The following is a 115,343-nucleotide window of genomic DNA, read 5'->3' on the forward strand; positions in this document are numbered from 1 at the left end:
GGCCAGCGAACCGGTCTCCACCAGGGCGGTGGCGATAATGGTGAGCGAGCCGCCGTTCTCGAAATTGCGTGCGGCGCCGAGGAATTTCTTCGGCGGCGCGAGCGCGGCGGCATCGACGCCACCGGAAAGTACCCGCCCGGAGGACGGTGCGGCGTTGTTGTACGCGCGGGCGAGGCGGGTCAGCGAGTCGAGCAGTACAACGACATCCCTGCCCATTTCGGCTAGGCGCTTGGCATGTTCGATGGCGAGTTCAGCCAATGCGATCTGCTCGCGCGGGGTTTGGTCGAAGGTGGCGGCGGCGACGTCGGCGGGTACCGACCTGGCCAGATCGGTGACCTCCTCGGGACGCTCGCCGACCAGCACGAGCATCAGTTCGCACTCCGGGTGGTTCTTCGCGATACCGTGCGCGATCGCTTGCAGCACAGAGGTTTTACCCGCTTTGGGCGGCGCGACGATGAGTGCACGCTGACCCTTGCCGATGGGCATGACCAGATCGGTGACCCGCGTCGTCATGGCATGCGGTTCGGTTTCCAGGCGCAACCGCTGGTTGGGGTAGATGGGGACGAGGTCCTCGAAGCGGGGCCGGGCGCGCTCGGGACCCTGACCGTTGACCGATTCGATGCGGACCAGCGGATCGAGCTTGTCGCTGCGTGCGGGTTCGGCCGTGCCGGTAATGAAATCGCCACGGCGCAAACCGAATTCACGGATGAACCGGGGCGGTACGTGCACATCACGCGGGCCGGGGAGGTAGCCGTCGACCCGGAGGGCGGCGGCGCGGTTGTCGGCGATATCGAGGATGCCGCTGACGGATCGTACGGGATGCGGAGCGGTCTCGGCCGCCGCGTCCCCGTCTTGTGATACGGGAAATGTGTTGTCTTTCATGGGTTTTCCTTTGTATGGGTACGGCGAACGGCCGTGTGAGGCAGCGGCGAGTGGGCTAGCTGCGGTGAATGTCCCTGTGGGCTCCGGGAACGAGGTGGACCACCATCGTGGTCGGGAAGTCGAGAAATCTTGCGGGAGTTCGGCTCTGATCGGCCGGGATACCAACATCCACAAGGACAGGGCCGAGGATACATCGTGTAACGGCTGCCGCGCAATGGTCACAGCTCGGTCACGGCGAACGGAGCAGGCCACGGTTTCGTATCGGTAGCCGCTCATGCGAACGACTCGTCGGTGTGTCTCGTATCAGTCCATATCTGGCCAGGACCGATCGAAGGCAGGAGCTGCAATGGCCGAACTCGAACCGTTCTACCAGCAAGTCCAATCGCACTACGACGTCTCCGACGACTTCTACCGGCTATTCCTCGACCCCTCGATGACCTACAGTTGCGCCTACTTCGAGCGCGACGATATGACCCTCGAACAAGCCCAACTCGCCAAGATCGATCTCGCACTCGGCAAACTGGATCTGCGGCCCGGGATGACCCTGCTCGATATCGGATGCGGTTGGGGCGCAACGATGTTCCGTGCGGTCGAGCGTTATGGCGTGAAGGTCGTCGGTCTCACCTTGAGCCGCAATCAGTACGAGCACGTCCGCTCGGAGATCGGCCGGCGCGGTATGGCGGGCGTCGAGATTCGGCTGCAGGGCTGGGAGGAGTTCGACGGGGGTGTGGACCGGATCGTCAGCATCGGTGCGTTCGAACATTTCCGCCGCGAGCGGTACCCGGCATTTTTCGAGCGCTGCTACCGCATGCTCCCACCCGATGGCCGGATGCTGCTGCATACGATCATCGGTCATAGCCTCAACGACCTACGTCGCATGAATATTCCGGTGACCAGGGAGGCCGCGCTTTTCCACATCTTCATCAGGCGCGAGATCTTCCCCGGCGGGCAGCTGCCCCAGCCCGCCGAGGTCACCCGCCTGGCCGGGCAGGCCGGATTCGGCACCGAGTGGATCCAGTCGCTACGCCTGCATTACGCGCGCACGCTGGATCAATGGGCGCACGCGCTGGCGGACCAGCACGACGAGGCGGTGCGGATCGCCTCGGAGGAGGTCTACGCCAGATATTTGAAATACCTCACCGGATGTGCCCGGTACTTCCGCAGCGGGCACATCGATGTCATGCAGTTCACATTGGTGAAGTGAGGGATCAGAGGACGGCTTGGGTCTGGGTCACCTTGGCGACGAGTTTGTCCGCGTCGTCACGGATTTCGGTCTCCACCACGATGAACGACCGGCCCGCGTGCAGCGGCCGCGCCGTCGCGGTCGCATAGCCGGAACGCACGGCCCGCAGGAAATTCGTCTTGGATTCGACCGTCGTCGTGCCCTGCTTGCCCTCTGGCAGATTCAGGAACGCGCACACCGCGGCGGTCCCATCGGCGAGCGACATCAGCACCCCGCCGTGCAGCACTCCGCCCAGCGTGCACAGCGATTCGTCCCAGGCGATCCGACTGCGCACCATTTCGGTGCCGTGTTCGAGCACCTCGACTCCGAGACGCTCGGTGAACGGCATGGACTGGTGAAAGAGCTTGGTGCCCACTTCATCGATCATGAAGTCAGCCTGCCCGATGCACCCGGCGCGCGTCGATTACTCCGGAGGTAATGAGCAGTACGAGCAGCACGGTCGCACCGCCGCAGAGCAGCACCGTTCCGGGCGAGGTCCGATCCACGATCATCCCGCCGACCAGCGCACCGACACAGAAGGTCGCCTGGAATGACGCGGTGAACAGGACCGACGCCACCTCCGGCGCATCGGGCAGCGCATCGGCGAACCAGGTCTGCAGCACCACCGGCACGCCGCCGTATCCGGTACCCCACACGATGAGCAGCGCGATCGCACCGAACTCCCAGCGCCCCAGCAACGGCAGTAACAGCATCGCGGCCGCCATCGCGCTCGCCGCGAAGCCGAGCGCGAGACGGGGACGGCCGAGCAGGGTGCCGCCGAGGAAATTCCCGGCAATGCCCGCCACACCGTAGATCAGCAGCAGCACCGTGATCGTGCCCGCACTCACCTCGGTGACCTGCTCCAGGAACGGCGTGATGTAGGTGTAGGTGCCGAACTGCGCGATAACCACGAAAAATGTTGCCAGCAAAGCGATTCGGACGTCCGCACCGCGCAGGCCGATGCGCAGCGCGGTCAGGCGAAGGGCCTGCTCGGCGGGCAGCGCGGGCAGTGCGACCGCGAGCAGCGCCAGCACCACCGCGGACAGCAGGCCCAAGATCACGAACGCGGCCCGCCAGCCCGCGACATTGCCGACGAACGTGCCCGCGGGTACACCGAGCACCGAGCCGAGTGGAACAGAGGAGAAGATCACCGCGGTCGCCCGGTGCACCGACTCCGGCGGCACCAATCGGCCGGCCAGTCCGGCCGCGATCGACCAGTAGCCGCCGATGGTGAACCCGATCAGCACGCGGGAGGCCAGCACGACCCAGAACTCCGGTGCGAGCGCGGCCACCGCATTGGCGATCACCAGCAATAACGTGCAGCCGCACAGCAACAGTCGGCGGTCGATCCGCGCGGCAGCGAGGGTCACCAGGGGCGCGGCGATCGCGGCCAGCAGACCTGGCAGTGTCATCATCAGCCCCGCCATGCCGTCGGAGATCGTGAAATCGGCTCCGATCGAGGTCAGCAGGCCGATCGGCAGAATCTCGGTGGTGACGATCGAGAAGATGCCGAGCATCACCGCGACGACGGCGAGCCACCGGATCAGCGGCGGCCGGGCGACGGTGCTGGGGGAGGGCGCAAGAGCTGTGGACATGCGCTCCAGTCCAGCAATCCCGCCCGTCGACTTCTGGCGGGTTCAGGCCCTCATAATGCGTTCAGCTCATCCGGGTCACGACCGCGCCGGGCAGATGCGGCAGCACCACATCGATGAGCCGCCACGGCCACCCCGGAACGCAGGCGCGAATCTTCTCGCGCTCGATCGCCCGCACCATCGCCGCGACGCCCTTCGTCAATGGCGTGACCATGCGTGCGTCACCGGCCTTCGCCGCCATATCGGTGGCGATGAATCCGGGAAGCAGTGTGGTAACCGCGATCGGTGAGTTGGCGAATTCGACCGTGAGCGCCTCACCGAGCGCGGCCAGTCCGGCCTTGCTCGCGGAATATGCGGCCTTCTTGCCCGGCAGGCCGCGCACCGCGCTCATCGACGACACCAGCACCAGATGCCCCGACTCCTGGGCACGAAAGATCTCCAGTGCCGCCTCGGTCTGGGCGAGAGCGCTGACGAAATTGGTGGTGGCCGTGGCGATATTGGCATCCGCACGGCCGGTGCCGATCCGCGCGCCCTTGCCGATACCGGCATTGACGATCACCCGATCCACTCCGCCGAGTTCATCGCGCAATTCCGCGAAAACCCGTGGGACGGCCGCATGGTCATCGACGTCGAGCGCGCGGACCGCGACGGTAATGGCCGGGTGCGCGGCCGTGAGTTCGTCGCGCAGGGCCTCGAGCGCGTCCAGGCGTCGGGCGCATAGAGCGAGGTCACGGCCCTTGGCGGCGAAATCTTGCGCCATGGCCGCACCGAGTCCGGCGCTCGCGCCGGTGATGAGGATTTTGCTCCGCGTCATGGTTGCGAACCATAGCGGCTACTGAACGCGAGTCAATATCCCGTGGGGTTCGACTCAGCCGCCGAATGAGCCCGTGCTCGGTGGCACCATGTGCCAGGCGCCGCAGTTCACCGTCTTGAAGGCGACATCGGTCGGCGCGATCTCGGCGCGGACCGGACGGTTCCTGGTGAAGTCGTTATTGATGATGTAGTGCTGATCGGTGTTATCGCCTTCGACCTTGCGTAGCCGCCGCCAGTCGCAGCCGACCGCCGGGTCGGGGGTGCCTTGGCCCTCCCAGGTACCGGGGAAGATATCGACGCCGACCAGGTAGACACCGTCCTCGGTGATGGTGTTGCTGGGCTGGGCGGCCGCGGTCCCGGTGCCCAGCAGTGTCACGGTGGACGCCATTGCCCCCGCGATCACGAGCGTGCTTGCACGCATACTGCTGTCTCCTCGAATTGTGCTCTGGCCGCCACTGGCGGCTGACCTGCGGAGATCCCCGTATCTCCGGGGCCAAGGTCTACCAGACTCAGTGGTCGATTTCGCTGGAATCGCCAGATTCCGCCCGTGGCGTGATTCCACTCGACCGGATTCCCGCGATATCTCTTATATGAGTGGTATTTGTCGGGTGGTCGATGTCGCGGGCAGGCGGTCGACTTGCGGGGTGGCATGTGCTGGGCTCTGTACCGATGACGGGCTCGCCTCCGTGCTAGCCGCGGACCGGGCGCTACTGCATTGGCGCGCCATGCGCGGACTCGGCGATTCGGGCCTCGCCGAGCACGCGGTGCAGGAGACGCTGCTGCGAGCCTGGCGCTCGTGCTCAGGGTTCGATGAACGCAAGGGCACGGTGCGCACCTGGCTGCTCGCCATCGAACGCAACGTCATGATCGATATCGCCCGCGCCCGCGCCGCCCGGCCCGCCGATACCGGCTGGGATGAGATCACCGAGCTCAGCGATGTCCGCTTCGCGAATCCGGACTTCGCCGAACGTCTCGTCGACGGTCTGCTCGTCGCCGATCTACTGGCCCGGCTGCCCGAATCGCAGCGCGCCGCGGTGGTAGAGGTGATTCTGCGAGACAGGGCCTATCAAGAGGTGGCCGATGACTTCGGCGTCCCGGTCGGCACGGTCAAGACTCGGGTGCACTATGCGCTGCGGTCGTTGCGTCGCTTGCCGATCGGGGCCTGAGCCCGCATCCGGTTGGCAATCCCCGTTTCACGGCGGTGTGAGCCGTGTTTTGGTCGTCTGATCAGCGGGAATGCGCTCATGTGCATCGATAACATTTTGATAACGTAGCTTGCTTTGCTGATGCTGACGTTGCCAGAGTGAACCACTGGGTTTGGTGTTACTAGTGGGAAGGGAGGGGTGCCCCGTCCCGGGGCACCGACACCGCACATGAAGCCAAGCATCATCAGCACCGGTATCTGCGGCGCCGTCACGGCCGCCGTGGTGGTGACGCTGTCGGGGCTGACCCCGGCCGCGATCGCAGATCCGGCAGCGCCGGATATGTCCACGAAACTCGCAGGCAAGACGATATTCCTTGACCCCGGTCATCAGGGGCCCAACCACGCCGAGAATTTGGCGACGCAAGTCAGCGACGGTCGCGGCGGCACCAAGGACTGCCAGACCACCGGCATGACCACGGTCAACGGCGTGCCGGAGCACACCATCAACTGGAAGGTGGCCGACCTGGTCCGGGCCGCCCTGCAGGATCTGGGTGCCAAGGTGGTGCTCAGTCGTCAGGACGACTCCGGGTGGGGCGGCTGCGTCGATGAACGCGCGCAGGCCGCCAATGCCTCCGGCGCCGATGTCGCGGTGAGCATCCACGCCGATGGCGCACCGGCGCAGGACCGCGGCTTTCACCTGATCGTGCCGCAGCTGCCGATCCCGGATCCGAAGGCCGATCAGGTCCAGTCCGGACCCGGTCTCGCGGCGACGAGGGCGGTGCGCGACGCGTATCTAGAGGCCGGATTCCCGGCTGCGAACTATGCGGGCGCACAAGACGGTCTGCAGACCCGCGCGGATGTGGCCGGTCCGGCAATGACCACCGTGCCCGATGTTTTCATCGAGATGGGCAATGGCGCCAATGCCGAGGACGCCGCGCTGCTGGAAAGTCCGGAGGGACAGGTCAAACACGCCCTGGCCATAACGACCGGCCTGGTGGGCTTCCTGCTCGGCGCACCGCAGCAGGCGACGGCGGCACAGGGGACGGTTCCGGCGCAGACCGGGTCGACCGATCGGCCTGCCTCGGCTCCGCAGGATCCCGCGGCCCAGCAGGTTCCTGGTGGAGCGCAGGCTTCGGCTATTCCGCAGCCGCAGGCCGTTCCCGAACCCGCGGTGGCCCCGAATTCCGCGGGGACGGTGCCGACCGCACCCGCATCATCGAATCCGCCGCAGGGGTACACCCAGGCACCGGGCTACGCACAGGTGCCGAGCTCGCCCGATCCGCAGACACCGGGATCGGCGCAGTCGCCGAGTACTCCGCAAGCGGGTTCACCACAGAGCTATGGGCTCTCGCCCAACACGCCGCAGTCGCAGGGTTTCGGACTCTTGCCGAATACCCCGCAGTCGCCCGGTTCTCAGTTGTCGCCGGGCCAGACCGTGCCGAGCACGACCGGTACCTTGCCGGCCCTGGTCGGCACGATCATGCAACTGATGCTCCCGCTGGCGAAATCCCTCGGTATGGACAACACCGTGCTCACCTCGGAGCTGATCAACTTCGCCTACACCTTGGCCAGCACCCTGCTCGGCCCGACCAAGTAACACCGTCACCTGACTGTGGGCATAGTCGCGAGTGGCCCGCGTTCGTGACTACCACGGAGCGAGTCTTACGAGCGACGTTCGCGGCCCGTCTTGCGTCCGCGCGCAGGCGCGGCTGATGAACGCAGCCGAGTCGTCGAAGCGCATACGACGTAGTCGTATGTCTCGACGGCTCGGACGCAAGACAGTAGGGGGCCGCGAACACGCAGCGCCGCAGGCGCTGCCAATAGACTCAGCCGGGTGGCTGAACGGATTCCTGTTCTGATCGTCGCCGGGTTCCTCGGATCCGGGAAGACGACGCTGCTCAACCATCTGCTGCGCAATAACCGTGGCACGCGGATCGGGGTGGTGGTCAACGACTTCGGGGCCATCAATATCGATTCCATGCTGGTGGCCGGGCAGGTCGACGCGATGGTGTCGCTCGGCAACGGGTGCGTCTGCTGTGCGGTGGACGTCGGCGAACTCGACGACTTGTTCACCAAGCTCGCGCAGCCGCGGGCCAAGATCGACGTGATCGTGGTCGAGGCCAGTGGATTGGCCGAACCGCGCAATCTGATTCGGATGGTGGTGGGCAGCGAGAACCCGCGCATACGCTACGGGGGTTTGGTCGAGGTGGTCGATGCCGAGCAGTTTCCGGACAGTCGCGAGCGTCATCCCGAACTGGGCATCCATCTGCGCTTGGCGGATCTGGTGGTGCTCAACAAGGCCGATCGGGTGTCGCAGGATCGGCTGGACGGGTTGCGGCAGGAGATCACCGAGCTGATCGGGCAGGTGCCGGTGTACGCGACCACCCGTGGCCGCATCGACTCCGGCCTGCTCTTCGACGAGCCGCTGCGGGAAATCCCGCGGGTCGCCGAACAATTGAGCTTCGACGAACTGCTCCACGACCACGACCACCAAGACCATGCCGATCTTTTCGAGCGACCTGCAAGCAGTCGCTACGGGCCGCACCGGCATCTGCACGACGACTACACCAGCGTGTCCTTCACCAGCGACCGGGAATTGGATCCGCGCCGCCTGGTCGAATTCCTCGAGGATCCACCGCCCGGCCTGTTCCGCGCCAAGGGTTTCGCTGCCTTCGGTGTCGCCGCCGAACGCCGCAAGTTCGTGCTGCACATGGTCGGCCGCCACATCGTCTTCGAACCGGACTCCTGGTCGCGCGGTGAATCGCGCACGACCCGATTGGTGCTGATCGGTGCGGGTCTGCCCGCCGACGCGGCACTGGCGCGGCTGCACGATACCGTGCACACCGCCGCCGAACCGCTGGACGAACAAGCCATGCTCGGCGTCTGGCGCTACACCCCGCACTGACGCCGGGAAAGGTTGGCGCGTTCTGCTCGAAGCTGGCGCGTTCGGTACTTGGCGCGGCGATCGCGCGGACATAGAACTGAGACATTGCCCCGCCGCGCGCGGCATGTGCGCAACGGAGCGAACGTGGCGCGCGCGGTGTCGGTTCGGCCCAAGAACCTGATCGACCGTATTTGTCTCTACGACCGATTGGAGAGTTCCGTGTCAGAGACCTGGGAGAGTGCCACCGCGTACGTGGTCGCCGCGTTGGAGGCCAAGGGCACCGCGACGCGTGACGATTTCGACGTGCCCGCCATCGTCGCCGCATCCCGAGATATTGCCGACAGCTGGGATTTTCGCGATATCGAGGATGCGACCTTCTGGCGCATCGCGGCGGCCTTCCTGAAGGTCTGACCGGCCCGGCGTGACGGCAGGGGATGCGGCGCGTGGGGATGCGGCGGATCAGGCCGGTAGTTCCGATCGGTACATGAGCTGGGTCATGGATCGACGGCGGGCCGCCCGCCGCATCGAACCCACATCCGAATATCCGAGCAGTTCGGCTTGGCGTGTTCGGTTCAGTACAGCGCCTTCGGCGCTCGCCTGCGCGAGCCGGGCATTGCGCGCCCGCTCCAATTCCATCCGCCAGGTGGTGCCCGCCTCCATCAGCCGCCGCTGTAGCGTCCGCGGGCTGGTGGCGAGTCGGCGGGCCACCCGATCCAGAGATACCGCACCGTCCGCAAATGCCTCGGCCAGCGCGGTCGCTACTCGATCCGGCCATGCGGTCGCCATCGGCGGCGGTGGCGGCAGGGCGTCGGCGAGCGGCTGCAGCACGGCAGCCAAGACAGGATCGCTGGTTGTCAGCGGCAGATTCATATCGCCGGCGCGGAAGGTCATCGCATCGACCGGCGCGCCGAACTCGATAGCGGCGGTGCCGAATACCTCGACAAAGGTGTCGATTTTGGCAGGTGCCTGCTGCCGCAATGCCACCCGCAACGGGACGAGCGGGATCCGGACCACACGCCGTGCCCTGCTGAGCACCGCCGCCAGGCCCCACACCTGGGTGAGATCCCGGCCGCGGCCTTCGCCATTGATCATGTCGAGGTAGAGCGTGACCTCGTGCTCGTTCTCGGCGATCAGTTCGAACCGATGATTGGTGGTCACCGCGGAGACGTAGGGACCGCAGGTCGCCAGGCCCGCGCCGAGTGTCGGCGCGGTGGCGAACAGGTAGTCGTAGAGGCCGAAACTGTTGAGTTTGTAGCGGCTGGCCACGTGCAATGCGACATTCGGATCGCCGAGCCCGTGTTCGCCCAGTTCCCAGAGTCGCGAGAAGGTGTGACTCGGCAGGTGTACGTCCTCGCCGACCATGGTCCATTCGGGTAGGCCGGTCTCGCGGATCAGCCGATCCCGATCCAGCCCGGCATCCGTGAGCTGCGAGATGACGAATCTGTGCAGCAGTACCTGATCGGTTCCCAATGCGCCCCTCCTACCGCGGATCGACGTCCTCGTGCGGGAGACGCTATCCCGCGCCTATTGAATCGTCACTGAATTCGCGTCACAGTGTTGTTTCGGGTAACAACAGTTACGCGCTCACGTCGCCGTTATGCACAGGCAATGGGCCTTTACCCGCAGGCGTTCACCCATTCCGAGAGTCCGTCGGCGAAGAGCTGGCGCTTCCAGATCGGCACCTCGTGTTTGATCCGATCCACCAATTCCGCACAGGTGGCGAACGCTTCGGCGCGGTGCGGGGCGGCGACCGCGACGACGATCGCGAGATCGCCGACGGTCAACTGACCGATTCGGTGGACGGCCGCGACCGGGAGTCCGGAGCGCTCGGCGAGTTCCGCACAGCAATTTCGCAGGAACCGTTCAGCTTCCGGATGCGCCGAATATTCCAGAGCGGAAACCGCTTGTCCGCCATCGTGATTGCGCACCTTGCCGGTGAAAACCACTACGGCGCCGTGCTCCGGTCCGGTTACCGCCGCCTCGACCGCCGCCGGATCCAGTGGCTGATCGCTGATGCCGGTTAGGCGTACGGCCGCGAATTCACTTGTTGTCATGGTTGCCGCCTCCGGCTACTTGCGCGAGCAGATGATCCAGCAGCGGCTCGAGCACCGCCATACCGTCTTTGACACCACCGGGGGAGCCGGGCAGATTCACCACCACCGATCGGCCCGCCAGTCCGGCCACGCCGCGACTGAGCGCGGCCAGTGGGAATTTCGCGGTGCCACGTTGCCGAATCGCCTCTGCGACACCGGGTAATTCGCGATCCAGGACGGCCAGCGTCGCCTCGGGTGTCGCATCGGTGGGGGAGGCGCCGGTGCCGCCGGTGCTGATCACCAGCGACGGCTCGAACCGCAGGGCGTCGGCCAAGCCGATGTCGATTTCGGCGTCGGCGTAGATCAGCGGGCCGCGCACCGAGAAGCCGAGTCCGCCAAGCCATTCCGCGAGCACCGGACCGGTGGTGTCCGCTCTGGTGCCGATCGCGGCTCTGGTGGAGGCGACCAGGACGACGGCGGTGCGCTGGTCGGAATCCGAGAGCTCTTCCGGCGAGATGTCTTCCGTGGGCTCTGGTTCGTCGGCGAGTGTGGGGATGTCCACGGGAGCCTGCTCTGCGGGCCGCTCCCAATGCCCGTGTTTGCCACCCTCTTTGGTGAGCAGCCGGACGCCGTTGAGCGTCGCCGCGGGGTCGACCGCCTTGACCATGTCGTGCAGGGTGAGTCCGGCCACCGCCACCGCCGTCAGCGCTTCCATCTCGACGCCGGTGGGGCCCTTGGTTTTCGCGCTCGCCTCGATCGTGATGGTGTCCTGGGTGAAGCCGAATTCGACCTTCACCGAGGACAACGCCAGCTGATGGCACAGCGGAATGAGTTCGGAGGTTTTCTTCGCACCCGCGATACCGGCGATTCGCGCGGTCGAGAGCACATCGGCCTTCGGCATATCGTCGGCCCGCACCAGCGCGACCACCTCGGCGGTGGTGCGCAGCTCACCGGCCGCGACCGCGATCCGAGTGGTGTCGGACTTCGCGCTCACATCGACCATGCGGGCGCGACCTTCCCGGTCGACATGGGACAACTCACTCATAACGACCACACTCGCACAGGTGCGCCGACCGGCAGCGAGGTGACCTCGGCGGGCACATCGATCAAGACATCCGCCCAGGCCATGCCCGCGATGAGATGCGAACCGGGTCCGGAGGCGACCTCGACGGCCGTCGGCCCGCGATGCAATCCGGGCGCCGCGGCGTCGTCGCGCACCAGTTGACCGCGCAGGAATTGGCGTCGTCCCTCGGGGGAGCGCACCGCATTGCGCAGCGGCACTTCGTGGATCTCCACCTCGGGCAGGCCCGCGATATGGCGCAGTATCGGCCGCGCGAAGACCTCGAAGGACACCATGGTGCTCACCGGATTCCCGGGAAAACTCAACACCGGCACGCCGTTGACAACGGTAAGCCCTTGCGGCCCACCGGGTTGCACCGCGACCGAGCCGAATTCACCGCCCAGCGGTTGCAATACGTCCTTGACCACCTCGAAGTCGCCCTTGGACACCCCGCCGGAGGTGAAGACGATATCGGCGGATTTCGTTGCGGCGGAAAGCAATGCGCGGAATTTCGCCGGATCGTCGGTGCTGTGCTCCACCGATACGACGCTGACGCCGTTGGCGCTGAGCGCGGCCGCGAGCGCGATACCGTTGGAGTTGTAGATCTGGCCGGGACGCAATGGTGTTCCGGCGGCGACCAATTCGTCACCGGTGGTGATGACGGCCGCCCGAATCGGTTGGAATACCGGCACATTCGGCAATCCGACCGCCGCCAGTGCCGCGATATGACGCGGGGCCAGCAGGGTGCCCGCGCGAGCCAGCAGCTCACCGGTGCGCACATCGGTGCCCGGTTCGCGCACGAACTCACCCGCTGTGCGCCCCCGCTCGACGGTCACCGTCGCGTCATCGCTGTGCACATCCTCCACCGGCACGACACAATCGGCGCCGGGCGGAATCGGCGCACCGGTCATCACCTTTATCGCGGCGCCCTGTGGCAACGGCGTCTGTCCGGCCGCACCCGCCGCGACCACACCGACCAGCGGCAGCGTCACCGGAGTGACCACTACCGATTCGGCGCGCACCGCATAGCCGTCCATCGCCGAGTTGCGGAAGACCGGCAGGTCGACCGGCGCGTGGATATCGTCGGCCAGCTGTCGGCCCAGCGCCGCGGGCACCGCGACGGATTCGACCGCGCGGGCGGCCAGCGGGCGCAGCAGCGCCTCGATGGTGTCCCGGTAGGCGTCGACGGACCGGACGGTGGCGGGCAGGCTGGGCCGGTGGCCACCGGAGGTGTCGGCACGCGAGGTCATACGGCCAGCCTAATCGCCCAGCGGTAGCGAGTTCTCTTGTCGTATCGCACGAACGCTCACCCAGTGAACTCGGAGTTTGTGAGCTCGAGATGGTGCGGTCCGCCCATGGGCACAGCCTGCGGACCGGTCATAATGGACGTGTGACGCTGGTCGAGATGGGGATTCCCGCCGTGCGGTCCAGGCTGCCCTCACTCGATGGCCGGCCGGACACGCCGTACCTGGTTGATCGATTCGGGCGCACCGCACGCGATCTGCGCGTATCGATCACCGAGAAGTGTTCGCTGCGATGTACCTACTGCATGCCCGAGGAGGGCCTGCCCGCGATTCCGCAGGACGAACTGCTGACGGTCGAGGAGATCGTGCGACTCGTCACGCTCGCGGTGCGGGAGTTGGGGGTGCGTGAGGTCAGGTTTACCGGCGGTGAGCCGCTGCTGCGGCGCGATCTCGAGCGGATCATCACGGGTTGTCATGAGCGGGTGCCCGGGGTACCGCTGTCCATGACGACCAATGGTGTCGGACTCGCCCACCGGGCCCGTGGTCTCGTGGCCGCCGGGCTGAGCCGGGTGAATGTCTCGCTGGATACCGTGGATCGGCTCGGCTTCGCCCGCCTGACCCGCCGCGATCGACTCGAATCGGTCTTCGCGGGCATCCGCGCGGCCAGGGATGCCGGACTGGCGCCGATGAAGATCAATGCCGTACTGATGCGCGACACCCTCGCCGGTGCGCCGGATCTGCTGCGCTGGTGTCTGGACGAGGCCTGTGAACTGCGGTTCATCGAGGAGATGCCGCTGGACGCCGATCACGAATGGGCCCGCGCCAATATGGTGACCGCGGCCGAATTGCTCGACGTGCTCGGTACCCGGTTCACGCTGACCGAGATCGGCCGGGCGGATCCCGCCGCCCCGGCGGAGAAATGGCTCGTCGACGGCGGTCCGGCGGCGGTCGGCATCATCGCGACGGTGACCCGCAAATTCTGCGACACCTGCGATCGGACCCGGCTCACTGCCGACGGAATGCTGCGGTCGTGCCTGTTCAGCGATCAGGAATTCGATGTGCGCCAAGCACTGCGGTCGGGCGCGGACGACGAGGAGATCGCGACCATCTGGCGCGGCGCCATGTGGAACAAATGGGCGGGACACGGGATCGATGCGGAGGATTTCGTCCCGCCGGAACGCACGATGGGAGCCATCGGTGGTTGAGATCCGCTACTTCGCCGCGATTGCCGACGTCGTCGGCAAGGACCGGGAAACCCTGGACTTTCCGGTCGGCGCCACCATCGCCGACCTGCGCACCACTCTCGCCGAGTGCTACGGTCCCGACCTCGACAAGATGCTCGCCGTCTGTGCCTACCTGGTCGGCGACGAACTCACCCGTGACCCGTCGGTCGCGCTGACTCCGCGCGTCGATGTCCTCCCACCCTTCGCGGGCGGCTGACGGTGTGTGTGGGCACGTAGGCGCTCCTCGACCGGGTTAGCATCTGCGCCAATGCGTTCGCCGGACCGGATCAGGAGTCGATATGTCCCAGCCGTCGAATCAGGTACCTGCGCGGCACCCGGTGGTGGTGCGGTTTCACGAGGTGCGGGGCGAGAGCCTGCAACTGCGGGTGGCGGACTGGATCACCAAGTTCGCCGGCTCGATGCGGTTCGTCTACATCCACGCCATCGGTTTCGCGATCTGGATGATCTGGGCCGAGCAGAGTCCATGGCCGACGCTGACCCTGGTCGTCTCCCTGGAGGCGATATTCCTGTCCACCTTCGTGATGATCGGCCAGAATCGGCAGGCCGAGTTCCAGCAGATGAAGGCCGATCACGACTTCAACGAGCAGGAGTTGGAGCTCAAGACCAATACCGAACTGACCAGGGCCATCCACGAGATGACCAAGGAACTGCACCGCAGGCTGCTGGAGACCCCGGATCCGCAGTAGTCAGCGCCACCAGGTGTCGAGCGGCGTGACCGGGACGGTGCGCTTGTGGCGGGTGTTCAGGAAGATCGTCTCCAGCTTCTGGGCGACCTCCGGCGTGACGTCCTTGCCCTCCAGATAGTCATCGATCTCGCTGTAGCGAAGTCCGAGCGCCTCCTCGTCGGGCAGGGCCGGGCGGTCGTCCTCGAGGTCGGCGGTCGGCACCTTGGACCAGATGCTCGACGGCGCACCGAGTTCCTGCAGCAGGGCCGCGCCCTGGCGCTTGGTGAGCCCGGTCAGCGGGGTGATGTCGACGCCGCCGTCACCGAATTTGGTGAAGAAGCCGGTGACCGCCTCGGCCGCGTGATCGGTGCCGACGACGAGCATATTTTCCTGACCGGCGATGGCGTACTGGGTCACCATGCGTTCGCGGGCCTTGATATTGCCGCGCACGAAATCGCGCAGCTTGTCCACCTGCAATGCCGAGGCGACTTCGGCGGCAACGGCATTGGCGCCGGGGCGGATATTGACCACCACCGAGCGGTCGGGCTGGATGAACCGCAGCGCGATCCGAGCATCGGCCTCATCGGCCTGCACACCGTAGGGCAGTCGCACCGCGATGAAGGCGGCATCCGCGCCGTCGGCACGCAGCTCCTCGACGGCGAGCTGGCACAGTCGTCCGGTCAGCGCGCTGTCCTGACCACCGCTGATGCCGAGTACGAAACCTCGTGCGGGACTTGCGCTCAGATAGTCCTTGAGAAAATCGACCCGATGCCGGACCTCGAGCTTCGGTTCGATATTCGATTGGACGCCCAACTCGGCGATGATCTGTTCACGCAGGTTCCCCATGACGCATCACTCTACTGGCCGCGCCGCGATGACCACCCGCCGAACGAACGCCTCCCAGTTGTCGCCGATCTGACATCGGTCGTAACCGAGGACATGCATCTGATGCATCACCAATGCGGCGCCGAGCAGGCCGAGCAGACCATCGGCGACCAGTACGACGTCGCCGTCGACCCGCGCCTGCCGCAGCAGCATCGTCACGTGCGCACGCAGCAGTCCGTAGGGCGGGCCGGTGAAGCGGTCGCCCGCCTCGCCGATTTCCGCGGCGCGATGCAGTTCGCCCGCGACCTCGATATCGAGTAGCCGGGCCCGGCCGAAGGCGACCAGTCGCTCCACCGCCGGTGCGCCGGGCCCCATCGGCGGCGGTCCGAACATGAACTCTTCCTGGAACTTTCGCTCGGCGTGGTCCAAGAGTGCGCGCAGCAGCCCCGACCTGCTGCCGAACCGTCGGAAGACGGTGCCCTTGCCGACACCGGCCCGCTTGGCGAGTGCGTCCATCGTCAGGCTGTCCACGCCTTGTTCGCGCACGATCTCCTGCGCCGCGTCCAGGAGTAACTGGCGGTTGCGCGCGGCATCGGCGCGTTCGTGATTTCCGGGCAGGGGCGCACCGATGCCGAGCAGCGGTCGCTCGGGCATCATTCCGTCCGGCATGGATGTGCTGTAGCTCACAGGCCTCTCGCGGTTCTCCCGGGAATGGAATCGGACCATGGTCCGGTTAGTGTAGGCAAAAGAACGGACACCACATTCAGTACACCAGGAGAAATCATGAGCGCGACCCGGATTCTTACTCTTGTCGGCAGCCTTCGTGCCGCCTCGATCAACCGCAGGCTCGCCGAGGCCGCGGCGCAGACCGCGCCGGAGGGTGTCGAGTTCACCATTTACGAGGGCCTCGCCGATATCCCCTTCTACAACGAGGATCTCGACGTGCCCGGCTCCGTACCCGCTGCGGCGCAGGCGCTGCGTGACGCGGTCGCCGCATCCGACGGTCTGCTCCTGGTGACGCCCGAATACAACGGCAGCATTCCCGCCGTATTGAAGAACGCCATCGACTGGGCCTCGCGTCCGTATGGCGCAGGCGCCCTCAAGGATCGGCCGGTCGCGGTGGTCAGTGGTTCGATCAGTCCGAATGCGGCCAAGTGGGCGCACGGCGATGTGGTCAAGGCGCTCGGCGTCGCGGGCGCCCGGGTTGTCGAGACCGCCCACCTGCACTTCGCCGGATTCGGCGAGCGGTTCGCCGCGTCGCATCCGCGCGAGGATGCCGAGGCGCTGACGCAGCTCGGCGCGACCGTGCACGAACTGGTTCAGGCGACCGGCGAACTGGTGTCCGCCTAAGCGTCGAGTCTTGCTGTCAGGGTCGCCCCCGGCTCCATCTGTGGAGTACGGGGGCGGCCCTTTTTCGTTCGCCGAAAGAAGTTTGCTGGAAGAGCGCTACGGTACGAAATTGTGATCTGCGCCACTGTTGTGTCGGGTTGCGAATCGAGCGTCCAGGTACTTACCGCTTGGGAATTTCATCTTTGTGACTCGCAACATGTCGTGTTTTATGACTCTGTCGGCCACTAGGTGTAGTGTCTTCGGTACTGGAAGACGGGATGAGATCAGCTTCGGCCGCGAGCGGCTGAACAGGGGTTTCAGCTACTGATCCAGGAGTTTGCGCAGCGTAGTCAGATCAAAGCGCCGCCAGCGACTCTTGTGGGTCGCTCGCAACGGTCAGCATACGGATCACAGGCTGTGGATCAGGCATAGGAGAGAGGGACATCAATGACCATCACCGTGTACACCAAGCCCGCTTGCGTCCAGTGCAATGCCACCTACAAGGCGCTCGACAAGGCCGGGGTGGACTACGAAGTCATCGACATCTCCGAGAACGACGAGGCGCGTGACTACGTCATGGCGCTGGGTTACCTGCAGGCTCCGGTCGTCGTCGCCGGTGAGGACCACTGGTCCGGCTTCCGGCCCGACCGCATCAAGTCGCTCGCGGCCGTGGCGGCCTGATCGCATCCTGCTTTCCGGTGTATCCGATGGAAGGGGGAGGAGGTAGCCATGTCCACAGCGACAGCGCTGGTCTACTTCTCCAGCGCCTCGGAGAATACGCACCGCTTCGTCGAGAAGCTGGGACTCCCGGCGACTCGCATACCACTGCACACCGCTGACTCGCTGCGCGTAGACGAACCATACGTGCTGATCGTCCCCACCTACGGGGGCGGTCGGCACGTACTGGGGGGAAATAGATCCGATAAGGATTTCGTGCCGCGGCAGGTCGCCAAGTTCCTCAACGATCCGCACAACCGTGCGCTGCTGCGCGGCGTCGTCGCGGCCGGCAACACGAACTTCGGCGATACCTATTGCTATGCGGGCGAGGTGATCTCGCGTAAGTGCGGGGTGCCCTACCTGTATCGCTTCGAACTCATGGGAACCGCTGAGGACGTCGAGCGCGTCCGAGAGGGATTGGGATTGTTTTGGCAACAGCAACGACAGCACCGACCGGCAAAACGGCTCGCTTAGAGCAGCCACCGGTCCGTACCGCCGAGGCGGGCGAGGTCATGGACTACCACGCCCTCAACGCGATGCTGAACCTGTACGGCGCCGACGGCAAGATCCAGTTCGACAAGGACCGTGAGGCCGCGCACCAGTACTTCCTGCAGCACGTCAACCAGAACACCGTCTTCTTCCACAATCTGGACGAGAAGCTGGACTACCTGGTCGACGAGAACTATTACGAGGCAGAGGTTCTCGAGCAGTACAGCCGCGCGTTCATCAAGACGCTGTTCAAGCAGGCCTACGCCAAGAAGTTCCGGTTCCCGACCTTCCTCGGCGCGTTCAAGTACTACACCTCCTACACGCTCAAGACCTTCGACGGTAAGCGCTACCTGGAGCGGTTCGAGGACCGGGTTTGCATGGTGGCGCTGACGCTGGCGGCCGGTGACGAGGTGCTCGCGAGCAAGCTGGTCGACGAGATCATCGACGGGCGCTTTCAGCCCGCCACCCCGACCTTCCTCAACTCGGGTAAGAAGCAGCGCGGCGAACCGGTGTCCTGCTTCCTGCTGCGCATCGAGGACAACATGGAGTCGATCGGGCGCTCCATCAACTCCGCACTGCAGCTGTCCAAGCGCGGTGGCGGAGTTGCCCTGCTGCTCACCAATATTCGTGAGCACGGTGCGCCGATCAAGAAGATCGAGAACCAGAGCTCGGGTGTCATCCCGATCATGAAGCTGCTCGAGGATTCGTTCTCCTACGCCAACCAGCTCGGTGCGCGGCAGGGTGCGGGCGCGGTGTATCTGCACGCGCACCACCCGGACATCTACCGATTCCTGGACACCAAGCGGGAGAACGCGGACGAGAAGATCCGCATCAAGACACTGTCCCTGGGTGTGGTGATCCCGGACATCACCTTCGAACTGGCGAAGAAGAACGAAGATATGTACCTCTTCTCGCCGTACGACGTGGAGCGCATCTACGGGGTGCCGTTCGCCGATATCAATGTCACCGAGAAGTACTACGAGATGGTCGACGACAAGCGCATCCGCAAGTCGAAGATCAAGGCGCGCGAGTTCTTCCAGACCATTGCCGAGCTGCAGTTCGAATCCGGTTACCCGTACATCATGTTCGAGGACACGGTGAACCGGGCCAATCCGATCGCGGGCAAGATCACGCACTCGAATCTGTGCTCGGAGATCCTGCAGGTGTCGACGCCGTCGCTGTTCAACGACGATCTTTCCTATGCCGAGGTGGGCAAGGACATTTCGTGCAACCTCGGCTCGTTGAACATCGCCAAGACGATGGATTCACCCGACTTCGCGCGGACCATCGAGGTGGCGATCCGGGCGCTGACCGCGGTATCGGATCAGACGCATATCTACTCGGTGCCCTCGATCGAGCAGGGCAACAACGAATCCCACGCGATCGGCCTCGGTCAGATGAACCTGCACGGGTATCTGGCCCGTGAGCGGGTGCACTACGGGTCCGAAGAGGGCATCGACTTCACCAATATCTACTTCTATACCGTGGTGTACCACGCGATTCGGGCCTCGAACCTGATCGCGAAGGAGCGCGGCGCCTACTTCGGCGGCTTCCCCGAATCCAAGTACGCCTCCGGTGAGTACTTCGACAAGTACACCGATCAGGTGTGGGAGCCGAAGACCGAACGGGTCGGGCAGCTGTTCGCCGATGCGGGCGTGCACATTCCGACCCAGGATGATTGGCGTGAGCTGAAGGCCTCGGTCATGGAGCACGGCATCTACAACCAGAACCTGCAGGCTGTCCCGCCGACCGGCTCGATCTCCTACATCAACCACTCCACCAGCTCGATCCACCCGGTGGCGTCGAAGATCGAGATCCGCAAGGAAGGCAAGATCGGCCGCGTCTACTACCCGGCGCCCTACCTCGACAACGACAACCTCGAGTACTACGACGACGCCTACGAAATCGGCTACGAGAAGATCATCGACACCTACGCCGCCGCCACCCAGCACGTGGACCAGGGCCTGTCGCTGACCCTCTTCTTCAAGGACACCGCCACCACCCGCGACCTCAACCGCGCCCAGATCTACGCCTGGCGCAAGGGCATCAAAACCCTCTACTACATCCGCCTGCGCCAAATGGCTTTGGAGGGAACCGAAGTCGAGGGCTGCGTCTCCTGCATGCTGTGATTTGTGGCTCTGCGGCAACGGATTCCGTTGCCGCAGAGCTGTTGCGCCGGGTCATCGTAAGGCTCAGCCGAAGAGTTGGAGGGGAGTTACTACGACGGTGAAGGTGCCTACACACCAGAGTTTGATCAATTGCCAGAGGGTGGGGAAGGTGCCATCGGGGTAGCGCAGGCGTAGGCCGAAGAAGGCTTTGCCGAGGGTTGTGCCGGTTATCCGCTGGATGAATGTGCGATGCACGAAAGATGTTGCGACGGCGGCGGTTACGGCCAGGGGAATGGCCTGCTCGGGGTCTGGGGCGTATCCGGTGATCGTGAGCCAGACGGCGCCGCCGATGGCTGCGTGCACCAGCAGATCGATGGCGAAGGCGACGAGCATCGGCCATCTCGGCTCGTCGATGGTGCCGTCGGGGCGCGGCCGACCGGCGTTCAGCGACATCGAATCGTACTTTGTCGCTTCAGGTTTGCGTACCGGCTCGACGTAGTGCAGTGACCCGTTCGGGTCGTGTTCGAACCGCGACTGCACAGCCGGAGGCGGCGTCGGCGCGTCCGCGTAGCGTCCGCGATTGCCATGCACCACAGATATCTCCCGAGTCATCGTGTCGTGAGCTGATCGCCGACCATTGTGTCAGCGGTCCCAGTGGTGGGAGGTCCGCAGGCGCCGCGGCCTGCGGACCTCGAGCGGTTACCGCAGGGCCGAGGCTATTTCGCGTTCGAAGAGGTCGATGCCGCTGGTGTCGTAGGCGGCTTCGGGGAAGTTGAAGATGGCGTAGCCGAGGCCGAGTTCGCGGACGGCGGACAGGCGCTCGGTGATCTGTTCCGGGGTGCCGACGGCGGGGGAGGTGCGGAGCATGCCGTCGACGAAGGATTTGGCCTGGTCGTCACTGATCACCGTGGCCAAGCGGGCCTGCAGGGCCGAAAGGCGTTGCTCTACTTCGGCTTCGGTGGATCCGATGACGGCGTTGAAGTTCGAGGAGCGCACGATGGCGTCGAAATCGGTGCCCACCTCGGCGCAGTGCGCGCGCAGGATCTCGGACTTGTGGGTGAATTCCTCCGGTGCGCCACTGAAGTTGGTGTACTGGGCGTACTTCGCCGCGATTCGTAGCGTCTTCTTCTCACCACCGCCCGCGACCCAAATCGGAATACCGCCCTCCTGCAATGGAAGTGGCCGCACGATCGCACCGTCGACCTGGTAGTACTTACCGTCCAGCGTGGCCTTGCCCTCGGTCCAGGCCTGGCGGAAGATCTGGACGCCCTCGTCGAGCCGCCCGAGCCGCTCACCCGCCGACGGAAACCCGTAACCGTAAGCGCGCCACTCGTGTTCGTACCAGCCGCCGCCGATACCCATCTCGACCCGGCCGCCGGAGATCAGATCCGTGGTCGCGGCGACCTTGGCCAGATATGCCGGATTGCGGTAGCTGATCGCGGTACACATCTGCCCCAGCCGAATGCGCGATGTGGTGGCCGCGAACGCCGCCATCAGCGTCCACGCCTCATGTGTAGCCTCTTCGGTCGGCACCGGCACCGTGTGGAAGTGGTCGTACACCCAGAGCGATTCCCAGGTATCTCCGGCATCCGCCCGCTGGGCGAGATCGCGCATCACCCCCCACTGCGCCGCCGGGTCGATATCGACCAAATCCAGCCGCCACCCCTGTGGAATGAAGATGCCGAAGCGCACAGATCTCTCCTTCGTATGTTTTCACCGAACCTAGCCGCAACGATCCTCGCGGGCCTCCCATGATTGGTGCAGAGTTCGGCTCGGCGTGCGTCGAATCTCCTGCCGACCGGAAAATTCGCTGGCGGCGTGGGTACGGTCCGGGTCATGCTGAAGGTCGATGAACAAAGAAAGACAACAGCGACTCGGCATCGACTTCGGCCGGGTCATCCAGGGGGCGGCGGGTGCTGCGGACACCGTATTTCTGTCCGGGGGAATCGAGCAGGCGCTGGCATCTCCGCCGAGTGCCGACGCGTTCGAGGTATTGGCGCGGTTGGTGCGTCGGTTCGACGGCCACGCATGGGTCATCTCGAAATGCGGGCCCCGTGTTCAGGAGCGCACCCTGCGGTGGCTCGACCACCACGCGTTCTACGACCGGACGGGCGTGCCGAAGGACAACGTGCGGTTCTGCCGGGCAAGGGCGGATAAGGCGAAGCACTGCGCGGAATTGGGGATCACGCACATGATCGACGACCGCCTGGAGGTGCATCAGGCCCTGCGCGAGCTGGTACCGAATCTGTATCTGTTCGGTGTACAGGAAGGGCCGGTACTGGACTGGGTGGAGCACACGCCGACCTGGCCCGATGTCGAGATCGCCGTCGGCGCCACCTTGCCATCCTGACACCGGATGTGGGTCCGGTCATATTCGAGCGAGATAACGTCGATCTTTACGCGATTCGAGTGTGAACACCGGCGTCACCGCATGTATCCTTCAACCGGAAGCAGTGCGGTCGGCCCGATCCGGGCGGCGCATTCGAGAAATCCGCAGTGGTGACGGCCCTGTGGCGGCGTTGAGGAGGTGGGGTTGCATGCGCAGCGAACCTCCCAGTCGAAGGCCGCGCGGCGCCGCCCCTTCGTAAAACCGTCCTGTAGTCGGTCCCGGGGTTGGTGCCCGCGGTGTGACTTCGTTCTTTCGATTCACTCGCTTATCTCGCCGTGTGCTGAGGACCTCCCATGTCGCAGACCGATCTCATCGAAGCACGTCCGACGCTGTCCGCATCCCTGCAGGACATCGTGGACACCCATCGTGTCGACGCCGCACTCGACTGGCTCGACAACCAGCAGCCGCATGTCATAGCGGACGAACTCGCACGCATGGACGCCGTCCAGGCGGGCGTCGCCTTCCGTCTCCTCGACAAGGATCTGGCGCTGGCCGTCTTCGAGGAGCTCGAACCCGTTGACCAGCAACAGATTCTGGAGGGTCTGCGCGATCAGAGCTTCCGCGATCTGGTCGAGGCCATGGATCCCGACGACCGCGCCAGGATGCTGCGCGAGGCGCCGGCCAAGGTCGCCAAGAAGGTGCTGGCCGGACTGAGCGCGCGCGAACGCCGGATGACCGCTTCGCTGCTCGGCTATCCGGAGGGTTCGGTCGGGCTGTACATGACGCCGGAAGTCGTTGCGCTGCCGCGCAATCTGAGCGTGCCCGATGCTCTGCAGACAGTACGGATCAAGGGCATCAATGCCGAAACGGTGTACACGCTGCCCGTCGTCGACGCCGGTCGCCGGCTCACCGGAATTGTCGAATTGCGTGAGCTGGTGCTGAGCCGTCCCGAGACCATGGTGTCGGATCTGGTCGTCACCGAGCCGACATTCGTGCGCGCGACCGACTCCGCCGAGAAGGCGGCGCGGCTGATGCGCGAAACCAATGTCATGAACCTGCCGGTCGTCGACAGCGAGGACCGGCTGGTCGGACTGCTCACTATCGATGACGCCGTGGAGGTCATCGAGGCCGCCGACAGTGAGGACGTCGCCAAGCAGGCGGGTTCGGCACCGTGGGAGGGCCACTACATGGCGGCCAAGGTGTTCCAGCTGGCCCGCTACCGCGCACTGTGGTTGCTGCTGTTGCTGTTCGCGGCCACCCTGACGGTCAGCGTCACCGACTTCTTCGAGGGCACCCTGCAGCAGGCGGCGCACCTGGCGCTGTTCATCCCGCTACTCATCGGCGCGGGCGGGAATGCGGGTGCCCAGGCGGCGACCGCATGTGTGCGTGCAGTCGCCGTCGGCGAGGTGCGCGGCTCCGACCTGTTCAAGGTGATCTGGCGCGAATGCCGCGTCGGTCTGGTGCTCGGCACCATGCTGGCCACCGCGGGCATCGCCATCGGCGCGCTGTTCGTCGATCCGGGCACCGCACTGGTCGTCGGCATCACCCTGGTCATCATCTGCGGCTGGGCCGCGACCATCGGTGGCACCATGCCGTTGCTCGCCAAGCGATTCCACATCGATCCGGCGGTCGTCTCGGCCCCGATGGTCACCACCCTGGTCGACGCCACCGGCCTCATCATCTACTTCACCACCGCCAAACTGGTCCTCGGCATCTGAGGCGAAGACCAGAAATCCGGCTCGGTCACTGCGGACCGAGCCGGATTTCATTGTGGGCGTGAGGGTTTCAGAACTCCCAGTCTTCGTCTTCGGTATTGACGGCCTTGCCGATGACGTAGCTGGAGCCGGAGCCGGAGAAGAAGTCGTGGTTCTCGTCGGCGTTGGGGGACAGGGCCGAGAGGATGGCCGGGTTGACTTCGGTTTCGTCCTTGGGGAACAGGCCTTCGTAGCCGAGGTTCATCAGTGCCTTGTTGGCGTTGTAGCGCAGGAACTTCTTGACGTCCTCGGTGAGGCCGACCTCGTCGTAGAGATCCTGGGTGTATTCGACCTCGTTGTCGTAGAGCTCGAAGAGCAGCTCGAACGTGTAGTTCTTGAGGTCGTCGCGTTCGGCCTGGCCGAGCAGTTCCAGACCCTTCTGGTACTTGTAACCGATGTAGTAGCCGTGCACCGCCTCGTCGCGGATGATCAGGCGGATCAGGTCGGCGGTGTTGGTGAGCTTGGCCCGCGAGGACCAGTACATCGGCAGGTAGAAGCCGGAGTAGAACAGGAAGCTCTCCAGCAGGGTGGAGGCCACCTTGCGCTTGAGCGGATCGTCGCCGCGGTAGTACTCCAGCACGATCTCGGCCTTGCGCTGAAGGTTTCGGTTCTCCTCCGACCAGCGGAACGCGTCATCGATCTCGCGGGTGGAGCACAGCGTGGAGAAGATCGAGCTGTAGCTCTTGGCGTGCACCGACTCCATGAACGCGATATTGGTGAGCACCGCCTCCTCGTGCGGCGTCACGGCGTCCGGGATCAGGCTCACCGCGCCGACCGTGCCCTGGATCGTGTCCAGCAGCGTCAGGCCGGTGAAGACCCGCATGGTCAGTTGCTTCTCGTCGGCGGTGAGGGTGTTCCACGACGGGATGTCGTTGGACACCGGCACCTTCTCGGGCAGCCAGAAGTTGCCGGTCAGGCGATCCCAGACCTCGGCATCCTTCTCGTCGGGCACCCGATTCCAGTTGATGGCCGACACCCGATCGATCAGTTTCATCCTGCCTCCACACCCTTCCCGAGCACGCTGCCGTCACGGAATTGCTACGCCCTGGACACTACTCCTTGGGGGTGACAAGTCCGTGCAGCACAACACCTTGTGTCGCAGCGGCGTCTTTCGCGATGGCGCAGATGCGCCGGTGACCACCGCCTGCGGCACCCATTGTGCGGCACGCGGTGCGAAATCCGTGCATCGCGCCGGGTGGGCGCAGAGTCACGTTTTCACTCGCGGATGTCGGAGCCCGGCAGTAGCATGGTCCGACCGTGTGGCGGCAACCGAGGGGGTTCGATGTCCGCACCGACTGATCCGGATATGTCCGATCTGCTCGGCCGACTAGCGCGTGTGCCGAGTGGCCGCCGGAGCAAATGGGTGATGCTCGGCGTCTGGATCATTGCCCTGCTGGCACTGGGCACCTTCGCCGGAAAGCTCACCGGCGCACAGAAGAACGACAATGTCACCTGGCTGCCGGACAGCGCCGAATCCACCCAGGCATTCAAACTGGCCGAGAAATTCGGCAATAGCGACGATGTTCCGGTGGTGCTGGTGTATGAGCGCCGGGACGGGATCACCGAGGCCGATCGGCTGGCGGTCGGCGCCGATGCCAAACGGTTCCGGCAGGTCGAGCATGTCGTGCCCGATAAGGTGCTCGGCCCGATCCAGTCCGGAGATGGTCAGGGCCTGGAAATCCTGGTGCCGATCTCGATGGGATCCGAGGGCTGGAACCGCCTGACGAATGTGGTCGGTGCGATCAATGACGCGGCGGGGGAGCGCCCCGACGGATTGTCCTTCTATGCCACCGGACCGGCGGGGTACGCGGCCGAATTCGGTGAGGTGTTCAAGGGGATCGACGGTCTGCTGCTGTACTCGGCCGCCGCGGTCGTCATCGTCATTCTGCTGCTCACCTACGGTCCGATGCTGTGGGCGTTTCCGCTGATCACCGTCGCCTTCGCGCTGGTGATATCGCAGGCCGCGGTATTCGGCGCGACCAAGCTGGGGCTGACCGTCAACGCGCAGAGCCAGGCCATCCTCACCGTGCTGGTCTTCGGCGCGGGCACCGACTATGCGCTGCTGCTGGTTGCCCGCTATCGCGAGGAACTGCGCCGCCATCCCGATAAACACGAGGCGATGGCGGTCGCACTGCATCGCGCCGGGCCCGCGGTGCTGGCCAGTGGTTGCACCGTGATCGTCTCGATGTTGGCGCTGCTGGTGGCGGAGATGAATTCCACCAAGGGCATCGGGCCGGTCTGCGCCATCGGCATCACGGTGGCGCTGCTGGCGATGTTGACGCTGCTGCCCGCGTTGCTGGTGATCGTCGGCCGGTGGATCTTCTGGCCGCGACATCCGAATTTCGGCACCGTCAACGAGACCGAATCCGGCATCTGGGCGCGTATCGGATTCGCGATTGCCCGGCGGCCGCGAACCGTCTGGATCGGCACCGCACTGGCACTCGGCGCACTCGCACTCGGTGCCGGCGGGCTGGAGGCCGAGGGCATCGCGAACAAGGACGCCTTCGTCGGCTCATCCGCCGCGGTCACCGGAACCGCGGTGCTGGAACGGCATTTCGAGGCGGGCACCGGTCAGCCTGTGATGGTCGTCGCCTCGTCTGCGCGCGTCGATGCGGTCGCCACCGCCTTGGGCTCGACACCTGGAATTACCGCACCGTCGCGACCGATCGTCAAGGATGATCTGGCCTATCTCGAGGGCACGCTCACGGAGCCGCCGGACAGCCGGGCCGCCGAGGCCACCATCGATCGGGTGCGTGCGGCCGTGCACGCGGTGGATCCGAAGGCCAGGGTCGGCGGGCAGACCGCCGTCGTGCTGGACATCAAACGCGCTGTGGCACATGACAATCGGGTCATCGTGCCGGTGGTGCTCGCCATTGTGATGGCGATCCTGATGGTGCTGCTGCGCGCGGTAGCCGCGCCGATTCTGCTCACGGCGACCGTGGTGCTGTCCTATTTCGCCGCACTCGGGCTGAGCCGCTGGATCTTCGATCTGGCCGGTTTCAAGGGCGCCGACGCCGGACTGCCGCTGCTGACCTTCGTCTTCCTGGTTGCTCTCGGCATCGACTACAACATCTTCCTGATGTCGCGGGTGCACGAGGAGGTGATCAAGCATCGCACCAAGGCGGGCGCGCTCATCGGCTTGGCCGCAACGGGCGGCGTGATCACTTCGGCCGGACTGGTCCTGGCAGGCACATTCGCGGTATTCGCGACCATGCCGGTGGTGACGTTCGCCGAAATGGGCATTGTCATCGCCGTCGGCGTGCTGCTCGATACCTTGATCGTGCGTTCGATCCTGGTCACCGCCCTGACGCTGGATATCGGCGACCGGATCTGGTGGCCGAGCGCATTGGCCCGGCCCAGGGTGGCCGCGGAACGCGAACCGGAGACCAGTCTCAGCAAGTGACCCGCCGCCGCGCTGCCGCATTTCGGCTGCGGCGAGGGTTACGTTGTGGCCGTCGGTTACCACGCGTTTCGCCAAGGAGGGTGTGCTATGACCAGTCCCGGCCCGACCAAAACCGGACCCGCGCTCAATGACATGACGATCTTCGCGGGCGTATTGATTCTGATTACCGGCGTACTGCATCTGCTCGCCGCCATTGCGGCCATTGCCAAGCGTGACTTATTCGTCTTGACCGAGGATCAGGTCTTCCAGGTGAACGTCTCGGCCTGGGGCTGGGTTCATCTGGTGATCGCGGTGCTGATCATCATCGCTGGCGTCGGCATTATCACCGGACAGAACTGGGGTTATCTGGCGGGTATCGTGATGGCGTCGATCAGCCTGCTGGACAACTTCCTGTTCGCGCCGATGTACCCGTTCTGGTCGTTGGTGATGATCGCGCTCGACGTGCTCATCATCTGGGCGCTGGCGCGGCAGATCGGCGCCGAAAGCGGAGTGGCGCGATAGGTTTCGCGTTATCGGCCCCCGGCCCGTCGCGTACGGGCCGGGGGCCGACTTGTCTGCCTACCTGGTGCGCGGCGGCGGTCCGCCCTGTCCGCCGGGACCGCCTTGTCCGCCGGGACCGCCCTGTCCCGGCGGCGTACCGCCATTGCCGGACTGGGTGTTCTGTGATTTCTCGGCGACGCCGACGGTGATCGACACGGTCATACCCGAACTCGGAGTGCCGGTGACCGTGGCCATTTCGGCATCCCAGCCGTCGCCGAAGACATTGTCCGAGGCGAGTGAGATCTGGGAAAGGTTGCTGATGCTCTGTGAGTATCCGGAGTCGGCGGCGAAGACGGTGCCGCAGACGTCCTGCGGCAGTGCGATCTGTGAGGTGAGGCGGGCGTTCTCGCCCGCCACGGCGGTGCTGAGCGAGTCGTAGACCTCGAAATGGATATGCGGCCAGCGACCGGAATAGCAGGCGGGGAAGATCGAGGTGAACCTCACCTCGCCATCGGCATCCGCGACTTGGACGCCGCGGAGATAGTTCTGGTCGGTAATGCTCTTACCGTAGAGCGAGTATTCGCCGGAGCGGTCGCAATGCCAGACGTAGACGGCCATGCCCGCGCCCGCGGTGCCGCTCTTGGCCAAGTCCTGCAGCTTCAATCGCAGTGACATCGGAACACCCTGTGCAACACCGGAATACGCACCGAAGCTGGTCGTGATGTCGGAGCGGACCACGCCGGATTCGATCAGCACATTGGGGCCGTTCGAGCCGTCGCCCGGGTACGGGCCCGCGGTCTCCTGCGGTGCGGCGGCGACCGTGCCGGTGCTGGTGGTCGTGGTGCTGGTGGTGGCGGCGGAGGTGGTGCTGGTGGTCGTCGTCGCCGATGCGCAGCCCGCCGCCACCGTCGCCGCCCCGGCTGCGCCGAAGAAAGCCAGGGCGCGGCGGCGTGACATCACCTTCATATCGTGGGCGAGTCCGAGATCGTGCTCGTGTACGTCACCATCGCGGCGGTGCGCGGGCTGTGCGCTCACTGCGTTGTCCTTCCGTCGTCGCGGTCAGCTGTCGACCGTGACGCTATGGACGCAGGCTAGGCGGTATGTGGGCCCAGGCTGGGAGCAAGCTGTGAGTGGTGGTCATGTGCCGAGTTCCGGCGTCGGCGCTGCCGCGAGGTGCTCATCGAGTACCGGCGCGATGATCGAGAGTGCGTGCGGCGAGGTCAGATCGTTGTGGGCGAGGTCGATATCGTGGTTGACGACCCGGCCGGAGGCGTAGGGCCGCCAGCCGTCCGGCCCGACCATATCGGAGGTGTCCACGGTGGCGCTGAAATACAGCAGGTCGCCTCGATAGACCGGGCGATGGTAGCCGGTGCGGGTGCGCGCGGCCGCGTTGTAGGAAGCCGCCATTCGCTCGATGATCTCGGCGTCGATGAGTTCCATACCGAGCCGGGCCTCGATGAGTTCGGCGGCCTCCTGGGCGCTCGCATCGGCGGGGACGTCTTCGATGCCGAAGATCGCGCCGAAGGTATTGACGAATGCGCCGGCGGAAAGCTGTTCGATGGAGTCGCTGTCGATATCGGCATGGTCGCTGTCCAGAAGTGCCACGACACCGACGGATTCGCCCGCCGCCTGCAGTTTCGCCGCCATGGCGTGTGCGATGAGGCCACCGAAGGACCAGCCGAGCAGGTGGTACGGCCCGTTCGGCTGGACGGCCCGGATTTCGCGGATGTACCGGTCGGCGGACTCCTCGATGGAGCGCGCCGCCGGTTCGCGACCACTGAGCTCCGGGGCCTGTAGACCGTAGATCGGTCGGCCGGGTCGCAGCCGTTCCGCGAATCCCAGGTAGCTCCAGGACATTCCGGACGACGAGTGAATGCAGAACAGCGCGGGCTCGGTGCCGCCGAGCCGGATCGGCAGCAGCACATCGAGACCGAGTCCGCCTGGTGCGGCGGCGGTTTCGCGTGCCGCGACCTGTGCGGCGATCGTCGCGGCTTCATCGTCGGCAGCGCGTTGCGCGGCCGGGGTATGCACGAAATCGGCTGCCGCACTGAGAATCTCGCACCACCGGCGGGACAACTCGGCGATCTCGGAACGATCCGCGAGTGTTTCCGGGAAGCGGAGATCCGCGTGCAACCGATCGTCGATGACGACCGCGCTGATTTCGATCGCGGACGCGACCGGCAGTTCGGGATGCTCATCGGCGTGCAGGTCGCCGAATTCATCGGTGGCGGACCAGCCGAGCCCTTCGAGTCCGGCGGGAATATCGACATCCGGGTGCCGACCGAGGTATTCGAAGCTGATCCGGCCTGGCATTCGAGCTGGAAGTTGTTCTGCTGCAGTAGGATTGAGGTAGCGCAGCATCCCGTATCCGATGCCCTTGTCCGGCACCGCGAGCAGCTGGTGTTTGATCGTGCGGATCGCCGTGCCCATCGCCGCACCGCCCGCGCAGGCGTCATCGATATCGATCGCGGACAGATCCAGCCGCGCCGGGTAGATACTCGTGAACCAGCCGAGTGTCCGATTCAGATTCGCACCCGGGATCACATCCCGCCTGCCATCGCCCGCCAACCGCAGCAGGGCCGTCGAATCGTCCACATTCCGCCACCGCACCAGCGCCAATGTCAGCGTGGCGAGCAGAGCATCGGTGACCGCGCCCTGGAACAGTTCCGGCAGGGTGGTGAGCAGTGCGGTGGTGACCTCCTCGGAGACCTCGAATCCGACCGTGCGCAGAGTGTGCGCCTGATCGATTGCCGGATCGAGCTCGCGGGAGCCGATCAGCGGATCAGGACCGGCGATCATGTCCTGCCAGTACTCGAGTTCGGCACTGCGCCGTTCGGTCCGCGCCTCCTCGACGAGGGCATGCGACCACCGACGCATCGACGTACCGACGTCGGCGAGAACAGGTGTGTTCCCGACCGAAACCTGCGCCCACGCGGCGATCAAGTCCGCCACCAGAATTCGCCACGACGCACTGTCGACGGCGAGTCGGTGCGCCACCACGATCAGGCGGCCCGATCGCGTCCTGGCACCGGCATCGCCGATCGGATCCAGCCAGACAGCTTGCAGCACAATGCCATTCGCTGGGGAGAGCCGATCTGCCGCGGAGTCCAGCTCGGTGGCGGCATATTCGCGTAGGTCGAGCGCGTCGGCTCCGGCATCGAATTCGATGCGGTGCACCAGCGCGTCGACATCGACCGAGCCAGGGTCGTCGACTCGCCACTGCCAGCCGTCCTCGGCTCGCCAGAGCCGCGAGCGCAGTATGTCGTGCCGATCGACCACCGCGGCGAGTGTCGCGACGAGTTGCGCACGCTCGACGCCGACCGGAAGTGCCAACACCACGGACTGCGCACAGCGGTCGATCTCGCCGCCACGCTCGACCAGCGCGTGCACGCTCGGGGTGAGCGGCAACTCGCCGATCCCGCCACCGGGCAGTTCGTCGAGCGACACGACCGGCCCGGCCACCACAGCGGCCAATGCGGCAACCGTGCGATGTTCGAAGACCTGCAGCGGCGTGCACTGGATGCCGTGCATTTTCGCGCGGGAGACCAGTTTGATCGCCATGATGCTGTCGCCGCCGAGCGCGAAGAACGAATCGTCGACGCCGACCTTGTTGCGGTCGAGCAGCTCAGCGTAGATCTGCGCCAGGATTTCCTCCGTGGGAGTCGTCGGAGCGCGGTACTCGGTCTCCTCGACGACGAATTCCGGTTCCGGCAATGCTTTTCGATCGAGCTTGCCCACGGCATTGAGCGGGATGGCATCCATGACCACGAATGCGGCGGGCACCATATACGCGGGCAAGGTATCGGCGGCGAACGCGCGCACGCGGGCGATATCGAGTTCGATACCGGGCTTGCGCACGAGATATGCCGCGAGCGCCGTGGATCCGGTCGGGCCGGGAACGCCGAGGGTGACCGCGAAGTCGACCCCATCCGCGCGCCCGAGAACCGCATCGATCTCACCCAGCTCGATGCGCTGACCGCGCACCTTGACCTGGAAGTCGGTGCGGCCGATGTATTCCAGCTCCAACCCGGCCGCTCGAGTCCAGCGCACCAGGTCACCGGTGCGGTACATGAGTTCGCCGGGACCGCCGAAGGGGTTCGCGATGAAACGCGCGGCGGTCAGGCTCGGCCGGGCGTGATAGCAGCGGGCCAGTGCGGAGCCCGCGAGGTATAGCTCGCCCGCGACACCGACAGGCACCGGACGCAGCCGATCATCCAGGACCAATACGGACGCACCGCGAATCGGCGCACCGATGGTGACCGGGGTGCCCGCAGCGAGCGCCGCGGAACCCGTTGCCCAGATGGTGAATTCGGTCGGACCGTACAGATTCACCATGCTCCGGCCGTCGCACCAGCGTTCGACCAGTTCGGCGCCGACCGCCTCGCCCGCCACCGCGAGCACCCGCACACTCGACACCTCGGCTGGATCGATGGTGGCCAGTGCCGACGGCGTGATCACCATATGCGTGACCTGTTCGGCGGCAATCAATTCGGCGAGTGCGCTGCCGCCGAAGATCTCCGGTGGTGCGACCACCGACGCGCCGCCGGAGCCGAATGCCATCAGCGCCTCGAAGACCGATGCGTCGAAACTCGGCGAGGCGACCTGCAATACCCGCGAGTGCTCGTCGACGCCGAGCGATTCCCGTTGTGCCGCAATGAGGTCGGCGATACCGCGATGGGAGACGGTGACGCCCTTGGGTGTTCCGGTCGAACCGGAGGTGTAGATCATCCAGGCGGGGTTGTCCGGACGGATCGACTCCGACGACAACGCTGCGTCACTTGCCGCCCGTTGGCGACCGCTGAACTCGGCATCGTCGAGCACCAGCCATTCGGTGCTGTCGGGCAGCAGTGGCCGGTAGGCGGCGAGGGTGAGGCCGACCCGCGAACCGGAATCGGTGAGCATGTGATCGATCCGGTCCACCGGATGTTTCGGATCGACCGGCAGGAAGGCGGCACCGGCCTTCGCGGTCGCCCACATGCCGATCAGCAGTTCGGCGGAGCGGGGGAGACCCAGCGCCACAACGGTTTCCGTGCCGACGCCCGCTTCGATCAGGAGCCGGGCCAACTGGTTCGACGTGGCGTCGAGTTCACGGTAGGTCGTCGTGCGTCCGTCGGCGACCAAAGCCGGGCGGTCCGGGTAGGAGGCGGCCGATGCGGCGAGCGCATAGGTGAGCGTCGTGGTCCCCGTGGTCTCGGTGCCGCGAACCGGGACCAGTTCGGTGCGTTCGGATTCGGCGAGGATGTCGATATCGGCCAAGCGGATATCGATATCCGAGACGATCGCGGCGAGCACGCGACGCCACCGATCGACGAAGGTCGCCATTGTGGTTTCGTCGAAAAGGTCCATCGCGTAGGTCAATACACCCTCGACGCCGTCCGGGCCGTCGGTGGTGAAACGTTCACGCAGGTCGAGCGTCAGGTCGAATTGCGAGGCGCCGCGATCGAAATCCTCTACCTCGAACCGCAATCCGGGCAGTTCCAGGACCGGTTCGACGAAGTTCTGCAGTGACAGCGACACCTGGAATATCGGATGGTGTGCGGTCGATCTGGTCGGGTTGAGCACCTGGACGAGCCGTTCGAACGGCACATCGGTATTGCCGAAGGCATCCAGATCCGCGGCCCGCACGGTCGCGAGGAACTGCCGGAATCCGGTTCCTGGATCGACCGGCGTGCGCAGGGCCAGCGTATTGACGAACATGCCGACGAGTTCGTCGAGCGCCTCCTCACCACGGCCCGCGACGGGCGTGCCGATCACGACATCGTCGGTACCGCCGAGCCGGGCCAGCAGCACCGCGAGCGCGGCGTGCACGACCATGAATACGCTGACATTGTTCGCGGTCGCGAATTCGATGATGGCGCTGTGCAATTGCGCGTCCAGCGTGAAATCGACGTCGGCGCTGCGCATCGACTGCACTGCCGGGCGCGGGCGATCGGCGGGCAGCTCCAACACATCCGGTGCACCGCCGAGGATATCGGACCAGTATCGGATCTGCCGTGCCGCAAGCGATTCCGGATCCGACTCGTTGCCGAGCAACTCCCGATGCCACAGCGCGAAATCGGCGTACTGCACGCCGAGCGGCACGCGGGTCGTGTCGGCACCGCTGGTCCGCTCCGAGTATGCGGCGACCAGATCGGCCGCCAATGGTGCCATCGAGGCGCCGTCGGCGCTGATGTGATGGACCACGAGCACGACGACATGCACCGAGGGCGGTTCGACCATCACAGGCGCCTCGGCCACGAGGGGACTCGACGACACCGGCGGAATGCCCGCGCCGGCGCCGGAGGACACCGGCACCGATCCCTTGCCGTTCGCGCCGGTGCCGTCGCCGATCCGGAAGATGCCGACCCGCAACGGCGGCTCCGTGGTGATATCGAATCCGGTGCCCGCCAGGGCATTGATCCGATGACGCAGGGCCGCAGTGTCTCCGGTGTCGATCACGGCCAACTCCGGCGCGGCGGCCGCCGTACCGATCACCACCTGACGGGGTCCCTCCGCATCGGCGGGGTAGATGGTGCGCAGACTCTCGTGCCGCTCGACCACATCGGCGAGCGCATGTTGCATCGCCGCCACATCGAGGTTTCCGGTGAGCCGCAAGGCGACCGCGATGTTGTACGCGGGCGAGGCCGGATCCATCCGATTGAGGACCCACATGCGCTGCTGAGCCGGGGACAACGGAATTCGGTCCGGACGAATGCGTGGAGCGAGCGAGAACCGGCCCGGCTTGCCGTCGGTGGCCGGGATGACCCGCGCGGACAGTTGGGCCACCGTCGGCGCGTCGAACAGATCGCGCAGTGCGATGGTGGAGCCGAGGGACGAATTGATCCGGGCGACAACCTTGGTCGCGCTGAGCGAATTGCCGCCGAGTTCGAAGAACGACTCGTCGGCGCTTACCTGCTCGCTGCCGAGCACCTCGCCGAATACCCCGGCGACCGCCAGTTCGACCGGTGTCCGCGGCGCGAGATACGGCCGCTTTTCCGCCGAGAAGTCCGGCACCGGAAGGGCTTTGCGATCCAGCTTGCCGACCGGGGTCAGCGGAATGTCGTCGAGCACGACCAGGTATCCGGGCACCATATAGCTGGGCAGTTCGGCCGCCACCTGCTCCCGCAGGCGCTCGGGATCGAGTTCGGTGCCCGTGGTCGGCAGGACATACGAGACCAGCACGGTCGCGCCCGCCGGTCCGGTGAGGCCGATGGTCACCGCGTATTCGACCTGTTCGTCGCGTGCGAGCACGGCATCGATTTCGCCGAGTTCGATCCGCAGACCACGGATCTTGACCTGGAAGTCGCTGCGGCCCAGATACTCGAGCTCGAGTGCGTCATCGGCACCGGTGACCCATCGGACCATATCGCCGGTTCGATACATCCTTTCCCCGGCCGCGCCATACGGATTCGCGATGAAACGCGCCGCGGTCATCTCGAACCGATTGAAGTAACCACGTGCCAGCGCCGGACCGGCCAGGTACAGCTCACCCGCGATGCCCACAGGAACCGGTCGCAGCCAGGTATCGAGCACCAGATTCGACGCGCCGCGGATCGGCCCGCCGATGGTGATCGGTTGCCCCGGCAGCAGTTCGACGGGGCTTGTCGCGCAGACGCTGAATTCGGTGGGGCCGTAAAGATTCACCATCCGCCGCCCGACCGCCCACCGGTCGATCAGTTCGGATGAGGTGGCCTCGCCCCCGACCCCGAGCACCCGCAGGTCGGCCAGATCGGTCGGTTCCATGGTGGCCAGCGCCGACGGCGTGATCGCGGCGTGGGTGATCCGTTCGGTGCGCAGCAGATGTTCCAGATCGCTGCCGCCGTAGACATCCGGTGGCGCTACCACCAGGCGGCCACCCGTCGAATGCGCGATCAGCAGCTCCATGACCGATGCGTCGAAACTCGGCGAAGCGACCTGTAGCGAACTGATAGAGGGATCGAGTTCGAGGCCCTCTTGTTGTGCGGTGGCCATATTCACGAGGCCGCGATGGCTGACCAGGACAGCCTTGGGCTTACCGGTGGAGCCCGAGGTGTAGATCAGGTAGGCGGTCTGGTCGATATTGATAGGGCCGCCGCGCTCTTCGTCTGTGATGGGCGCGTCGGAGACGAGCATGACTCGTCGAATCGTGTTCAGGTCGTCGAGCAGCAGCCAGTCGATGGTGCCGGGTAGTGTCTCACCGGTCGCCGTAACCGTCACCCCGATCGGGGCCTTCGAATCGGTGAGCATGTGCTCGATCCGCTCCACCGGATAGCTCGGATCCAGCGGTAGGAACGCCGCGCCGGACTTGGCTAGCGCCCAGACGGCCACCACCGATTCCAGTGATCGGGTGAGTGCGAGTATGACGAAGACCTCCCGACCGACACCGCGACCGAGCAGTACCCGGGCGAAACGGTTGGACCAGGCGTCGAGTTCGCCATAGCTCATGCTGAGATCACCCGCGGTGATCGCGATGGCATCTGGATCGATGCGCGCGCCTGCCGACAGGATGTCCGGAAGTGTCTGCGGCGGAACCGATTCCGCACCGCGCACGGGTGCCAGGGTCGCCAGTTCGGCGTCGTCGCAGTATTGCAGTTGGGAGACGAGGGCATTCGGATTGTCGGCGAGTTGGGTCAGTAGCCGGACGAAGCGCTCCAGCAGTGGTTGTGCCGCCGTGCGATCGAGCTGGTCGGCCATGAATTTCAGGTTGATGCGCAGTGTGTCGTGCCCGTCTTCGCCGTGCACCGGAATGACCATGAGGCCCAACGGGTAGGGCGTGGCGTCGGTGCCCGCGATATCGAGCACCCGCATACCCGCGATATCGAGCGCCTGCGACAGCGCCTCCCGGTCGATCGGATACGACTCGAATACGGTGAGCGTGTCGAAGAGTTCGGCGAGGCCGACGGCCCGGTGGATGGCGGCCAGCCCCACATGCTGGTGGTCCAGCAGGCGCGCTTGCTCGGCCTGGATGCGGGTGAGCAGGTCGGCGACCTTCTCCGCGGGATCGAGCTGGACCCGTACCGGAAGCGTATTGATGAACAGTCCGACCATCTCTTCGACGCCGGGCAGCTCCGGTGGCCTACCGGATACGGTGCCGCCGAACACCACATCCGTGCGCCCGGTCGACATGGCGAGCAGCATCGCCCATGCGGCCTGCACCACCGTGTTCACCGTCGCACCGGATTCGCGTGCGGTGGTCTCCAGCCGCTCGACCGTGGCCCGGGTCAGGTCGTGCGTAATCATTCCGGCCTCGGTCGATTCGATCCCGGCCAGCGACGGGACCGCGCGCGTCGGCGTATCCACGCCGGCCAGCGATTGCGTCCAGGCCGCGAGCGAGGCCTCGTTGTCCTGCTCGTCGAGCCACGCCAGGAACTCCCGGTACGAGTGCGCGGGTGGCAGTGCGGAGGTGTCGCCCCTGGTGACGTAGAGCGTCAGCAGCTCGCGCACCAGCAGTGGTGTCGACCAGCCGTCCAGCACCAGATGGTGATTGGTCATGACCAGCCGATAGATATCTGCCCCGATGCGGATGAGGGTGAAGCGGATCAGCGGTGGGCGGTCGAGTTCGAATCGGGTGCGGGCGTCGAGGGCGATGAGGCGGTCGAGTTCGCGGTCGCGTTCGTCGGTATCGGCGATATCGGTGAGATCGATATCGTGCCAGCGGATTTCGCCGCCGGCGAGAACGAGCTGGCGCGGACCGTCATCGGTTTCGGCGAAGGCGACGCGCAGGTTCTCGTGGCGCTCCAGCAAGGCCTGTGCCGCACTGCGCAAGCGGGCGGCGTCGACGGTGCCCGCCAGGGTGAGCAGTGATTGGACGGTGTAGTCGTCGGCGGTATCGGTGTCGTAGAGCGCATGGAAGAGCAGACCGTACTGCAACGGCGAAAGCGGCCAGACGTCGACGAGATTCGGGTAGGTGCGTTCCCAGCTGTCGATCTGCTGTTGCCGCACCGGGACCAGTTCGAAGTCCGACGGGGTGCGTCCGCCCGCGCCCGGCGAGCCTGCGTGCGCCGCGAGCGCGCCCAGCGCCTGCGACCACAGCTCGGCGAGCTGACCGACATCCGCCTCGTCGAGCAACCGCGAGGCGAAGGCCCAGGTGACCTCCAAGCCGACATCGGTGAGCACGGCATTGATATCGACGACCGCGGCCAGCGGCGCCGACTCGTTGTGCGTCGCCGCGAAACGCTGTGGCAGCCACGCTCCCGCGTGCCCGCCGGTGAGCGCACGGCCGAGATAGTTGAAGCTGAGCTGCGGGATCGGCGCGTCCGCGAGTGCGGCGGCGGACTCCGGATGCTGATAGCGCAGCATGCCGTAGCCGATGCCCTTATCCGGCACCGCGCGCAGCTGTTCCTTGACCTTCTTGATCGCGGTGCCCGCCGCGCCGCCACCGGCGAACGCGTCGTCGAGATCGATGCCGGTCACATCGATGGCTACCGGGTAGATGCTGGTGAACCAGCCGACCGTACGGGCGACATCGGCGCCTGGCAGCAGTGTCTCGGAGCGGCCGTGGCCTTCCAGGGTGAGCAGCGCGGTATTGCGATCGCGCCAGCGGCTCACCGCGAGTGCGAGTCCGGTGAGCAGCACATCGTCTGCGCCGCAATGGAATTGGTCGGGCAGCGTGGCCAGTACGGTGTTGGCGATATCCGGGTCGACGGTGGTCCGGCACTGGCCCATGGTGGCGACGACGTCGACCGCGGGATCCAGTGCCGCCGAGCCGACAATCGGATCCGGGGTGGCCAGCATCTGTTGCCACAGCGGCAGTTCGGCCACCCGCTCGGGCGCCTGTTCGGCTTGACCGTATGCCCACCGCCGGAAGGAGGTGCCGACGGGCACGAGGGTGCCGCCCGACGCCGCGATCGCCAGGTCCGGCAACATGATTCGCCAGGAGACGCCGTCGGTCACCAGATGGTGCAGCACCAGCCAGCACAGTGGATCGGCCCCCGCCCGCTCGATCAGGACGAATCGCGCGACGACACCAGCCTCGGGATCGAGCAGATCCGCTGCCTGTTGCAATTCGCGCTCGTAGCTGTCGTCGGAGTCCGCGTCGGCCGCGACTACCTCGATCAAATCATCGGCAGTTATCGAATCACGCTCGGCGACAACCCATTCCCAGCCTTGCTCGGTGTGCCGCAGAGTGGAGCGGAGCACATCGTGATGGTCGAGGAGCGCTTGGACCGCGGCGCTGAGCTGGTCGCGGCCGAAAGCCTCCGGGAGACCGATCAAGACGGCCTGACCGAAGCGGTTCCAGGTCGGTCCCTGCTCCACCATGGCGTGCACGATCGGCGTGAGCTCTACAGTGCCGACCCCGCCGCCGGGCAGTTCGGTGACCGTCTGTGCGCGCACGTCGGTCGCGATCGCGGCCAGCGCGGCAACGGTCTTGCGCTCGAACACATCTCGTGCACTGAAGCCGATCCCGGCGGCCTTCGCGCGCGATACCAGCTGGATGGAGACGATACTGTCACCGCCGAGTGCGAAGAAGCTGTCGTCGACACCGACCGTTTCGAGTCCGAGGACATCGGCGAACAAGCCGGCCAGTGCCGCTTCGCGCGGCGTCGACGGCGCCCGGCCCACAACGGCTCGGACACTGAAATCCGGTGCGGGCAGGGCCCTGCGGTCCACCTTTCCCAGCGGTGTCAACGGAATGCTGTCGAGCACCATGACGACCGAGGGGACCATATAGGCCGGAAGCGTCTCACCGGCAGCGGCTTTCAGCGCCTCCGGGTGAATCTCGGCGCCGGGCTTGCCGAGCACGTAGGACACCAGTGCGGTCACTCCGGTGGGAGTCTTCGCGCCGATGGTGAGTGCGAAATCGACGTCGGGCTGCCGTTGCAGCGCGGCATCGATCTCACCGAGTTCGATGCGGAACCCGCGCACCTTGACCTGGAAGTCGCTGCGGCCCTGGTACTCCAGTTCGTCGTCTGCGGTCCACCGCACGAGATCGCCGGTGCGGTACATCCGCTCACCCGGCGCGTTCGGATTGGCGACGAAACGGCTGGCGGTCAGTCCGTTGCGCTGGTGATAGCCGCGCGCGACGCCCGCGCCGGCCAGATACAGCTCACCGACCGCGCCGCGGGCCACCGGCCGCAACCACGGGTCGAGCACGACAGCGGTGACACCGAGCACGATGCTGCCGATGGTTACCGGCCCGCCGGGGCGCAATGGCCCGCTCAAGGTCACGGTAACGGTGGTTTCGGTGGGCCCGTAGCCGTTCAACAGCGTCCGCCCGGACCAGGTGCTCACCAACTCCGGCGGACACGCGTCACCACCGACGACGATCGTCCGCAGATCCGGCAGCGTCGCCGGGTCCAGCGACCCCACCACCGCCGGGGTGACATTGAGATGGGTGACCCGGTGCGCGCGCAGAACTTCGGCCATCTCCTCGCCCGCATACGCCGACGGCGGCACGACAGCGAGCGTCGCACCCGCCGCGAGGGTGACCAGGATCTCCTCGACGGAAATATCGAAACTCGGCGAAACCGCGTGTGCCACTACCGAATCGGCGTCGACACCGAATCCGGCGCCGGAACCGGTGACCAAATTCGCCAGGCCACGATGCGACACCAGCACACCCTTGGGCAGTCCCGTCGATCCGGAGGTGTAGATGATGTAGGCGATCTGATCCAGGTGTACCGGCCCGCGGCGGTCGGCATCGGTAATCGCCGCCGAATCCTGCGCGTCCACCGTTTCGGCCGTCGCGTCGTCGTCGAGCAGCAGCCAATTCACGCGGTCCGGCAAGGACTTTCGCGCCGGGTGCACGGTCAAGCCCGCGACGACCCCGCTGTCGCCGACCATATGCTCGATCCGGTCGGCGGGATAGGTCGGGTCGATGGGGACGAATGCCGCACCGGATTTCGCCACCGCGAGCGTGGCGAGTACGGATTCGGCCGAACGCGGAATCGAAATCGCGACGGTGCGTTCGGGTCCGGCGCCCGCCGCGATCAGCACGCGGGCCAGACGGTTGGTGTACTCGTCGACCTGACGGTAGGTCATGCTGGTGTCGCCGCAGCGCAGCGCCATCGCCTCCGGGTCGAGTGCGGCACCGGCCGCGATGATTTCGGGGAGGGTGCGCGGTGCGACCGCTTCGGGTCCGCGCGCGGGCACCAGCCGATCCTGCTCCTGCGGGGAGACGACCTGGACGGTACTCAGCGGCGCATCCGGTCCGGCGGCCAGGAACCCGTGCAGGAACATCAAGAAGCGGGCATGGTGTGCCGCCAATTCATCGGTGCTGTACAGGTTTCCGTTGCCCTGCAGATCGATGTGGGTGCTCTCGCCGCCGACGCCCGGATACAGGTTGAAGAACACGTCATCGATCAACCCGGATGTCAGCACGTGCAGTCGTCCGGTGACCGAGCCGAGCTGAATCCTGGTGTCCACCATCATCAAATTGACGGCCGGACCGAACGACGACGCCTCGTCCATCGACCAGCCGAGATCACGGACGATGTCCTCCTGCCGGTAACGCTGTCTGCGCAGTGCCCCGGTCAGCTCACTCTGCGCTGCCCGGATCACGTCACCGACCGTGGTGGTCGGTGACAACAACAGGCGCATCGGAACGACATTGGCGACCATGCCGCCGGAGCGGCGCAGTGCCGCCGTGGTGCGTCCCGAAACCGGCAGGCTCAGCACCACTTCGGGCGCACCGGTCATCGCGGCGAGATAGGCGCCGAAGGCGGCGACGATGGTCGGCGCGGCGTTCGAGCCGGCCGCCTTCGCCACGGTATCGAGCAATTCGGCCGTCGCGGCGGGCAGTGCGCCCGAGACCCGGCTCGGCGGCGCGTCGACATCGGCCTCGCGACCCGCGAGATTGACCGGGTCGGCCATCCCGGCCAGATGCTCGCGCCAGTACTCGCGATCGGCGTCGAATCGGTCCGAGCCACGGTAGGCCAGATCGGCGTCGGCGATCTTCTGCAGTGGTTCGGCCTTGGCGGGCGGCGCCTCGCTGCCCTCGATGGCGGCGTTGTAGATCTCGCCGGTGCGCTGTACCAGTGCGAGCGCACCCATACCGTCCAGCACGATGTGGTGCATGCGCGAGTACCAGAACCAGTGGTCATCGGCCAGCCGCAGCATAGCCACCGCGACCAATCGGTCGTGCATCAGATCCAGCGGCGCGGAGTACTCCGCGCGCATCCAGGCATGTGCCGCTGCCTCGGGATCGGGCTTATCGCGCAGGTCGATGACGGTGAGTTCGTCGACAATGGTGGTGTCGACGAGCTGGTACGGCTGACCCTCGACATCGAGCAGCCGGACATAGCCGGTCCCGAATTCGCGCCCGGTCTGCTTGGCGGCCGCGGCGAGCGCGTCGAGATCGAGTTCGCCGATCAGTTCGACGTACTGGGCGATCGAGATAGGCGTATCGCCCGCGATGTGCTGGGCGAACCAGATACCGCGCTGGGCTGCCGACAGCGGGAACGCGCTGTCGGGCGGTGCGGTGCCTATCTTTCCGTTCGAGGACGATGGCTGTTGCATAAGCACACCTGCGTTCTGACGTCTGGAGCGGTGGTGCACCGCTGGTCCCGACCGTCGCGTAGTAGCAAGTTCATTTTGGACCGGCGCCGAGCCGACCGAAGGCGTATTGACAACACTGTGTTCGATCGGCGGCGTCCCGGAGGCTTTAAGTGGTCGCGCGGCGCTGCCGCCTCCGGGCCCGGCATACGCGCCGCAGCGCGCCCGAACTCCGTGAGTTCGGGCGCGCAGGCTGAATAGCAGGTCAGGCGGACTTCCGCTCGGTCAGCCGATCGGCATCGGTGATCGGGGCGTCGGAGCTGACCAGGTAGCGCTGCAGCGTCGAGCGGTCGTCCAGGAGCAGCCAGTCGATGGCATCGCTGAGCTCAGGGCGGCGGGCCTTGGTGGTGATGCCGATGTAAGCACCGGGGACGGCGGTCGCGTCGTCGGCCACCGATGCCGGAGTCGCGCCGAGCTTGACGACGGCGGATGCGGCAACTGTGGCTTCGATCTGCGGGTCGATCGCCAGCGCGATTCGCGTGTTCACGGCGGCGCCACGGTTGATCAGCACTCGGGCCAGCCGGTTCGCCCAACGATCCAGCTCGACGTTGGCGAGCGTCCCGGAGTTGCTCGGGACCGCACACAGCTCGAACTCGGCCGCTTTCCGCAGGCGCGGCTGCAGCTGGATGACGTTGGTGGCGGGCGCTTCGACCAGAGTGCTCATTGTGATCCCTTCACAGGTTCCGTCTTTGTTCTCGGTGCCCTTCTAATCTCGCTGCCGGGAGGGGTTGGCGACAGCTACCCAAGCGCTGGTGGGAGCACTCCGAGGGTGAGCGAATCCATACCCAAGGTGTGCGGGCTTGATCGGGGAATCGACCAAGCCGCTCGCAAACGACCACGGAGCGAGTCTTACGAGCGAGGAGTTCGCGGCCTGTCTTGCGTCCGAGTCGTCGAAGCGATGCGCGGGTCTCACCTATCCGGCGCGTGTATGTCAGGTGCCGGACGTCCCGCCATCGGCGACGACCACGGAGCGAGTCTTACGAGCGACCGTTCGCGGCCCGTCTTGCGTCCGAGTCGTCGAAGCGCATGCGCCGCAGGCGCGAGTCTCGACGGCTCGGACGCAAGACACCAGGGGGCCGCGAACACGCAGCGCCGAAGGCGCTGCCAAAAACTCAGTCGGTGACGAAACCGTTCAAGCTGCTGCGCAGGTCGGCGAGCAGGGCGCGGGCCGCGGTGAGCCCGTCACCGTGCCACACGGTGTCTTCGACCGCGAAGACGCGCTTATCGGCGGAGGCGCCGAGATCCTTCCAGGCATCGCTGCGCAGCACCGTCTTACCGTGCTCTTCACCTGCCTCGCCCGCGAAGACGACGTAGATAATGTCGCCCTCGACCTTGGGCAGGTCCTGCTCGGTCACGTCGAAGGAGGTGCCGCGCTGCGCGGTCGGCCGTTGTACGCCGACATCGGCGAGGATCTGTCCGGCGAAGCTATTGCTGCCCTGGACCTGGTCGTGATCGGCGGTGAAGCGGACCACCGAGGCCTGGGACTGGCTGGCGGCCAGGGCATTACCGGTCTCGCGCGCCTCGGCGCGGTAGTTCTCCAATGCCGTTGCCGCGGCCGTGCGGCGGCCGAGACCCGCTGCGAGCGTGGCGAATTCGGTCTGCCAGCCGCTTCCGGAATCGGCGAGTACGGTCGGCGCGATCGCCTGCAATGCGGCGAAACCGCCTGGGCCGCTCGACATATCGCCGATGATCAGATCGGGATGCAGGGCGGCGATCTGCCCGAGATCGGGCTGCGCCGCCGAACCGACGGTAGGAATCTTCAGCACGCCGTAACCGAGATACATGGGCTGCGAGCGGGGTCCGTCGATCGGGACCGCGCCGACGACCCGCTCCCACAGGCCGACCGCGCAGGTGGCGTCCAACGCTGAGGTGGACAGGACCACGACGCGCTGCGGATCGGCGGGCACCTCCGAGGTGCCCGCGGCGTGGGTGACGGTGCGAGTCTTGCCGTTCGACGGATCCGGTGCGCTCGGCAGCGGGCAGGCCTTCGAGGTGTCGCGTTCCAGGCCGACCACACCCGCGCCCGCGATATTCGTCGTGGTGCGAATGATCGAGCTGGCGTCGTCCTTCTGACTGCAGCCCGCGACGAGCAATGCGGCGCAGAGCAGGGCGACCGCCGTGCCCCCGTGCCGGACCGCGCGATTCCTGGCGGTGCCGTATCGGGGGGAGTCCGTGCGGTTTCGGGTGCGAACAGGGGCGCTCACCGGCATGCGGGTGAGGGTACCGCGTGGCGTGGGTGCCGGGACGCGAAGGCCACCGCCGCGTGCACGTCGCGTCCGGACCCTGTTCGCGACCGCGCGGAATCCCGCTGTCGTACAGCGGATTCCGCGCGGTCGCCGGATCGGCTACTTGGCATTGCCGCCGATGCTGAACCGCGCGCCGGTCGGATCGGTGACCTGTGCGATCCGGCCGTAGGGGGTGTTCTCGGGCTGGGCCAGCACGGTGCCGCCCAGTTCGACGACCTTCGCGACGGCCGCGTCGACGTCATCGGCGCCGAAGTAGACGGTCCAGCCCGCCGGTACGCCCTCGGGCAGGAAGGCCGAGGCATCCATGACACCGCCGAGCATCGGGGTGGTGGCGTGGATGGTGGTGTAGCGGAACTCCGGGGAGTCGGAGATGGCGAAGGTATCGCTCCAGCCGAAGACGTCGCGGTAGAAGTCGAGCGAGCGGGCGTAGTCGCGGGTGTGCAGTTCGAACCAGGACGGGATGCCGACGTGGTCACTCCAGGTGCCGCCCGAGGCGATGCCGATGGTCTCGAAACCGCCGAAGGTGCCGGTCTGCCAGATGCCGACGCCCGCGCCGCCGACATCGCCGAGCACGGCCATCGCGCCGAGATCGCCCACATCCATGGGCGCCACGACGACCGCACCGCCGTGCTCGGCGGCCGCGTCGGCGGTGGCCTTGGCATCGGGCGAAGCGAGGTAGACCGTCCATTGATCGGGTCCCTCGGCCCCGTCCGCGGTCTTGCCCATGCCGCCCGCGACGGCCTTACCTTCCTTGCGGAAGGTGATGTAGCCGCCGAACTCCTCGTCCGCGCGGTCTGCGGTCCAGCCGAAGAGCTGGCCGTAGAAGGCGATGGCCCGGTCTGGATCAGAGGTGTAAACGTCGACCCAGCAGGGATCGCCGGTCTTGGGTGCGGGCCCGCCCGTCACCCGACCGCCGCCCCTCATCGAATCGCTACGCGATGCTGTGCTCATCAAAGGTCTCCTTGGCCGAGAGTGGATCACTGTCACAGATAGAGACGTCGGCTGCCCGGGAAAGTCATCGCTGGCGACTGCTTGCAGATCGCTCGAAATGGTCGGCACGCACGGGGCCGGATTTGATGATCGCCGGATCAGTGGGTTGGAGTCGCCCATACCGCGAAATACGACACAGAGTAGGACCCGTGCGGATGGCTGTCGCAGCACGGTTTACGATCTCAGGAGCGCAAGCGAACTCCTCGTCTGTCCCCGGTAGTGGGGCGGATGCGAGCAGCGGAGCCTGCGGAGCGACCTAAAGGCACCTTTCAGGAGGATCAGTGACTGCCGTAGAGCCAAAGCCAGTCCCTCAGTTGGAAGCGACTCGGCCGTATCCGGCTCGGACCGGGCCGAAGGGCTCGTTCATCGTCAAGATGGTCACCACCACCGACCCCAAGGTCCTCGGTGTCATGTACCTGACCACCTCGATGGCGTTCTTCCTCATCGGTGGTCTGATGGCCCTGCTGATGCGTGGTGAGCTGGCCCGGCCGGGTCTGCAGTTCCTGTCCCCCGAGCAGTTCAACCAGCTGTTCACCATGCACGGCACGATCATGCTGCTGTTCTACGCGACCGCGATCGTGTTCGGCTTCGCCAATATCGTCCTGCCGCTGCAGATCGGCGCACCTGACGTCGCCTTCCCGCGCCTGAACGCCTTCAGCTACTGGTTGTACGCCTTCGGCGCGACCATGGCGACCGCGGGCTTCATCACCCCCGGTGGCGCCGCGGACTTCGGTTGGACGGCGTACGTGCCGCTGACCGACATCCTGCACTCGCCCGGCGTCGGCACCGACCTGTGGATCCTGGGCCTCGCGGTCTCCGGTCTCGGCACCATCCTCGGTGGCGTCAACATGCTGACCACCGTGGTCTGCCTGCGTGCCCCCGGCATGACCATGTTCCGTATGCCGATCTTCACCTGGAACATCGCCGTCACCAGCGTCCTCGTGCTGCTCGCCTTCCCGCTGCTGACCGCCGCGCTGTTCGGCCTGGCCTACGACCGCCACCTCGGTGGCCACATCTACGATCCGGCCACCGGCGGCATCCTGCTCTACCAGCACCTGTTCTGGTTCTTCGGCCATCCCGAGGTGTACATCATCGCGCTGCCGTTCTTCGGCATCGTCTCGGAGATCTTCCCGGTCTTCTCGCGTAAGCCGATCTTCGGTTACACCACGCTGGTCTACGCGACCCTTGGCATCGCGGCGCTGTCGATCGCGGTGTGGGCGCACCACATGTACGCCACCGGCGCCGTGCTGCTGCCGTACTTCTCGTTCATGACCTTCCTGATCGCGGTCCCGACCGGTGTGAAGTTCTTCAACTGGATCGGCACCATGTGGCGCGGCCAGCTGACCTTCGAATCGCCGATGCTGTTCTCCCTCGGCTTCCTGGTCACCTTCCTCTTCGGTGGTCTGTCCGGCGTCATCCTGGCCTCGCCGCCGCTGGACTTCCACGTGACCGACTCGTACTTCGTCGTCGCGCACTTCCACTACGTGCTCTTCGGCACCATCGTGTTCGCCACCTACGCCGGTATCTACTTCTGGTTCCCGAAGATCACCGGCCGCATGCTGGACGAGCGCCTGGGCAAGTGGCACTTCTGGACCACCTTCATCGGCTTCCACACCACCTTCCTGGTGCAGCACTGGCTGGGCGCCGAAGGCATGCCGCGCCGCTACGCCGACTACCTGCCCAGCGACGGATTCACCACGCTGAACACCATTTCCACCATCGGCGCCTTCATCCTGGGCGCGTCGATGCTGCCGTTCATCTGGAACGTGTTCAAGAGCTACCGCTACGGCGAGGTCGTCACCGTGGACGATCCGTGGGGCTACGGCAACTCGCTGGAGTGGGCCACCACCTGCCCGCCGCCGCGGCACAACTTCTACGAACTGCCGCGCATCCGTTCCGAGCGCCCCGCCTTCGAGTTGCATTACCCGCACATGGTCGAGCGGATGCGGGCCGAGGCCCATGTGGGCTGGGGTTCGGGCAAACATGCCACCGAGGTGCACGAAGGCGCCTTGGCAAAGCACTAGTATTCCGGTCGATGAGTGTGCACCTGCTGATCCTCAGTGGGTGCACACTCATTTGTGGGAGAAGCACCGACCGCAGCGTTGCGACATCGGGGTCCAGCACAGCTACGGCAAACAACTAACTTGGAGCACCTCAGTTGGCCGACACCACCGTCCTCGTCACCGTCACCGGACCCGACCGGCCCGGTGTGACCTCCGTGCTGCTCGCGGCGATGTCGCGGCACCACGTGAGCCTGCTGGATGTGGAGCAGGTCGTCATCCGCGGCCGACTGACCCTCGGCGTGCTGGTCACCTGCCCGAGCGATCCCGAGGCGCTGCAGGACGAACTCGAAGAGGCGATGAATACCGTCGGCATGCATGTCGACGTCGAGGTCGACGCGCAGATCGGCAGGCAGCCGATGTCCACCCATGCGGTGGTCATCCTCGGCGCGCCGGTGACCGCGCGCGCATTCAGTTCGGTCTCCCGTCAGCTCGCGGCGCTCGGCGCCAATATCGACACCATCCGCGGCATTGCCGACTACCCGGTGACCGGTATGGAACTCCTGGTCACCGCGACCGATACCGGCCCCGATTCCGATGCCCGGCTGCGCACCGCGCTGGCCGAGGTCGCGGTCGCCGAACAGGTCGACGTGGCGGTGGAGCGCGCCGGACTGGCCCGCCGGGCCAAGCGGCTCATCGTCTTCGACGTCGATTCGACCCTGATCCAGGGCGAGGTCATCGAGATGCTCGCCGCGCATGCCGGGGTGGAGGATCAGGTCCGCGAGGTCACCGAGGCGGCCATGCGCGGTGAAATCGACTTCGCCGAATCGCTGCGTCAGCGGGTGGCGACCCTCGAGGGGCTGGACGAATCGGTGATCGAGGAGGTCGCCGACCGGATCGAGCTGACCCCTGGCGCGCGCACCACCATCCGAACCCTGCGCCGCATCGGATTCCGCTGCGGTGTGGTGTCCGGCGGCTTCCGTCAGGTGATCGAACCGCTCGCGCACGAACTGGAATTGGACTTCGTGCAGGCGAATACGCTCGAGGTGGTGGACGGCAAGCTGACCGGCCGGGTGGTCGGCGAGATCGTCGACCGTGCCTTCAAGGCCACCGCGCTGCGTAAATTCGCGGCGGAGGCGGGCGTGCCGATGGAGCAGACCGTGGCCGTCGGCGACGGCGCCAACGACATCGACATGCTCAATGCGGCCGGACTCGGTGTCGCCTTCAATGCCAAGCCCGCATTGCGTGAGGTCGCCGACGCGGCCCTGTCGCATCCTTACCTGGACGCGGTCCTGTTCATCCTCGGCGTGACCCGCGACGAGGTGGAGGCCGCCGACGCCCGCGACGGCGGAATCCGTCGCGTCCCGCTCGTCGGCAGCTGAGTCGCGAGGATCGGTAGGCTCGCTGGGGGTGTCGCGCCTGCGCGGCGGTTTTCGTTGACGATCGAGGTGGCGTGATGTCGAGTATCCCGGAGGCCGAATTGTCAACGGGTGTCGAGGGATTCCGCATTCGGCATGCGGAGCTGGCGCGCGGCTACGGTGGTCTCGGCGATCCGGAGGATCCCGCTCTCGTGCAGGCCATGCAGATGGTGCTGCACATTCCGAAGATCGATCCGCCGCGGCGCAGTGCGCTGCTGGAGGCCGCGGCAGAGGCCACGGTGGCACTGTGCCTGGATGAGCGGGTCGGACCCGTCGGGGTGTGGGAGCAGCGGTTCCTGGCCTGGAAGCGGTCGCGGATCCGCAAGGTGGCGCGGCGGGCGCGCGGTGCGCAGTGGCTGGCGGCCGACGAAGTGGACGGGGTGACCGTCGAGGTGGACGGTGCGCAGGCGCGGGCATTCGTGCCGGGGCCGGTCGGCGAGGTCGATCCGCGGATCAGGCGGCTGCAGATCAACGGCACCGATCTCGAACACGACGATCCCGGACCCGCCGATCCCGATCTGCCGGTGCTGTGGGTGAATGCGAAGCTCGGCATGACGCTCGGCAAGGCCGCCGCTCAGGTCGGTCACGCCAGCATGTTGCTCGCCGGTGCGCTTACCGCGGACGAGGCGCTGCGGTGGTCGCAGCGTGAGTTCCGATGCGCGGTGCGCGAATCCGGACCGGAGCAGTGGGCGTCGCTGTGCGAGCAGGTGTCTCGTGGGCAGGCCGTCGCGGTGCGCGACGCCGGTTTCACCGAGGTCGCTCCGGGGTCGATAACTGTGATCGCGGTGCCTGCACAATACTGATTGCCTGGGGGGTGAATTGCCTCGCAACCGTTTTACACCGCAGGTCCCGCAAGCGATTACGTGATGTAGATGTTTCGCTGTTCGGCGCTAAGGGGATTCACCCGGGCCCGATCTGGGTACGTTCGACGCAATAGGACCGCCGCATACCACTCGCCGGAGGCCATCATGATGACGACGCTGTTGGTGATACTCGCCGTTTGGGTAGGTTGTTCGATTCCGCTGGCGCTGATCGTCGCGCGGATGTTCCGTGCCACCGATGAGCCGCCGAAAAATCCGCCGCGAGCGGTGCGCGCACCGTCCGCGAAGACACGTCGTGGCGGACGAATGGCCACGTCGTGGCTACCGGCATGGGGCGGTCGTACGAACACAGCGCATTTGAGCCAAGATGGAGCCCGTGCCGCAACCGGATCCCGATCTGCTCATTGATTTCACCGACGTGACCATCCGACGCTCGGGTCACACCCTCGTCGGCCCGGTCACCTGGCAGGTCGAGCTCGACGAACGCTGGGTGGTCCTCGGACCCAACGGCGCGGGCAAGACCTCGCTGCTCCGCATGGCCGCCGCCGAAGTACATCCGACCTCGGGCATCGCCCATCTGCTCGGTGAAGTCATCGGCAAAACCGATGTCAGCGAGCTACGACCGCGCATCGGCTGGTCCTCGGCCGCGGTGGCCAGCCGGATTCCGCGCGACGAGAAGGTCAGCGATCTGGTGGTCTCCGCCGGTTACGCGGTCCTCGGTCGCTGGCGCGAGCGTTACGACGATGTCGATACCGACCGCGCCATCGATATGCTCGAAAGCCTCGGCGCCGAACATCTTTCCGATCGCACCTACGGAACGTTGTCCGAGGGGGAGCGCAAGCGGGTGCTGATCGCCCGCGCGATGATGACCGATCCGGAGCTGCTGCTGCTCGACGAGCCCGCCGCCGGTCTGGATCTGGGCGGCCGTGAGGAATTGGTGGAACGCCTCGGCGATCTGGCCTCGGATCCCGATTCCCCGGCCATGGTCCTGGTGACCCACCATGTCGAGGAAATTCCACCGGGGTTCACCCATGGCCTGCTGCTGAACGAGGGCGCGGTCATCGCGCAGGGTCTGCTGCCGGATGTGCTCACCGCCGAGAACCTGAGTGAGGCCTTCCGTCAGTCGATCGCGCTGGATCGCGTCGATGGCCGGTACTTCGCGCGGCGCGCGCGGCGCTTGGGGCGGCACCGTTCGCGCTGAGCCCGTGATGGGGATTACGGCGTAAAACAAGCACGCGTTAGGGTGCAGGAGTGAGTGAGACGAACGCGCAGGAGCCCATCCCGCCGCTCAAGGACGCGTCGACGGTGATGTTGGTGCGTGACGGTGCCACCGGGCCCGAGGTGTTCCTGCAGCGCCGGGTCGGGGCGATGGCCTTCGCCGCCGGTATGACCGTTTTCCCTGGCGGCGGTGTCGATCCGTCGGACGGAACCGCCGATATCGAATGGGCCGGGCCCGAACCCGCTTGGTGGGCGGCGAAATTCGGCACCACCGAGCCGAGGGCCAAGGCGCTCGTTGCCGCCGCAGTGCGCGAAACCTTCGAGGAGTGCGGGGTACTGCTGGCCGGGCCGACGGCCGACACCGTCGTCTCCGATACCACCGGCTACCACGATGCCCGGGCTCGACTGGAGCGGCGCGAAGTGTCGCTGGCGGACTTCCTCGCCGACGAGAAACTGGTGCTGCGCGCGGATCTGCTGCGGCCGTGGGCGAATTGGATCACCCCGGTGATCGAGCCGCGGCGCTATGACACCCGGTTCTTCGTCGCGGTGCTGCCGCAGGGGCAGTTGGCCGACGGCGCCACCACCGAGGCGGCCGAGGTGCAATGGCGCACCGCGGCGGACGAGCTCGACCGCTGGCGGGCGGGCACCGATGTGCTGTTGCCGCCGACCTGGTCGCAGCTCGATGCCATTGCCGAATTCGCCTCCACGGCGGAGATTCTGGCCATCGACCGGGTGATCGAACCGATCATGCCGGTGCTCACCGGTGACAGCGGGCGGCAGGTGCTCGAGTTCCCGGACAACCAGCGCTATTTCGCCGCACTGCCGGATACCAGCAGGCTCAGAGGATCCGCGCGTCCGTGAGGCAGTAGGTTTCCTGCCATGGCCGAATTCGTGACCCTGGAGTTGCCGGAGGATCCCGCCGTCCGTGGCGTTGCCGTCCTCCGGATCGACCGCCCGCCACTGAACCTGCTGAATGCGCAGCTGGTCCGGGAGGTGGCCGAGGCGGCGGCGGTTGTCGCCGCACACCCCGGGGTCGCGGCATTGGTCGTCTACGGCGACGAGCGGGTCTTCTGCGCGGGCGACGACCTCGCCGAACTCTCCGGACTCGACCCGGATCAGGCCGAAGCCATGGCCGCCGATCTGCAGGCGGCACTCGGCTGCCTGGCCAAGGTGCCCCAGCCCACCGTCGCCGCGATCAGCGGCTACTGCCTCGGCGGCGGCCTGGAACTGGCCATCGCCGCCGACCGCCGCATCATCGGCGACAACGTCAAACTCGGCCTGCCCCAAATCAAAGCGGGCCTCATCCCCCTCGCAGGCATCCGCCGCCTATCGCTGCTGATCGGCCCCGGACCCGCCAAAGACATCGTCTATACCGGCCGCTTCGTCGAGGCCGACGAAGCGCGCACCCTCGGCCTGGTGGACGAGGTCGTCGCCCCCGACGACGTCTTCACCGCCGCCATCGGCTGGGCGCAACAATTCACCGACGGCCCCACCCGGGCCCTCGCCGCCGCGAAAGCCGTCTTCGAAGCAGGCCCCCACGGCCTGGACCGCGCCCGCACCGAATGGACCACCCTCTTCACCACCGAAGACCGCCGCATCGGCACCGAGTCCTACCTGGCCGACGGCCCAGGCTCGGCGACTTTCGTCGGGCGCTGACGGGGCACACGGCTCGGCCGAGTCGGTGGTCTTCGTCAGGCTCTCGGTCGATCTGCCCGGACAGGTCTGACGGGCTCGATCGTGCTCGCACGGAATGGACCCCGCTCTTCGCCACCGGGCCCCGCATTGGCACGAGTCGAACCTGGCCGACGGTCCAGGTTCGGCAACCACCGTCGGACGCTGACGGGCACCGACGCAACCGGCTGACGGTTCGGTTTGCCTCTTTGTCGTTACTGGTCGGTAGTCGCGATCTGCGGTGCCGCGGTCGTTCGGGGCGGGGTTGGGCGATCCGAGTGCCGATGCGAACCATAAACAGGAACACGTTCCTGGTCGGTGGGTGGTGTGACTTTCGCAGCACTCGATGATCGTGAGTTCCACTCGAGCCCCAGGTTGCTAACCGCATCTGGGACGCGTAGCGGTGCGGGGGTAGATCGTCGAGCAGGTTCAGAACCAGAACGAGTCTCGGGGGGCGGTGCGGTGGGGCGAAATCACGTCCTACTCACTGGTCCGCTGCAGACGTGCGGCGGAGGGTTGGCTAGGCTAGCCCACCATGACGGTCCACCCCGATGACCCGGCGCCGAACCCGCATGCCACCGAGGCCGAGGTCGAAGCAGCGCTGAAGGATACGAAGCTCGCCCAGGTGCTCTATCACGACTGGGAAGCCGAGACCTATGACGACAAGTGGTCGATTTCCTATGACGAGCGCTGTATCGACTATGCCCGCGGCCGGTTCGATGCCGCGGTCGGCCCCGCGCCGCTGCCGTACGAGCGCGCGCTGGAATTGGGCTGTGGCACCGGCTTCTTCCTGCTGAACCTCATGCAGGGCGGCGTCGCGAAGTCCGGCTCGGTCACCGACCTGTCGCCGGGCATGGTGAAGGTCGCGCTGCGCAATGCCGAGAACCTCGGGCTCGATGTCGACGGCCGGGTCGCCGACGCCGAGACCATCCCGTACGAGGACGACACCTTCGACCTCGTCGTCGGCCACGCCGTGCTGCACCACATCCCGGATGTGGAACTGGCGCTCAAGGAGTGCCTGCGCGTGCTGAAGCCGGGCGGGCGTTTCGTCTTCGCCGGTGAACCGACCACCGCGGGCAACTTCTACGCTCGCTGGCTCGGCCGCATCACCTGGAAGGCAACCACCACCGTGACCAAGCTGCCCGCGCTGTCGGGTTGGCGGCGTCCGCAGGCCGAACTGGACGAGTCCTCGCGCGCCGCGGCGCTGGAGGCGGTCGTCGACCTGCACACCTTCGATCCGAGCGACCTCGAGGCCAAGGCCCGGCGCGCCGGCGCCACCGAGGTCAAGGCGAGCACCGAGGAATTCGCGGCGGCGCTGTGGGGCTGGCCGGTGCGCACCTTCGAGGCGGCCGTCCCGGACGAGAAGCTCACCATGGGCTACCGGATGGCCATGTACCGTGCGTGGCTGCGGCTGAGCTGGTTGGACGAGAACGTCATGCGCCGCGTGGTGCCGCGCCAGTTCTTCTACAACGCCATGATCACCGGCGTGAAGCCGGGCGCTGCCGCCAAGTAGTGGGTTACCGCTTCGGCCGCGAGGATGTCGTCTTCCTCGGCAGCGCGGCGGGTTGCGCCGCGCTGGCCGAGGTGGATCGGCTGGAGCTGACTCCCGCGACGCACCTGCGCGATTTGGAGCGGGTGCGTCGCGAATTCGGCGAGCGGTCGGCCGCACTGGTGGAAACGGTGCGTCTGCGCCGTCGTGCCGCGGCCAAACTCGTGGATACCGGACAGTGGCTGTTCACCGATGACGCACTGCAACAGGCGACGCCGACGCTGGTCGCCCGACACCGCGCCACCCGCCTGTCCGAACGTGCCGTACACGATGTGACCTGCTCGATCGGCGCGGAACTCGCCGAACTGGCTCGCACCTGCCCTGCCGTACTCGGCAGCGACCTCGACGACGTGCGCCTGTCCATGGCCGCACACAATCTCACCGGCTCCCGAAATGTCCTGCTGGCCAAGGCCGATGCCCTCGTCCCGACCAGCACCGGGACCGTCGTCATCGCCGATCCGGCCCGCCGCGCGGACGGTCGCCGCACCCACGATCCGGCCAAACTGCAACCCCCGCTCCCGGATCTGCTTGCCGCCTATCCCGGCCGCGACCTGGCCGTAAAGTGTGCTCCCGGACTGGATTTCGACCGCCTGAACTGGCCGGGCGAGACCGAGGTCGTCTCCCTCGACGGCGCGGTCCGTGAGGCCTGCCTGTGGTCGCCGGGCCTTTCCGACAGCGACGTCACCCGCCGCGCGACAGTCCTCACCTCCCGCGGCGAATCCGTCACCTACACCGACGCCGCCCCCGACGAGATTCCGGAACAGCCCCCCGGCGAGTGGATCATCGACCCCGACGGCGCCATCGTCCGCGCAGGCCTGGTACGCCACTACGCCGCCGAACACGGCCTCTGGCAACTGGACCCGCAGATCGCCTACCTGACCGGCAACACCGTCCCCCACGGCATCCGCGGCTTCCGCATCGTCGACCGCCTGGAATTCCGCGAAAAAACCCTCCGCCAAGAACTGTCCCGCCGCAACTGCGGCCCCCTCGAAATCCGCATCCGCGGCCTCGACATAGACCCCGACACCCTCCGCAAACGCCTGAAACTCCGCGGCACCCACCCCTACACCCTCATCCTCACCCGCCTCTCCCGCACCGCCGCCGCCTTCCTCTGCACCACCCCACCCACCCCCTGAACCCGAGAATGCAATGGTGGCGACCCCTCCCGACATCCCCGCCACAGACGCATGCGGACCACGCCTCGTGCCCCATCCCACCCACCCGCCTCCATCGACTCGCGCTCCCGCCGAAGTCGAGAATGCAATGCTGGTGGACTGCTCTCGGCGTTTGCCGCCACAGATGCATGGTGATCATGGATTGCGCTGCGAACCAGCCGCTCACGGCTTCATGGACTCGCCGCCTCCGCAGCCCGCCTCTGACCTGCGCTGGTCTCGATGTCTGCCGCCGACGCGGCCAACTGCCTACTGCTCGGGTTTGAAGGCGAAGACTTCGCCGATGCGGGTGGCGAGGACTACCTCGCCCTTGGGGCCGACGGAGGTGCCGGTGGTGGTGCCCCTGGCATCCGGCAGGACGTCCGAGTCGACGGTTGTGCCGGTCTTGGTGTCGAAGGTGATCAGGTTGATGCCGTCGCCGATGGCGGCGGCGGTGTAGCCGGTGTCGCCCGCGGTCTGGACGGGGGTGCCGCGCAGGGTGAGATCCTTACGCTCCCAGGCGATTTCGGCGGCGTCGCCCTTGTCGCGCAGGGCGAGCAGGTGGCCGTCGTCGCCGGCCGGGATGATCAGGCCGTCGCTGGAGACCGAAATGCCGCCGCGCGGCGCCCAATCCAGCGGCTGCACCCATTTGGTCCGGCCGTCGGCGGCGTCGATCGCGATGAGGCGTTTGGAGTTGTCGCCGACGTAGACGGTCCGGCCGTCGGCGGACAGCGCCGGACTGGTCGCGCTGCCGTCGGTGAGCAGGTCCGCGCTCCATTCCTGCTGAATCTTATTGTCGGCGTAGCGCAATGCGACCAGTGCGGCGATCGGCTTGCCCGGCTTCCACAGCGTGACGAAGAAGCGGCCGCTGGACACCTCGATCGGCGAGATATTGGCGACCGGGCACTGTGGCCCGCCGATCGCGCAGTCGCCGAGACCCTGTCCGGACGCGGGTCGGGTGAGATCGGGGTACTCCAGGAAATCGGGATCGCCCAGCAGTTGGGCGGTGCTGACGACGCGCTCCCCGGTCTGGCGGCTCAGTACATCCACCTGACCGGACTGGGTGACTGTCAGGATGTTCCCGTCGCCGGTGAACTGCGCCGAAACCGGTACGCCCGCAACGGGAGTCCGCCAGCGCGGCTGCCCGATGGAGTTGAACGCACTGACCCCGCTGTCGTCGCCGACGTAGACATTGGTGCCGCTGTCGACCACCGAGGGCGCCGAGATCGCATTCGGTCCCAGCGCGTTGCAGAAGCGCTTGCGGCCGGTCGGCATCTGCAGCGAGAGAATGGCGCAGTTGCTCGGGGTCAGGGTGGTGACGAACATTTGCCCGTCCGGGCCGAGCGTCACGGGTTCCTCGATCGGCCCACCGACCGGCCGTGACCAGCTCAACGACAGTTTGCGCGAGCCGGTGACCGGGCTGACGCCACTGTTGCGGCCGTCGTGGTGCGCGGTGGTCCAGCCCTTGCCTGATCCGACGGTGATGTCGTCGACGTCGGTACCGCAGCCCGTCAATACCAGTGCGCCGATGGCCGCCGCCGCGCCCAGCCGGGACAGAGTGAGCCCGCGCGCCGGGTTGCCCAGTACGCCGCCGCTTCGCACCTGCTGCACTCCTGTCGTCGTTGCCCGCTGGGGACGTGACCGAAAGCGTGTCGACCCCCGGGTACGCGCACCACCGCCCGCGTGGAGGTTCGCCGCCGCCGTCGGCGGCGCAGCGATCACTGTACGGGAGGGTCCGCCGACGTTGTACGGGTCCCGGCGGTGTTTTCCGACGGGATAAGCTCTAGCCGTCGCGACCGGGACGGTCGCCATGTCAAGGACCACGACAGGAGATGACTTCGTGACGAGCATGTGGGGCGCACCGTTGCGCTCGCGGTGGCGCGGTTCGCGCCGCCGGGATCCGCAGCAAGCGCGATTTCTGACGCTGGCGTCGCTGCGCTGGGTGCTCGCGAACAAGGCGTACACGCCTTGGTATCTGGTGCGGTACTACCGGCTGTTCAAATTCAAGGCGGCCAATCCGCATATCGTGCTGCGCGGCATGGTCTTCCTCGGCAAGCGCGTCGAAATCCACGCGACCCCCGAATTGGGCCGGATGGAGATCGGCCGCTGGGTGCATATCGGCGACGGCAATGCCATTCGCTGCCACGAGGGTTCGCTGCGCATCGGCGACAAGGTCGTCTTCGGCAAGGACAATGTCGTCAACACCTACCTCGATATCGAGATCGGTGAATCCACGCTGGTCGCGGACTGGTGCTACATCTGCGACTTCGACCACCGCATGGACGACATCAATATGCCGATCAAGGATCAGGGCATCGTCAAAAGCCCGGTCCGAATCGGTCCGGATACCTGGATCGCCGCCAAGGTGACGGTGCTGCGCGAAACCCGCGTCGGCCGTGGCTGTGTGCTCGGTGCGCATGCGGTGGTCAAGGGCGAGATTCCGGACTACAGCATCGCCGTCGGCGCGCCCGCCAAGGTCGTCAAGAACCGCAAGGCGACCTGGGAGGCCGGTGCCGAGGAGCGCGCCAAATATGTTGCCGCGCTGGAAGATATCGAGCGCAAGAAGAACGGCGCCACCCAGTCGGCCTGAGTGCCACCGAGCCCCGGGATCCGGAACGGACCCGGGGCTCGTGCTATCTCGGCCGAGTATCCCGGTATGCGTCGGTGGTAGTCGGTACGGTCACGGCATGAACAGGTACGCGGCGCTGTTGCGCGGGATCATGCCGACGAACCCCAATATGAAGGGGGAAAAGCTGCGCGGGGTGTTCGAGGGGCTCGGATTCGAGAAGGTCGCCACGGTATTGGCCAGTGGCAATGTGGTCTTCCGTACCGCGGACACCGATATCGCGAAGTTGGAAGCCCGCATCCAGGACGCGCTGAACAGCGAACTCGGAATTCCGGGCGGCACCATCGTGCGCACCTATGACGAATTGTGCGACCTGCTCGACACCGATCCGTTTCCGGGCCTGACCCACGGCCGCGGCACCTACCTCACCGCGACCTTCCTCAAACAGGCACCGCCGAACGTCGCGAAAGAGCTGCGCAAGCACACCGAACCCGGCGTCCGGATCGTCGGCTACGACACGGCCGCCCGCGTCGTCCTGTCGGTCATCGACAACACCGAACCCCGCACCCCGAACTTCATGGCCTGGATGGAGAAGACCTACAGCAAGGAGATCACCACCCGCACCTGGCTCACCATCCAGAAGATCGTCAAGAAGATGGAGAGCTAGGCGCTACTTCGGATCACGCTCGGGGAGGGGACGTTCGATGATGGTGGGGCGGCCGAGGGGGTTGCGGACGCGGCGTTTGGCCGAGGAGTAGACCAGGGCGGTTTCGGCGGCCACGACATCCCAGGCGAAATCGGCGGTGAGGCGTTCGCGCGCGGCGTAGGCGCGGTCCTGGGTGGCGGCCGGATCGTCGAGGGTGGCGCGCACGGCTTCGACGATGCCGTCCACATCCGCCGGTTCGAAGGATGCGCCGGTGACGCCGTCGATGACGGCCTCGCCGAGACCACCCGCGGTGGAGGTGATCAGCGGGGTACCGGCGGCGGCCGCCTCGAGTGCGACGATGCCGAAGGGTTCGTAGCGGCTCGGCAGCACGATGGCATCGGCGCCGTGCAACCAGCCGAGCAGTTCCTCGTGATCGAGCTGACCGGCGAAGGTCACCGCCCGCGCGACCCGATGCACCCGGGCGCGTTCGCGCAGCCATTCGAACTGGGTGCCGATACCGGCAACGGTCAGCGTGGTGCCGGGGTGGGCGCGGCGGATGCGCGGCAGCGCGGCGATCGCATCCTGCACACCCTTCTCGTACTCGAGCCGACCCACATAGAGCAGACGCGGCGGACCGGTGCGCGGCGCGCGCGGCCGAAAGGTCCACGCGCCCACATCGATTCCGTTGCGGATCACCGTCATCGGCACCCGCTCGGGCCCGTAGAGCCGCTCCACCTCGTCCTGCATGGAGGTCGAGCAGGTGATCAGCGCATCCGATTCATTGGCCAGCCACCACTCGACCGAATGCACCTGCTTGTTGACCCGGCCCGAGACCCAACCGCTGTGCCGCCCGGCCTCGGTGGCATGGATGGTGGACACCAGCGGCACGTCGTAGTACTCGGCCAGCGCGATCGCCGGATGCGCGACCAGCCAATCGTGCGCGTGCACGACATCCGGGACCCAGCCGTCGCCGATGCCGGGCTTGCCGAGCGCGACTCCCGCGCGCACCATCGCGTGGCCCATGGCCAGCGTCCAGGCGAGCATGTCCTCGCCGAAGTCGAAGCACGGCGGATCCTCCGCGACCGCGACCACCAGCACGCCCTCGGCGATGAAGGAGTGGGTGGGGTGGGTCACGGAGTCGGTGCCGGAGGGGCGGCGGGCGAGCACGACCACTTCGTGACCGGCCACGGCCAGTTCGACCGCCAGGTGATGCACATGGCGGCCCAGCCCACCGACCACAACCGGTGGGTACTCCCACGACACCATCAAGATCTTCATGAATGTCCTTATCAGGCGGAGTCTCGGTCCGCGATCGCCAGCCGCCGTGCGTCCAAACTCGGGAAGAAGCCGTCGGCCGCCCCCCATCCTGCCGCCAACTGGTGTGCTTTGGCGACTTGGCCCGCCCCGACGGCGGCCGCGATTTCCCGCACGGCGTGGGCGTGCCGGTGCGCGCGGTCGCGTGCGTAGCCGGCCGCGGAGTCCTTGCTGACCATGAATGCCCAGTCACTGGAGACGGTGAGGATGGCTTCGCGCAGCAGTTGATCGGCAACCGGGTCGCGCAGTGCGGCGCCACCGTCCGCGGCCCGCATCTTGTCGACCGTATCGAGGGTGAGCCGGACAATATCGTCGTTCAGATCCACCAGGTCTTTCACCTGGTCACCGGCCCATACTCGCCAATCCTTACCCGAACCCCAGGACGAATCGGCCAGCGGCACCGGCTCGCCGACGTACCCGCGCGCCCTGGCATCGGCCAGCGTGCCGACGGTGACGCCCGCCTCGGGCAGTGCCCGTAGTACCTGGGCCAGCCACTGCGGACCCTCGTGCCACCAGTGTCCGAACAATTCGGTATCGAATGCGGCGACGACCAGGGCCGGACGTCCGATACGCGCCGATTCCTCGATCAGCCGTTCGCGCACGGTCCGCACGAAATCGTCGACATCGCGGACTACCGCCCCGGCCGCCAGTTCGGGGTCGTACGGGGCCTTGTCCGGACCGGCGACCGTCTTGCCGGTGACGCGGGCGGGCTTGAGACCCGTCGCATGGTCATAGTGATGAAAGTCACGGTAGGCGCTCTGCCCCGGATAGCCGGACTTGGGCGACCAAACCCGGTAGCTCACTTGCAGATCCCGCCCGAAGGCCACCACATCCGATTCCCGGACCGGTCGGCCGAGGGTGGTATCGCCGCGCAGTGCGGGTCCATCGACCATGAAATGCGTCACACCCGCGGCCGCGTATCCGGTCTCCATGCCGGGGGTGTAGCCGCATTCGGGCGCCCAGATCCCGGTCGGGGTGTGACCCCAGCGCTGCCGGGCATCGGCCAGGCCCTCGTCGAGCTGGAAGGCGCGCAGTCGCGGGTGCAGCAGCGGCTGGAACGGGTGCGCGAGCGGGCCGCCGAGCAGTTCGATGGCCTCGGCGTCGATGAGCTGCCGCCACACCGGCGCCGCGCCGTGGCGCCAGTGCTGTTCGAATTCCGCGAGTGCCGCCGCGGCCAGCCGGTGTTCATGCCTGCCGAGTGCGATATTGCCCGCCATCGCGGCCTCGTCGGCGCGCAGTTGCCAATTGCCGAGCCAATGATGCATGCCCGCAAGGCAATGCGGATCGTCCAGCTGGGCGGCGAGCACCGGTGTGATGCCGAGGCTGAGCAGGTGTGAACGACCTTCCGCGGCAAGGGTTCTCAGCACATCGACGACCGGAAGGTAAGAGGCGGCCCAGGATTGGTAGAGCCATTCCTCGCCGACCGGCCAGCGGCCGTGGTGGGCCAGCCAGGGCAGATGGGAATGCAGGACCAGAGTGAACTGGCCGGGAACTTCTTGTCTACTCAAGGCTTCACCGCGATGGCGACCAGATCGAGGCTCGCATCGATGTCCTCGGTGATCAGTGCGAAATCGTCGATGACGACCGCGGCGACATCTGCGGTCAGCTCGGCGGGCCACGGCTCCCCGGCCAGCGCGCGCTCGATCTGCGCATCGATGAACGAGCCACCGTGCTTGGCGTCCAGCGCCTTCAGCGTCGGGCCGTGGTGTACCCCGGTCACGAGCGTGACCCGGAAACCCGCGTCGACGAGCAGTTCGGTGAGTTCGTCGGCATTGAGTTCGCGGGTGTGGAACGGGTTGAGCGGGGTATCGCGGCCGGGGGAGAAGGTGATCCGATTGGGCGTGCTGATCAGCAGTTCACCGCCGGGCCGCAGCACCCGCAGGCATTCCCGGATGAACTGGCCCTGGTCCCAGAGGTGTTCGATCACTTGGAAATTCACCACGACATCGACCGACTCGTCCTCCAGTGGCAGCGCGGCGAGGTTGCCCTGGATCATCTCCACGCGCGGGTAGCGGGCGCGCACGTGCTCGACCGCGCTGGTGTCGTAGTCCAGACCGATCACCTTGGCGGCCACCTCGGCGATCATGTTCGCGCCGTAACCCTCACCGGATCCGGCCTCCAGCACCGTCTTTGCGGCACAACGCTCGAGCAGGCGTGCGTAGACGATCTCGTGCCGACGGAACCAGTAGTTCTCCTCGGCGATGCCGGGTACGGTCCGCTCGCCGGTCAGCGGCAACGGCTCCACGGCCGACTCGGGAGTAATGCCCGGGGTGGTGCCCACTGCGGCAGGGATCACAGCCTCGCTCATCGCTCCGACGTTACTGGTTGGACGGCCGCAAGATATCGCCAGTACCACCGTTGTGAGAGAGAAGCGACTAAGTTACCCGCGAGTAACTTAACGTAGGGTAGTGTCACGCCCTGAGCTACAAACAAGGACGTACGGCGCCGCTCGTGCGACCACCACACACGTGTAACCAGAACAGGAGGTCGACGAAGACCGATGCCGAACATCGTCGTACTCATCAAGCAGGTTCCCGACACCTGGTCCGAGCGCAAGCTGACCGACGGTGACTTCACCCTCGATCGCGAAGCCGCCGACGCCGTCCTCGACGAGATCAACGAGCGCGCCGTCGAAGAAGCGCTGCTGATCAAGGAGGCCCAGGGCGGCGAGGTCACTGTGCTGGCCGCCGGTCCGGACCGTGCCACCGAGGCCATCCGCAAGGCGCTGTCCATGGGCGCCGACAAGGCCATCCACATCAACGATCCGGCGATCCACGGCTCCGACGCCGTGCAGACCGCTTGGGTGCTGGCCAGCGCGCTGGGCCAGGTCGAGGGTGTCGAGCTGGTCATCGCGGGCAACGAGGCCACCGACGGTCGCGCCGGCGCCGTGCCCGCGATCATCGCCGAGTACCTGGGCCTGCCGCAGCTGACGCACCTGCGCAAGCTGAGCGTCGACGGCGACAAGATCACCGGTGAGCGGGAGACCGACGAGGGCGTGTTCAAGCTGGAGGCCACCCTCCCGGCCATCGTCAGCGTCACCGAGAAGATCAACGAGCCGCGCTTCCCCTCCTTCAAGGGCATCATGGCCGCGAAGAAGAAGGAAGTGCAGACCTTCACGCTGGCCGACCTGGGCGTCGACCCGTCGACCGTCGGTGTCGCCAACTCGGGCACCGCCGTCACCGCGGCCACCCCGAAGCCCCCGCGCACCGCGGGCGAGAAGATCGCGGACGAGGGCGACGGCGGCACCAAGATCGCCTCGTACCTGGTCGGTCAGAAGATCATCTGATCCCGCCCGAGACTGCTTAGGAGAGAACACAAATGGCAGAAGTACTTGTGCTCGTCGAGCACGCCGACGGTGCGATCAAGAAGGTCAGCACCGAACTGCTCACCGCCGCGAGCGCGCTGGGTGAGCCCGCCGCCGTCGTGACCGGCCCGGCCGGTACCGGCGAGAAGCTGGCCGACGCGCTGGCCGCCGCGGGCGCCGCGAAGATCTACATCGCCGAATCCGACGATGTCGAGAACTTCCTGGTCACCCCGAAGGTCGACGTGCTCGCCGGTCTGGTCGAGTCGATTTCCCCGGCCGCTGTGATCGTCGCCGCCACCGCCGAGGGCAAGGAGGTGTCGGGCCGCCTCGCCGCGCGCATCGGCTCCGGTCTGCTCGTCGATGTCATCGACGTCAAGGCTGACGGTTCGGTCGTGCACTCCATCTTCGGTGGCGCGTTCACCGTCGACGCCAAGGCCACCGGCGACGTGCCGGTGATCTCGGTGCGTCCGGGCGCCGTCGAGGCCACCGCCTCGGCCGGTGCGGGCGAGAAAGTGACCGTCGAGGTGCCCGCGCAGGAAGAGGGCGTCGTGAAGGTGACCTCGCGCGAGCCGGTCGTCGGTGGCGACCGTCCGGAGCTCACCGAGGCGAGCATCGTCGTCTCCGGTGGTCGCGGTGTCGGTTCCGCCGACAACTTCGCGGTCGTCGAGGCGCTGGCCGATTCGCTCGGCGCCGCCGTCGGCGCTTCGCGTGCCGCGGTCGACTCGGGCTACTACCCGGGCCAGTTCCAGGTCGGTCAGACCGGTAAGACGGTCTCCCCGCAGCTGTACATCGCCCTCGGCATCTCCGGCGCCATCCAGCACCGCGCCGGCATGCAGACCTCGAAGACCATCGTCGCGGTCAACAAGGACGAAGAGGCCCCGATCTTCGAGATCGCGGACTACGGCATCGTCGGCGACCTGTTCAATGTCGCCCCGCAGCTGACCGAAGCTGTGAAGGCCCACAAGGGCTGATAGCGCACCGCTGCTCGAGTGGCCCCGGCTGGAAACAGCCGGGGCCACTTGCGTTTTCATGCTGCCCCTAGCGGGTGCGATAACCTGCGGATATGGCTGTTCCTACGACTCGGATGCTGGTGCTCGCGGTGGTGCGGCTGCTGGCCCCGGTGCACGGTTACGACGTTCGGCGCGAGCTGTTGTCCTGGCATGCCGACGATTGGGCGAATGTGAAGCCCGGATCGGTGTACGGGGCGCTGAACACGCTGCAGCGCGAGAAGCTCATCGAGGTGGAGGGCGTCGGTCAGGCGGGGGCGCGTCCGGAGCGGACCACTTATCGGCTGACGACGGAGGGGGAGAAGGTCTTCGGCGAGATGGTGCGCGAGGCGGTGTGGTCCGCGGAGCAGCCGAAGAACCCGTATTTCGCGGCGGTGGCCCTGCTGCCGCACCTGCCACGCGAGGAGGTCGTCGCGGCGATGCGCGGGCGCATTCTGAAGTTCGAATCGGATCTGGTCTTCCTGGAGCGCGAGGAGCAGCGGATTCTCGCGGGCAGCGGCAATCCGGCGGAGACCGAACCGCATCATGTCGCCGATGCCATGCGGCTGGCCGCCGACCACGTCCGGGCGGATCTGACCTGGACGCGCAAGACTTTGGAGCGCATCGAGAGCGGTGAGCTGGATGTGTGGACGAACTGGTCGCGGGTGGACGGCGGCCCGATGACGGTCAAATGAGGCGCTTTTCAAATGATCAAGACTGAATAGTAAAGCTTGACTATTTAGTCGGTCGTTCCTACCGTTGTTCGGGTGGAAACGATCGACTCCGTTCGCGATCGCACCCGCACCTCGGTGATCCGGGTGCGCGGGCTGGCGCGGACGTTTGAAACCAGAAGCGGCCCCGTCCAAGCGGTTACGGGCGTCGACTTCGATGTCTACGAGGGTGAGATCCTCGGTCTGCTCGGCCCCAACGGCGCGGGTAAGACCACGACACTGCGGATGCTCAGCACCCTCATCGCCCCGACCGCCGGCGAGGCGGTCATCTCCGACGTTGATCTACGGGCCGAGCAGCGGACCGTGCGTTCGCGCATCGGCTACGTCGCCCAGGGCGGAATGACCAATGACGATGCCCTGGTCATCGACGAATTGGTGTTGCAGGCAAGGCTTTTCGGGCTGAGCAAGGCGCAGGCCACGCACAATGCCGAAGAACTACTCGTCGCACTCGACCTGGACAACCTCGGTCGGCGCAAATGCAACCAGCTCTCCGGCGGTCAGCGCCGCCGCGTCGATATCGCGCTCGGCCTGGTGCACGGCCCGGCGCTGATCTACCTCGACGAGCCGACCAGCGGCCTGGATCCGCAGAGCCGCGCGAATCTGTGGGAGCACATCCGGCGCCTGCGCGAGCGGGGCACCACGGTCGTGCTCACCACCCACTATCTGGACGAGGCCGACGCACTGTGTGATCGCCTGCTGATCATGGACCACGGCGGCATCGTCGCCGAGGGCTCGCCCGACGAACTCAAGCGCCGTATCTCCGGTGACGTGGTGAGCTTCGAAATCGATGACGGCCATGCGGATCTCGCACTCCAGGTCGCCCAGTCGGTGCTCGAGGTGCGCTCGCTGGTGCGCTCGGAGGATGCGGGTGCCGACCGGATCGGATCGACGCTGGTGCATCTCACCGTGGATCGCGGCGATGCCGCGGTCGTACCCCTATTGCGTGCCATGGACGAGCGCGGTCTCGTACCGGGTGCGCTCACTGTCAAACGTCCCAGCCTCGACGATGTCTTTCTCACCATTACGGGGCGTTCGCTGCGGGAGGCGAGTCACTCATGAGGTTCATGCGCGAGACCGGACTGATCTTCTGGTCCCAACTGCGGGCGAGTCTGCGAAATCCGGTGTGGGTCTTGATCGGTCTGTCCCAGCCGGTGTTATATCTGGTGCTGTTCGGGCCGCTCGTCAAGGGCATCGCGCCGTCGCTCGGCGCGGATTCCGATCCGTGGAAGCTGCTCACGCCCGCATTGGTCATCCAGACCGGGCTGTTCGGCGCGATCTATGTCGGATTCGGCATTGTGGCGGAATTGCGGGCGGGGGTCGTCGAACGGCAGCGGGTGACGCCGGCGAGCCGGGGCGCACTGCTGACCGGGCGCGTGCTCAAAGACATGGTGGTGCTCGTGGTCCAGGCGCTGGTGCTCGTCGGAGTTGCCATGGCGGCCTTCGGGGTTCGGCCGGATCCGCTCGGGGTGGTGCTGTCGGTGTTGTTGATCGCGGTCATGGCAGCAGGTTTGGCTGCCGCGTCCTATGCGCTGGGTCTGTGGGCCAAATCCGAGGATGTGCTCGCCTCGGTGCTCAACAGTCTCGCGGTGCCGCTGATGCTGCTGTCCGGCATTCTGCTGCCGTTGAGCGTCGGGCCTGGCTGGTTGCGCACGATCGGCAAGGTGAATCCGTTCTCGCACACCGTCGATGCGGCCAGGGCCCTGTTCCGCGGTGACTTCGGTGCGTCCGAGGTGTACCTCGGGACCGGGCTCACGCTGGCGGTCGCCGCGGTGGCGATGGTGATCGGCGCACGTAGCTTCACCCGCGAGAACGCCTGACATCGATGCCGCTGAGATCTGCTCGGTGACAGCAGATCTCAGCGGCGGTGCAATCCGGACAGCAGCGTGGTGAGGATCGGCGAGCGGCGCGCATCGCTGCGCAAGACCGCGGAGACCGGAATACGTAGTCGGTGTTCGGCGAGGTGCAGGACGACCAGGCCCTCGGTCGGGCTGTCGGCGTAGAGCACCGTCCAGGCGTCCGGGCGATTGATCAGCTCCATGGTCGCGGTGTGATCAGGTGGAATCGGCGGACCGAAGGTGGGGCCGGCCGACAGCTCGGCGAAGGCGGCCCGAATCACATTGTGCAGCAGGACCTGTTCCTGCTCGGGCGGGAGCAGCAGCGGATACGGGCTCAGATCCGCCAGCGTCACCTGGTCGTGCGGGGCCAGCGGATGGGCGGCGGAAGTGGCGATGACGAGGTCCTCGATCCACAGCTTCTCCACCGCGAGACCGGGCTCGTCGACACTGCCGCGGATGAGCGCGAGATCGCAGTCGCCGTCGGCCACCGCGGTGATCCGCTGCCGGAACGGTTTTATGACGAATTCGATCTCGGCATCCGGATGCGCGGCGCGCGCCCCGGCGATCGCGGACAGGGATCGGGTCGCGAAGGACATATTGGCGGCCAGCCGGATGCGGTGACCGGAGGTGCGCACGGTGGCGCGGATGGCCGACTCCAGACTGAGCATCTGTTTAGCCAGGGGAAGTAGCCGCATGGTCGCGTCGGTCGGCACAACGGCCCTGGTCGAACGCTCGAACAAGGCCACGCCGAGGTCACGCTCCAACCGGGCGATCTGATGGCTGATCGCCGATTGGGAGATGTAGCAGCGGGCCGCGGCCCTGCTGAAACTCAGCTCCTCGCACACCGCGACGAAGTAGGTGAGCTGGCGAAGCTCCACTTGATCTCCAATTCATGAGCAATCCAGATAAGAGTCATATCTATTATGCGCCTGAACACCTGAAATATCTGCGGATCGAATGACGGTTGGTAATGAGAGAAGGAGGCTGTCATGGAACACGCAGATGTTGTCATCGTTGGATCGGGATTCGGGGGGCTTGCCGCCGCTAAGCAGTTGGCCAAATCGGGCATCAATTACGTTCTTATCTCGAGCACTCCGGAGCATCTCTTCCAGCCGTTGCTCTACCAGGTCGCGACAGGTGTGCTGGCATCGCACGAGATCGCGCCGCCGATCGCCTCGGTACTGCGCAGGCACAGGGAGGCCGACGTCCGGCTCGGCAAGGTCGTCGCCATCGACGCCGATAACGCGGTGCTCACCTACGAGCACGACGGCGAGCGCACACAGATCCGCTATGGCTCGCTGATCGCCGCCACCGGCGCCTCGCAGTCGTACTTCGGCCGCGACGATTTCGCCGATAAGACGTTCTCGCTCAAGACCATCGACGATGCGAAGCTGCTGCGCGCACAGATCGAACGGGTCTTCACCGAGGCCAAGGGCGCGGATGCGGAGACCCGCAAGCGACTGCTGAGCTTCGTGGTGGTCGGCGCGGGCGCGACCGGTGTCGAGGTCGCCGGTCAGCTGAAGGAACTCGCGAAACGGTATTACCACCAAGAGGTTTCGGTGACCCTGGTCGAGGGTGCGGGCGAGGTGCTGCCGCCCTTCGGTGGCGGACTGTCGGAATACGCGAAGGCATCGCTGACCAAGAGCGGTGTCGAGGTGCTGCTCGGCACCTTCGTGACCGATATCGAATACGGCAAGGTGACCGTCAAGGACAAGCAGGGCATCGAGCGCCGGATCGCGGCCGAGACGGTGGTCTGGTCGGCCGGTGTGCAGGCGGGCGGGTTCGCGCAGATCCTGGCCGAGGCCACCCGCTGCGAAACCGACCGCGCCGGAAGGCTTTTGATCAACCCGGACCTGACCGTCGGCGGACATGCCGATATCTACGCCATCGGCGATATGACCTCGCTCAACGGCTATCCGGGCCAGTCGCCGGTCGCCATGCAGGAGGGCAGGCACGCCGCCGACATCATTCGCCGCAAGCAGCTCCCCGGCACCCCGTTCAAGTACTGGGACAAGGGCAGCATGGCGGTGATCAGCCGGTTCAGCGCGGTGGTGAAACTCAATGAGCACATCACCTTCCGCGGCGTCATCGCGTGGACCATGTGGCTCGCGGTGCACCTGCTGTACCTGGTCGGGTTCCGCAACCGTTTCGCCGCCGTGGCCTCGTGGCTCGTCGCCTTCATCGGCACGGGTCGCCCCGGTTTCGACGAGGTGGATACGGCGCAGGATCCGGTGCGGATATCGGAGCGCGACGCCGCCTGATCTGCCGGCGAAAAGGTCACGGATCAGGCAAAAGGCGGCGGTAGCGATGCGGGAGACGGAACGCGACGCGACAGTTCGGTGAACGCTCGGTGTGATCATCATCTCGTTCACCGAACCGGCATCGAGGCGACACTTCGAGGTTGCTCCGGCGCAGTTTCGGACTGGCTTCATCACGGATATGACTATTTCGTCCGTGTTGACAGCCCCGGCTCGACCGACGGACTCCGGGGCGGAACGGTCTCGGTATTCGCTGGTCGTCTCCTCCGATTCGGCGCACCGACTGGCCGCGCAGCGCCTGCGCTACGGCGTCTTCGCCAGTGAGCCCGGCTTCCAGATTCCCGACAACGGAACGGGTCTCGACGCGGACCATTTCGATGAGTACTGCGACCACCTGCTGGTCCGCGACGACCGGACCGAGGAATTCGTCGGCTGCTACCGAATGCTGCCGCCGGACAAGGTGACTGCCGCGGGCGGTTACTACACGGCCACCGAATTCGATCTGGCCCAACTGGATCCGGAGGGCAACCGGATCGTGGAAATGGGCCGTGCGTGTGTGGTGCCCGACCACCGCAACGGCTCGGTGCTGACCCTCATGTGGGCGGGCATCCTGCACTACATCCAGCTCACCGGATACGAATGGGTGATGGGTTGCGTCTCGGTGCCCATGCAGGACACCCCCGCCGATCCGGCCGGTGTGAATGTGCGCGGCGTGCGGGATATGTTGCTCGGCCGCCACGGATCCGATCCCGAGCGGCGGGTGCACCCCTACCGCCCGGTTGTCGTCGACGGGCTGACGCTGGACGAGATGACACCGCCCGCGCGCCCGAAGCTGCCCCCGCTACTGCGCGGATACCTGCGCCTGGGCGCGGAGATCTGCGGTGAACCTGCACACGATCCGGATTTCGCGGTCGCCGATTTCGTCGCGCTGCTCGGCCTGGACACGATCAACACCCGCTACCTCAACCGATTACAAGACGCGGCCAATGCACTCGACGGGGGACGGTGAGTCAGATGGTGTTCGACGCGCCGCCCGCAGAGCGCACCGCGCATTCCTGGATGCCGTCGAGCCCATGTGGGCCCGGCTGTATCGATCCGGTCGATGAGATCGGCACCGCACGGGTGATCGGCCGACTATTCGGCGTGGCCGGATTGTTGCTCAGCTTTCCCGTTGTCAATGTCGTGACGCCGCGCGGACGGCGCGAACAGTTGCAGCGGCGGTATGCGCGAAGTGTTTTGAGCTGTCTGGGGATTCGGTTGCGCGTTGTCGACAACCGAGCCGATGCGGGGGAGTCGGCCGGTGCGCGCTTCGGTGATTCGGGTGACGGGCTGCTGATCGTCGCCGGGCATATCGGCTGGACGGATGTGGTCGTCATGGCCGCGGTGCAGCCACTGGGCTTCGTGGCCCGCGCCGATATGGTCGATTGGCCGCTGCTCGGTGGGCTGGCCAAACTGATGCGGGTCATTCCGATCGAGCGCGAACGGCTGCGCGAATTGCCCGGTGTAGTGGCGCGTCTCGGTGAGCGGCTGGCGGCGGGAGATCGGGTCGCGGTCTTTCCCGAGGGGACTACCTGGTGTGGCCGCGCCTACGGCAGGATGCGGCCCGCGCTCTTCCAGGCGGCGGTGGACACCGGAACCGCGGTGCAGCCGGTGCGCGTGCGGTATCTGGACGCGCACGGCACCCAGTCGACCATTCCCGGATTCGTCGGTGACGACGGCTTCGGCACTTCGGCGAAGCGGGTTCTGCGCTCGCGCGGCATGGTGGCCGAGGTGGTGCTCGAGCCGGTCGAGAATCCCGGACTCGATCGCCGTGATCTGGCTCGCCGCTGCGAACAGGCGGTGCGCGGCACCGATCTGTCGCGCCATGGGGCCATCGAGGCATCGGATTGGATCGAGGCGACGGCAACTCGTGTACAGGATCCGGAGTCGGCCGAGGCGCGGCCGCAACGGCCGCCGCGGCGGTTGCGGCCGTTCCGGCGCAGGGGCTCGGGCCATCAGGTTGCCGAGTCCGCGGTGTCCACAGACTGATCGAAGGGCACGGTCACGAGGCCGACTGGGCGATTGCCCGGTCGGCCTCCGCCGTTTCGGCCGCGAAATAGCTCCACCGCAACAGAGCACAGCTCGCGAACGAGTTGATCCCGCAGCGCAGCGTGGTGGCTGCGGGATTGCTGGCCCGGTCGCGCCCGGGTCGGGTAGGTTGACCCAAGTCGAGTACGTGATCGGCGATGCCTCCAAAAAGGGCGATTCGCGTCACCGAACTCGGCGGGCGATCGACGGCACCTTCCCAGAGGGAGCGGCGCTATGGATCTCGATACGATCACCGATATCGTTCGGCGACCTTCCGACCGACCGGGCGCGGCCTGGTGCGACGGCGACGCGTGGCTGGCCGGGGGAACGTGGTTGTTCTCGACCGAGCAGCCGGCGTTGCGCCGTCTCATCGATCTCACCGCACTCGGTTGGGACAGCCTGGTACCGAGCGCCGCGGGCCTGGAGATCGGCGCCACGTGCACCATCCGCGAGCTGAATTCCTTTGCGCCGCAGAGTGACTGGCCCGCCGGGACGCTGTTCACCACGTGCTGCGAGGCGTTCCTGTCTTCGTTCAAGGTCTGGAACGCGGCGACGGTGGGCGGCAATATCTGCATGTCGCTGCCCGCGGGCCCGATGATCACGTTGACGGTCGCGCTCGAAGCCACATACACGGTGTGGGCCGCCGACGGATCCGAACGCACCCTCGATGCCGCCGACTTCGTCCTCGGCGACCACCGGAACGTCCTCGGCCCCGGCGAGATCCTGCGCCGGATCGATATTCCGGTCGCCGCACTTCGCAAGCGGTGTACGTACCGGCGCTTCTCCCTGACGCGCCTGGGCCGCTCCACGCTGTTTCTGATTGCCACCCAGTCGCCGGGGACCGCCGACCTGCTGCTCACCATAACTGCGGGCACCACCCGCCCGGTGCGCTTGGCGTTCGACACCATGCCCGACGCCGACGCACTGCGCGAACGCATCGACGCCATCCCCGAAGACCTGTGGTTCAGCGACCCGAACGGCACGCCCGACCATCGGCACCACCTGGCCGGGTACTTCGCCGAGGAGATCCGCGTCGAGCTCACCGAAGGCGGTCCGGCGTGACATACACCGTGAACGGAAACACCTTCGACGCCGAGCCGAATCCGGGTCAGTGCCTGCGCACATTCCTACGCTCGCTCGGCTGCCACGGCGTCAAGAAGGGGTGCGACGCGGGCGATTGCGGCGCCTGCACAGTATGGCTGGACGGCGATCCCGTACACAGCTGCATCACCCCGGCATTCCGTGCCGAGGGACGTGTGGTCACCACTATCGAGGGCCTCGGTTCGCCCGAGGACATGCACCCGATGCAGCGGCAGTTCCGCGACGGTCCCGGCTTCCAATGCGGCTTCTGCACCGCGGGCATGATCATGACCACGGTGGCGCTCACCGACGCCCAGCGGCAAGACCTTTCGCGCGCGCTCAAGGGCAACCTCTGCCGCTGCACCGGCTACCGGGCGATCGAAGACGCGGTGCACGGTATCGCCGAGATCGAGGTCGCCCGGCCGGGCCGAGTAATCGGGACCAGCGTCGGTACTCCGGCGGGCGCCGAGGTGGTGACCGGTCGCGCCGAATTCACCATGGACACCGCGATCGACGGCATGTTGCACCTGAAGATGCTGCGCTCTCCGCACGCCCATGCCCGCATCGTGTCGATCGACAAGGCCGCGGCGCTCGCGGTTCCCGGTGTGCATCGCGTTTATACCTGGGAAGACGTGCCGCGCAAGCGCTTCACGACCGCGATCCACACCGATCACCTCGTCGATCCCAGCGACACCTACATCCTCGACGACGTGGTGCGCTTCGTCGGTCAACGCGTGGTCGCGGTGCTGGCCGATACCGTCGGGGCCGCCGAGGAGGGCTGTCGCAAGGTGGTCGTCGAGTACGAGGTGCTGCCCGCGGTTTTCGATCCGGAAGCGGCGATGGCCGACGGCGCACCCCAACTGCACGGCTCGCACGACCCGTTCATGCACGATCCCGAGCACAACATCCTGCTCGAGATCCACGGACATGTGGGTGATGTCGAGGCGGGCTTCGCCGAGGCCGATGTGATCCACGAGGGCACGTATTTCTCGCCGCGCGTTCAGCATGCGCATCTCGAGACACATGGATCGATCGCGTGGATCGAGGACGGTCGCCTGCACGTTCGCACCAGCTCCCAATCGCCCTCCATCGCCAAGAACAAGCTCGCCTATCTCTTCGACCTGCGTCCCGATCAGGTGCGCGTGTTCTGCAAGCGGGTCGGCGGTGCTTTCGGCGGTAAGCAGGAAGTCATCACCGAGGATTTGGCCGCCCTTGCCGCATTGGATACCGGGCGGCCGGTCTGTTTCGAGTTCACGCGCGAAGAGGAGTTCACGACGGCCTCACCGCGGCATCCGATGTCGCTGACGGTGAAGCTCGGCGCACGGGCCGACGGCACGCTCACTGCGATCCAGGTCCGCAATGTGTCGAACACCGGCGCCTACGGCAACCACGGCGGCGAGACGCTGTTCGCCGGTGGGGCGGCCGTCGCGACCTACCGTTGCCCGAACAAGAAGTTCGATGCGTATTCGGTCTATACGAACAGCGTGCCCGGCGGCGCGCTGCGCGGCTACGGCATGACCCAGCCCGCATTCGCGATGGAGTCGGCCATGCACGAGCTGGCGGTCGCGCTCGATATGGACCCGCTCGAGCTGCGGCGGCGCAATATCGTGCATCCCGGCGATGGTCTCGTCGCATTCGACGACGGCCCGGACGATGTCATGTTCCGCGAGGACGGCCTCAGCCGATGCATCGATCTCGTCGATGACGCGTTGCGGCGCAACGCCGTCGAGCCGTCACCCGGAGCCGAGTGGCTCATCGGCACCGGCACCGCCAGCACGCTGCACGAGGCCGCGCCCCCGACCGACCATCTCTCCGAGGCCTGGCTGACCCTCGGTGACGACGGCAGCTACGAACTCGCCGTCGGCACCGTCGAATTCGGCGAGGGCACCCCGACCGCCCACGTGCAGATCGCGGCCGACCGGCTCGGCACCACACCGGCGCGGGTGCGCCTGGTGCAATCCGATACCGACCGAACGGGTTTCGATACCGGAGCATTCGCCAGCGCGGGGCTTTTCGTCGCCGGGAACGCGGTACTGCGGGCGGCCGAGGCGCTGCGCGATCGCATTCTGTTCTTGGCGGCCGAACATGCGGGTGTGGATATCGCTTCGTGCGCGATGGACGATGCCGGGATCGTCTGCGGTGACAGCCGCATATCGCTGTCGGAGCTGATCGAGGTGGCGCGCGGTCGCGGCATCCGATTGACCGAGGCGCGCAAGGCCTTCGGCTCACCGCGCAGCGTCGTCTTCAACACCCACGGCTTCCGGATCGCCGTGCATCGGATGACGGGTGAGATCCGCATCCTCTACAGCGTGCATGCCACCGACGCCGGCGTCCTCATCAACCCGGCGCAGGTGCGCGGCCAGATCGAGGGCGGTGTCGCGCAGGGCATCGGTTTCGCGCTGACCGAGAACTTCCACGTCGACGCGAACGGCGTGATGGTCAACCCGAATCTGCGCAACTACCGCATCCCGGCATACGCCGACATTCCCCGCACCGAAGTACTGACGGTCGATTCCGCCGATTCCGTCGGGGCGATGCACTCGAAAGGCATTGCGGAGTGCTGCGTCAACCCGGTCGCGCCCGCGCTGGCCAATGCGGTGCAGGACGCGACGGGCGTCCGATTCCGCGCGTTGCCGCTCACGCCCGAGCGCATCTATCGGCGACTCATACCGGTTCCGGTCCGACCCGAGCCGTGAGGAGACTGCGATGGGAGCCGGGAAGCTCACCGACAGCGCGGCGACGGTCATCATCGGCCAGAAGGTGCGCCCGGGTTTCGAGGAGGCGTTCAGGTCCTGGCAGGAGGATCTGAACGCCGCGGCATCGGATTATCCGGGATTCTTCGGAGCCGAGATCGCCGCTCCCACCGAGGTGCAGCCCGAATGGGTCGTGGTCTACCGTTTCGACTCCGTCGGTCGTCTACAGGATTGGATAAACAGCGCCACCCGGCAGGAATTCCTGGACAGCGGGCAGCAATACTTCGACGGCCCCGCCACCCAGCAGGTCATCAGCGGCGGCACGCGACCGGTGAATCCCCTCGTGACAGTCGTGGTCACCCATCGTGTGACGCCCGACAGCGTCGCGGATTTCCTTGCGTGGCAAGCAGATCTGAGCCGGGAGGAAGCGAAATTCGAAGGCTTCCGCGGCACCGAGCTGTTCCGTCCGATCGAGGGTGTGCAGGACGAGTGGACGGCGCTCTACCGCTTCGATACCGCGGCGAACCTGGCCACCTGGCTCACCTCGAAGCGGCGGCAAGAGCTCCTCGCCGAGGGCGAGAAGTTCAGCGACTTCGAGCTGCGCACCATCGATAACTCGTTCGGCAGCTGGTTCGCCTTCGACGAGAACGGCAACGAGACCTCGGCTCCATCGGATACCAAGACCGCCATCGCGGTATGGGTGGGTCTCTACCCGACCGTCGTGCTGCTCACCCTCGCACTGTCACCCCTGAAGATGCCGCTGTGGCTGGGGTTGCTCATCGGCAACTTGTTGTCCAGTTTCGTCATGAGTTTCTTCACGATGCCGTACTACGTGAACCGGTTGCTGCGACGGTGGCTGCGCCCGCCCCCGGATACACCGGCGGCCGAGACGAACCGCCATGGCATCGCCATAGTCGTTGCCGTCATGCTGGCGTGGGTCGTCATCTTCTATCTGGTGACGACCAAGCTGTGGTCGTTGCCCTAACGGCCACCCAGCGGTGAAGGCCCAGTCGGTGCGGGAAGCGTGCGCGACAGCGTCGGTGTCAGGGGCGTGGCATGCGGGCCGGCTCGGTTCAGTCCGAACTTTCGGATCTCGGCCGGTCCGCTGACAGCTAGCTGGGGAGTGGCGCGGGTTTGAGCGGTGAACGTTCGGGCGAGGTGTGGGGCAACCGGCGGACGGCGGTGGAGGCAAGTGGAGCCAGGGCTGCCAGCGCGGCGAGGATGCCGGCGACGAGGGCCACGTGGAATTCTCCCAGCGCGCCGGAGAGTGGGCCGATACACAATTGACCGATCGGGATCGCTGCATAGGACAGCAGGTTGTCGTAGGACGACACCCGGGAGATGGTGTGCTTGGGCACGTGTTCCTGCAGCGAGGTATCCCAGCTGATCGCCAACGCCGACATGCCTGCCCGCCGACGAAGGCAGCGATGATCAGCCATAGAGGCGCCGGGTGTGTACCGAGCACGATCATCGGTAGGGCGGATAGCACGCCCATGAGCAGACCGAACCGTAAAAGGTGTCCCACGATCAGTCGGGACATCAGCGCAGGCGGTTGAGGAACGCTGGCCGCGCGTAGGCTCATTTGGTGAAGCAACTGACTATCGGTGTAGTAGCGACCTCCCGCAAGAAGGACGAGCACCGATTGGCGATCCACCCGGCGCACCTCGACCGGATCGATCCAGGGCTTCGCGACCGCGTGTTCCTCGAGCGTGGTTACGGTGACCGTTTCGGCTATTCCGATGAGCGTTTGGCGCCGTTGGTAGGCGGTCATCGCACCCGCGCGGAATTGTTCGCCGAATGCGACATATTGCTGTTACCGAAGCCATTGGCCGAGGACCTGGAGAACTTGCGTGCCGGACAGGTCGTCTGGGGATGGCCGCACTGCGTACAAGACGAGCGGATGACTCAGTTGGCCATCGACCGTGGCCTGACCCTGATCGCCTGGGAGGCCATGAACCACTGGACGAAAGAGGGCAATTTCAGCGTCCATGTTTTCCACAAGAACAACGAAATGGCCGGCTACTGCTCGGTTCTGCACGCGCTGCAGCTGCGCGGATCGTGCGGGGATTACGGGCGGCGGTTGCGGGCGGCGGTGATCAGCTTCGGTGCCACCGCCCGCGGTGCCGTGCGCGCCCTCTCGGCGCTCGGGATCAGCGACGTGACGGTGCTGACGCAACGGAGTGTCTCGGCTGTCGCCGCACCATTCGCCTCGGTGCGGATGCAGCATTTCGAGCGTGATCCCGGGAACCCCGGCCGGACCCTCGCCCTGAAGGCGCCGGAACCGGGACCGCTGGCGGAGATGCTGGCGCAGTACGACGTGATCGTGAACTGCATCTTGCAGGACACCGAGGAACCATTGATGTTCGTAATGAACGAGGATCTGGAGTGGTTCGCCCCCGGCACCCTGTTCGTCGACGTCTCCTGCGACGAGGGCATGGGCTTCGAATGGGGTCGCCCCACATCGTTTGCCGACCCGATGTTCATGATCGGCGATGACCTGCACTACTACGGCGTCGACCACAGCCCCTCATACCTGTGGAATTCGGCGACCTGGGAGAACTCTGAGGCGCTGCTAGAGTATCTGCCGATCGTGCTGGCCGGTCCTGATGCGTGGGATGGCAGCGAAACCATCCGCCGCGCAATAGAAATCCGGGAGGGGCGAGTTCAGAACTCGCGGATCCTTTCGTTCCAGGGGCGTGCCGCCGCGTATCCGCACGCGGTCGTCTGACCCGCAATACCGGTCGGCGTGAACCTCATCAGCTCGAGCCGGCCGTGGCCGTCCGGAGTGCGCGTCATTGCGACGTCGACTTGGACGTCGTCGAGCTCGACGACACAATCCGCCCAATGTCCCTCGACGGGGGCTTCGCCCCTGCAGCTTCATGCCGATTTCGACAAAGAACGCAGTAGCAGCCTCGAGGTCATCGACCACGATGTCGACGTTCTCCATGCGTTGGAACGTCATTGGTGCTCTGTTGGTGTCGTGGGCTGCGCCTGTCGTAGTCGTCATCTGGTGGGCGGAGCCGGTGCGGGCTTCTCGACATGGAATCACTAATCGATCTGCTGCCCATGCGCACTCGCGAGGGCTCGCGACAAGAGCAAGCTGCGCGGCAAGCCGGATCTTCAGCCGAGGGCCAGATGTCTTGTTGGCACGGGTCATTCGGGATTTGACGAATCCGGTCTCAGTGGGTCCGCTTTCCGACCGGTTGCGGCCGATCGGCCGCAGTGGTGTCGGGCTGTCGTAGCTGTTGTCGACGCAGCCGGACCGAGGCGATCAGCACTCGCAGCGCCAGCCCGACCAGAATCAGATTGCCGACCATTTGGGTGAGCACTATCGCGCGGCTGGCCTGTGTGGTGGCCACGATGTCGCCGAATCCGACGGTGGTGAAGGTGGTTACGGTGAAGTACAGCGCGTCGAGGCGGGTCAGTGGCTGGCTGAAATTGTGGGGTGCGGCCGTGGACAGGACGAAATACAGTGTCGCGTAGCAGATCAAGTAGAACCCGAGCGTGGCGGTCAACGCTTGCGCTGCCTGAGCGAGTGGATCGTCGCCTCGCAGTACTCGACGGATCTGCCAAATACAGATAACGCAGACCGCTGTTAGGCCCAGCGCGAGCAGCAGCTCGGTGCGTAGGGTACCGATCCTGGTGAACGGCAGCAGAAAGTACGCCAGTACGAGTACCGACACCGTGATTAGTGGCGGCACCAGAATGCGTCTGAGCATGGCCAGCCGATTCGGTTGCCATCCGTTCCCGGAAACATCTCCGCTGGACATCGACTCGTCCCCTTCGATCGCCATCCGGCCGCTGGGGTCGGGCATAGATGAACTGCCGATTCGACGCTACCCCTTATCACAGGCGTGGTCTCCGGGTTGTGCGCAGCGGGCGGCTGGTACACCGACAGTGATCGCGCCCTGCCCGGGACCGTCGATATGTGCGCTCGCACCAACAGCGTGGCCGCCTCCGCCTGTTCAACTCGAATCAGCGCCGAGCTGTTCACCTCCTCGATCTCGAGGGCAACCGCGGTGGGATCGGGTAGGCGGGTGTGCCTGGCGTCTGCAGACCGAGCGATGACTACAACCGGAGCGCCGACAGCTCCTCGAGACGGCCGTCGACCAGCGGTAGAATGATCACCGTCGGCATTGCACCATCGGGACGCCGAACATCATCTAGTGCGAGCAGTACGTGACAGTCGCAGCGAAGGTTGCTTGATCCCCGTCCATCATTGGGAGCGTTTCCGGGATCAACGGCGGGCTGAATCCCGTCGTGCAGCGATCGCGGCACCCTTGAAAACGGACCCGTCGAATATGGATCGGGGTCGATATGCGGATTGTCGTGGATTTGAATCGCTGCCTGGGGTATGCGCAGTGTGTGCCGTTGGCGCCGCAGGTGCTGAAGCTCAGTGGTGAAGAAGCTCTGACCTATGATCCCGAGCCCGATGACGCGCAGCGTCAGCGGGTGTGGCGGGCCGCGGCATCGTGTCCGGTGCAGGCGATCGTCGTGGACCAGCTGGACGACGAGTAGCGGGCCGGCCGTGCGTACGTCGACCAACGGCTTGAAAGACAAGGGGCGCTTCGTCATTGTCGGTGCCTCGCTCGCGGGGTTGCGTGCCGCGGAGGCGCTGCGTCAGGAGGGCTTCCGTGGCCATTTGACGATCGTTGGCGATGAACCGGGCGAGCCATATGACCGGCCGCCGTTGTCCAAGCAGGTGCTCACCGGATGGGTGCCGGCAGCACATACCAAGCTGCCGCGGATGTGCGAGGTCGATGCCGAGTGGCGGCTGGGTGTGGCCGCTACGGGTCTGGACCGGGCGAACCGGTTCATAACCCTGGCGGATGGCAGTCGGGTGGAGGGCGATCGTTTGCTGATCGCCACGGGTGTGCGGTCGCGGCAGTGGCCCAATCCGCAGGAAGCTGGCCTGGAGGGCATCTACACGTTGCGCACCAGCGGCGATGCGGCGCGGTTGCAGGCCGCATTGGCCGCCCGGCCGCGCCGCGTGCTGGTCATCGGGTCGGGGTTCATCGGTTCGGAGGTGGCTTCGGTGTGCCGGGGGCTTGGTCTCGAGGTCACCGTCGCCGAGCGTGGCCCGGCTCCGCTGGCCGGGGCACTGGGTGGGGTGATCGGCGAGATCGCCGCCGAGATGCAGCGTGACGCCGGGGTGGATCTGCGCACCGGTGTGTCGGTCCTCGGGATCGACGGCGACGCCGGCGGGCATGTGCGGCGCGCGCGCCTGTCCGATGGCAGCGTGCTCGACGTCGATGTGGTCGTGCCCTCGCTGGGCTCCATCCGCAACGTCGAGTGGCTCGACGGGGCGGGGCTGGCCGCCGGATTCTGGGGTGTGGGCTGCGACGCCGGGTGTCGCGCGTTCGATATCAACGGCTTGGTCACCGAGCACATCTTTGTGGCTGGAGACATCGCGCGCGCCCCCCACGTGCTCTACGACTATCAGTTCATGGCCATGGAGCACTGGGACAACGCCGTGCTGGGTGCCCAGGTCGTGGCCCACAACATGGTGTGCGACGTGGTCGATCGCCGCGCGCATCTGCTGATACCGCAGTTCTGGTCGGCCCAGTTCGGCGTCAATATCAAGTCGGTCGGGGTGCCCTCCTTCGGCGAGGAAATCGTCTTCACCCAGGGTTCGGTCGAGCAGCGACGATTCACCGCGGCCTACGGCAGGCGGGGACGCGTCGTCGGCGCGGTCACCTTCGACCACGGCAAGTGGATCGACTACTACCGGGCCCAGATCGCGCGATCGGCCCCGTTTCCGCCACATCCGGCAGGGTCTGATCTGCCTGCGGATATGCGCGTGGTTCCGGCCCGGTTCCCGGCCCGTGGCGTGCCGACCGAGGCCCCCGATGTCGTGCTGACCGGTCATGATCCCATCGAACGGCGAGCCGAGTTCCGGCCCCGCCAGCGTTGAAGCCCTCGCAGCCGAACCTTCAATGGACACACAGTGATTCAGTGAGGAAAGCGGTATGACCCCCGAAGAAGCCTTTGACGCGGCGATGAGGATCGAAAACCGCGCGAACCCGTATCCGTTCTTCGACGAACTGCGCAAGACACCGGTTGTGCGGGTGACCAACGGTATCTACGCGGTCACCGGATACGACGAGATCATCGCCCTGGCACACGACCCCCGGGTCAGCTCCGATCTTCGCAACCGCCCGATCCGTGCCGCCGCCCCGCAAATAGCCGACGAGTCGATTGCTGAGCTGGTGCAGACCTACGGCAAGGATCCGAGCATGATCGTCAGTGATCCGCCCGACCACGATCGGATGCGCCGCCAGTGCATGCGCTTTTTCGGGCCGCCGCATTCACCCGAGCTGATCCCGAGCATGGAGGCGTCGTGTCAGCAGATCGTCAACGACCTGCTGGACAAGGCCAAGAGCGAAACCCGCATCGACGTCGTCGATGACTATGCCTATCCGCTGCCGGTCGATGTGATCTGCCGCATCATGGGGGTGCCACTGGCAGACGAGCCCCTGTTCCACGCGTGGATCTTCGACCTGATGGCCGGCGCTTTCGACGTGGGACCAGACATCGCTACCGAGGAGGGGCAGGTCCGCAAGGAGAAGGGCGAGGCAGCCCGGGTAGCGCTGGGGAAATACATCATCGGGCTGGTCGAGAATGCCCAGAAATCGCCGGGCCCCGGGATGATTTCGCAGATGGTGCACGACGATGGGCCGGACGGACCGATGTCTCCGGGTGAGATCGTGAGCAACACGATCCTGCTGTTCATCGCCGGGCACGATTCCACGGTCAACCTGATCTCGCACACCGTGCTGACCCTGCTGCGCAACCCTTCGTCGATCGAGTTATTGCGCGCGCGCCCAGAGTTGGTTCCCGGCGCCATCGAGGAGGCGCTGCGCCTGCAGTCGTCGGTGCAGTTCTTCCCCAGCCGCACCGCCCTCGCCGACATCGACATCGCCGGAACAACCATTCCCAAGGGCTCGCCCATCTTTCTGCTGTACGGCGCGGGCAACCGCGACCCGAGCCGATTCGCCGACCCCAACACATTCGATCCCGAACGCAAAGACAACGAGCACATCGGCTGGGGCCGCGGCATCCACGTCTGCTTCGGCGGCCCACTGGCACGCTTGGAAGTCAACACCGCCATAGAAACATTCCTGCGCCGAGTGAAAAACCCCCGGCTGATCGAGGACCCACCGCCCTACCGCATCAGCCAGATCTTCCGCGGCCCACGCCACCTATACATCGATATCGACGCGATTCGCGACTGAAGAACGAACCCTGAAAGCATCTCAGTTTGTCGCCAGGCAGAAGCCCGCTGAACTTCGAGAGGTGCCGGTCCCTGAACGCGATTCCGGATTCGCTCGACACACTCGGCCCGCGCAATGTCGCCCGCTCAGTAATGCCAGGTCCGAGCGGCCCGGTTGGCTGATCGGATCTCGGTCGACCGGGCCACCGGGTGATTCGCCGCCCAGGTCGACCACCGCGCGATACCCGTCGGCGAGTTCGGCCCACCAGTGCGCGACAGGGCCGCCCACCTGAGTGGTGTCGAGCAGTTCCGCGGCCCGCCCCATACTGTGGGCGAGGTAGTCCTCATCGTTCTCGTTCGCGGTTATGGGTTCAGAAATCGTGGTGCCTCCAGACGACGAGTGCCCCGGTGCCTGATGGCACCGGGGCACTGAAAAAAGGGGGAATTACTTTTCGTCTTCCGACATGTAAACCGAGCTTCGGTTGCCGCCCGAACTGTGCTTAATGGGGGCGACGTGACGGTAGCAACTCCTCCCTTCTGTTCACGGACCACTTCTTCTTTTCATGTACTTCACCTGCATGCTCGGCGGGCGGCGGGACCGTCGTTGTTGCTGGTCCCGCAGCCGTCCCGCCGTCCTCAACTTCACGGGCAGTTCGTCATCTCCCGTGCCACTCGAGACTTCATTCATCGTTCGCCTCACGAAAGCTACATGCCCCTGCCATGAATGTCTACAGTCACGACAATAGTTTTTCTGACTGCGTCGTTCCCAGTTGTCGGAGTGGCGCGCTGGAGGCCGCCCGTGAACAACATCATTTCCAGCGCAACAGCTTTCGTCCTCACGCGGATGCGGTGAGAGGGGTGGATCAGGCGTCTTCGGTCGGCGTCGGGCACGTACGTGTAGATCCTGCCGCGCGAGACCCCGAGCATCCTCGCGCGCGAGGAAACGGTCTCCTCCGAGCGGTTGGGTAGGGGCGGGCTTGGCGGATCTCTTCCTCGGTTTTGGTCGGCGACCGCCCAATCGTTGCCGCGAGCGCGCGCGGCGGCCAGGCACGTTAGCTATGCCCCGCTCCGCAGCATGGTTGCCGCGCGCGGCGATCCGCCATCGGTGCCTGGATATGCGACCGATCGCACATCGTCCCTGGCTGAAGGTGCGGTTGGTTGCTTCGCCGAAGAGGTAAGCCCGCGTGATGGGCGGAAAAAATCTGCCATGGCGGGTGTAGACATTCTCCCCGACGTGTTATACGGTCACTGTCGTTCGAATTGAGAAGTCCAGTGGCCGGGCAGGTGAGCTGCCCGGAACATGAGGTTCCACCGTCTCCTCCGGCGGAGACGAGAATCCGGTGCAATCGGCCGGACCGCCGGAGGGACGAAGAAGCAATTGAAGAAACAAGATCGACGAACACGGCGGGTTGGACCGGCAATCCAGGAGGTGGTGGTCACTGAGTAGTCACCTATCAGATCCGCGTCCCGGAAAGAGTCGGGCGCGGTGTAGGACATCGGCTGCCTCGGCCGGTGGACAAAGTTGAAATCAATTTTCCCCCTCGTAGATTCCAGGCCCCGGCGCCCAGTGCGCCGGGGCCCGTCGGCGTTGACCCCGAGAGGTGCTGTGCAGCAACCGAATACAAACCCCGCCGACGGCGCCAGCGCCGCCGACAAATTAGATGACGACGACTACCCCGCCTACAGCATGGGCCGTGCCGCGGAAATACTCGGCGTCACCCAATCGTTTCTGCGTGGCCTCGACGCCGCGGAACTACTGACCCCACAACGCTCCGAGGGTGGGCATCGCCGCTACTCGCGCTACCAACTGCGTATTGCCGCGCGGGTGCGCCACCTGGTCGACGACGGCAACTCACTCGAAGCCGCGTGCCGCATCGTTATCCTCGAAGACCAACTCGCCGAGGCCCAACGCATCAACAAAGAACTACAACGCACCATCCGAGACGGCAACGACGACGCCACCTAGCAGCATGCATCGCGCCGCACGGCCCACCATCGCGCTTCGAAACAGCTCGGGCAGCGTTATCCGGGGGGCTTGCTGATGCGAGCCGACTGCTGTCGCCGCATCAGCGGCATGAACGCGAAAGGCTCCGCACCTCAACGGTGCGGAGCCTCTACAAAGTCACGCTGATCAGATAGCGCGGACGTCCTGAGCCTGCGGACCCTTCTGGCCCTGGCCTACCTCGAACTCCACGCGCTGGCCCTCTTCGAGGGACTTGAAACCCGCCCCGCCGATAGCCGAGTAATGCACGAAGACGTCAGGGCCGCCTCCGTCTTGAGCGATAAAGCCGAAGCCTTTTTCACCGTTGAACCACTTCACACTGCCTTGAGCCATGTTATTTATTACTTCTTTTCCTGTAGGTGAGCCGTGTAGATCACTTCGATCCACTCAGTCTCAACGCACGATTATGCCACAAGCCGCAGGAGCGTGCGCCGGGCGTACAGGCAAGAGGCCAGCGCCGCGACCGTCCGATGCGGTTCCGAACGTTGCGGTTCCGAACGTTCCGGCCGGGCCTCTGCAAATGCGGCAGCATGTTCAGCGCGGATGATGAATGCGTGGGCCAGGTCCCTGCCACCGACTTTCGTGGGCCCATCGATCCACTACTGCAATGGCGTCTGCCATTGGCGTTCGCGGTGATTCCGGTTGGTTCCCGGTCGGATTGCTGCTGATGACGGGCGCGTTCGACCGATCGACCACTTTCGTGCACGCCCGCGTAACACCCGACATGCGGCAGGTGGTTGGAGCACGCACCCGATATTCGCGGCAGCGGTCGAGGTGGTCGGGCCCGTTCAGCAGGCTCTCGAGTTCGGGGATGGCTAGATCGGCGCTTCGGTGCTGATCCTGATAGCGCGAGGCGGCGGCCAGCGGGTTGCCGTCGGCGATGGGAAGGCGTGGCCCGTGGCGGCTGGCGACGACGACGCGGAGGTTGTCGCCGAGCCGGGCGGGCGTATGTCGCAGAAAGCGTTGCGTGGTCGGGTCTATGACGCGGTGGCGGTGGTCGGGGGACCGGCGGCGGAGTTGGTGCCGTGGGGGCCGGACGGGAAGATGCGCCAGCGGACAGCAGGCGGAGGCGTTGATGCTGGAAGAGGCGTTGGTGCGGGGGTTGAGGGAATACCGTCGCGCCCGGCTCGGCTTGCATGTGGTGGGTGAATCGTAGACAAATCGTGGACAGCGGCGGGATACCCCGAAGATATGCAGGTCAACGGTGGGATAGGGTTTGTAGGTCATGAAGTCGGCTTTTGCGGGTCCGGTCCATGGGGCGCCCCAGACGGTCTACCTCGATCATGCGGCGACCACTCCGATGGTGCCTGCCGCGATCGAGGCGATGACGGCTGCCCTCGGGATGCCGGGCAATGCCTCGTCACTGCACGGTTCGGGACGTGCGGCCCGGCGGATGCTGGAGGAGGCACGCGAGTCGATCGCCGCCGATCTGGGCGCCCGGCCATCGGAGGTGATTTTCACCTCCGGCGGGACCGAGAGCGACAATCTGGCGATCAAGGGCATCTACTGGGCCCGCCATGATGCCGAACCGCGCCGGACCAGGATTATCGCGGGTTCGACCGAACATCACGCCGTCATCGATGCCGTCGAGTGGCTGGAGCAGCACGAGGGCGCGCAGGTGACCTGGCTGCCGGTCGACTCCGACGGTGTGGTGTCGCCGCGGGTGCTGCGCGCGGCGCTGGCCGAACATGTCGACGAGGTCGCACTGGTGTCCATCATGTGGGCCAATAACGAGGTCGGCACCATTGCGCCGATCGTCGAATTGGCCGCGGTGGCACAGGAATTCGGTGTGCCCATGCACAGTGACGCGATCCAGGCAGCCGCGCAGCTGCCGATCGATTTCGCGGCGAGTGGGCTTTCGGCGGCGAGTTTCGCCGGGCACAAGGTCGGTGGACCGCATGGTGTCGGCGTGCTGCTGCTCGGCAGGCAGGTGCCATGTGTGCCGCTCCTGCACGGCGGCGGGCACGAGCGCGATCTGCGCTCCGGGACTTCCGATACCGCCGCGGCCGTCGGACTCGCCACCGCACTGAACTACACGGTGACCGAGTTACCCACGCGCACAAAGGAATTGACCGCGCTGCGGGACGAGTTGATCAAGGGCATCCGCGACGCCGTTCCGGATGCGGTGCTGAGCGGTCCGGACGATGCGCGACGGTTGCCGGGCAATGTGCACTTCACTTTCCCCGGCTGCGAAGGTGATTCGCTGCTGATGTTGCTGGACGCGGCCGGGATCGAATGCTCTACCGGGTCGGCCTGCAATGCGGGTGTGGCCACTCCGAGTCACGTGTTGATCGCCATGGGCGTGCAGCCGTGGCAGGCCCGCGGTTCACTGCGCTTTTCGTTGGGGCACACCTCGACGCGCGCCGATGTGGACGCGGTGCTGAATGTCTTGCCCCAGATTGTGGAAAGGGCCATGGCCGCGGGTCTGGCCGGTGCGAAGGGAGGTGTCTGATGCGGGTACTCGCCGCGATGAGTGGTGGTGTGGATTCGGCCGTGGCGGCGGCACGTGCCGTCGACGCTGGTCACGAGGTGGTCGGCGTACATCTGGCGCTGTCCGCGACACCGGGCACCCTGCGCACCGGTTCGCGCGGTTGCTGCTCGAAGGAGGACGCGGGCGACGCCAGGCGGGCCGCCGACGTGCTCGGAATCCCCTTCTATGTCTGGGATTTCGCGGACCGCTTCAAGGAAGACGTGATCGATGATTTCGTCGCCGCCTACGCCGCGGGTGAGACGCCCAACCCCTGTCTGCGCTGCAACGAGAAGATCAAGTTCTCCGCCCTCGCCGACCGTGCGGTGGCCCTCGGCTTCGACGCCGTGGTCACCGGGCATTACGCCCGGCTCGAGGACGGTGTGCTGCGCCGTGCCGTCGATGCCGACAAGGACCAGTCCTATGTGCTCGCGGTGCTGACCGCGCAGCAGCTGTCGCGGGCCATGTTCCCGGTGGGCGACACCCCTAAGCCGCAGATCCGCGCCGAGGCCGCCGAGCGCGGGCTCGCGGTGGCGAATAAGCCCGACAGCCATGACATCTGCTTCATCCCGTCCGGTGACACCCGCGCCTTCCTCGGCGCGAAGATCGGCATCCGGCCGGGTGCGGTCGTCGATTCCGACGGGCAGGTGCTCGCGAATCACGAAGGCGTGCACGGGTTCACGATCGGCCAGCGCAAGGGGCTCGGACTGCCGGGTCCGGCCGCCGATGGCAAGCCGCGCTATGTCACCGAGATCGATCCCGACTCCGGCACCGTCCGCGTCGGCTCAGCCGAGGATCTGCAGGTGTGGACCGTGGCGGCCGAGCGCGCCATCTGGACCTCCGGCGCTGCACCCGAGAGGCCGATCGAGTGCGTGGCGCAGGTGCGCGCGCACGGCGGTACCGCACCGTCCGTGGCCGAGGCGGTCGGCGACGGGCTGATCGTGCGACTGCGCGAGCCGCTGACCGGTGTGGCCCGCGGCCAAGCCGTCGTGCTGTATCGCCAGGATGCGTCGGGAGACCAGGTGATCGGCAGTGGCACCATCACCGGCACCGCGCGCGATGCGTCGGATTCTGTGAGTAGCGCGGGCGCGAGCACAGGGCAGTGAGTGACGCCGACATCGGGCGGCGCGGCAAGCGAGATCGGTTCGTCCCGGCGCGGGCCGGGATCCACCACACAATGGGGTGCATACCCCGCGTAGGGGCAACGCAGTGAGCGAGCGGCAGCAAGTGAACCATCGACACAGCGAGCGTCAGCGACTGAGCTATCAGCACAGCGTGCAATCGCGCACCACGGAGCCGAGCGTCAGCGAGGCGCTGTCGTGAGTGAAATCGCCAAGGAGTCAGGCCAAATCCCGGCGCAGGAACCCGTGCGTATTCCGGGCGGGATCGCGACCGCCGTCGGTTCCTGGCCGGGTACGGATCCGCGGGAGGCCGCGGCGACCATCATCGGTGAGTTGCCGGATCTGCCGCATCTGGTCGAATTGCCCGGACGCGGTGTGGGTTCGGACATGATCGGCCGCGTCTCGGCACTCCTGGTTGACATGCGATTCGACACCACCACGCGGGGGTATCGGCTGGCTGCCAGGCCAGGTGCGGTCTCGCGGCGTGCGCGCGATCTGCTCAGGTCGGATCTGGACGCACTCGAAGAGGCCTGGGCGACAACGGGTTCGGTAGGTACGGTCAAGCTGCAGGCCACCGGACCGCTGAGCCTCGCGGCCCAGCTCGAACTCCCCATCGGACACCGGGTCCTCACCGATTCCGGTGCGGTGCGCGATATTTCGGAATCACTGGCCGAAGGTCTCGCCCAGCACGTGGACGAGGTGCGCAAACGCCTCGGCGCGGAAGTCGTTCTGCAACTGGATGAACCATTACTGACCGATGTGCTCAACGGCTCCCTGCGCGGCGTCAGCGTGCTCAACACGGTGCGCGCGGTCCCCGAACCGGAGGCACTCGCGGTGCTGGACGCGGTCATCACCGCCCAAGCCGCTCCGGTCCTGGTCCACACCTGCGCCGACGCGCCCGCCCTAGCCTGCCTCCGTAGCAGCGCGGCCACCGCCATCGGCTTCGATATGGCCACCATCACCACCAGCGCACTCGACGATATCGGCGAAACACTCGACGCGGGAAAGCAATTGGCGCTGGGCCTCGTTCCCACAACACAACCCGGCAAACCCCCGACCTGGCGAGATATCGCAGAACCCGGCGTCCGACTCATCGACCGCCTCGGCCTGCGTCGCACCGTCCTGGCCTCCCAGATCCTGGTCGCCCCCGCCTGTGGCCTGGGCGGTGCCCCACTCGAATGGGCCCGCCGAGCCTTGCGCCTCTCCACCGAAGTGGCACGCGCCTTCGCCGAAGAGCCGGAGTCCCTGGACTTCTCCTGACGCCCGGTGCCGCCATATCGACAGCCACGGCAGATGCCCTGGCTCGGTTGCTGCCGCCGCATCTGCTGCGGGTGTTCCACGCCACCGCCGGACTGCCGAACCCCCGGTTCACCGCGCTGAATCATCGACTCGAGCGGGTATTCACCCAGGTGGATGATGGTCCGGCGGCGGTTTCCCTGGCGGTCGACCGGCTGGTGCTGCGTCAACTGCTGCTCGCGGGTATCGAGGACGCTGTCGAATTCGGAAAAGAGTTGCGGAGCCATGAGATTCAGCGATATGGCCGAGTCGTCGCTCATTTCACCGACGGTGGCCGCGCGGACGGTGATGTCCTGATTGCCGCAGACGGCGTGAACTCCGCTGTGCGACAGCAGTACCTGTCGCATGCGCGGATCGCCGACACCGGGGTCCGCCAGCTCTACGGCGCGGTGCCGCTCACCGACCGCACACGGGATCTGTTCGACGACAATATGTTCGGCGTCTTCACCGCGATCACCGGTCCGGAGCGCACCTACCTCGGCGTCGCGCCGGTCGAATTTCCCGTGCCGCCGCAGCAGGCCGGTGCGGACGCAGGTCTTTCGCTGCTGCCGGTATCGGACTACATGACATGCTCTTTCGGTGCGCGGCGGGAATGGTTCGCGGATTCCGCGGAAGCGCTGCGTGCGATGAACGGCGCACAATTGCACGCCGTCATGACCGCCGCGACCCGGGACTGGCATCCGCGGGTTCGCGAGATCGTCGCGAACTGCCAGCCCGATTCACTGTTCGCGCTGCCATTGCGCACCAGCGTGCCGATCGATCCGTGGCCGACCACCCCCGTCACCCTGCTCGGCGATGCGATCCATGCGATGAGTCCGGCGGCGGGTTCCGGTGCGTGTACGGCACTGCGCGATGCGGCTCGGTTGACCGTCGCCCTGATCGAGGCGCGCGCGGGCGGCGATCTGATCGCCGCATTGCGCGCGTATGAGATGGAGATGATCGACTACGGATTCGCGGCCGTGCGGGCGGGCGCTATCGATGGGCAACGTCATCTCGGACAGGATCCGCTGCCCGGATAGTCCGCCGCGACGTGCGGGAATGTGGCGGTAACTTGTCGGTGGGCTCGACTAGTGTGCGTTGGGTGAGTGACAGCGACATTGCGGCGGAGCCGGCTACGGCGGAGCAGCGGGTGGAGTGGCAGCGGCTTGCGGACGAGGTTCGGGAGCACCAGTTCCGGTATTACGTGCGGGACGCGCCCATCATCTCCGACGGTGAGTTCGACAAACTGCTGCGGCAACTGGAGGCGCTCGAGGACGCGCATCCGGATCTGCGCACGCCCGATTCGCCGACCCAGCTGGTCGGCGGCGGATTCGCGACGGATTTCACCGCGGTGGACCACCTCGAGCGAATGTTGTCGCTGGACAATGTCTTCGACTTCGACGAGCTGCGCGCCTGGGCCGGCCGGGTCGAAGCCGAGACCGGGTCGAATCTGCACTATCTGTGTGAGGTGAAGATCGACGGTGTCGCGCTGAACCTGGTGTACGAGAAGGGGCGACTGGTGCGTGGCGCGACCCGCGGCGACGGGCGCACCGGCGAGGACGTCACGCTCAACGCGCGCACTATCGAGGACATTCCGGGCGAACTGACCGCGACCGCGGAGTTCCCGATCCCGGAACTGCTCGAGGTGCGCGGCGAGGTCTACTTCCGGCTGGAGGATTTCGAGACCCTCAACGCGGCGATCGTGGCCGAGGGCAAACCGCCGTATGCGAATCCGCGCAATACCGCGGCGGGTTCGCTGCGCCAGAAGGATCCGGCGGTCACCGCGCGGCGGCGGCTGCGGATGATCTGCCACGGCTTCGGACGCATCGAGGGCTACACCCCGACCTCACAGCACGAGGCCTACCGCGCGCTCGCCGCATGGGGTCTGCCGGTCTCGGAGCACACCAAACTGGTGCAGGGCATCGATGCGGTAATCGAGCGCGTCAACTATTGGGGCGAGCACCGTCACGATATCGAGCACGAAATCGACGGCCAGGTGATCAAGGTCGACGAGATGGCGCTGCAACGCAGGCTCGGCTCGACCTCGCGCGCCCCGCGTTGGGCGATCGCCTACAAGTACCCGCCCGAAGAGGCCACCACCAAGCTGCTGAATATCGAGGTGAACGTCGGGCGCACCGGCCGCGTCACCCCGTTCGCGGTGATGGAACCGGTCTCCATCGCGGGCTCCACGGTCGCCATGGCCACCCTGCACAATGCCTCCGAGGTCAAGCGCAAGGGCGTGCTCATCGGCGACACCGTCACCATCCGTAAGGCCGGTGACGTGATTCCGGAGGTGCTCGGCCCGGTGGTCGACGCACGCACCGGCGACGAGCGCGAATTCGTCATGCCGACGCACTGTCCGGAATGCGGCACCGAGCTGGCGCCGCAGAAGGAGGGCGACGCCGATATCCGCTGTCCCAACCAGCAGTTCTGTCCGGCGCAGCTGCGCGAGCGCGTGTTCCACGTGGCCGGTCGCGGTGCGTTCGATATCGAATCGCTGGGCTACGAGGCCGCCAATGACCTGCTGAAGTCGAGCGCGATCACCGACGAGGGCGATCTGTTCGACCTCGACGAGGCGCGATTGCTGACCACCACGCTGTTCGCCAACAAGGACGGTGGCCTGTCCGCGAACGGCAAGCGACTGCTGGAGAACCTGCAGACCGCCAAGAATCGGCCGCTGTGGCGGGTGCTGGTCGGGTTGTCCATCCGGCACGTCGGGCCCACCGCGGCACGGGTGCTGGCCAGGGAATTCGGCAGTCTCGATCGGATCCAGGATGCCGCGGTCGAGGAACTTGCCGCCGCCGACGGTGTCGGCCCGACCATTGCCGCCGCGGTCGCCGAATGGTTCACCGTCGATTGGCATCGCGCGATCGTCGACAAGTGGCGCGCCGCAGGTGTGCGGATGGCCGATGAACGCGACGAGTCCATCGAGCGCACCCTCGAGGGACTATCGATCGTGGTAACCGGGTCGCTGGAAGGGTTTTCCCGCGACGGCGCCAAGGAGGCGATCCTGGTGCGCGGCGGAAAGGCCGCGGGTTCGGTCTCGAAGAAGACGGCATTCGTGGTGATCGGTGATTCGCCGGGCTCCAAGGCCGACAAAGCGGAGGAACTCGGTGTGCCGATCCTCGACGAGGACGGATTCCGCAAGCTGCTCGAGCAGGGGCCCGCGGCGGTGACGCCGGAGACGGCGGCGGAGGATGCCGAAGCCGAGGAGTAGATATGCCTTCGGCGAATACTCCTTGACCTGAACCTGGCTTCAGGTATGACGATCGACTGGTAGGTAACTATCAGGAGATTCGATATGACTCACCGCTCTACCGCTCTGATCACCGGTGCTTCGGCGGGATTCGGTCTGGCTCTTGCGCGCTCGCTCATCGGGCGCGGCTGGCGGGTGATCGGCACCGCCCGCCGCGCCGACCGGCTCGCCCGGGCGGGGGCCGAACTCGGCGAAGCCTTTTTCGCGGTGCCGGGCGATATCACCGATCCGGCGCACCGCACCGAGCTGGCCGAGGTCGCGGGCGAATTCGGACATCTCGACCTGCTCGTGAACAACGCGAGCAGGCTCGGGCCCAGTCCGATGCCGCGACTGGCGAACTATCCGCTCGATCAGCTCGAGCTGGTGTATCGGACCAATGTCATTGCCCCGCTCGCGGTTCTGCAGTTCGCGCTGCCACTGCTCGATCCGGATGGCGTCGTGGTGAATATCAGCTCCGATGCGGGCGTCGAGCCGTATCCGGACTGGGGCGGCTACGGCTCGTCGAAGGCCGCCCTGGATCAACTCACCGCCATCCTGGCCGCCGAACACCCGGAGCTGTCGATCTACGCCTTCGATCCCGGCGATATGCGCACCGAAATGCATCAGGCGGCATTTCCCGGCGACGATATCTCCGATCGTCCCGAGCCCGAGACCGTTGTGCCCGCGCTGCTGCGCTTGATCGAGCAGCGACCCAAGAACGACCGTTATACGGCCGCCGATTTCGCCGCGGGGGTCGGTAGATGACAACCGCGTTGAACGAATGGCCCGACGTTCTGCCACCCGAGCGCAATGCCGCCGCTCCGCCGGAGGCGCGCGGACTGGCCCGCGACGAGGTTCGGATGCTGGTGGCGGCGGATCGTCTCTCCCACAACACCTTCCGTGAACTGCCACAGCATTTGCACGCGGGTGACCTTGTGGTGGTTAACAATTCGGCGACACTCGCCGCAGCGGTCGATGGCGCACTCGACGGCATGCCGGTCACGCTGCATCTGTCCACCTGGCTCAACGCGCCCGTCGACGGGGCGAGCGGGCCTCCGGACACCTTCGGCGGTTGCGACGGACTGTGGGTGGTGGAGGTGCGCACCCGCGAGCGCACGCCCTATCCGCGTGACCTCCACCCGGGCAGCGAGATTCAGCTGCCGGAAGGTGCCACCGCCACCCTGCGTGAACCCTGGCTACCGGGTGCGCGCCGACTCTGGATCGCCGAACTCAGCGTCGATCCCACCTGGCTGCTGGCGACCCACGGTTATCCGATCACCTATTCGTATGTGCCACAACGTTGGTCGCCTTCGTACTACACGACCGTCTTCGGCCGGATCTCGGGCAGCGCCGAAATGCCGAGTGCGGCACGGCCGTTCACGCAAAGGCTGGTGCTCGATCTGGTGACCTCAGGCGTCGCGATCGCGCCGATCACCCTGCACACCGGGGTCTCCTCACCCGAGGCGGGCGAACCTCCGAGCCCGGAGCGGTTCGCGGTACCGGCTGCGACCGCCCGTTTGGTGAACGACACCAAGGCGGCGGGTGGGCGCGTCATCGCGGTCGGCACCACGGTGACGCGGGCGTTGGAGACCACCGCCGATCACAACGGAATCGTGCATCCGGCCCGGGGGTGGACCGAACTGGTCCTCGGTCCGCGACATCCCGCCCGGGTGGTCGACGGCATCATTACCGGCTGGCACGCACCCGGCGCATCGCATCTGGAGCTACTCGTTGCGGTCGCGGGCGAGGCCACCGTCCATCAGGCATATGCCACCGCCCTCGACACCGAATATCTCTGGCACGAATTCGGCGACAGCGCCCTACTCTTCAACACCCCCCGCAGCTGAATCCACCCGATGCCGACCGCCGAGGGTAGTCGAATGGCGGCGGGTCAGCCCGCAGGGAACCACCATTCGACTACCCTCGGCGGTCGTTGGTGCTAGGAGGGGGTGATGCTGATGGTGGAGTCGAGCTGGCCACCGACTTCGATGCGGCCGCACTTACCGTTGCTGAGATCGAGGTGGGCGGTTCTGGTCTTGGTCCGGGTCTTCTGGATGGTGGTGTCGACGATGACCTGGACCTTGCCCACCGAGCACACCTTCACGAGCGCGGGCGAGCCGTCGAAGCTGTAGGTGCCGCCACTCTGGCAGGTGTTGGTCTCGTCGTGGAAGAAGATCCGGGCGGTACCGTCCGGACAGGGCGCCTCGGCGGCAGCTTGCGGCGGTCCGAGCACGACCAGCGGGCCGAGTGCGAGCGCGGCCGCGACGGAGCTGCGGGCCACTAGACGACTAATCGTCAGGTCCATCGTTGAATCCCTCATCAGTACATTTCCGGCAGATGCCAGCGGGTAGCCGCGGCGCCTGCATGATAACGCGGGACGTGCGCATTTGTCCGGCGGAAGCCTCCTGAGCGACGTCTGTCCAGGCCGGTGAAGCGGGTGCGGTGTCGCGGTGCGCCAGGCGAACCGACAGGATGGCGGGATGCTGCGCAGTTTTCAGGTGACGAATCACAGATCGCTGGCCGAACGGCAGGACTTGCGTTTGAGCCGGGGGAGCGGACCGGTCGCGGTGCCGGTGACGGCGGTGCACGGTGCGAGTGCCGCGGGCAAGACGAGCTTGATCGACGCGCTGGGGCAGATGCGCGATGCGGTGCTGCATTCGGTGACCGGCTGGGATCCCTACGCGGGACCGGTACGCGCACCGCACCGCGGATTCCCGGATCGCCCTTCGGAATTCGTGGCGAGCTTCGTCGCGGAGGGCGTGCCGTACACCTACGGGTTCCGGCTGGACAGCGCGGATGTGACGGCCGAGTGGCTCTACACGCATCCGCGCTCGCGCAAGCGGATCGTGTTCGAGCGCAACGGCGAACAGATCAAGATCGGTCCGATGTTCGAGGCCGCGCGCTACGGTATCGCCGCATTGTTGCCGCTGGTGCGGCCGAATGCGTTGCTGCTCAGTCTGGCCGGGCAGATGTATGCCGAGGCGCTGGTGCCCGCGTATCGGTGGTTCTCCGCGATGCTCGAGGTGCAGCACGGCGCGACGGATGCCACGACGGTCGCACATCGCCTCGGCAGTCATCTGTCCGCGGCACCGGACCACGCGGTGCGGCTGCTCATGCTGCTGCGCACTGCCGAACTGGGCATTACCGATCTGCTGATCGCCGAGCCGGACCCGATGTACGCGGACTATCTGCGCGAACTCGATGGCGATATCGCGGGGACCGCCAAACAGGTGGAGTTGTGTGCGACCTCGCCGGCGCATGCTGACCAGTTGCTGCGGGAGAACGGCATCACCGAGGTCATGCTCGAACGCGAGCTGAGCAATCTGAAGGCCGCGCGCGATGCCCTCTACACCCGGATGGTCGAGCGACGCGGCGTCGGCCTAGGACTGGTGCACGCAGGCATCGACTCCGCCTTCGACATCACCGACGAGTCCGCGGCCACCCTCTCGATGCTGCGCTTGCTCCCGACCATGCTCGACGCACTGGACTCCGGCCGGGTGCTCGCGATCGACGATATCGGCGCGCAGCTGCCGGTCGAGGAGACCGATCGGCTGATTCAGCTCTTCCAGAATCCGGAGACCAATTCCCGTGGCGCGCAATTGATCTTCACCACGAACAATCGGTCGCTGATCGATCGCGCGAACGGTCGCTCCCAGCGCACCCGCACCGCGGTCTGGCAGATCCGCCGCACCGATCACGGCACCAGCGAACTCGCCTCGCTGTAGTCCGTGTCCTCAGGCCGCGTGGCCGTCGATCGCTGCCAGTTGGCGTGTCGCGCTGCCAGTGCTGCGGTTTGTGTGTCCGGATAAGCGCGGGTGGCGTGGTGCAACTCCGGGCTGTGAGCGTGTTTGCGCTGGACTCGGTTGCTGACGTGCCAAGCGGCGCCGCGTTATGCGTGCCTGGACCAATAGCATGGGTGCCATGGTGCAGTTCGCGATGCTGGTGATCATGGTCGGCGCGCTGGTGGCGATGGTCATGCTCTACCTGCGTGGCCGCAACGGTGTCCGGCTGTCGAATCCGGAAACGGGGACGCTGTATGTCACCGGGGTGAGTCCGCGGCCCGACGCGACCGGTGAGCAGTACGTGACCATCACCGGCAATCTGACCGGCCCGTCGGTGCCCGGCACCGTGGTGTATGGCCGCCTGGTGTGGGATGTGAACAACTGGCCTGCCATCGGGGATTTCATCCCGGTCGTCTACCCGTCGGGGAAGCCGGAACGCTGGCAGATCTCGAATCCCGGCGCGCGTCCGGGGCTCGGTTCCTGACCGCACGCCGTCGCCCGGCGGGCGGGGCAGTGACACGTTCATCCCGCGTTGCATGCCGTGCGTTGGAGCATGGACCGAGTGGCCGGAGTCTGTGCCTTCGGCCTACGACATCCCACCGCGCGACTGCCACGACGGACCGTGTCTCGGCGGCGGCCCTGCATAGAGTAGGCGGTTTTGCGCGGCGAGTCTTGTCGATCGACCCTCTCTCGGTGGCGGTCCTGCATCGTGTCGGCGGACGTGCGCGGCGAGTCCGGGTCGACCGACCGGGTTGTTTGGGAGTGGCTGCCTGGGCGGTGGGAGGATGCCGGTATGGATGTGCAGGACTCCCAGGTCGTTGTTCGCGACGCTCGCCCGGACGAATACGACGCCGTCGGTGACCTGACGGTCGAGGTCTATGTCGGGGAGGGCTATGTGCGTCCCGGCAGCCCGTATGTCACCGAACTCGCCGATATCACCCATCGCGCGGGTTCGGCGCAGGTGCTGGTCGCGGTGCACGACGATCGGGTGGTCGGTTCGCTGGCGGTGGCTCGGCCGGGAACGCCGTACGCCGAGATCGCCCGTCCGGGGGAGTTGGAGTTCCGGATGCTCGCCGTGTCGAAGTCGGCGCGCGGACTCGGTGCGGGAACGGCGTTGGTGCGCACCGTCATCGAGACCGCACAGGCCGAATCCTTTGCCGCAGTGGTGCTTACTACGATGCCCGCCATGGCGGACGCGCGACGGATCTATGACCGATTCGGTTTCGTCCCTGCGCCGGAACGGGATTGGAAGACCGATGCGGGCGAGTGGCTGTCGGTGCTACGGCTGGATCTCCCAGCCTGAATATCCGACAGTATCGGCCGGCGCGGCGGTCGGAATTCGGGCGTCCTCAGCCCAATACGGTCGCGACGATCCCCGCGAGATAACCGAGTCGCGCCACCTCGGACGGGCGGAAGTCGGGCCCACCGGGGCGTCCGAGCAGCAGCACCTTGCCGGTATTTCCGAGCGGCGCGGCGGCCAGCTTCGTGTCCATATCGCGCCAGATCTGCGGCACCCAGTCGGCCTCGGGATCCAGGACGGCGGGCTTCTCCAACGGCATCCACGGCGCCGAACCCGCCTGCGTCTGCGGCGCACTCTGGCTGCCGACGACGCGGTAGGCCCCCTGCGGACCCATATCGATGATCGTGCTCCAGCCGACGCGCAGCACTCGCGGCACTCCGTCGACGAGCACCTGTAGCCGATCGTCGCGCGCACTGGCGACCTGATCGATCAGCTCGAGTTCACGATGGGTGTCCAGCACACCGGAATACGGGCGGATGGAGTCCACGCGCACGTCGCCGATCGATTCGGCGGCGGTGATCAATGTGTCGGGTAGTGCACCCTGCGGCACCTCGACCACGAGATCGTCGACCGCGAATCCCGCACCCCGCTCGACCACGTCGAGGGAGAGGATGTCGGCGCCGACGGAGCCCAGTGCGAGCGCGAGCGCACCGAGGCTTCCCGGTCGATCCGGAAGTTGCACGCGGAGCAGGTAAGACACGCGCGTTCCTTTCCTTGGCGGCCGAGGCTCTGAAACGAATACCCGGGTCACGCAATACTTACACCCACAAGTCCGAGTTATCGACTCGAAGTACGGCCGGTGACGGATGCCACAGCGCGAATTCGCGCGGAAGCGGCGTGTCACGCTAGCCGGTGGGGTGTGTCGTTGCATGCGCGGCTCCTGTGAAAGTTGTGCAGTGGGGAGTCGCTAGGCTGTTCGGTGGCCGTTCACCAAGCTCAATCATGCCGAAAGGGGTCCGCGGTGCCCGCCATTTCCCGCGACGAGGTCGCACACCTCGCCCGGCTGTCCAGGCTCGCCCTGTCCGAAGCCGAACTGGATCAGTTCGCCGGTCAGTTGGATTCGATCCTGAGTCACGTGCGGACCATCTCCGAGGTCGCCGCCGCCGATGTGCCGGCGACCGCGTCGCCGAATCCGGCGACGAATGTGACGCGTCCGGATCAGGTCATCCCGTGCCTCACTCCAGACGAGGCGCTCTCGGGCGCCCCCGCGGTCGAGGACCAGCGGTTCCTGGTTCCGCAGATCCTGGGAGAGGGCGAATGAGTTCAGCATCGCGTAGCGATTCCGTGGGGGGTGGCGGTCGGGCGACGGGTGGGCGTGACCTGACCGCGCTGCCTGCCGCCGAGCTGGCGGCGAAGATCCACGGCCGTGAGGTGACCTCGGTGGAGGTCACCCAGGCGCATCTGGATCGGATCGCCGCCGTCGACGGCGAGTACCACGCATTCCTGCACGTGGCCGGGAACGAGGCGCTGAGCGCGGCCGCCGCGGTGGACGCCGCGCTCGCCGCGGGCGATGCGCCCGCCTCGCCGCTGGCCGGAGTTCCGTTGGCGCTCAAAGATGTTTTCACGACCACGGATATGCCGACCACCTGTGCCTCGAAGATTCTCGAGGGCTGGGTCGCACCGTACGACGCGACGCTGACCAGCCGGTTGCGCGCCGCAGGCATCCCGATCCTCGGCAAGACCAACATGGACGAGTTCGCGATGGGCTCCTCCACCGAGAACTCGGCCTTCGGTCCGACCCGGAATCCGTGGGATACCACCAGGATTCCAGGTGGTTCGGGCGGTGGCTCGGCGGCCGCACTGGCTTCGCATCAGGCGCCGCTGGCGATCGGCACCGATACCGGTGGGTCGATTCGGCAGCCCGCCGCGGTGACCGCGACCGTCGGCACCAAACCGACCTACGGCACGGTCTCCCGGTTCGGTCTGGTCGCGTGTGCGTCCTCGCTGGATCAGGGTGGTCCGTGTGGTCGCACCGTGCTCGATACCGCGCTGCTGCACGAGGTGGTCGCCGGATACGACCCGCGCGACTCCACCTCCCGCGATGTGCCGGTGCCACCGGTGGTCGCCGCGGCACGTCAGGGCGCCACGGGCGATCTGCGCGGCGTGAAAGTCGGTGTGGTGAAGGAACTGCACTCCGACAGCTACCAGCCGGGCGTCATCGCATCCTTCGATGCGGCGGTCGGCGTACTGAAGGATTTGGGCGCCGAGGTCGTCGAAGTGTCTTGTCCGCACTTCGAATACGCGCTCGCTTCCTACTATCTGATCCTGCCGAGCGAAGTGTCCTCGAACCTGGCGCGCTTCGACGCCATGCGCTATGGACTGCGTGTCGACGACGACGGCAACCACAGCGCCGAGCAGGTCATGGCCGCGACCCGCGCGGCCGGATTCGGCCCGGAAGTCAAGCGCCGCATCATGATCGGCACCTACGCGCTGTCGGCCGGATACTACGACGCCTACTACGGTCAGGCGCTCAAGGTGCGCACGCTGATCGCCCGCGACTTCGACAAGGCCTATGAGCAGGTCGACGTCCTGGTCTCCCCGACCAGCCCGTTCACCCCGTGGAAGCTGGGTGAGAAGGTCGACGATCCGCTGGCGATGTACCTCTCCGACCTGTGCACCCTGCCCACGAACCTGGCGGGGCATCCGGCGATGTCGGTGCCGTCCGGGTTGAGCAAGGACGACGGGATGCCGGTGGGTCTGCAGATCATGGCTCCCGCGCTTGCCGATGATCGGCTGTACCGCGTCGGTGCGGCGTATGAGGCCGCGCGGGGTCCGGTCGCCTGAGAAGTATCGACCTGAGCGCCCATTCCTGTCTCGATCATGCGGAATTCCGCGTGAACTCGACGGGAATGGGCGCTCAGGACATCCCTATGCGGGCCAGACGAACTCGGGGTCGGTGAGGTAGTCCTGGCGGCGCTGATCCAGTGCCAGCGCGACCATTTGGTGCGCCCCGGGGCCGATTACCTTGCGCACCGGTGGGTTCGGCGTATTCACGAGCGCGATCAGTTCCGCCGCAGCGACTTCCGGGGCCGCTTCCACCCACTCGGACTCGGCATCTGTCTCCGGCGGTGGGGCGGTCGGGTTCGGGTAGTCCGGCATGCCCAGGATTCCGGTGCGCAGTTCTTTGTACACCGGGAGCGCCGTCGCGAACTTCATGCTCGACTTCGCCCAATCGGTATCGAAACCGCCGAGCTGTGCCAGCGTGACGTGAATTCCGAAGGGCCGCAACTCATCCGCGAGTGACGCGCTGAAACCCTCGAGTGCCCATTTGCTCGCGTTGTACATGCTGAACAGCGGCAGGCTGCCCACCGCGCCGACGGTCGAGATCTGCACGATATGCCCCGAGCCCTGTTTGCGTAGATGCGGCACTGCGGCCTGCGAAACCCACAGTGCGCCATAGAAATTGGTATCCATCTGGGCGCGGATCTCGGCTTCGGTCAGTTCCTCGACCGCACCGACCAAACCGTATCCGGCGTTGTTCACGATCACCTCGATACTGCCCGCGATGGCGAAAGCCTTGTCCACCGTGGCGATCGCGCGGTCGCGGTCGCGAACATCCAAGGGCAGCACCGTCAATCGGCGGTCGTCGATATCGGCCATCGATCGTGGATCCCGAGCGGTCGCGACAACGCGGTCGCCACCGGCGAGTGCGGCGAGCGTGAACGCCCGCCCCAGCCCGCGGTTCGCGCCGGTGATGAACCAGGTTCTGGTCATTGTCGATCCTTTCGTCGCGAGACGCTCCGTCTCGTTTGACGACCATGCCAATCTGGCCTCGTCTTGTCAAGACGAGACGTCTCGTCTCGTGACTTGGTACAGTCTCGTCATGGCCGAAACACCCAGCGCAGCCAGGCGCAGCGAGCGTGCCCGCGCTGCGATTCTCGGCGCCGCCACCGAACTGATCCGCGAGCTGCCCTACGGCAAGTTGAGTGTCGAGGCCATCGCATCCCGCGCCGGGGTCGGCAAGCAGACGATCTACCGTTGGTGGCCATCGAAGGGGGCCGTCGTCTTCGATGCGATGCTCGAACTCTATTCGGGCCCGGATGGTCTGGTACTTCCCGATACCGGCGATATCCGCGCGGACCTGCGCGAACTGCTCCGCGGCGCGATCGCCGAGCTAACCGATCCGAGTTTCGAGGCCTTCCTGCGGGCGATGTACATCGAGATCCAACAGGATCAGGAACTCGCCGACGCCTACCGCGAGCGACTCCTGCGCCCACAGCGTGCCGCCATCGCCGAACGCTTGGCCGCTGCCGTCCGAGCCGGGCAACTGCGCCCCGACCTCGATCCGGACTTCGCCATCGATCTGCTCCTCGGCCCCATCCAATCCCGTTGGTCCCTGGGCCTTCCCGGTCTTACCGACTCCTATGCCGATACCACCCTCGAAGCAGCGCTGGCCCACCTAGCGCCCTGAACTGGTGATCGCAAGCACGAAGAAGATCGCCCGAAGGTGATCCGCCCGCGGGTCATGGTGATTCGGCTCGGGTATCCGAGACTGCCCTCCGCCGGGTTAGCGGATGTCGTCGGGGCTGATAGTTGCGGCCATGGTGCGGTACCCGGCGTCATTGGGGTGCAGGTGGTCGCCGCTGTCGTAGGCGGGGGCCAGGCGGTGCGGATTGGCCGGGTCGGCGAGGGCGGCGTCGAGATCGACGATGGCGTCGTATTCGCCTCCGGTGCGGATCCATTCGTTGACGGCGAGGCGCTTGTTTTCGGCCGCATCGTTGAAGTAGGGCGAATCGCCGAAGGGGGGCAGGGTCGCACCGAGGACGCGGAGTCCGGCGGCGCGGGCCTGGCCGATCAGGTCGCGGTAGGTGGTGATGAGCTGTTCCGGGGAGACGTCGACGACGGTGTCCACTGCGGTCATGCCGGAGCTGAGGCCGATGTCGTTGGTGCCCTCCAGGATGATCACGGTGCCGACGCCGGGCTGGTCGAGCACGTCGTGCCGGAACCGGGTCCGGGCGCTGTCACCCAGCCAGCTGGAATCCACGGTGACGCGATTGCCGCCGATGCCCTCGTTGAGTACGGCACGCGGTATGCCTGCCGCGGCCAGGCGTTCGGCGAGTTCGTCCGGGTAGCGATTGTCGGAATTACCGGTGGAGCCGACGCCTTCGGTGATCGAATCGCCGAAGGCCACCAATGCGGAGCGCGGCGGCGCGACATTCGCGACCTCGACGCCGGTCAGGTAGTACCAGGATTGGCTGGTCTCGGTGAAGGCCGCGGCGGTCGCGTCGGCGCGGTGGTCGCCGCTTGCCCGGTAAGTGGTGGCGAAGGACTGGGCGTGCTGGGTCGCCGGGCCGGTCGGTTCGGCCAGGTACAGGGTGATGGTCACCGACTCCAGCGGCGCCAGCGACAGCACGGCCGGATCGGTCACGAGATCGGCTCCCGGTGCGATGCGGAACGACGGTGCGAGGCCGACAGTCAGATTCTGCACGCTGTCCGGATCGATCGCGCCATCGGCGGCGCTGCGGGCAATCGTCGCGCCCGCGACCGCGAGCGGTGTCGTCCCGTAGCGGTTGGTCAGCCGCACCCGAGTGGTCAGACCGCCGTCACTGACCCGAACCACCTGGCGCACCGTTTGATTCGTGAATCCGCTCTCCGCCCAATTGGCCACGAATGCCTTGCTCGGCTGATGCGCCGAGGTCGCCCAGACCGTCGTCCACACGAATGGTTTCGGTGGATTCGCGCCCGCGGTGCCGACTGTGGCGGGCAAGAGCACCAGTAGCAGCGCTACCAGGGCACGAACTGTACGCACGACGAAAACCCCTTCTGTGGCAGTGGATCCGATCCGCTCATCGGACGGTCCACACAACCACCCGACCCGAACCCGCATTCCCCCACCCCGCCTTTACCCCGAAGAGACCCCGACCCCACCCGCTCTCACGGATGTTCGTTCGAGTGCGTTGTCGTGCGATCAGCTGGCGCGGAGGGATTCGGCTTGCTTTTGGATGCCTTCGGTCATGCCCGCGAAGCCGCGTTGGAGGTTTTTGCCGAGGGCGGCTACTACCAGTCCGTGCAGCCAGCCGCCGAGTTCGAAGTGGGATTCGTAGCGGGTGCGGTCCGGGCCGAGTGCGGTGACGCGGTGTGCGCGCAGGCTGTGCAGGGCGCCGAGGGGGACCGGCTTCATCGAGTAGCTGAGTTCGGTGCCCGGGGTGTGCGAGACCATCCATTCGCGCTGGCGGCGCGGGCTGGAGCCGGAGAGCGCGACCAGCATATCGATCGGTTCGCCGGGGACGAGGGTGCTGCGGCATTCGATGCAGAAGGGGTTCCACTCGCCGTAGCGGGGCAGGTCGGTGATCACCTGCCACACCAGTTCGGCGGGGGCGTCGATTTCGACGGTGGCATCGATGACAAAGGACATGGTTAGCAAATTAGAACATGTTCTATAGCTGATCAAGCCTGTCAGCAGGAAAGTCGCGGGTCAGCAGGCGCCCATGGCGGTGCCCTGATCGGTGCCGTAGCGGTGGCCGTGGCCCGGCGGCGCGTTCAGTGCGGCGAGCAGATCCGCGCTGGTCTGCAGGAAGCTGATCACCGGAAGCCATTGTGGCACCGGGGCATCCACCCGAACGTCGCGGAGCTCGGGTGCGCGCCACAGCAGCGACGGCGACCAATGCACCACCGGATCCGAGCTGTTGGCCAATATCGTCGCGCCCGCCCGATGCACCTGACCGGCGGGTGGGCCCGCCCAGAGCGCCGCGCAGGTCCGGCGGTCCTGGTCGGCGTCGTCGGCGAATATCGAGCTCCCGCCGAGCGCGCCGAGACTCTGCCCGTAGACGTAGAGCTCGGGCTTGTGGTCGAGGGTGTCGATGCGGCGCTGCACGGCATCGAACAGCGCTCGCGCATACGCGACCGCATCGGCGCGCCCGAAGACGAAGGTCACCCAGCTGGGGGCGTAGGAGTACTGCATCCCGACGAGTGCGACATCACCGCCGAAGCGTTCGTAGAACCCGCGAACCGCATTCGCGTCGATCCATCCGGACCCGGTCGGCACCGCGAGCACGATATTCGACCGCTCGAATCCGCCGGATCGTTCCAGCTCTCGAATGGCCAGGGCCACACGGGAATCGAGATCGGGTGCGGAGTCGAGTCCGACGTACACCCGGATCGGTCCCACGGGCGATCCGGTGACGAACTTGCGTCCCTCCGCGCCTAATGAAGACCAGCTGACCGCGGATTCGGCGCTCCCGGACCGAACATACGAAACCGGTTGCACCAGTACGGGATCGATCGTCGCATTGGCGGCGACGTAGGTACTGCGGCGCCAATCGACAACCGCGGGCACCCCGACGAGGTAGAGCACCGACACCGTCACCACCCCCACGGCGACACTGCGCGCCGAACCCAGCTTCCGCGCGAACCATCCAGTTGCGCGGACGATTCCGGCGACAACCCCCACGATCGCTACGGATGCGAGCGCCCAGCGCAGCCAATAGTCCGGACCGATCAGCGCGGTATCCATCGCCGCACGCAACCGGTTCTGCCAATGAGTTGCCTGCACGACCATGCCGGCGACCGCGAGCACGGCCACACCGAGCAACGGTGTGCGGAATCGATCCATCCGACGGTTGATATCGAAATCCCAGCGCCGCAACGCAAACCGAAGAACCCCCGCGACGGCCAGCGCAACTGCCGCGAGCAGCCCGGTCAACATCGCCTGGGCACTCGGTGTGCGCGGAAGCAGACTGGGGGCCAGGGATATCGAGGTACCGAGACCGATTCCGAGCGTCGTGCCGATTCGCGGCCGCACACCACAGTGAAATCCCTTGGTGACGAGCCTCTTCCAGCGATTCCCCGATCCAGGTGAAATGCTCGTACTGGGCGACGAGCCCGAATCGTTCCGGGGAGAAACCGGTCTGGTCGCGGTCAACGTGCTCATGCCTGAACTCCCAGAGCGCCGCTACGGTTCGAAGCTCGTACCGAAGAACGACGTCGATCCCGTGAATCGGTAAGCCGCCGCCGGACGGACGGCAGGAACCCGGCCGCCCCGAGCCCGACCAGACCGCCACCGACGATCCACCCGCTGTTCCCGGAATCTTCTGCCCCGAAACCAGATTCGACAACCGGCACGCCATAGTCCTGCCGCCGCGAATTCAGATCGACGAATGTATCCGCAATGCTCGCCATCGCATTGCACCGTGCCCGCGAGAACTCGTCGTCCCGAGCCGCGCACGCCTCGTGCATATGCACGGCCAGCGTCGCATCCAGTGCCTGCCTGGCCCACCCGCCCAGCGGCTGACCCTGCGCGTCCGCATAGCGCAGCAGGTCATACCCCAAATCGTGTGCCTTACAAGCGGTCTCGAACTCGCCGGGCAATGTCACCGGCGATGAGCAATCCCCACCCGGATTCGCCAGCAGCCCATCGACAACAGCTGGTCGATACCCGAACCGCTCCGCGAAATCAGCGGGAATCACCTCGACCGACCCCGGCCCGCCCGAGGTCAGGTCGATCACCGCGGCACCGGCCGACGCATTCTCCACCAGCCGCTCGACGGTGGCGGCATGCGCCGCGGGCGCAAGCATGATGGTGGCCGCCATGGTGGTCAGTGCGGCCGCTGTGAGTGCGGCACAGCGTCGTGCGATGGATCGGGTGCGGGCGCCGGCATCGATGGTCGGTGTGCTCATGGTGCTCGACGGTAGGAATCAATCCCGCTACGCCACCTCACGCCGCGGAGCGGTTTCCCGGCCCGTGCCGCCGGGGGAGCGCACGCGAGTCCTCCTACTCCGGTATCGGACCGGAATTCACCCGTGGGTATGAGGACCCCGACCACTCGGGCTTCCTACAGTCGTAGCCATGAGGGAAAAACGTCGCAGCGGGATCAAGGGAATGAACGCGCGGATGTGGTTCGACGCGTTCACCGTGCTGCTCGCGGTGATCTTCTACGCCGTTGCCTGGCCGACACTGCACCTCACTCATGACGTACCGGTCGCGGTGCAGCCGTTCATCGCCGCACTCGCCGCGTTCCCCATCCTGCTGATCCGGCTCAACCCGGCACTGGGCTGGGCGATATCCGCGGGTTCGGCCCTGCTCATCGCCCTGGCCATCCCGAATCAGCCGGACAATGAGATCCCGATCCAGGTCGTGCACATCCTGTGCCTGTTCGCGCTGCTGTTCGCGGTGGCCCTGCGCGCGGCGGTCCCGATCGTCGCGGTCGCCTGGGGTGCCACCTCGTTGCTGCTGGCCACCACGATGACGAGCGACGGTGACATCTCCGGCGGTGCGTGGGCCTGGCCGATCGCCTTCGCCGCCGTCGTGCTGTTCGCGATGCTGGTGCGCTGGCTGGTGCAGTCGCGCAAACAGTTGCTGGCCCAGGAGGAGGAGAACGAACTGGAGCGGGCCCGGCGCGCCATCCTGGAGGAGAAGGCCCGCATCGCCCGCGACCTGCACGATGTCGTCGCCCACCACATGTCCCTCGTCGTGGTGCAGGCCCAGACCGCGCCCTATCGGGTCGAGGGCGTGACTCCCGCCGCTCGCGCGGAATTCGAATCCATCGGCGCGACCGCCCGCGAGGCATTGAACGAGATCCGCGGCATGCTCGGTGTGCTGCGCAGCGACGGCCAACTGCCCGAACACGCACCGCAACCGAAGGCCGCCGATGTGCTCGGCCTGTTCGAGGGCGCCCGCCGCGCCGGTGTGCGCATCGACTGGACCGTCGACGGACTGCTGGATCCGGTCCCGGATTCGGTCGGCCTCGCGCTGTACCGGATCGTCCAGGAGTCGCTGTCCAACGCCTCTCGGCACGCCCCAGGTGCACCGGTGCAGGTAGCGATCGTGATCGGCGCCGACGCACTGCAGCTGAGCGTCGGCAACGCGCTGAGCGCTACCGTCGCACGACCGGTCGGCAACGGCGGCCACGGCATCGCGGGCATGCGGGCGCGGGCGCTCGCGGTCGGCGGCGAGGTATCGGCGGGTCCGCGTGCGGACGGCGGTTTCGAGGTCCGGGCTCGGCTGCCGATCGTTCCGGCGTCCGGGTCGGCTCTCGACCCGGTGATGATCGCCACGGTGACTGCCGCCGAAGACGTTTGAGCATCCCTGAAAATTCGTACAGGGCAATTGATTTCGAATGGACATGGCCAACTCGTCGGGTACGCCCGAACTCGCCGTGCACCTGAATGGGACGCATGTGGCACCCAACTTGTCCGGCCAGAGTAGGCGGATAGGCTCTGTTGGTGGCAATTACCGTTCTGATCGCCGACGACCAGGCCATGGTGCGTCAGGGTTTCGGCGCCCTACTCGCCGCCCAATCCGATATCAGCGTGGTCGGTGACGCGCCGGACGGAAAGGTCGCCGTCGCCGAGGCCAAGCGGCTGCGCCCGGATGTGGTGCTGATGGATGTGCGCATGCCGGAGATGAACGGACTCGACGCCGCGCGCGCCATCCTCGACGCCGGCTTCGACCCGCCGGTGCGGGTCCTCATGCTGACCACCTTCGATATCGACGATTACGTCTACGAGGCTTTGAGCATCGGCGCCAGCGGATTCCTGCTCAAGGACGCGCCCGCCGAGGAGTTGGTGCGCGCGGTGCGCGTGGTCGCCGACGGCCAGGCCCTGCTCGCCCCGACGGTCACCCGCCGACTGATCGCCGATGTCACCCGCCGCCGCAGCGCGAGCCGTGTCAAACCCACTCCCGCGCTGGCGTCACTGACTCCGCGTGAACGCGAGGTGCTGGAGTTGATCGCCAAGGGCATGTCCAATACCGAGATCGCCACCGCGCTGTTCGTCGCCGAGCAGACCGTGAAAACCCATGTCTCCAAGGTATTTTCGAAGTTGAATCTGCGCGACCGCGCGCAGGCGGTCGTGCTCGCCTACGAATCCGGTCTGGTCACCCCTGGCTAGCGCGGCTGCTGCTGGCACTTACCGCCGTTGAGATCGTCGAGGTGTCGCGACAGCAGCCGGGCCAGCCGATCGAGCAGGGCGGTCGCATCCTCGAAGGTGCCCGAATCCGCCTGTGCCGCAAGCGCGACCGCGACACCACCGGATCGGGTCGGCACGATGCCGAACTGACGGACCGTGTAGACGCCGGTTTCGTCGTCGGGCCCCCAGCCGCCCTTGAATTCGGTGCCCTCGATGATGCCAAGGCCCCAGCGCTGTTCCGGCGTGATCTGTTCCATCAGCTCGACCACGGTGGCGGACTCGGGCAGGCACGGCAGCTGCGAGGCGAAGCGCACCTGATTGGCCAGCGTCCATTCGGTCGCGCCGAATGCGGTGTAGTCCATGCTGGTCTTCGGTCCGTACACATTGGTCAGCGCGTCGCCTGCCTCGTCGAGGACCTCCTGAACGGCCCGCGCGGCCTCTTCGCCGTCACCGAGCGACTCCCAGAGTGCTTCGGCCGCATCGTTATCCGAGACAGTGATCGCCTCGTGCGCGTATTCGACGACACCGGTCGGGTCGTGCCGCAGCGCAGCGATGGCCAGCGGAACCTTGATGGTGGACCAGGCGATGCCGCTGGTCCAGTCGCCGAAGATGGTCATCCGGCCGCCGCCGACCGGCATGATGGCCATCCCGATCTGCCCCGACAGATTCGGCTGCAGTTGGGTGAAATCGGCGGCCAGTGAATCGGGCCGCGAGATCGACCAGCCGGGATGCCAGGAACCGGGCCGTTCGACGGGGAGCGTCGGCTCCGCGGGCGCGTCGTGGGTGCTGGGTAAGAGGGAACAGGAGGTGAGCGTGACCAAAACCGTGAGTGCCGCGCCGCGCAGCGCCACCCGATAATTCACCATCGTTCTTGTAGACCTCACCGCCGCGTTCTCCGCACCACCACAACCTGACACCCGTTGTTCCATCGGCGGTGCGAAAAACATCCTCGTCACACCCGCCCGGTCGGTGACCGGACGTCGCGCAATCAGCACCGAGTCATGCCAGGAGCCGACACGGTGCTGACGCCCTGTTGATAGTTTCGCCGATTTTCCCGGAGAATTCGAAACGGCGTGGCCAAGGGGCTACCCGGTAGGCTCACAACTCTGTTTACGCGCTCGGACGACCGATGTCCGAGGGCCGCAGTCACCTGAAGGGGGTCGCGTTGCTGAACAGCGGTGAGGTGTTCGCCGGGTTCACCGTGGAGCGGCTGCTCGGCCAGGGGGGCATGGGCTCGGTATACCTGGCCAGACACCCCCGCCTCGGTAAGCAGACGGCGCTGAAGCTGCTGAATCGGGAGTTGTTCACCGACGCCGAGGTGCGTGCCCGCTTCGATCGGGAGGCCGATCTGGCCGCGCATCTGGACCACCCGAATATCGTCGCCGTGTACGACCGCGGCTCCGAGGACAACCAGCTCTGGATCTCCATGCAGTACATCGACGGCGTCGACGCGGCGACCGTCGACCCGATGACACTGCCGCCGGAGCGGGCGGTGCAGATCATCGAGGGTGTCGCGGCGGCACTGGATTACGCGCACGGCATGGGTGTGCTGCATCGGGATGTGAAGCCCGCCAACTTCTTGCTGGCTCGTTCCACCGGTGGGCAGGGCGAGCGGGTCTTCCTGACCGACTTCGGCATCGCCCGATTGCGGGAGGACTCCACGCACCTGACCCAGACCGGCATGTTCAGCGCGACCCTGTCCTATGCCTCGCCGGAGCAGATGACCGGCGCCAAGCTGGACAACCGCACCGATCAGTACTCGTTGGCGTGCGCGCTGTACTGGCTGTTCACCGGCATGGCGCCATTCGACGCGCCCGATCCGAACGACATCATCCGCGGGCATCTGCAACATGTCGCCGCGCCATTGGCGACCCGACGCCAGGGTTTGAATCCCGCGCTGGACGGGGTGCTCGCCAAGGCGATGGCCAAACGTCCCGAACATCGGTACGCGACATGTGCCGAGTTCGCCGCCGCGGCCCGCAAGGCATTGACCGCGCCGCCGGTTGCCACCGTGCAGGTGAATCCCGGCTTCCCGCCGGTATATCCGGGACAGGCCGTCGGATCCGCCCCGCCCGCACCGGGATTCGGTGTGCCCGCTGATCAGGGGGCCTTCGCGCAGTCCACGCAGGCGGTCGGGCCCGCTGGATATGGCGCTGCGCCGCAGGCCTATCCACCACCACAGCAACCGATGGCGCCCGGGGTGCCGCAGGCCGCGGGTTACCCTGCGGCACCTGCGCAGCAAGCGGCGCCGCAGCCGGGTGCACCAGCGACGCAAGGGCCGCCGGCGCAGGGGGCACCACAGGCTGCGGGGTACTCGTTGGCGCCCGCGCAGCCGGGTGTGCCACCGGCGCAGGGGCCACCACAGGCCGCGGCGTATCCGGGGGCTCCACCTCAGCCGGGGGCAGCGCAAGCCGCGGCATATCCGGCGGCATCGCAGCAGGCAGCTCCGCCTCAGCAGGGCGCGCAGGGGCCAGTGGGGCAGGGACAACCGGCGCAGGGCCAGCCCATGCAGGGCGTGCCGGTACAGGGCCAACCGGTGCAGGCCCCAGCGGCGCAGGGCTCGCCGGTTCCGGGCCAGCCGACTCAGGGACCGCCGATACCGGGTCAGCCGCCGCAACAGCCGCCGGCCGCGATGCCGCCTGGCGCAGCACCACCCCCCTTCGGGCCGAATGCCGTCGGCCCGCAACCGACTCCGGACCATGGCCGGAGTACGGCCGTGCTGGTCGGCTGGATCGCCGTCGGCATCGTGGTCGCGGTGATCGCGGTAATGGGCACGCTCGTGGTCGTCGGCTGGGAGTCGGAAGGCTCGCCCGATGCCGCCGTGCCAGCACCCGTTACCTCGACGACGGTGGCCGCTCCCTCCGATGTACTTGCCAAGAGCCGCAGGCTTTTTCCGAATCTGGTGCCGCAGGGTAAGGACGATTTCGGCGAGGCCTATCAAGACGCGCGCTGCATGGCATCGGAGGCCGGGGAGCCGCTGGGGATCGAGGACGAACCCTTGAAATCCAGCCCCTGGGTCACCGCATGGGAATGCCATCGCGAAATCCAGGCCACCACGCAGATGAGCTACACGATCCTCGAATACGCCTCCGCCGCCGACGCCCGAGCCGTGGTCCAGGCACTACCCGCCAATGTCGCAACGGCCGGTAAGAAAAGCGGAATCCCGGTCAACACGCACCGCTGGGTCGTGGAAGACCCACCCGGCCCTCTCCAGTCCTTCTACCACACAGCCAAACTGGTAGTGAGCTTCGAATCCGACCCGGTCCGCTCGAATTTCCTGGTGTACGTGAGCAACCACGGCACCGCCGGAGGAGTGCAAACCGTGCCGCCGACCCCCACGGCCCAGGACGCACTCACCGCATGGTGGGACGCAGCACCGCTGTAATCGCCTGGACTCAGTCGACCGCCAACGCCTCCACGATCGGCATGCGTGCCGCACGCAACGCGGGCGGAATCGATCCGAGTAGCGCCAATGCGAGTGCGGCGGTGCCGTAGACCAGCAGCATCGGGCTCGGCTGGTACGCGATGTCGATTGTGAGCGCGTGCCCGACGGCGACGGTCGCCAGATACTGGATCGCCGCGCCGGCCGCGAGACCTATTGCCGCGCCGATGAACCCGATGCCGACGGCCTCGGCGAGCACTGAGCGCAGCAGGAATTTGCGGCTGGTGCCCATGGCCCGCAGTACGCCGAGTTCGCGGCGGCGCTCCAGGACCGAGAGCATCAGGGTGTTCAGCAGTGCCACGGTGGCCACCAACACCACGATCCACAGAATGGCGTAACTGATCGCCGAGCCTTGCCGCAGGCTGGAGGAGATGGCGACGACCGCTTGCGCGCCGGTGTCGACGTGGATATCGGCGGGCACCACGCGCCGCACGGCGGCCTGCACCGCCGACTTGTCCACGCCCGGTTGGAAATGCACCGCGAGTACGGTTTCACCCGGTCGCTGATACCACGCGCGCATCTGGTCCAGATTCATCACGACCACACCCGAGATGGCCGAGATATATGGAATCACGTCCAGCACCCGCACGGTGTGGTTGCCGGTCGGGGTCGGCAGGGTCAATTCGGCCCCGGCGCCGACGCCGAGCGATCGCGCGACATCCCGAGATATAGCCACCCCTTCCCCGGTGGCCAAGTGGGCCATGACTTCTCGACTCACCGAGCCGGTCTCGGATTCGTCCGCCTCGCTCGGATACCCCTGCAACATCACCCGTCCGGTGCCGAGGGTGGCGAAGGCCATCTGCGCGGGCCCGACCTCCTCGACACCGGGCACCTCGGCGATCTTCTCGCGTAGTCCATTGGGCAGCAACGGACCCGTAGGGAACTGCTCCATCGAACTGGTGCTGACGAACAGATCGGTGTCGCGGAAGCCCGCGAAGGAGGCGGTGGCCGAATCGACCATATTGCGCGAGCCCCCACCCATCGCGACCGTGGCGGATACGCCGATCATCACCGTCATCGCCGTGGCCCACACTCGTCGCGGTGCGCGTTCGAGGGTGGTGGCCCCGAGCGTGCCCGGTGCGCCGAAGCGTCCGGCGATCGCCGCGGCAGCCCGCACGATCGGTCCGGTGGCGGCGAAGCACAGCGTGACCGCCCCGGCGAATGACATCGAGATCGACGCCAGCGATATGCGGCCCAGATCGGCCTCGGCAATGACGATCGCGCTGACGATGAGGCCGGCGCCGAGCACGATCGAGGTCCAGCGCAGTGCCGCACTCGTCGTATCGGTGCGCGCCACCCTCACCGGCGCGAGCGCCTCGATCGGTTCGACCTTGTACACCTGGCGTGCGGCGATGGCGGCCGCCAGCACACTGGCCACCACGCAAGCGCCGATCGCCATCGGAATCGCGTACCCGGGCACCATGTATTCGGTGCGTGCCTCCACCGATTGCATGATGGCGGTGGGAAGTTTGCCGATCGCGACGCCCCCCATGGCCGCGCCGACCGCCGCGCCACCCAACCCGCCGAGCACACCGAGCAGCGCCGCCTCGACCAGCAGATCACGCACCATCGGCCCGCGCTTGCCGCCGATGGCCCGCAGCATGGACAACACCGGCCTGCGCTGGGCGACCGCCATACTCATCGCGTTGTAGATCAGGAATGCCGAGACGATCAGGGCGGCCGCCGAGGCCATGAGAGTCGAGTACCGCACGATCTGGATGGCGCCACCGGCCTGTGCGGTGCGCAGCCCGGGATCGGCGACCACGGCGCGTCCGTCGACCACCTTGGTCAGCCGCTCGCGCAACTGGTCGACATCGGTGCCGTCGGCCGCGATGATCTGAATCGAGTCCAGCCGCCCGACGCGGTCGGTGAGTTTCTGCGCGAGCCCGAGCGGGGCGGCAATGATGTGGCCACCGTTGAGCTGCTTGGATGCCTTTTTATCGAGAACCGCTGCGACAGTGACGGTTCCAGAACCGAGTGGGAAGTGTTCGCCCTCGGCGCGCCCCATCCCGGATCCGACCAGGACACCATTCGGCACGGTGAGCAATTTGCTCGCCTGCGCGGCCATCGGCCCGCCCAGATCGCTGCCGAGTGCGGTAATGCTCGTGTCGGCGCCGAGCAGCAGCGCCTTGTCGGCTCCCGATCCGACCTGCGCGCGCAACATCGGCACTGCCTTGTCGACGCCGGGTGTGGTCGCGATGCGCTGCAGTTCCTGCTGATCGAAGCCCGCGTCGGTGATCCCGGTGACCTCCAATACGGCATTGCCGCCGAGACTTTGGGTCAGGCGGTCCACCGAACCGGTGACCGAACCGGAGATGCTGAACACCGCGACCAGCAGCGATGCCGAAATGGACATCACCGCCAGTGACATGAGGGTGCGGCCGCGGTGGGCGAGCAGTTCACCGATATTGAACAGCCGCAGCCGATCCCATGCCGCGCCGATCACGCGCGCACCGTCCGCGTGGCGATATCGACCTTGTCATTGGAGCCGATCTGCCCGTCGCGCAACGTGATCACCCGGTCGCAGTATTCGACAGCGCCCATATCGTGGGTCACCATCACCACCGAATTTCCGTTGCCCGCAATATCGCCGAGCAGTTTCAGGATGGACCCACCGGTCTTGGAATCCAGATTGCCGGTCGGTTCGTCGGCCAGGATCAGCGGCGGATCCATGATCAATGCCCGCGCCACCGCGACGCGCTGCATCTGACCGCCGGACAATTCGGCGGGCCGATGGGCGGCGCGTTCACTCAGCCCGACCAGGTCGAGCAGTTCCAGCGCGCGCGGTTTGGCCTTGCGCAATCCGGTGCCGTCCAACAGCTTCGGGATGGCGACATTTTCCCAGGCAGTGAGGGTCGGCAGCAGATTGAAGAACTGGAAGATGAAACCGACACGGTGGCGGCGGAATTCGGACTGCCGCTCGTCGTCGAGGTCGCCGATCTCCTCACCCCGGAAGCGGATCGACCCGGAGTCGGGGGTATCGAGTGCGCCGAGCAGATGCAACAGCGTGCTCTTACCCGAGCCGGACGGCCCGATGATCGAGGTGAATTCACCGGATTCGATGCGCAGGCTGATGCCGTCCAGTGCGCGCACCGCCTGTTCGCCGACGCGATATTCCTTGGTGATATCGGTCAGTTCCAGCATGGCCTGGTCCGACATGGCGGTCCCCCACCCTCTTTCTCAACTATTCGATCTTGGTCGATTGTGGCGCACCGCAGTGTCGCACCTGCGCGTTATCGCGCCATCGCCTCGGCCGCCTGAACTCGGCGGCGATACTGCGCGTCGAGTACGGCGCGCAGGACCGGTTGTTCGGCGGCGAGTTCGAGATAGGCCTCGACCGTGGATTGGCCCTGCACCAGCGCCTGGTCCAATTTCGCGTCGAGATGGATATTCCACCGATATCGCAACGCGAGCAAGAGGCCATCCGGTCCGCCGAACAACCGGTCCAG

The 115,343-nt window shown here is 66.3% G+C and carries 95 protein-coding genes and 1 pseudogene (2 of these 96 cut by a window edge); 58 read left to right on the forward strand and 38 right to left on the reverse strand.

All coding sequences use genetic code 11. The features are described 5' to 3' along the window. Nucleotides 1-858, reverse strand: a pseudogene (locus ACZ60G_RS13475) (transcription termination factor Rho, short form); its annotated part reaches 285 nt to the left of the window's first position; the annotation flags it as partial. 370 nt (nucleotides 859-1,228) lie between these two features. Here ACZ60G_RS13475 and ACZ60G_RS13480 point away from each other — a divergent pair. Continuing rightward, entirely contained in the window at nucleotides 1,229-2,086 is an 858-nt protein-coding gene (locus ACZ60G_RS13480) for a cyclopropane mycolic acid synthase family methyltransferase (RefSeq protein WP_465810184.1), read from the forward strand. A gap of 4 nt (nucleotides 2,087-2,090) precedes the next feature. On the opposite strand, the gene ACZ60G_RS13485 is transcribed toward ACZ60G_RS13480, so the two are convergent. From ACZ60G_RS13485 to ACZ60G_RS13500, 4 genes are all read right to left on the reverse strand, one after another. Further along, nucleotides 2,091-2,492, reverse strand: coding sequence for a PaaI family thioesterase (locus ACZ60G_RS13485; RefSeq protein WP_465810186.1), 402 nt, complete (start codon nucleotides 2,490-2,492; stop codon nucleotides 2,091-2,093). Nucleotides 2,493-2,496: 4 nt separating this feature from the next. After that, nucleotides 2,497-3,699 (reverse strand): MFS transporter, encoded by a 1,203-nt coding sequence (locus ACZ60G_RS13490; RefSeq protein WP_465810188.1) that lies wholly within the window; start codon nucleotides 3,697-3,699, stop codon nucleotides 2,497-2,499. A gap of 61 nt (nucleotides 3,700-3,760) precedes the next feature. Next, entirely contained in the window at nucleotides 3,761-4,510 is a 750-nt protein-coding gene (locus ACZ60G_RS13495) for an SDR family oxidoreductase (protein WP_465810190.1), read from the reverse strand. 54 nt (nucleotides 4,511-4,564) lie between these two features. Next, nucleotides 4,565-4,930 (reverse strand): hypothetical protein, encoded by a 366-nt coding sequence (locus tag ACZ60G_RS13500; protein ID WP_387289550.1) that lies wholly within the window; start codon nucleotides 4,928-4,930, stop codon nucleotides 4,565-4,567. Between the two features lie 265 nt (nucleotides 4,931-5,195). On the opposite strand from ACZ60G_RS13500, the gene ACZ60G_RS13505 reads away from it, so the two are divergent. From ACZ60G_RS13505 to ACZ60G_RS13520, 4 genes are all read left to right on the forward strand, one after another. Then, nucleotides 5,196-5,675, forward strand: a complete 480-nt coding sequence (locus ACZ60G_RS13505) for a sigma-70 family RNA polymerase sigma factor (RefSeq protein ID WP_465810193.1) — start codon at nucleotides 5,196-5,198, stop codon at nucleotides 5,673-5,675. A gap of 207 nt (nucleotides 5,676-5,882) precedes the next feature. After that, entirely contained in the window at nucleotides 5,883-7,250 is a 1,368-nt protein-coding gene (locus tag ACZ60G_RS13510; RefSeq protein WP_465810195.1) for an N-acetylmuramoyl-L-alanine amidase, read from the forward strand. Between the two features lie 237 nt (nucleotides 7,251-7,487). Next, entirely contained in the window at nucleotides 7,488-8,558 is a 1,071-nt protein-coding gene (locus tag ACZ60G_RS13515; RefSeq protein WP_465810197.1) for a CobW family GTP-binding protein, read from the forward strand. A 198-nt stretch (nucleotides 8,559-8,756) separates the two neighbouring features. Next, nucleotides 8,757-8,948 (forward strand): hypothetical protein, encoded by a 192-nt coding sequence (locus ACZ60G_RS13520; protein ID WP_465810199.1) that lies wholly within the window; start codon nucleotides 8,757-8,759, stop codon nucleotides 8,946-8,948. A 48-nt stretch (nucleotides 8,949-8,996) separates the two neighbouring features. Here ACZ60G_RS13520 and ACZ60G_RS13525 read toward each other — a convergent pair whose 3' ends face one another. From ACZ60G_RS13525 to ACZ60G_RS13540, 4 genes are all read right to left on the reverse strand, one after another. Continuing rightward, the gene (locus ACZ60G_RS13525) at nucleotides 8,997-10,007 is read right to left on the reverse strand and encodes an AraC family transcriptional regulator (protein ID WP_465810201.1); all 1,011 of its coding nucleotides are present in this window, start codon (nucleotides 10,005-10,007) and stop codon (nucleotides 8,997-8,999) included. 146 nt (nucleotides 10,008-10,153) lie between these two features. After that, complete coding sequence (locus ACZ60G_RS13530) at nucleotides 10,154-10,591, reverse strand: molybdenum cofactor biosynthesis protein MoaE (RefSeq protein ID WP_063046315.1); 438 nt, start codon at nucleotides 10,589-10,591, stop codon at nucleotides 10,154-10,156. After that, entirely contained in the window at nucleotides 10,578-11,615 is a 1,038-nt protein-coding gene (moaCB, locus tag ACZ60G_RS13535) for a bifunctional molybdenum cofactor biosynthesis protein MoaC/MoaB (RefSeq protein ID WP_465810203.1), read from the reverse strand. Before moaCB ends, ACZ60G_RS13530 begins: the two co-directional genes overlap by 14 nt. Continuing rightward, nucleotides 11,612-12,880 (reverse strand): molybdopterin molybdotransferase MoeA, encoded by a 1,269-nt coding sequence (locus tag ACZ60G_RS13540; RefSeq protein ID WP_465810204.1) that lies wholly within the window; start codon nucleotides 12,878-12,880, stop codon nucleotides 11,612-11,614. The genes moaCB and ACZ60G_RS13540 overlap by 4 nt, the downstream gene beginning before the upstream one ends. 140 nt (nucleotides 12,881-13,020) lie before the next feature. On the opposite strand from ACZ60G_RS13540, the gene moaA reads away from it, so the two are divergent. The 3 genes from moaA (at nucleotide 13,021) to ACZ60G_RS13555 (ending at nucleotide 14,804) form a co-directional block, all read left to right on the forward strand. Beyond that, nucleotides 13,021-14,079: a GTP 3',8-cyclase MoaA gene (moaA, locus tag ACZ60G_RS13545; RefSeq protein ID WP_465810206.1), complete on the forward strand. Its 1,059-nt coding sequence runs from the start codon at nucleotides 13,021-13,023 to the stop codon at nucleotides 14,077-14,079. Next, complete coding sequence (locus ACZ60G_RS13550) at nucleotides 14,072-14,314, forward strand: MoaD/ThiS family protein (RefSeq protein WP_465810208.1); 243 nt, start codon at nucleotides 14,072-14,074, stop codon at nucleotides 14,312-14,314. The genes moaA and ACZ60G_RS13550 overlap by 8 nt, the downstream gene beginning before the upstream one ends. Before the next feature lie 82 nt (nucleotides 14,315-14,396). Next, on the forward strand, nucleotides 14,397-14,804 hold the full coding sequence (locus tag ACZ60G_RS13555) for a DUF1003 domain-containing protein (RefSeq protein ID WP_465810210.1): 408 nt from the start codon (nucleotides 14,397-14,399) through the stop codon (nucleotides 14,802-14,804). Here the strand turns inward: ACZ60G_RS13555 and nadE are convergent, their stop codons facing one another. Both nadE and ACZ60G_RS13565 read right to left on the reverse strand, forming a co-directional pair. Further along, on the reverse strand, nucleotides 14,805-15,629 hold the full coding sequence (nadE, locus tag ACZ60G_RS13560; RefSeq protein WP_465810212.1) for an ammonia-dependent NAD(+) synthetase: 825 nt from the start codon (nucleotides 15,627-15,629) through the stop codon (nucleotides 14,805-14,807). It lies immediately after the preceding gene. A gap of 6 nt (nucleotides 15,630-15,635) precedes the next feature. After that, entirely contained in the window at nucleotides 15,636-16,277 is a 642-nt protein-coding gene (locus ACZ60G_RS13565; RefSeq protein ID WP_465810214.1) for a TetR/AcrR family transcriptional regulator, read from the reverse strand. A 114-nt stretch (nucleotides 16,278-16,391) separates the two neighbouring features. Here ACZ60G_RS13565 and ACZ60G_RS13570 point away from each other — a divergent pair, with 114 nt between their 5' ends. The 4 genes from ACZ60G_RS13570 (at nucleotide 16,392) to nrdE (ending at nucleotide 20,272) form a co-directional block, all read left to right on the forward strand. Then, a complete protein-coding gene (locus tag ACZ60G_RS13570) occupies nucleotides 16,392-16,958 on the forward strand; it encodes an NAD(P)H-dependent oxidoreductase (protein WP_465810216.1) in 567 nt (188 codons plus the stop codon). Nucleotides 16,959-17,384: 426 nt separating this feature from the next. Continuing rightward, entirely contained in the window at nucleotides 17,385-17,618 is a 234-nt protein-coding gene (locus ACZ60G_RS13575) for a redoxin NrdH (RefSeq protein WP_357313758.1), read from the forward strand. 48 nt (nucleotides 17,619-17,666) lie between these two features. Beyond that, on the forward strand, nucleotides 17,667-18,128 hold the full coding sequence (nrdI, locus tag ACZ60G_RS13580; protein ID WP_063046323.1) for a class Ib ribonucleoside-diphosphate reductase assembly flavoprotein NrdI: 462 nt from the start codon (nucleotides 17,667-17,669) through the stop codon (nucleotides 18,126-18,128). Between the two features lie 38 nt (nucleotides 18,129-18,166). Then, nucleotides 18,167-20,272 carry a class 1b ribonucleoside-diphosphate reductase subunit alpha gene (gene nrdE / locus ACZ60G_RS13585; protein WP_465810219.1) on the forward strand — a complete coding sequence of 702 codons (2,106 nt, stop codon included), beginning with the start codon at nucleotides 18,167-18,169 and terminating at the stop codon, nucleotides 20,270-20,272. Nucleotides 20,273-20,335: 63 nt separating this feature from the next. Here the strand turns inward: nrdE and ACZ60G_RS13590 are convergent, their stop codons facing one another. Together ACZ60G_RS13590 and ACZ60G_RS13595 are read right to left on the reverse strand one after the other, a co-directional pair. Further along, entirely contained in the window at nucleotides 20,336-20,845 is a 510-nt protein-coding gene (locus tag ACZ60G_RS13590; RefSeq protein ID WP_465810221.1) for an RDD family protein, read from the reverse strand. Between the two features lie 105 nt (nucleotides 20,846-20,950). Beyond that, complete coding sequence (locus ACZ60G_RS13595) at nucleotides 20,951-21,943, reverse strand: LLM class F420-dependent oxidoreductase (protein ID WP_465810223.1); 993 nt, start codon at nucleotides 21,941-21,943, stop codon at nucleotides 20,951-20,953. Between the two features lie 157 nt (nucleotides 21,944-22,100). Between ACZ60G_RS13595 and ACZ60G_RS13600 the strand changes: the two genes are divergently transcribed. Continuing rightward, nucleotides 22,101-22,601, forward strand: coding sequence for a hypothetical protein (locus ACZ60G_RS13600; protein WP_465810225.1), 501 nt, complete (start codon nucleotides 22,101-22,103; stop codon nucleotides 22,599-22,601). Between the two features lie 332 nt (nucleotides 22,602-22,933). After that, complete coding sequence (gene mgtE, locus ACZ60G_RS13605; protein ID WP_465810227.1) at nucleotides 22,934-24,298, forward strand: magnesium transporter; 1,365 nt, start codon at nucleotides 22,934-22,936, stop codon at nucleotides 24,296-24,298. 67 nt (nucleotides 24,299-24,365) lie between these two features. Here mgtE and nrdF read toward each other — a convergent pair whose 3' ends face one another. Further along, the gene (gene nrdF / locus ACZ60G_RS13610) at nucleotides 24,366-25,328 is read right to left on the reverse strand and encodes a class 1b ribonucleoside-diphosphate reductase subunit beta (protein ID WP_327101320.1); all 963 of its coding nucleotides are present in this window, start codon (nucleotides 25,326-25,328) and stop codon (nucleotides 24,366-24,368) included. A gap of 288 nt (nucleotides 25,329-25,616) precedes the next feature. On the opposite strand from nrdF, the gene ACZ60G_RS13615 reads away from it, so the two are divergent. Together ACZ60G_RS13615 and ACZ60G_RS13620 are read left to right on the forward strand one after the other, a co-directional pair. Continuing rightward, entirely contained in the window at nucleotides 25,617-27,737 is a 2,121-nt protein-coding gene (locus tag ACZ60G_RS13615; RefSeq protein ID WP_465810229.1) for an MMPL family transporter, read from the forward strand. Between the two features lie 87 nt (nucleotides 27,738-27,824). After that, nucleotides 27,825-28,238: a DUF7144 family membrane protein gene (locus ACZ60G_RS13620; protein WP_465810231.1), complete on the forward strand. Its 414-nt coding sequence runs from the start codon at nucleotides 27,825-27,827 to the stop codon at nucleotides 28,236-28,238. A 57-nt stretch (nucleotides 28,239-28,295) separates the two neighbouring features. On the opposite strand, the gene ACZ60G_RS13625 is transcribed toward ACZ60G_RS13620, so the two are convergent. The 5 genes from ACZ60G_RS13625 to ACZ60G_RS13645 form a co-directional block, all read right to left on the reverse strand. Continuing rightward, entirely contained in the window at nucleotides 28,296-29,252 is a 957-nt protein-coding gene (locus ACZ60G_RS13625; RefSeq protein WP_465810233.1) for a dioxygenase family protein, read from the reverse strand. Between the two features lie 102 nt (nucleotides 29,253-29,354). Continuing rightward, a complete protein-coding gene (locus ACZ60G_RS13630) occupies nucleotides 29,355-42,632 on the reverse strand; it encodes an amino acid adenylation domain-containing protein (protein WP_465810235.1) in 13,278 nt (4,425 codons plus the stop codon). Nucleotides 42,633-42,873: 241 nt separating this feature from the next. Then, nucleotides 42,874-43,332 carry an AMP-binding protein gene (locus ACZ60G_RS13635; RefSeq protein WP_465810237.1) on the reverse strand — a complete coding sequence of 153 codons (459 nt, stop codon included), beginning with the start codon at nucleotides 43,330-43,332 and terminating at the stop codon, nucleotides 42,874-42,876. 448 nt (nucleotides 43,333-43,780) lie between these two features. Continuing rightward, nucleotides 43,781-44,878, reverse strand: a complete 1,098-nt coding sequence (locus tag ACZ60G_RS13640) for an ABC transporter substrate-binding protein (RefSeq protein ID WP_465810239.1) — start codon at nucleotides 44,876-44,878, stop codon at nucleotides 43,781-43,783. Between the two features lie 135 nt (nucleotides 44,879-45,013). Then, a complete protein-coding gene (locus tag ACZ60G_RS13645; protein ID WP_465810241.1) occupies nucleotides 45,014-45,865 on the reverse strand; it encodes a VOC family protein in 852 nt (283 codons plus the stop codon). Between the two features lie 320 nt (nucleotides 45,866-46,185). Here ACZ60G_RS13645 and ctaD point away from each other — a divergent pair, with 320 nt between their 5' ends. From ctaD to ACZ60G_RS13685, 8 genes are all read left to right on the forward strand, one after another. After that, nucleotides 46,186-47,928 (forward strand): aa3-type cytochrome oxidase subunit I, encoded by a 1,743-nt coding sequence (ctaD, locus tag ACZ60G_RS13650; protein ID WP_063046341.1) that lies wholly within the window; start codon nucleotides 46,186-46,188, stop codon nucleotides 47,926-47,928. 134 nt (nucleotides 47,929-48,062) lie between these two features. Continuing rightward, nucleotides 48,063-49,286, forward strand: a complete 1,224-nt coding sequence (gene serB, locus ACZ60G_RS13655; protein ID WP_327101312.1) for a phosphoserine phosphatase SerB — start codon at nucleotides 48,063-48,065, stop codon at nucleotides 49,284-49,286. 74 nt (nucleotides 49,287-49,360) lie between these two features. Then, nucleotides 49,361-50,125: a peptidyl-tRNA hydrolase gene (locus tag ACZ60G_RS13660; protein WP_465810243.1), complete on the forward strand. Its 765-nt coding sequence runs from the start codon at nucleotides 49,361-49,363 to the stop codon at nucleotides 50,123-50,125. Nucleotides 50,126-50,510: 385 nt separating this feature from the next. Beyond that, on the forward strand, nucleotides 50,511-51,344 hold the full coding sequence (locus ACZ60G_RS13665; RefSeq protein ID WP_063046344.1) for an ABC transporter ATP-binding protein: 834 nt from the start codon (nucleotides 50,511-50,513) through the stop codon (nucleotides 51,342-51,344). Nucleotides 51,345-51,451: 107 nt separating this feature from the next. After that, nucleotides 51,452-52,222, forward strand: coding sequence for an NUDIX hydrolase (locus tag ACZ60G_RS13670; protein WP_465810558.1), 771 nt, complete (start codon nucleotides 51,452-51,454; stop codon nucleotides 52,220-52,222). Between the two features lie 18 nt (nucleotides 52,223-52,240). Continuing rightward, nucleotides 52,241-53,017: an enoyl-CoA hydratase-related protein gene (locus ACZ60G_RS13675; RefSeq protein ID WP_465810246.1), complete on the forward strand. Its 777-nt coding sequence runs from the start codon at nucleotides 52,241-52,243 to the stop codon at nucleotides 53,015-53,017. Between the two features lie 550 nt (nucleotides 53,018-53,567). Continuing rightward, nucleotides 53,568-54,545: a class I SAM-dependent methyltransferase gene (locus ACZ60G_RS13680; RefSeq protein WP_465810248.1), complete on the forward strand. Its 978-nt coding sequence runs from the start codon at nucleotides 53,568-53,570 to the stop codon at nucleotides 54,543-54,545. Continuing rightward, nucleotides 54,545-55,717, forward strand: coding sequence for a THUMP-like domain-containing protein (locus ACZ60G_RS13685; protein ID WP_465810250.1), 1,173 nt, complete (start codon nucleotides 54,545-54,547; stop codon nucleotides 55,715-55,717). The genes ACZ60G_RS13680 and ACZ60G_RS13685 overlap by 1 nt, the downstream gene beginning before the upstream one ends. A 285-nt stretch (nucleotides 55,718-56,002) precedes the next feature. On the opposite strand, the gene ACZ60G_RS13690 is transcribed toward ACZ60G_RS13685, so the two are convergent. Then, nucleotides 56,003-57,334: an outer membrane protein assembly factor BamB family protein gene (locus tag ACZ60G_RS13690; protein ID WP_465810252.1), complete on the reverse strand. Its 1,332-nt coding sequence runs from the start codon at nucleotides 57,332-57,334 to the stop codon at nucleotides 56,003-56,005. A 238-nt stretch (nucleotides 57,335-57,572) separates the two neighbouring features. Between ACZ60G_RS13690 and ACZ60G_RS13695 the strand changes: the two genes are divergently transcribed. Together ACZ60G_RS13695 and ACZ60G_RS13700 are read left to right on the forward strand one after the other, a co-directional pair. Then, nucleotides 57,573-58,322, forward strand: coding sequence for an acyltransferase (locus tag ACZ60G_RS13695; RefSeq protein ID WP_040693897.1), 750 nt, complete (start codon nucleotides 57,573-57,575; stop codon nucleotides 58,320-58,322). A gap of 97 nt (nucleotides 58,323-58,419) precedes the next feature. Beyond that, the gene (locus ACZ60G_RS13700) at nucleotides 58,420-58,965 is read left to right on the forward strand and encodes a DUF1697 domain-containing protein (RefSeq protein WP_465810255.1); all 546 of its coding nucleotides are present in this window, start codon (nucleotides 58,420-58,422) and stop codon (nucleotides 58,963-58,965) included. Nucleotides 58,966-58,968: 3 nt separating this feature from the next. Here ACZ60G_RS13700 and ACZ60G_RS13705 read toward each other — a convergent pair whose 3' ends face one another. Genes ACZ60G_RS13705 through ACZ60G_RS13715 form a run of 3 tightly spaced genes read right to left on the reverse strand, consistent with a single transcriptional unit; the run spans nucleotide 58,969 to nucleotide 62,566 of the window. Then, a complete protein-coding gene (locus tag ACZ60G_RS13705; protein WP_465810257.1) occupies nucleotides 58,969-60,222 on the reverse strand; it encodes a glycosyltransferase family 4 protein in 1,254 nt (417 codons plus the stop codon). 11 nt (nucleotides 60,223-60,233) lie between these two features. Then, complete coding sequence (locus tag ACZ60G_RS13710; protein ID WP_465810259.1) at nucleotides 60,234-61,766, reverse strand: 1,4-alpha-glucan branching protein domain-containing protein; 1,533 nt, start codon at nucleotides 61,764-61,766, stop codon at nucleotides 60,234-60,236. After that, entirely contained in the window at nucleotides 61,763-62,566 is an 804-nt protein-coding gene (locus tag ACZ60G_RS13715; protein WP_465810261.1) for a class I SAM-dependent methyltransferase, read from the reverse strand. The genes ACZ60G_RS13710 and ACZ60G_RS13715 overlap by 4 nt, the downstream gene beginning before the upstream one ends. A 192-nt stretch (nucleotides 62,567-62,758) precedes the next feature. Between ACZ60G_RS13715 and ACZ60G_RS13720 the strand changes: the two genes are divergently transcribed. The 5 genes from ACZ60G_RS13720 (at nucleotide 62,759) to ACZ60G_RS13740 (ending at nucleotide 67,096) form a co-directional block, all read left to right on the forward strand. Next, nucleotides 62,759-63,544: an electron transfer flavoprotein subunit beta/FixA family protein gene (locus ACZ60G_RS13720; protein WP_465810263.1), complete on the forward strand. Its 786-nt coding sequence runs from the start codon at nucleotides 62,759-62,761 to the stop codon at nucleotides 63,542-63,544. 32 nt (nucleotides 63,545-63,576) lie between these two features. Then, nucleotides 63,577-64,533, forward strand: coding sequence for an electron transfer flavoprotein subunit alpha/FixB family protein (locus ACZ60G_RS13725; RefSeq protein WP_387289483.1), 957 nt, complete (start codon nucleotides 63,577-63,579; stop codon nucleotides 64,531-64,533). 92 nt (nucleotides 64,534-64,625) lie between these two features. Further along, nucleotides 64,626-65,243 carry a PadR family transcriptional regulator gene (locus ACZ60G_RS13730; protein ID WP_465810265.1) on the forward strand — a complete coding sequence of 206 codons (618 nt, stop codon included), beginning with the start codon at nucleotides 64,626-64,628 and terminating at the stop codon, nucleotides 65,241-65,243. 72 nt (nucleotides 65,244-65,315) lie between these two features. Then, a complete protein-coding gene (locus tag ACZ60G_RS13735) occupies nucleotides 65,316-66,338 on the forward strand; it encodes an ABC transporter ATP-binding protein (protein ID WP_465810267.1) in 1,023 nt (340 codons plus the stop codon). Beyond that, entirely contained in the window at nucleotides 66,335-67,096 is a 762-nt protein-coding gene (locus ACZ60G_RS13740) for an ABC transporter permease (protein ID WP_465810269.1), read from the forward strand. Before ACZ60G_RS13735 ends, ACZ60G_RS13740 begins: the two co-directional genes overlap by 4 nt. A 38-nt stretch (nucleotides 67,097-67,134) precedes the next feature. Here the strand turns inward: ACZ60G_RS13740 and ACZ60G_RS13745 are convergent, their stop codons facing one another. Beyond that, nucleotides 67,135-67,992 carry a LysR family transcriptional regulator gene (locus ACZ60G_RS13745; protein ID WP_387289476.1) on the reverse strand — a complete coding sequence of 286 codons (858 nt, stop codon included), beginning with the start codon at nucleotides 67,990-67,992 and terminating at the stop codon, nucleotides 67,135-67,137. A 111-nt stretch (nucleotides 67,993-68,103) separates the two neighbouring features. Here ACZ60G_RS13745 and ACZ60G_RS13750 point away from each other — a divergent pair, with 111 nt between their 5' ends. The 6 genes from ACZ60G_RS13750 to ACZ60G_RS13775 all read left to right on the forward strand — a co-directional run bounded on the left by ACZ60G_RS13750 (nucleotide 68,104) and on the right by ACZ60G_RS13775 (nucleotide 76,197). Next, the gene (locus tag ACZ60G_RS13750; protein ID WP_465810272.1) at nucleotides 68,104-69,375 is read left to right on the forward strand and encodes an NAD(P)/FAD-dependent oxidoreductase; all 1,272 of its coding nucleotides are present in this window, start codon (nucleotides 68,104-68,106) and stop codon (nucleotides 69,373-69,375) included. Between the two features lie 178 nt (nucleotides 69,376-69,553). Beyond that, on the forward strand, nucleotides 69,554-70,381 hold the full coding sequence (locus tag ACZ60G_RS13755; RefSeq protein ID WP_465810274.1) for a GNAT family N-acetyltransferase: 828 nt from the start codon (nucleotides 69,554-69,556) through the stop codon (nucleotides 70,379-70,381). Continuing rightward, nucleotides 70,378-71,400 carry a lysophospholipid acyltransferase family protein gene (locus ACZ60G_RS13760; RefSeq protein WP_465810276.1) on the forward strand — a complete coding sequence of 341 codons (1,023 nt, stop codon included), beginning with the start codon at nucleotides 70,378-70,380 and terminating at the stop codon, nucleotides 71,398-71,400. The genes ACZ60G_RS13755 and ACZ60G_RS13760 overlap by 4 nt, the downstream gene beginning before the upstream one ends. A gap of 273 nt (nucleotides 71,401-71,673) precedes the next feature. Continuing rightward, entirely contained in the window at nucleotides 71,674-72,501 is an 828-nt protein-coding gene (locus ACZ60G_RS13765) for an FAD binding domain-containing protein (protein ID WP_465810278.1), read from the forward strand. After that, nucleotides 72,498-75,215, forward strand: coding sequence for a molybdopterin-dependent oxidoreductase (locus ACZ60G_RS13770; RefSeq protein ID WP_465810280.1), 2,718 nt, complete (start codon nucleotides 72,498-72,500; stop codon nucleotides 75,213-75,215). Before ACZ60G_RS13765 ends, ACZ60G_RS13770 begins: the two co-directional genes overlap by 4 nt. A gap of 10 nt (nucleotides 75,216-75,225) precedes the next feature. Beyond that, nucleotides 75,226-76,197, forward strand: a complete 972-nt coding sequence (locus ACZ60G_RS13775) for an antibiotic biosynthesis monooxygenase (protein ID WP_465810282.1) — start codon at nucleotides 75,226-75,228, stop codon at nucleotides 76,195-76,197. Nucleotides 76,198-76,324: 127 nt separating this feature from the next. Here ACZ60G_RS13775 and ACZ60G_RS13780 read toward each other — a convergent pair whose 3' ends face one another. After that, nucleotides 76,325-76,615: a hypothetical protein gene (locus ACZ60G_RS13780; RefSeq protein ID WP_465810284.1), complete on the reverse strand. Its 291-nt coding sequence runs from the start codon at nucleotides 76,613-76,615 to the stop codon at nucleotides 76,325-76,327. Nucleotides 76,616-76,797: 182 nt separating this feature from the next. Between ACZ60G_RS13780 and ACZ60G_RS13785 the strand changes: the two genes are divergently transcribed. After that, complete coding sequence (locus ACZ60G_RS13785) at nucleotides 76,798-77,940, forward strand: N(5)-(carboxyethyl)ornithine synthase (RefSeq protein ID WP_465810286.1); 1,143 nt, start codon at nucleotides 76,798-76,800, stop codon at nucleotides 77,938-77,940. A 451-nt stretch (nucleotides 77,941-78,391) separates the two neighbouring features. On the opposite strand, the gene ACZ60G_RS13790 is transcribed toward ACZ60G_RS13785, so the two are convergent. Beyond that, nucleotides 78,392-78,982, reverse strand: a complete 591-nt coding sequence (locus tag ACZ60G_RS13790) for an ion channel (RefSeq protein ID WP_465810288.1) — start codon at nucleotides 78,980-78,982, stop codon at nucleotides 78,392-78,394. A gap of 547 nt (nucleotides 78,983-79,529) precedes the next feature. On the opposite strand from ACZ60G_RS13790, the gene ACZ60G_RS13795 reads away from it, so the two are divergent. From ACZ60G_RS13795 to ACZ60G_RS13810, 4 genes are all read left to right on the forward strand, one after another. Beyond that, entirely contained in the window at nucleotides 79,530-79,730 is a 201-nt protein-coding gene (locus tag ACZ60G_RS13795; protein ID WP_465810290.1) for a ferredoxin, read from the forward strand. A 10-nt stretch (nucleotides 79,731-79,740) separates the two neighbouring features. Next, on the forward strand, nucleotides 79,741-81,126 hold the full coding sequence (locus tag ACZ60G_RS13800; RefSeq protein ID WP_465810292.1) for an NAD(P)/FAD-dependent oxidoreductase: 1,386 nt from the start codon (nucleotides 79,741-79,743) through the stop codon (nucleotides 81,124-81,126). 55 nt (nucleotides 81,127-81,181) lie between these two features. Then, complete coding sequence (locus ACZ60G_RS13805; RefSeq protein WP_465810294.1) at nucleotides 81,182-82,447, forward strand: cytochrome P450; 1,266 nt, start codon at nucleotides 81,182-81,184, stop codon at nucleotides 82,445-82,447. 1,584 nt (nucleotides 82,448-84,031) lie between these two features. Continuing rightward, entirely contained in the window at nucleotides 84,032-84,391 is a 360-nt protein-coding gene (locus tag ACZ60G_RS13810) for a MerR family transcriptional regulator (RefSeq protein WP_465810296.1), read from the forward strand. Nucleotides 84,392-84,556: 165 nt separating this feature from the next. Here the strand turns inward: ACZ60G_RS13810 and ACZ60G_RS13815 are convergent, their stop codons facing one another. Further along, nucleotides 84,557-84,760 (reverse strand): cold-shock protein, encoded by a 204-nt coding sequence (locus ACZ60G_RS13815; protein ID WP_328404798.1) that lies wholly within the window; start codon nucleotides 84,758-84,760, stop codon nucleotides 84,557-84,559. 892 nt (nucleotides 84,761-85,652) lie between these two features. Between ACZ60G_RS13815 and ACZ60G_RS13820 the strand changes: the two genes are divergently transcribed. From ACZ60G_RS13820 to ACZ60G_RS13850, 7 genes are all read left to right on the forward strand, one after another. Continuing rightward, complete coding sequence (locus ACZ60G_RS13820) at nucleotides 85,653-86,879, forward strand: cysteine desulfurase family protein (protein ID WP_465810298.1); 1,227 nt, start codon at nucleotides 85,653-85,655, stop codon at nucleotides 86,877-86,879. Continuing rightward, nucleotides 86,879-88,000 carry a tRNA 2-thiouridine(34) synthase MnmA gene (gene mnmA, locus ACZ60G_RS13825; protein WP_465810300.1) on the forward strand — a complete coding sequence of 374 codons (1,122 nt, stop codon included), beginning with the start codon at nucleotides 86,879-86,881 and terminating at the stop codon, nucleotides 87,998-88,000. Before ACZ60G_RS13820 ends, mnmA begins: the two co-directional genes overlap by 1 nt. Nucleotides 88,001-88,222: 222 nt before the next feature. Beyond that, nucleotides 88,223-89,275: a methionine synthase gene (locus ACZ60G_RS13830; RefSeq protein ID WP_465810559.1), complete on the forward strand. Its 1,053-nt coding sequence runs from the start codon at nucleotides 88,223-88,225 to the stop codon at nucleotides 89,273-89,275. Between the two features lie 47 nt (nucleotides 89,276-89,322). Beyond that, a complete protein-coding gene (locus tag ACZ60G_RS13835; RefSeq protein WP_465810302.1) occupies nucleotides 89,323-90,330 on the forward strand; it encodes an FAD-dependent oxidoreductase in 1,008 nt (335 codons plus the stop codon). 62 nt (nucleotides 90,331-90,392) lie between these two features. Further along, nucleotides 90,393-92,507, forward strand: coding sequence for an NAD-dependent DNA ligase LigA (gene ligA, locus ACZ60G_RS13840; protein ID WP_465810304.1), 2,115 nt, complete (start codon nucleotides 90,393-90,395; stop codon nucleotides 92,505-92,507). 84 nt (nucleotides 92,508-92,591) lie between these two features. Continuing rightward, nucleotides 92,592-93,290 (forward strand): SDR family NAD(P)-dependent oxidoreductase, encoded by a 699-nt coding sequence (locus ACZ60G_RS13845; RefSeq protein ID WP_465810306.1) that lies wholly within the window; start codon nucleotides 92,592-92,594, stop codon nucleotides 93,288-93,290. Beyond that, complete coding sequence (locus tag ACZ60G_RS13850; RefSeq protein ID WP_465810308.1) at nucleotides 93,287-94,372, forward strand: S-adenosylmethionine:tRNA ribosyltransferase-isomerase; 1,086 nt, start codon at nucleotides 93,287-93,289, stop codon at nucleotides 94,370-94,372. The genes ACZ60G_RS13845 and ACZ60G_RS13850 overlap by 4 nt, the downstream gene beginning before the upstream one ends. Before the next feature lie 92 nt (nucleotides 94,373-94,464). Here the strand turns inward: ACZ60G_RS13850 and ACZ60G_RS13855 are convergent, their stop codons facing one another. Further along, nucleotides 94,465-94,830, reverse strand: a complete 366-nt coding sequence (locus ACZ60G_RS13855; protein ID WP_465810310.1) for a hypothetical protein — start codon at nucleotides 94,828-94,830, stop codon at nucleotides 94,465-94,467. 175 nt (nucleotides 94,831-95,005) lie between these two features. On the opposite strand from ACZ60G_RS13855, the gene ACZ60G_RS13860 reads away from it, so the two are divergent. The 3 genes from ACZ60G_RS13860 (at nucleotide 95,006) to ACZ60G_RS13870 (ending at nucleotide 97,610) form a co-directional block, all read left to right on the forward strand. Next, entirely contained in the window at nucleotides 95,006-96,250 is a 1,245-nt protein-coding gene (locus ACZ60G_RS13860) for an AAA family ATPase (RefSeq protein ID WP_465810312.1), read from the forward strand. A gap of 196 nt (nucleotides 96,251-96,446) precedes the next feature. Beyond that, complete coding sequence (locus tag ACZ60G_RS13865) at nucleotides 96,447-96,791, forward strand: hypothetical protein (protein ID WP_063042996.1); 345 nt, start codon at nucleotides 96,447-96,449, stop codon at nucleotides 96,789-96,791. A gap of 309 nt (nucleotides 96,792-97,100) precedes the next feature. Next, entirely contained in the window at nucleotides 97,101-97,610 is a 510-nt protein-coding gene (locus ACZ60G_RS13870) for a GNAT family N-acetyltransferase (protein WP_465810314.1), read from the forward strand. A 46-nt stretch (nucleotides 97,611-97,656) separates the two neighbouring features. Here ACZ60G_RS13870 and ACZ60G_RS13875 read toward each other — a convergent pair whose 3' ends face one another. Next, a complete protein-coding gene (locus tag ACZ60G_RS13875; protein WP_465810316.1) occupies nucleotides 97,657-98,307 on the reverse strand; it encodes an ACT domain-containing protein in 651 nt (216 codons plus the stop codon). A gap of 261 nt (nucleotides 98,308-98,568) precedes the next feature. Between ACZ60G_RS13875 and gatC the strand changes: the two genes are divergently transcribed. Both gatC and gatA read left to right on the forward strand, forming a co-directional pair. Then, the gene (gene gatC / locus ACZ60G_RS13880) at nucleotides 98,569-98,868 is read left to right on the forward strand and encodes an Asp-tRNA(Asn)/Glu-tRNA(Gln) amidotransferase subunit GatC (protein WP_040693716.1); all 300 of its coding nucleotides are present in this window, start codon (nucleotides 98,569-98,571) and stop codon (nucleotides 98,866-98,868) included. After that, on the forward strand, nucleotides 98,865-100,391 hold the full coding sequence (gene gatA / locus ACZ60G_RS13885; RefSeq protein WP_465810319.1) for an Asp-tRNA(Asn)/Glu-tRNA(Gln) amidotransferase subunit GatA: 1,527 nt from the start codon (nucleotides 98,865-98,867) through the stop codon (nucleotides 100,389-100,391). Before gatC ends, gatA begins: the two co-directional genes overlap by 4 nt. An 84-nt stretch (nucleotides 100,392-100,475) precedes the next feature. Here the strand turns inward: gatA and ACZ60G_RS13890 are convergent, their stop codons facing one another. Further along, a complete protein-coding gene (locus ACZ60G_RS13890) occupies nucleotides 100,476-101,321 on the reverse strand; it encodes an SDR family NAD(P)-dependent oxidoreductase (protein ID WP_465810321.1) in 846 nt (281 codons plus the stop codon). A 109-nt stretch (nucleotides 101,322-101,430) separates the two neighbouring features. On the opposite strand from ACZ60G_RS13890, the gene ACZ60G_RS13895 reads away from it, so the two are divergent. Beyond that, nucleotides 101,431-102,018 carry a TetR/AcrR family transcriptional regulator gene (locus ACZ60G_RS13895; RefSeq protein WP_465810323.1) on the forward strand — a complete coding sequence of 196 codons (588 nt, stop codon included), beginning with the start codon at nucleotides 101,431-101,433 and terminating at the stop codon, nucleotides 102,016-102,018. 96 nt (nucleotides 102,019-102,114) lie between these two features. Here ACZ60G_RS13895 and ACZ60G_RS13900 read toward each other — a convergent pair whose 3' ends face one another. From ACZ60G_RS13900 to ACZ60G_RS13915, 4 genes are all read right to left on the reverse strand, one after another. Then, entirely contained in the window at nucleotides 102,115-103,356 is a 1,242-nt protein-coding gene (locus ACZ60G_RS13900) for an SGNH/GDSL hydrolase family protein (protein WP_465810325.1), read from the reverse strand. A 159-nt stretch (nucleotides 103,357-103,515) separates the two neighbouring features. Further along, entirely contained in the window at nucleotides 103,516-103,962 is a 447-nt protein-coding gene (locus ACZ60G_RS13905; RefSeq protein WP_465810327.1) for an SRPBCC family protein, read from the reverse strand. Nucleotides 103,963-104,022: 60 nt separating this feature from the next. Then, on the reverse strand, nucleotides 104,023-105,348 hold the full coding sequence (locus ACZ60G_RS13910) for an alpha/beta-hydrolase family protein (protein WP_465810329.1): 1,326 nt from the start codon (nucleotides 105,346-105,348) through the stop codon (nucleotides 104,023-104,025). Nucleotides 105,349-105,473: 125 nt separating this feature from the next. Beyond that, complete coding sequence (locus tag ACZ60G_RS13915; protein ID WP_465810331.1) at nucleotides 105,474-106,223, reverse strand: hypothetical protein; 750 nt, start codon at nucleotides 106,221-106,223, stop codon at nucleotides 105,474-105,476. A 169-nt stretch (nucleotides 106,224-106,392) separates the two neighbouring features. Here ACZ60G_RS13915 and ACZ60G_RS13920 point away from each other — a divergent pair, with 169 nt between their 5' ends. Together ACZ60G_RS13920 and ACZ60G_RS13925 are read left to right on the forward strand one after the other, a co-directional pair. After that, a complete protein-coding gene (locus tag ACZ60G_RS13920) occupies nucleotides 106,393-107,625 on the forward strand; it encodes a sensor histidine kinase (protein ID WP_465810333.1) in 1,233 nt (410 codons plus the stop codon). A 143-nt stretch (nucleotides 107,626-107,768) separates the two neighbouring features. Beyond that, entirely contained in the window at nucleotides 107,769-108,434 is a 666-nt protein-coding gene (locus ACZ60G_RS13925; RefSeq protein WP_465810335.1) for a response regulator, read from the forward strand. On the opposite strand, the gene ACZ60G_RS13930 is transcribed toward ACZ60G_RS13925, so the two are convergent. Next, nucleotides 108,431-109,318: a serine hydrolase gene (locus tag ACZ60G_RS13930; RefSeq protein ID WP_465810337.1), complete on the reverse strand. Its 888-nt coding sequence runs from the start codon at nucleotides 109,316-109,318 to the stop codon at nucleotides 108,431-108,433. The two genes, ACZ60G_RS13925 and ACZ60G_RS13930, sit on opposite strands and share 4 nt — an antisense overlap. Nucleotides 109,319-109,581: 263 nt before the next feature. On the opposite strand from ACZ60G_RS13930, the gene ACZ60G_RS13935 reads away from it, so the two are divergent. Further along, nucleotides 109,582-111,837 carry a serine/threonine-protein kinase gene (locus tag ACZ60G_RS13935; protein WP_465810339.1) on the forward strand — a complete coding sequence of 752 codons (2,256 nt, stop codon included), beginning with the start codon at nucleotides 109,582-109,584 and terminating at the stop codon, nucleotides 111,835-111,837. 10 nt (nucleotides 111,838-111,847) lie between these two features. Here ACZ60G_RS13935 and ACZ60G_RS13940 read toward each other — a convergent pair whose 3' ends face one another. The 3 genes from ACZ60G_RS13940 to ACZ60G_RS13950 all read right to left on the reverse strand — a co-directional run. Continuing rightward, nucleotides 111,848-114,340, reverse strand: a complete 2,493-nt coding sequence (locus ACZ60G_RS13940; protein WP_465810341.1) for an ABC transporter permease — start codon at nucleotides 114,338-114,340, stop codon at nucleotides 111,848-111,850. After that, nucleotides 114,337-115,053 (reverse strand): ABC transporter ATP-binding protein, encoded by a 717-nt coding sequence (locus ACZ60G_RS13945; RefSeq protein WP_465810343.1) that lies wholly within the window; start codon nucleotides 115,051-115,053, stop codon nucleotides 114,337-114,339. The genes ACZ60G_RS13940 and ACZ60G_RS13945 overlap by 4 nt, the downstream gene beginning before the upstream one ends. 74 nt (nucleotides 115,054-115,127) lie before the next feature. After that, nucleotides 115,128-115,343 carry the 3' portion of a hypothetical protein gene (locus tag ACZ60G_RS13950; protein WP_465810345.1) on the reverse strand. Its footprint extends 141 nt past the window's final position, so the window shows 216 of its 357 coding nt (coding positions 142-357); its start codon lies beyond the right edge, outside the window; the stop codon is at nucleotides 115,128-115,130.

It is taken from the genome of Nocardia sp. NPDC102475 (genome assembly GCF_055584605.1).

What these genes read in the sequence shown, in the direction of transcription:
- ACZ60G_RS13495 (WP_465810190.1), bottom strand. Translation starts at nt 4,510, where the DNA reads ATGACGCGGAGCAAAATCCTCATCACCGGCGCGAGCGCCGGACTCGGT.
- ACZ60G_RS13895 (WP_465810323.1), top strand. Translation starts at nt 101,431, where the DNA reads ATGGCCGAAACACCCAGCGCAGCCAGGCGCAGCGAGCGTGCCCGCGCT.
- ACZ60G_RS13660 (WP_465810243.1), top strand. Translation starts at nt 49,361, where the DNA reads ATGTCGAGTATCCCGGAGGCCGAATTGTCAACGGGTGTCGAGGGATTC.
- ACZ60G_RS13485 (WP_465810186.1), bottom strand. Translation starts at nt 2,492, where the DNA reads ATGATCGATGAAGTGGGCACCAAGCTCTTTCACCAGTCCATGCCGTTC.
- ACZ60G_RS13575 (WP_357313758.1), top strand. Translation starts at nt 17,385, where the DNA reads ATGACCATCACCGTGTACACCAAGCCCGCTTGCGTCCAGTGCAATGCC.
- ACZ60G_RS13805 (WP_465810294.1), top strand. Translation starts at nt 81,182, where the DNA reads ATGACCCCCGAAGAAGCCTTTGACGCGGCGATGAGGATCGAAAACCGC.
- ACZ60G_RS13905 (WP_465810327.1), bottom strand. Translation starts at nt 103,962, where the DNA reads ATGTCCTTTGTCATCGATGCCACCGTCGAAATCGACGCCCCCGCCGAA.
- ACZ60G_RS13860 (WP_465810312.1), top strand. Translation starts at nt 95,006, where the DNA reads ATGCTGCGCAGTTTTCAGGTGACGAATCACAGATCGCTGGCCGAACGG.
- ACZ60G_RS13890 (WP_465810321.1), bottom strand. Translation starts at nt 101,321, where the DNA reads ATGACCAGAACCTGGTTCATCACCGGCGCGAACCGCGGGCTGGGGCGG.
- ACZ60G_RS13820 (WP_465810298.1), top strand. Translation starts at nt 85,653, where the DNA reads ATGAAGTCGGCTTTTGCGGGTCCGGTCCATGGGGCGCCCCAGACGGTC.
- ACZ60G_RS13775 (WP_465810282.1), top strand. Translation starts at nt 75,226, where the DNA reads ATGGGAGCCGGGAAGCTCACCGACAGCGCGGCGACGGTCATCATCGGC.
- ACZ60G_RS13930 (WP_465810337.1), bottom strand. Translation starts at nt 109,318, where the DNA reads ATGGTGAATTATCGGGTGGCGCTGCGCGGCGCGGCACTCACGGTTTTG.
- ACZ60G_RS13935 (WP_465810339.1), top strand. Translation starts at nt 109,582, where the DNA reads ATGTCCGAGGGCCGCAGTCACCTGAAGGGGGTCGCGTTGCTGAACAGC.
- ACZ60G_RS13665 (WP_063046344.1), top strand. Translation starts at nt 50,511, where the DNA reads ATGGAGCCCGTGCCGCAACCGGATCCCGATCTGCTCATTGATTTCACC.
- ACZ60G_RS13480 (WP_465810184.1), top strand. Translation starts at nt 1,229, where the DNA reads ATGGCCGAACTCGAACCGTTCTACCAGCAAGTCCAATCGCACTACGAC.
- ACZ60G_RS13795 (WP_465810290.1), top strand. Translation starts at nt 79,530, where the DNA reads ATGCGGATTGTCGTGGATTTGAATCGCTGCCTGGGGTATGCGCAGTGT.
- ACZ60G_RS13755 (WP_465810274.1), top strand. Translation starts at nt 69,554, where the DNA reads ATGACTATTTCGTCCGTGTTGACAGCCCCGGCTCGACCGACGGACTCC.
- ACZ60G_RS13635 (WP_465810237.1), bottom strand. Translation starts at nt 43,332, where the DNA reads ATGAGCACTCTGGTCGAAGCGCCCGCCACCAACGTCATCCAGCTGCAG.
- moaCB (WP_465810203.1), bottom strand. Translation starts at nt 11,615, where the DNA reads ATGAGTGAGTTGTCCCATGTCGACCGGGAAGGTCGCGCCCGCATGGTC.
- ACZ60G_RS13855 (WP_465810310.1), bottom strand. Translation starts at nt 94,830, where the DNA reads ATGGACCTGACGATTAGTCGTCTAGTGGCCCGCAGCTCCGTCGCGGCC.
- ACZ60G_RS13720 (WP_465810263.1), top strand. Translation starts at nt 62,759, where the DNA reads ATGCCGAACATCGTCGTACTCATCAAGCAGGTTCCCGACACCTGGTCC.
- nrdF (WP_327101320.1), bottom strand. Translation starts at nt 25,328, where the DNA reads ATGAAACTGATCGATCGGGTGTCGGCCATCAACTGGAATCGGGTGCCC.
- ACZ60G_RS13780 (WP_465810284.1), bottom strand. Translation starts at nt 76,615, where the DNA reads ATGTCGGCGTTGGCGATCAGCTGGGATACCTCGCTGCAGGAACACGTG.
- mgtE (WP_465810227.1), top strand. Translation starts at nt 22,934, where the DNA reads ATGTCGCAGACCGATCTCATCGAAGCACGTCCGACGCTGTCCGCATCC.
- ACZ60G_RS13715 (WP_465810261.1), bottom strand. Translation starts at nt 62,566, where the DNA reads ATGAGCGAGGCTGTGATCCCTGCCGCAGTGGGCACCACCCCGGGCATT.
- gatA (WP_465810319.1), top strand. Translation starts at nt 98,865, where the DNA reads ATGAGTTCAGCATCGCGTAGCGATTCCGTGGGGGGTGGCGGTCGGGCG.
- ACZ60G_RS13850 (WP_465810308.1), top strand. Translation starts at nt 93,287, where the DNA reads ATGACAACCGCGTTGAACGAATGGCCCGACGTTCTGCCACCCGAGCGC.
- ACZ60G_RS13845 (WP_465810306.1), top strand. Translation starts at nt 92,592, where the DNA reads ATGACTCACCGCTCTACCGCTCTGATCACCGGTGCTTCGGCGGGATTC.
- ACZ60G_RS13645 (WP_465810241.1), bottom strand. Translation starts at nt 45,865, where the DNA reads ATGAGCACAGCATCGCGTAGCGATTCGATGAGGGGCGGCGGTCGGGTG.
- ACZ60G_RS13490 (WP_465810188.1), bottom strand. Translation starts at nt 3,699, where the DNA reads ATGTCCACAGCTCTTGCGCCCTCCCCCAGCACCGTCGCCCGGCCGCCG.
- ACZ60G_RS13640 (WP_465810239.1), bottom strand. Translation starts at nt 44,878, where the DNA reads ATGCCGGTGAGCGCCCCTGTTCGCACCCGAAACCGCACGGACTCCCCC.
- ACZ60G_RS13920 (WP_465810333.1), top strand. Translation starts at nt 106,393, where the DNA reads ATGAGGGAAAAACGTCGCAGCGGGATCAAGGGAATGAACGCGCGGATG.
- ACZ60G_RS13530 (WP_063046315.1), bottom strand. Translation starts at nt 10,591, where the DNA reads ATGACAACAAGTGAATTCGCGGCCGTACGCCTAACCGGCATCAGCGAT.
- ACZ60G_RS13570 (WP_465810216.1), top strand. Translation starts at nt 16,392, where the DNA reads ATGAGCGCGACCCGGATTCTTACTCTTGTCGGCAGCCTTCGTGCCGCC.
- ACZ60G_RS13700 (WP_465810255.1), top strand. Translation starts at nt 58,420, where the DNA reads ATGAACAGGTACGCGGCGCTGTTGCGCGGGATCATGCCGACGAACCCC.
- ACZ60G_RS13725 (WP_387289483.1), top strand. Translation starts at nt 63,577, where the DNA reads ATGGCAGAAGTACTTGTGCTCGTCGAGCACGCCGACGGTGCGATCAAG.
- ACZ60G_RS13865 (WP_063042996.1), top strand. Translation starts at nt 96,447, where the DNA reads ATGGTGCAGTTCGCGATGCTGGTGATCATGGTCGGCGCGCTGGTGGCG.
- ACZ60G_RS13945 (WP_465810343.1), bottom strand. Translation starts at nt 115,053, where the DNA reads ATGTCGGACCAGGCCATGCTGGAACTGACCGATATCACCAAGGAATAT.
- ACZ60G_RS13630 (WP_465810235.1), bottom strand. Translation starts at nt 42,632, where the DNA reads ATGCAACAGCCATCGTCCTCGAACGGAAAGATAGGCACCGCACCGCCC.
- ACZ60G_RS13915 (WP_465810331.1), bottom strand. Translation starts at nt 106,223, where the DNA reads ATGAGCACACCGACCATCGATGCCGGCGCCCGCACCCGATCCATCGCA.
- ACZ60G_RS13600 (WP_465810225.1), top strand. Translation starts at nt 22,101, where the DNA reads ATGAACAAAGAAAGACAACAGCGACTCGGCATCGACTTCGGCCGGGTC.
- ACZ60G_RS13705 (WP_465810257.1), bottom strand. Translation starts at nt 60,222, where the DNA reads ATGAAGATCTTGATGGTGTCGTGGGAGTACCCACCGGTTGTGGTCGGT.
- ACZ60G_RS13670 (WP_465810558.1), top strand. Translation starts at nt 51,452, where the DNA reads ATGTTGGTGCGTGACGGTGCCACCGGGCCCGAGGTGTTCCTGCAGCGC.
- ACZ60G_RS13615 (WP_465810229.1), top strand. Translation starts at nt 25,617, where the DNA reads ATGTCCGCACCGACTGATCCGGATATGTCCGATCTGCTCGGCCGACTA.
- ACZ60G_RS13790 (WP_465810288.1), bottom strand. Translation starts at nt 78,982, where the DNA reads ATGTCCAGCGGAGATGTTTCCGGGAACGGATGGCAACCGAATCGGCTG.
- mnmA (WP_465810300.1), top strand. Translation starts at nt 86,879, where the DNA reads ATGCGGGTACTCGCCGCGATGAGTGGTGGTGTGGATTCGGCCGTGGCG.
- ACZ60G_RS13730 (WP_465810265.1), top strand. Translation starts at nt 64,626, where the DNA reads ATGGCTGTTCCTACGACTCGGATGCTGGTGCTCGCGGTGGTGCGGCTG.
- nrdE (WP_465810219.1), top strand. Translation starts at nt 18,167, where the DNA reads ATGGACTACCACGCCCTCAACGCGATGCTGAACCTGTACGGCGCCGAC.
- ACZ60G_RS13870 (WP_465810314.1), top strand. Translation starts at nt 97,101, where the DNA reads ATGGATGTGCAGGACTCCCAGGTCGTTGTTCGCGACGCTCGCCCGGAC.
- ACZ60G_RS13750 (WP_465810272.1), top strand. Translation starts at nt 68,104, where the DNA reads ATGGAACACGCAGATGTTGTCATCGTTGGATCGGGATTCGGGGGGCTT.
- nadE (WP_465810212.1), bottom strand. Translation starts at nt 15,629, where the DNA reads ATGGGGAACCTGCGTGAACAGATCATCGCCGAGTTGGGCGTCCAATCG.
- ACZ60G_RS13675 (WP_465810246.1), top strand. Translation starts at nt 52,241, where the DNA reads ATGGCCGAATTCGTGACCCTGGAGTTGCCGGAGGATCCCGCCGTCCGT.
- ACZ60G_RS13620 (WP_465810231.1), top strand. Translation starts at nt 27,825, where the DNA reads ATGACCAGTCCCGGCCCGACCAAAACCGGACCCGCGCTCAATGACATG.
- ACZ60G_RS13555 (WP_465810210.1), top strand. Translation starts at nt 14,397, where the DNA reads ATGTCCCAGCCGTCGAATCAGGTACCTGCGCGGCACCCGGTGGTGGTG.
- ACZ60G_RS13565 (WP_465810214.1), bottom strand. Translation starts at nt 16,277, where the DNA reads ATGCCGGACGGAATGATGCCCGAGCGACCGCTGCTCGGCATCGGTGCG.
- ACZ60G_RS13765 (WP_465810278.1), top strand. Translation starts at nt 71,674, where the DNA reads ATGGATCTCGATACGATCACCGATATCGTTCGGCGACCTTCCGACCGA.
- ACZ60G_RS13815 (WP_328404798.1), bottom strand. Translation starts at nt 84,760, where the DNA reads ATGGCTCAAGGCAGTGTGAAGTGGTTCAACGGTGAAAAAGGCTTCGGC.
- nrdI (WP_063046323.1), top strand. Translation starts at nt 17,667, where the DNA reads ATGTCCACAGCGACAGCGCTGGTCTACTTCTCCAGCGCCTCGGAGAAT.
- ACZ60G_RS13540 (WP_465810204.1), bottom strand. Translation starts at nt 12,880, where the DNA reads ATGACCTCGCGTGCCGACACCTCCGGTGGCCACCGGCCCAGCCTGCCC.
- ACZ60G_RS13680 (WP_465810248.1), top strand. Translation starts at nt 53,568, where the DNA reads ATGACGGTCCACCCCGATGACCCGGCGCCGAACCCGCATGCCACCGAG.
- ACZ60G_RS13740 (WP_465810269.1), top strand. Translation starts at nt 66,335, where the DNA reads ATGAGGTTCATGCGCGAGACCGGACTGATCTTCTGGTCCCAACTGCGG.
- ACZ60G_RS13510 (WP_465810195.1), top strand. Translation starts at nt 5,883, where the DNA reads ATGAAGCCAAGCATCATCAGCACCGGTATCTGCGGCGCCGTCACGGCC.
- ACZ60G_RS13500 (WP_387289550.1), bottom strand. Translation starts at nt 4,930, where the DNA reads ATGCGTGCAAGCACGCTCGTGATCGCGGGGGCAATGGCGTCCACCGTG.